We start from the raw sequence: 113500 nt of genomic DNA on the forward strand, positions 1-113500 counted from the left end.
GGGCATTATCTGAACATAAAACACTATCAATAAGTTGGAGTCATTACCCGGCATGCGGATGGTTACGCTTTTTGGCCATATTATAAGGAATGTCATGGATGGCGATGATTCCATAAAACAGAACCAGAAATACAAAAATCAATACGCCCAGCGCAAAATAGTTGAGAAACATATTCTCCTCACTTAAACAACGTCAACTCATTGAATTAATAAAACAGTACGCAACCTAATTAATTTATTTTGAAATACATAAGGTATGCTGGTTATTTCAGAGCCGGGGAGTATCGGTTTTTATAATATCTCCGTGCAAGTTTATAAGCGTGTCAAAATATATCCTGAATAATAATATACTTAACCTTACAATATGAGCGTAATCCACGTTTTAACTTTTCGCCATACCACACATCAAAAGTGGTTTTTTAGCTTAACGTGTCGCGCTATGCCATCCTGACGCCGAATCGCTAAACAGAGTTTGCCGCCGATCACAGCCGGAGAAATCTGCATAAAAATATTTTGTGAAATCAATCACAATCCAGAAACAAACACACAAAACCAAAGCGTGACAACCATCACAAAAAAGGATGGTTTTTGCCGTATTTCTCGCCATCGTATTTTTTTTGCCCACCTTTTTTGTGACCAGGATCACCTCATTGACATCCACACCCCCTATCTTTACGTGACATGCGTCACACAAATTTTCGCTGTCTGGACAGTTGAACGATTCAGTGCCAGATTTCACAGCATCAGAACAGGGCCCGGCTACCTCTGCCGCCTCATTAACAATAAACCTCGGGCCGCAAGCCTAAGCGTAAACAGAAGAAGGGGTGTTTTATGTCATCCGATTTCAAGATCAAAGTTCAAAGCTTTGGTCGTTTCCTCAGCAACATGGTGATGCCAAATATCGGCGCGTTTATCGCGTGGGGTATCATCACTGCATTGTTCATTCCGACAGGGTGGTTGCCTAACGAAACGCTGGCGAAACTTGTTGGCCCAATGATTACCTATCTCCTGCCGCTGCTCATCGGTTTCACCGGTGGTCGTCTGGTGGGCGGTGACCGTGGTGGCGTAGTGGGCGCTATCACGACCATGGGTGTTATCGTCGGTGCGGATATGCCGATGTTCCTCGGAGCAATGATTGCCGGTCCTCTGGGCGGCTGGGCGATTAAGAAATTCGACGTCTGGGTTGATGGTAAGATCAAATCCGGCTTCGAAATGCTGGTGAACAACTTCTCTGCGGGCATCATCGGGATGATCCTCGCGATTCTGGCGTTCCTCGGCATTGGCCCTGCGGTTGAAGTGCTGTCCAAAATTCTGGCGGCAGGCGTTAACTTCATGGTTGCGCACGACATGCTGCCGCTGGCGTCTATCTTCGTTGAACCGGCGAAAATCCTGTTCCTGAACAACGCCATCAACCACGGCATCTTCTCGCCGCTGGGTATTCAGCAGTCTCACGATCTCGGCAAGTCTATCTTCTTCCTGATTGAAGCTAACCCGGGTCCGGGTATGGGCGTTCTGCTGGCGTACATGTTCTTTGGTCGCGGCAGCGCTAAGCAGTCTGCTGGCGGTGCGGCAATCATTCACTTCCTGGGCGGTATTCACGAAATTTACTTCCCGTACGTGCTGATGAACCCACGTCTGATCCTGGCCGTTATCCTTGGCGGTATGACCGGCGTGTTCACCCTGAGCGTGCTGGGCGGCGGTCTGGTGTCTCCAGCCTCTCCGGGTTCTATCCTGGCGGTGCTGGCGATGACGCCAAAAGGGGCGTACTTCGCGAACATCGCGGCCATCTGTGCGGCAATGGCGGTCTCATTCGTGGTCTCTTCTATCCTGCTGAAAACCAGCAAAGTGAAAGAAGACGACGATATTGAAGCGGCGACCCGTCGTATGCACGACATGAAAGCCGAATCCAAAGGCGCGACCCCGCTGGCGGCTGGTGATGTCTCTAACGACCTGAGCCACGTGCGTAAAATCATCGTTGCCTGTGACGCCGGTATGGGTTCCAGCGCAATGGGTGCAGGCGTGCTGCGTAAGAAAGTGCAGGATGCGGGCCTGACTAACATCTCCGTCACCAACAGCGCCATTAACAGCCTGCCGCCGGACGTTGACCTGGTCATCACGCACCGCGACCTGACTGAACGCGCCATGCGCCAGGTACCGCAGGCACAGCACATTTCGCTGACTAACTTCCTCGACAGCGGCCTGTACACCAGCCTGACCGAACGTCTGGTTGCGGCGCAGCGTCACGAAGACAACGAAGTGAAAGTGCGCTCAAGCCTGCAGGACAGCTTTGACGAGAGCAACGCCCACCTGTTCAAACTGGGTGCGGAAAACATCTTCCTCGGTCGCACAGCGGCAACCAAAGAAGAAGCGATTCGCTTTGCCGGCGAGCAGCTGGTGAAAGGAGGCTACGTTCAGCCTGAATATGTTGACGCGATGCTGGAACGCGAAAAACTGACGCCAACCTACCTGGGCGAATCCATCGCGGTGCCGCACGGTACGGTTGAAGCGAAAGATCGCGTCCTGAAAACCGGCGTCGTATTCTGTCAGTATCCGCAGGGCGTGCGCTTCGGTGAAGAAGAAGACGACATCGCCCGTCTGGTGATTGGTATCGCCGCTCGCAACAACGAGCACATTCAGGTGATTACCAGCCTGACCAACGCGCTGGACGATGAGTCTGTCATTGCGCGTCTGGCGAGCACTACCAGCGTGGAAGAAGTCCTGGCACTTCTTAACAAATAAGTCCTCTTCCCTCTCCCCTCTCCCCTCTGGGGAGAGGGCTAGGGTGAGGGGAAACGTTCCTCACCCCAGCCCTCTCGGGTAAAAACATTGATGAAGGTTAACACTATGAAAGCATTACATTTTGGCGCAGGTAATATCGGTCGTGGTTTTATCGGTAAACTGCTGGCAGACGCGGGCATTACGCTGACATTCGCCGATGTGAATCAGGTTGTCCTGGATGCCCTGAATGCGCGTCATAGCTATCAGGTCCATGTAGTCGGTGAAAACGAGCAGGTTGAGACGGTATCCGGCGTCAACGCGGTCAGCAGCATCGGGGAAGACGTTATCGACCTGATCGCCAGCGTCGATCTGGTCACCACGGCCGTGGGTCCGGTCGTTCTTGAGCGCATCGCCCCTGCGGTTGCGAAAGGCCTGGCAAAACGTAAAGCGCAGGGCATCGACACCCCGCTGAACATCATCGCCTGTGAAAACATGGTGCGCGGCACCACGCAGCTGAAAGGCCACGTTCTTAACGCTGTAGCAGATGAAGACAAAGCCTGGGTTGAAGCGCACGTCGGGTTTGTGGATTCCGCCGTGGATCGCATCGTTCCGCCGTCTGAATCCGCCACCAACGACCCGCTGGAAGTGACTGTGGAAACCTTCAGCGAGTGGATCGTTGATAAAACCCAGTTTAAAGGCGCCCTGCCGACCATTCCGGGAATGGAATTAACCGATAACCTGATGGCATTTGTCGAACGCAAACTCTTCACGCTGAACACCGGGCATGCTATAACCGCGTACCTCGGAAAATTGGCCGGTCATCAGACCATTCGTGATGCGATCCTCGATGAGAAGATCCGCGCGGTGGTAAAAGGGGCAATGGAAGAGAGCGGCGCGGTGCTGATCAAACGCTACGGTTTTGATGCTGATAAACACGCAGCATACATCCAGAAAATCCTCGGTCGCTTTGAAAATCCGTATCTGAAAGATGACGTTGAGCGCGTGGGCCGTCAGCCTCTGCGCAAACTGAGCGCAGGCGACCGTCTGATTAAGCCGCTGCTGGGCACGCTGGAATACGGCCTGCCGCACGCCAACCTGGTGAAAGGGATTGCCGCCGCGATGCACTACCGCAGCGAGCAGGACCCACAGGCGCAGGAACTGGCTCAGCTGATTGATGACAAAGGCGCGCAGGCTGCGCTGGCGCAGATTTCCGGTCTGGACGCCAACAGCGACGTGGTTGTGGAGGCGGTTAACGCATACAACGCAACCAAATGATGCACAGTGCGGCGCAGGTTAACCTGCGCCCAAATAATAGATTGTCAGATATGCAGGCAATAATGGAACAAACCCAGGCCTTTGAAAATCGTGTGCTTGAGCGTCTGAATGCTGGCAAAACCGTACGAAGCTTCCTGATTGCCGCCGTCGAGCTGTTAACCGAGGCGGTGAATATCCTGGTGCTTCAGGTGTTTCGCAAAGACGACTACGCGGTAAAGTATGCTGTAGAACCGTTACTGGACGGAGACGGACCGCTGGGCGATCTATCCGTGCGTCTGAAGCTAATTTATGGTCTTGGCGTTCTGAACCGGCAGGAGTATGAAGATGCGGAGCTGTTAATGGCGCTGCGCGAAGAACTCAATCATGACGGTAACGAGTACACCTTTACCGATGATGAGATCCTGGGGCCCTTCGGCGAGCTGCACTGCGTCACCGCGCTGCCCCCTGCGCCCCATTTTGATAACAGCGACCCTGAGCTCTACGCGATGCAAAAGCTGCGTTATCAACAGGTTGTCCGTTCCACGATGGTTCTCTCCCTGACTGAGCTGATTTCCCGAATCAGCTTAAAAAAAGCGTTTCAGAAGTAAGCCTGCTCACATTGGTGTATCCTTCCCTGTAAATTCCCCGTTTTCAGAGTTATTTGTCATGAAAGAAGTCGAAAAGAACGAAATTAAACGCCTGAGCGACCGCCTGGATCTGATCCGCCATCAGATGGCTGGCCTGTCACTGGTCGATTCCGCCGAGAAGTACGCCGAGCTGGAAAAAGAAGCCGCCACGCTGGAAACAGAAATCGAGCGCCTGCGCGAAGTGAAAGGCCAGAAGCTGAGCAAAGAAGCGCAGAAGCTAATGAACATGCCGCACCGCCGCGCGATCACCAAAAAAGAACAGGCCGACATGGGCAAGCTGAAGAAAAGCGTCCGCGGTCTGGTGGTGGTACACCCGATGACCGAGCTTGGCCGCGAAATGGGCCTGAAAGAGATGACGGGTTTTTGTAAGACCGCGTTCTGATACTTCCCCCTCACCCTAACCCTCTCCCCAAAGGGGCGAGGGGACTGTACGGTGCGGTTTTCTCCCTCTCCCCATGGGAGAGGGCCGGGGTGAGGGCATCAGGCCCCACCCCGCTTCAAATTGGCCCAACCAATCCCCCTTTTCTTTCTTCCCTGGTTCACAATTCCATTATTTCCGCTCACAAACTCATTGCTTGACCATAACATTTGGTTAACCATTCATTGTCATTAACCCTACAACACAACATTGGCAGGACCACTTTTACACAACCTGTGACGCAGAGTTGAGCGGAGACTCACCCGCAGCGCAGGCTGTCTGGTCCCCAGGAGACCTGCATGAGCCTCTGGCAACAAAACTACGATCCGGCCGGTAATATCTGGCTGTCGAGCCTGATCGCATCGCTTCCGATCCTGTTCTTCTTCTTTGCGCTGATTAAGCTCAAGCTGAAGGGCTACCTCGCCGCGACGTATACCGTTGCTATCGCCCTGATGGTAGCGCTGTTCTTCTATAAAATGCCGGTCGATCGCGCGCTGGCCTCCGTCGTCTACGGTTTCTTCTACGGCCTGTGGCCGATTGCGTGGATCATCATCGCGGCGGTGTTTGTCTATAAAATCTCGGTGAAAACCGGGCAGTTCGACATAATCCGTTCGTCGATTCTTTCCATCACGCCGGACCAGCGCCTGCAGATGCTGATTGTCGGCTTCTCCTTCGGGGCGTTTCTGGAAGGCGCGGCAGGCTTTGGCGCACCGGTGGCGATCACCGCCGCGCTGCTGGTGGGTCTGGGCTTTAACCCGCTCTATGCCGCGGGCCTGTGCCTGATTGTGAACACCGCGCCGGTGGCGTTTGGCGCGATGGGCATTCCGATTCTGGTAGCCGGACAGGTCACCGGGCTGGACAGCTTCGAGATCGGCCAGATGGTTGGCCGCCAGCTGCCCTTCCTGACCATTATCGTCCTGTTCTGGATCATGGCGATTATGGACGGCTGGCGCGGCGTGAAGGAGACCTGGCCTGCGGTGATGGTGGCGGGCGGTTCGTTCGCTATCGCTCAATACCTCAGCTCGAACTTCCTCGGCCCGGAGCTGCCTGACATCATCTCCTCGCTGGTGTCGCTGGTCTGTCTGACGCTGTTCCTGAAGCGCTGGCAGCCGGTGCGTATCTTCCGCTTCGCCGACATGGGCGCTTCGCAGGTTGATCAAACCCTGGCCCGTACGGGCTATACGGCAGGACAGGTGATCCGCGCCTGGTCGCCGTTCCTGTTCCTGACCGCAACGGTCACCCTGTGGAGCATCCCGCCGTTTAAAGCCCTGTTCGCGCCGGGTGGGGCGCTGTACGACATGGTGATTAATATTTCCGTACCGTTCCTCGACAAGATGGTCGCCCGTATGCCGCCGGTGGTGCACGCTGCCACGCCGTATGCCGCGGTCTATAAATTCGACTGGTTCTCCGCCACCGGTACCGCCATCCTGTTTGCCGCTATTCTTTCCGTAGTGTGGCTGCGCATGAAGCCTGCGGCCGCGGTGCAGACCTTTGCCGCGACCGTTAAAGAGCTGATGCTGCCGATTTACTCCATCGGCATGGTGCTGGCGTTCGCGTTTATCTCGAACTACTCCGGCCTGTCATCGACGCTGGCGCTGGCGCTGGCCCATACCAGCCACGCCTTCACCTTCTTCTCGCCGTTCCTCGGCTGGCTGGGGGTGTTCCTGACCGGTTCCGATACCTCGTCTAACGCCCTGTTCGCCGCGCTGCAGGCAACGGCGGCCCAGCAGATTGGCGTGTCGGACGTCCTGCTGGTGGCCGCGAATACCACCGGCGGCGTGACCGGAAAAATGATCTCTCCACAATCCATCGCCATTGCCTGTGCGGCGGTGGGACTGGTCGGTAAAGAGTCGGATCTGTTCCGCTTTACCGTGAAACACAGCCTGATATTCACCTGCATGGTCGGGGTGATCACCACCCTGCAGGCCTATGTCTTAACCTGGATGATCCCATGATAGTAATGCCCAGACGCCTGTCCGACGAGATTGCCTCTCGCGTGCGGGCGCTGATTGAAGAACAACAGCTGGAAGCGGGCATGAAGTTGCCCGCCGAACGCCAGCTCGCCGCCCAGCTTGGCGTGTCGCGCAATTCTCTGCGTGAGGCGCTGGCGACGCTGGTTAGCGAAGGGGTGCTGGTGAGCCGTCGCGGCGGCGGCACCTTTGTACGCTGGCAGCATGACGACTGGTCCGAGCAAAACATCGTGCAGCCGCTGAAGACGCTGATGGAGAACGACCCGGACTACAGCTTCGACATCCTTGAAGCGCGTCACGCCATCGAAACCAGTACCGCCTGGCACGCGGCCATGCGGGCAACCGACGCCGACAAAGAGAAACTCATCGCCTGCTTTGAGGCCACGCAAAGCAGCGACCCGGATATCGCCTCCCAGGCGGACGTCCGTTTTCACCTGGCGATTGCCGAGGCGTCGCACAACGTGGTGCTGCTCCAGACCATGCGCGGGTTCTTCGACCTGCTGCAATCCTCCGTGAAGCAGAGCCGCCAGCGCATGTATCTGGTTCCGCCGGTGTTTGCCCAGCTCACAGAACAGCACGAGGCGGTGCTCAACGCCATTCTGGCCGGTGATGCCGAGGCCGCGCGCAAAGCGATGATGGCGCATCTCGGTTTCGTGCACACCACCATTAAACGATTCGATGAAGACCAGGCCCGACAGGCGCGTATTACCCGTCTGCCTGGCGACAGTGATATTTCCAGGGAGAACAAAGCATGATTATTTCAGCAGCCAGTGACTATCGCGCCGCGGCGCAGCGCATTTTGCCCCCGTTCCTGTTCCACTACATCGACGGCGGGGCGTATGCCGAATACACCCTGCGCCGCAACGTGGAAGACTTGTCGGAGGTGGCTCTGCGCCAGCGCGTGCTGAAGAATATGTCTGACCTGAGCCTTGAGACAAAGCTGTTTAACGAAACGCTTTCCATGCCCGTCGCGCTCGCGCCTGTGGGCCTGTGCGGCATGTATGCCCGCCGTGGCGAAGTGCAGGCGGCCGCGGCAGCGGATGCCAAAGGCATTCCGTTTACCCTCTCCACCGTGTCCGTCTGCCCGATTGAAGAGGTCGCCCCGACCATCAAGCGCCCGATGTGGTTCCAGCTGTACGTCCTGCGCGATCGCGGCTTTATGCGCAACGCGCTCGAGCGCGCCAAAGCGGCGGGCTGCTCCACGCTGGTCTTTACCGTCGATATGCCAACGCCCGGGGCACGCTATCGTGATGCCCACTCAGGCATGAGCGGCCCGAATGCTGCGTTACGCCGATACTGGCAGGCGGTTACTCACCCGCAGTGGGCGTGGGATGTCGGCCTGAACGGTCGTCCGCACGATCTGGGCAATATCTCGGCATACCTCGGTAAACCGACCGGGCTGGAGGATTACATTGGCTGGCTGGCGAACAACTTCGATCCGTCGATCTCGTGGAAAGACCTGGAGTGGATCCGCGAATTCTGGGACGGCCCGATGGTGATCAAAGGGATCCTCGATCCGGAAGATGCCCGCGACGCGGTACGCTTTGGCGCAGACGGGATTGTGGTCTCTAACCACGGCGGACGCCAGCTTGACGGGGTGCTCTCTTCCGCACGCGCCCTGCCGGCCATCGCCGATGCGGTGAAAGGCGATATTGCGATCCTGGCCGACAGCGGCATCCGCAACGGGCTGGACGTGGTGCGCATGATTGCGCTGGGCGCCGACAGCGTGCTGCTGGGACGCGCGTATCTGTATGCGCTGGCGACGGCGGGCCAGGCAGGGGTGGCGAATCTGCTCAACCTGATCGAAAAAGAGATGAAGGTGGCGATGACGCTCACAGGAGCGAAAACGATCGGTGAAATCAGCAGAGATTCCCTGGTGCAGGAGTTAAGCAAATTACCGGCGGCGCTGGCGCCACTTGCTCAGGGAAACGCGGCGTAAATTCTCCTCCGTTAATACACCTTTCTCACGCGCCCGATTTCCCCCTCGGGCGCTTTTTTACGCCAAAAATAACATCCAGATAACATATTGGATAAGAAAATTTGACATCCACCCGCCGTCCGCAATTGTATATACAAGCAAATACAAGAACACAAAAACAACATCAGATCGGAGTGGAGCGTATGGCGTATTCAGATAAGGTGGATATTCAGCAGGTGATCGATGAGAGTCCCTTTTCAGGGTTTCACTGGCTGCTCATTGTGCTGGGCTTTCTGGTTCTGGCGATCGATGGTTTTGATACGGCAGCGATGGGTTACATCGCGCCTACGCTGTCGGCAGAATGGGGGATACACAAACAGGATCTGGGGCCGGTGCTGAGCGCAGCGCTGCTGGGGCTGTCGCTGGGCGCGCTGATTGCCGGTCCGGTATCGGACCGGATGGGGCGCAAGCGCGTGCTGGTCTTTTCGTGTCTGTTCTTCGGCCTTGCGAGCCTGGGGACGGCCTGGGCGCAAAGTCTGAATACGCTCACGCTGTGGCGCTTTCTGACTGGACTGGGCCTCGGCGCCGCAATGCCTAACGCCATCACGCTGATCTCCGAGTTTGCCCCCCAGCGCTGTCGCGCCATGGCGATCAATACCATGTACTGCGGCTTCCCTCTGGGTGCGGCGGGCGGCGGCGCGATCTCTTCCTGGCTTATCCCCCACCACGGCTGGCGAAGCGTGCTGCTGACCGGGGCGATTGCGCCGCTGGTTTTAACGCTGCTGCTGGCGCTATTTTTACCGGAGTCCGTGAAGTTTCTGGTGCAGCGCGGGAAAGACGTTATGCAGGTCCGCCGCATCGCCAGCCGGTTTGCCCGCAGCACGCTGGATAGCGTCACGGGCTTTTTCCTGGCGGAGGAGAAAGTCGCCTCTAAAAAAGGGAGCGTGTCGCAGCTGTTTTCCATGCCCTGGCTGCCCGGCACCCTGATGCTGTGGGTGACCTATTTTATGGGGCTGGTCATTTACTACGTTCTGCTGAGCTGGATGCCGACGCTGATGCAGGGAATGGGCTATGCCCTGGCAGAATCCGCATGGCTGACCTCGCTGTTCACCTTCGGCGGCACCGCAGGCATTCTGCTCGCGGGCTGGATGATGGACCGCTGGGAAGCGCACCGGGTGGTCGCGTGTGGTTTCGTGCTGACAATGGGCCTCATCCTTTTGCTTGGCATTGAGCATAACCATATCGCCCTGTTTGGCGGGCTGATTTTCCTGATGGGGATCGCGATGAACGGCGCGCAATCGGGCATGCAAACCCTGGCCGCCACCTTTTACCCTACCGAGTGCCGCGCGACGGGCATCGCCTGGATGCAGGGGATCGGCCGCTTTGGCGGCGTGGCGGGAACCATGACCAGCGCCCAGCTTCTTTCGATGCAGTGGCAGGCAGACAGTATTTTAATGATCCTCAGCGTGCCCGCTCTGGTAGCCGCGGCGGCAACCGTCTACAAAATGCTGTACGGCCGCTCGCAGGAACCCGGCGTCGCGTAGTTCCTCTCTTTTCTGCTATTCTGCCCCCGCAATTAAGGGGGCAGCATGCTTAACATCGTTTTATTCGAACCAGAAATTCCGCCGAATACCGGCAATATTATCCGCCTGTGTGCCAACACCGGTTTTCTTCTGCATATCATTGAGCCGATGGGCTTTACGTGGGACGACAAACGTCTGCGTCGCGCAGGGCTGGATTATCATGAATTTACCGCCGTCGTTCGCCATCACGATTACGCCGCGTTTCTGGAAGCAGAGAAGCCGCAGCGCATGTTCGCCCTGACTACCAAAGGCACGCCAGCGCATAGCGCCGTGAGCTATCAGGCAGGTGACTATCTGATGTTTGGCCCGGAAACCCGCGGCCTGCCGGCCACGATCCTGGATGCCCTGCCCGCCGAGCAGAAAATCCGTATTCCGATGATGCCGGACAGCCGCAGCATGAACCTGTCGAACGCGGTGTCGGTGGTGGTGTATGAAGCCTGGCGCCAGCTGGGGTATCCGGGCGCCATTCTCAGAAGTTAAATGCCGTCACCATACTCGAACGTATGGTGAATGCCGTTGAAGTGCTGATCCATGTCCATGGAAGGCTTATCGCTGTCTGGTTTACCGACGATGCGCGCCGGTACGCCTGCGGCGGTGGTATGCGGCGGCACGGGCTGGAGCACCACGGAGCCTGCGCCGATCTTCGCACCGCGCCCGACTTCGATATTGCCAAGGATTTTGGCACCCGCGCCAATCATCACCCCTTCACGGATTTTCGGGTGGCGATCGCCGCTGGTTTTACCGGTACCGCCCAGGGTAACCGACTGCAGGATCGAGACGTCATCTTCAATGACCGCCGTTTCCCCGACGACAATCCCGGTGGCGTGGTCGAGCATGATCCCGCGGCCAATTTTCGCAGCCGGGTGAATATCGACCTGGAACGTCACGGAAACCTGGTTTTGCAGGAAGATCGCCAGCGCGCGGCGGCCTTCATTCCACAGCCAGTGGCCGATGCGGTAAGCCTGCAGGGCGTGGAAGCCTTTCAGGTACAGCAGCGGCGTAGAATATTTATCGACCGCCGGGTCACGCGTGCGCACGGCCTGAATATCGCAGGCGGCAGAGGCGATCATTTCCGGGTCTGCAGCGTAAGCCTCTTCCACCACTTCCCGAATGGCGATAGCTGGCATGATCGAGGAAGCCAGCTTGTTGGCGAGCATATAGCTCAGCGCGCTGCCGAGATTTTCGTGCTTGAGTAGCGTCGCGTGGTAGAAACTGGCCAGCATAGGCTCGCAGTCGGCCAGCGCCCGGGCTTCGGCTTTAATATTGTTCCAGACGATATCCAGTTCTTCACACGGCATTGCTTACTCCAGACGATAGTTAATGACCAGCCAGTTCTGCGCTGGCTGGGTCATTCAGGTGACAACGGTTCCGACTAGTTACTGCTGCGCTCGTCCTTGCGCGCACGACCTAATAAGGTCAATGCTGCCTCGCGCGCATTTTTTCCGCAATACAATACCTGATAAATTTCCTCGGTTATTGGCATTTCGACACCGAAACGGTGCGCCAACTCGCGGACTTCCTTGGTATTGCGGTAGCCTTCAACCACCTGACCAATCTTCTCCTGCGCGCCTTTAACATCGCTGCCCTGTCCGAGCATCATGCCAAAACGGCGGTTACGAGACTGGTTATCGGTACAGGTCAGCACCAGGTCGCCCAGGCCAGCCATCCCCATAAAGGTGGCCGGATCGGCACCCAGCGCTTCGCCCAGGCGGGACATTTCGGTCAGTCCTCGGGTGATCAGCGCCGTACGCGCATTGGCACCAAAACCAATGCCGTCTGACATCCCGGCACCAATCGCAATCACGTTCTTCACCGCACCGCCCAGTTGCACGCCGATAAAATCGGGGTTGCTGTAGACGCGGAAGCTCTTGCCGCAGTGCAGCAGCTGTTGAAGATCGTCGGAGAAGGCCTGATCGGTGGAGGCCAGCGAAATCGCCGTCGGCAGGCCAGCGGCCAGCTCTTTGGCAAAGGTCGGGCCGGAGATGACCGCCAGCGGGATCTCATCACCCAGCGCTTCGCGGGCAACGTCCTGCAGCAGGCGTCCGGTTTCGGCTTCCAGTCCTTTAGTCGCCCAGACAATGCGCGCATCCGGGCGCATCAACGGCTTAATCTGACGGAGCACGTCGCCAAATACATGGCTCGGGACCACAATCAGAATGTTGCGGCTGGCCGCCAGCGCGGTCGCAAGGTCGCTTTCAAGGTGCAGGGAGTCGGGGAACGGAACGTCCGGAAGAAACGCCACGTTACAACGGTCGCGTTGCAGCGTTGCGATATGTTTTGGATCGTGGCCCCAGAGAACCACTTCGTGACCATTTCTTGCCAGCGTGATGGCAAGAGCGGTGCCGTATGAGCCGGCACCGATCACAGTCATTGACGCATTAACAGTGCTCATCAGGCATCCTGATGTTGTTCAGCACCTTCGCCAGCTTGCTGCTGCAGATAGTTCATGAACAGCGCATCAAAGTTAACTGGCGCAAGGTTCAGTTGCGGGAATGTACCGCGAGAAACCAGGCTGGTGATGCATTCACGCGCATACGGGAACAGAATGTTCGGGCAGTACGCACCCAGGCAATGCGCCATCTGGTTGCCTTCGATACCGCCGATAGAGAAGATGCCGCCCTGCTGAACTTCACACAGGAATGCAGTTTCTTCGCCCAGAGACGCGGTAACGGTCACACGCAGCACGACTTCATACACGTCATCTGCCAGTTGGGTAGATGCGGTATCCAGATCAAGTTTAACCTCTGGCTGCCAGTCTTTCTGGAAAACATGCGGCGCATTTGGCGCTTCGAAAGAGACGTCCTTGGTGTAGATACGCTGGATCTGGAAAGTCATTTCGGTGTTGTTTTGTTCTGACATGGAAATACCCTTTTTAATTGTCCTAAAGTCTCTTAGCTCAGCAGCGGATCGAGTCCACCACGGGCGTCGAGCGCATACAAGTCATCACAGCCGCCAATGTGCTGCGCATCAATAAAAATCTGCGGAACCGTCGTGCGACCACTACGTTTGATCATCTCTTCGCGTTTAATCGCGTCACCGTCGATCGGCAGTTCCTGGAACGTGACGCCTTTGCTGTTCAGCAGCGCTTTCGCACGATGACAGAACGGGCACGTCGCTTTGGTATAGATCTCAATATTGGCCATGACTGAACTCCTTATTTACCGCGTACCAAAGGAAGATTTTCCCCGCTCCAGCCGGAAATACCTTCTTTCAGCACCGTTACGTTTTCGAAGCCTGCTTTATGAAGCGCGCTGGCAGATTCCTGTGCCTGCATGCCGGTCGCATCGACAACGATAATCGGCTGGGCTTTGTGTTTCTCAAGCTCACCGACGTTGTTCGCTTTGATTTCAGCTGGCAGCAGGTTGATTGCGCCCGCAATGTGACCTTTACGGAAATCGTCACGCTGACGCAGATCGACCACGACGGCATCTTCTTTGTTGATCAGACGCGTCGCTTCACCACGGGTGATAACCTTAATTTTAGACGTCAGGCTCTTAAATGTGGTGAACAGCACAGCAGCCAGCAGGCCAATCCACGCGATGCTCAGAACCGGATGGCGGCTAACGAATTGCATAATTTCTTGCATGGAGGGTAACTACTCCCGACTAAGTGATAAAAAAAACCAGGACAGGAGTATACCTGTGCGTTCTGGCAAATACAGCCAGCGACCATAACCTAATCCATTTTCTGCGGCATGCCACCTAAAAAAATGCCTCAAAATGGTCTGATGAACATCTTGCCCCTGCGCTTTCTTTGATCTTCTGCGGCTATTTGATCGATTCAGCTGTAGTAAAATTACGCAAATTTTGACTCTTGAGCATGAGGTTGTCGCAATGTCGGTTTCTAAAAAACCTATGGTACTGGTGATTCTGGATGGCTATGGCTACCGTGAAGATAGCCAGGATAACGCTATTTTCAACGCCAAAACCCCGGTCATGGATGCCCTGTGGGCGAAACGTCCGCATACGCTGATTGACGCGTCTGGCCTGGAAGTAGGCCTGCCGGACCGCCAGATGGGCAACTCCGAAGTCGGTCACGTAAACCTGGGCGCCGGGCGTATTGTGTATCAGGATCTGACGCGTCTGGACGTTGAAATCAAAGAACGCACCTTCTTCTCCAACCCAACGCTGTCTGGCGCGGTCGATAAAGCCGTTGCCGCTGGCAAGGCCGTACACATCATGGGCCTGCTCTCTGCTGGCGGCGTTCACAGCCACGAAGATCACATCATGGCGATGGTTGAACTGGCCGCCGAGCGCGGTGCGGAAAAAATCTATCTGCACGCCTTCCTGGACGGTCGCGATACGCCACCACGCAGCGCAAAAGGCTCTCTGCAAGCCTTCGAAGAGAAGTTCGCCGCGCTGGGTAAAGGCCGCGTAGCGTCCATCATTGGCCGTTACTACGCCATGGACCGCGACAACCGCTGGGATCGCGTTGAACAGGCCTATGACCTGATGACCCTGGCAAAAGGTGAATTCCAGTTCGCGACCGCCGTTGAAGCGCTGGAAGCGGCCTATGCACGTGATGAAAACGACGAATTCGTTAAAGCGTCCGTGATCCGCGCTGAAGGACAGGCCGACGCCGCCATGGAAGATGGTGACGCGCTGATCTTCATGAACTTCCGCGCTGACCGCGCGCGTGAAATCACCCGTGCCTTCGTCAACAGCGACTTCGACGGTTTTGCCCGTAAGAAAGTGGTAAAACTGGACTTCATCCAGCTGACTGAATACGCCGCAGACATCAAAGCGCCTTGCGCGTATCCGCCAGCATCTCTGGCAAACACCTTTGGCGAGTGGATGGCGAAGAACGACAAAACGCAGCTGCGTATTTCCGAAACTGAAAAATACGCGCACGTGACCTTCTTCTTTAACGGTGGCGTTGAAGAGCCGTTCAAAGGCGAAGACCGCACTCTGATCAACTCCCCGAAAGTCGCTACCTACGATCTACAGCCAGAAATGAGCTCTGCAGAATTGACGGAAAAATTGGTTGCGGCCATCGAGAGCGGTAAGTACGACACCATCATCTGTAACTACCCGAACGGCGACATGGTTGGGCATACCGGGGTGATGGAAGCGGCAGTGAAAGCGGTAGAAGCGCTGGACCACTGTGTTGAGCAGGTAGCGAAAGCGGTTGAATCCGTTGGCGGCCAGCTGCTGATCACCGCTGACCACGGTAACGCTGAACAGATGCGCGACCCGGCGACCGGCCAGGCGCACACGGCCCATACCAACCTGCCTGTTCCGCTGATTTACGTGGGTGATAAATCACTGAAAGCAGTGGAAGGCGGCAAGCTTTCTGACATCGCGCCAACCATGCTGTCGCTGATGGGTATGCCGATCCCTGAAGAGATGACTGGTAAGCCGCTGTTCATCGTGGAATAATCGCTCCCCATGAGGGGAAAGGCGATTTTTTCAATCACATGGGTCGTGAAGCCGCTTAGGTTATCAGTCAGACCTCTGTTTTACGCCAGCGCACTCAGCGCTGGCGTATTGCTGTGCGCCGCATCCGCCCACGCGGATGACCGCGACCAGCTGAAATCTATTCAGGCCGATATCGCCGCCAAAGAGCGTGCGGTACGCCAGCAGCAGCAGCAGCGCTCCGCCCTGCTCGCCCAGCTTAAGCAGCAGGAAGAGGCGATCTCCGCCGCAACGCGTAAACTCCGTGAAACGCAAAACACCCTCGCCCAGTTGAATAAACAGATCGACGAGATGAACGCGTCGATTGCCAAACTCGAGCGCCAGCGCGATGCGCAGGAGCGCAATCTTGCCGCACAGCTTGATGCCGCATTCCGTCAGGGTGAACATACCGGACTCCAGCTGATCCTCAGCGGCGAAGAGAGCCAGCGCGGTCAGCGCCTGCAGGCCTACTTTGGCTATCTCAACCAGGCGCGTCAGGAGACGATCGCGCAGCTGAAGCAGACGCGCGAAGAGGTCTCAACGCAAAAAGCCGAGCTGGAAGATAAGCAGAGCCAGCAGCAGACGCTGCTCTACGATCAGCAGGCCCAGCAGGCGAAGCTCGAGCAGGCGCGCAACGAGCGTAAGAAAACCCTTTCCGGCCTTGAATCCTCCATTCAGGAAGGTCAGAGCCAGCTCAGCGAAATGCGCGCCAACGAATCAAAACTGCGTAACAGCATCGCCCGTGCGGAAGCGGCGGCGAAAGCGCGCGCCGAAAAAGAGGCGCGCGAGGCGCAGGCCGTTCGCGACAAGCAGCAGGAAGCGTCCCGCAAAGGGACCACCTACAAGCCAAGCGAGAGCGAACGCTCTCTGATGTCGCGTACCGGCGGTTTGGGCTCTCCTCGCGGTCAGGCTTTCTGGCCCGTTCGCGGTTCAATTCTGCATCGCTATGGCGAACAGCTGCAGGGTGAGCTACGTTGGAAAGGGATCGTTATCGGTGCGTCTGAAGGTAGCGAAGTGAAAGCCATCGCCGATGGCCGCGTAATTCTGGCCGACTGGCTGCAGGGTTACGGGCTGGTGGTGGTGGTCGAACACGGTAAAGGCGACATGAGCCTTTACGGCTACAACCAGAGCGCGCTGGTCAGCGTTGGCACGCAGGTGCGCGCAGGCCAACCCATCGCCCTTGTGGGCAGCAGTGGCGGTCAGGGCCGCCCGTCACTCTATTTCGAAATTCGTCGCCAGGGTCAGGCGGTCAATCCACAGCCGTGGTTGGGAAGATAAGTTTTGCTTCAATTTCGTCGAATGGTTTTCTCCGTCGTCAGCGCGCTGGCGCTGGCTGCACCGGTATACGCAGGTAAACTCGCTATCGTGATTGATGACTTCGGTTATCGTCCACACTATGAAAATCAGGTGCTGGCGATGCCGTCGGCCATCTCTGTCGCCGTTCTTCCAAATGCGCCCCACGCGCGCGAAATGGCGACCAAAGCCCACAGCAGCGGTCATCAGGTGCTGATCCACCTGCCGATGGCCCCGCTCAGCAAGCAGCCGCTGGAAAAAGATACCCTGCGCCCGGATATGAGCAGCGAGGAGATCGAGCGCATCATCCGCGACGCCTACAACAAAGTGCCGTATGCCGTAGGGCTGAACAACCATATGGGCAGCGCGATGACATCAAGCCTGTTCGGGATGCTCAAAGTGATGCAGGCGCTGGAGCGTTACAACCTCTACTTCCTCGACAGCATGACCATCGGCAACAGCCAGGCAATGCGTGCCGCTCAGGGAACGGGCGTAAAGGTGATTAAGCGCAAGGTGTTCCTGGATGATACCCAGAACGAAGCCGATATTCGCATGCAGTTTAATCGCGCGGTACAGCTGGCCCGCCGCAATGGCTCAGCCATCGCCATCGGTCACCCGCACCCGTCTACCGTTCGCGTTCTGCAGCAGATGCTGCCGACCTTGCCTGACGATATCACGCTGGTGCGTCCGAGCGATCTGCTGAACGAGCCGCAGGTGGATTCCTCTAAACCAAATTCTGCGCAGCCTGTCCCGACAGCGCCGCGCAATCCGTTCCGCGGCGTGAAGCGCTGTGTACCTAAGCAACCGATTGAGCCGGTCTATGCAACCCGCTTCTTCTCCGTCATCGGAGACAGCATCAGTAACAGTACGCTGGTGAATTACGTCCAGCAGCAGTGGCAGGGATGGGGTAAGAAAGCCTGACGCTTATTTCGCAATCTGAGAGTCCGTCTGCTCGCTAGCAACGGGCTCTTTTTTTTCCTGATGCTGATACCAGGATTTGAAATACTTCAAAAAGCTATAGGCTGTGGCGTACAGTCCCGTCGCCACCCCCACTTTGCCCTTACGCCAGGCGCCGCTAAACAGATACCATTTGAAAAAAGCCCCGATGGCGCTGATTACGCCGCGCCCGATAGAGGGCCGTATTTTTTGATGTTGAACCAGGCGGGTTGTATAACAATTTAATTTGTTAAAAAGCTCATGCAGCGTGGGAAACGTATCATGTTTTACATAACCCGGAATACGTTCACAACGGAGAAAACCTTCGACCTGATCGTCTACCGGTCGGTTATTAAACCGGGACTGGTTACGGTTAAAAAGACGCACAGGATAATCAGGGGATGAAACAGGATAAATCGTCCGGACTTCCTCACCCAGAACAAACCAGTGGCGGCATATTTGCCATGCCATTCCCGGGTCTGGCTCATCGCCTGCTTTTAACGTTAAAACGGCATTAACCGTTTCCTGATCAAGAATTTCGTCGCTGTCGATGCACAGGACCCAGTCATGGCTGGCTAAGGATATGGCATAGTTCATCTGCTCGCCATGCCAGCCAAATTTTTTATAGACGGGTTGAAGGCCAAAGCTTTCACAAATATATCGTGTTTTGTCCGTACTGCCAGAATCGACTACGACAATTTCATCCGCTATTTTCAATAGAGGCGGGATTACATCGTGCAATAATCTTTCAGAATTAAACGTTAATAAGCAGACCGTTATTTTAAACATTTCCCCACTCTCAATAGCAGTCTAAATTAATATTATTAATACTATATAAATGAGTAGAGACGATTAAAGTCCTGAATCACACTTTTCAAATAAGCACGCTTGAAATTTTGTCTAATCCTGAAGCGCAATAAAATAGAAAAATCTATTTTATTTCAACAGATTCTTTATAATGCAGTCAGTTGAAGGGTAGCACACGGATTCAGACATGCCGCACAAAAGTAAAATTCTCCTCCTGGATACGGGTAAAGAATGGGGGGGAGGCACCAACAGTATGCTTGAGCTCCTGAAGCGAATCAATCGCGATAAATTCGATATTACCTGTTGTTTTTACAGTGATTATAGTCGTGCTGAAGGTGAGACGATTGGCCAGGTGCTCAACGGCATCGGGATCCCACTCATCGTTATCCCTCAACGCCAGCAGCCGGTCTGGGCCAAATTGCTGAAGGAAGCGGGACGTAGCCTGCTGTTTTTCTCACGCGGCGCCCGCAAGGCATTTACACGTCATGTGGATATCATGTGGCGCATCAGGCCTAACGTCAGCAAAATCGAAACCCTTTTCAAGCAGGGCGGTTTCGATACGCTCTATATGAATAACCAGCCGGGCTCAAATGAGGAAGGCTATCTCGCGGCGGCAAAGCTGCAGGCGCGGTTGATTCAGCACTGCCGCATTGAACCTGTTTTAACCCCGCCGCTGGTAAAGCTGGTTAATGCCCATGCCACAAAAATCATCGCCGTCTCGCACGGCGTTGAACGCGTGTTGCTTGAGCATGGCGTCCGGCCCGAACTGTGTACGACGGTCAATAATGCCATCGACATCCACCAGCCTTTACCTGACCGACGCGCGATGCGCCAGCGCCTGAACATCGATGACGACACGTTTGTGTTCGGCAGTATCGGGTCGTTAATCCCTCGCAAAGCCAACCACCACACGCTGGAGGCGCTGGCACAGTTCAGCCAGAAACATCTCCAGGCGAAATGGAAAATGGTGCTGGTCGGAGAAGGTGCCGAGCGTCGCGCTTTAACAGAACAAGCCCGAGCGCTGGGAATTGAATCCCGCGTCATCTTCACCGGTTTTCAGAATACCCCATTTGATTACCTCGCTACGTTTGACGCCTTTATTCTGGCCTCAAAAAGCGAGGGGCTGCCGCGCGTGGTGCTGGAAGCGATGCTTCTCAATATCCCCGTGATTGGCTCTCAGGTGACCGGCACGGCGGAGTTGATTGATCATGATTCGACAGGGCTGCTCTTCCCCTGGAGCGATGTTTCACAGCTTGCACAGCATCTGGACAATATCTGGTCAGATGCGGATCTGCGGGCTCGACTGGCTGCGGCTGCATACCAGAACGTCTGTCATACCTATGCCATCGAAAACTATGTCAGCGGTGTCGAAGCCGTGCTTGGCGCGCACTAACCAAACGAGATAACTATGTTTAAATTTCTTAATGCTCGCTATCGTCATATCACCGGGCGACACAACATTCCTTACAGCTCTCTGCCCGTGACGGGCGCGCTTGCTGCGGTGGATTCTATTGTGATTCCGTGTACCGGCGCAGATTTCGTCGAAGAAGCATTACTCTCTGCCACCTTCGCGGAACGCTATGCCACCGGGGTGAGCGAAATCGTCATCGTCAGCGATCAGCCTGAATCCGCCTTTGGGGTACTGCCGCCGAAAACACGCGTAGTGACGCTTAACCTTCCGGTTCGTGAGGAAGGTTACCGCTATAAGCAGATCTACCTCAGCCGCCTGGTGAAGCTTAACGCCCCGCTGCAGGCGCGCGGTGAAGGCGTATTGATGATCGATTCCGATCTCAACCTGCTGAAAATGCCCGAGATCAACATGGCCGATATGCACATCTACTCCAGCTTCCGTCAGGGCAAAATGATAGCCAAGCTGGACGGTGCGCCAGCGGAGAAAGTGCCGGCGTATTACAAAGAGACGGTGCGCCCGTATCTGGTCGATCACGTTAACGGCGCGTTTCTTGCGGCAACTAAAAAAACCTGGCGCCGTATCTGCCCGCTGTGGCTGACGCTGTTCCAGGATACCTGGGAGCTGATGGACGACACGCAGCCGCCGACCGATCAGCTGCCGCTCGCCGCGCTGCTGGACATGCTGGATCTAAAAACGGTTAACCTGGGTGACTGGATGAACTGGCCGGTCTCGAAGAAAATCGGCGGTCAGGAAGCCGTTGTACCGAAAGAGGTGGTTGGCGCGCACGGCGGTTTCCCTCTCTCCGAATGGCAGAAGTATCTTGAATCGCCGGATAACAAACTGTTGTTCAAAGGTCAGGACTACACCCGCAAGGTGCGTTACCTGACGGACGAAGAGAAAAAGAATCAGTAAAAAAGGGGCCTGAGGCCCCTTTTTGATTACTTATCCCAGCTCAGGATCACTTTTCCTGACTGGCCGGAACGCATCGCGTCGAAGCCCTGCTGGAACTCATCGATGGAGAAGCGGTGAGTAATAATCGGGGACAGATCCAGACCGGACTGGATCAGCGCCGCCATCTTGTACCAGGTCTCGAACATCTCGCGGCCATAGATGCCCTTGATGAACAGCCCCTTGAAGATGACTTTGTTCCAGTCGATAGACATATCTGACGGCGGAATACCCAGCATCGCGATACGTCCACCGTGGTTCATGGTGTCGAGCATGGTGCGGAACGCCGGTGGCGCACCGGACATCTCCAGACCCACGTCAAAGCCTTCGGTCATGCCCAGCTCTTCCATCACGTCGGTCAGGCTCTCTTTCGAGACATCTACCGCGCGGGTGACGCCCATTTTGCGTGCCAGCGACAGACGGTATTCGTTCACGTCGGTGATCACAACGTTGCGCGCACCCACGTGCTTCGCCACCGCAGCCGCCATAATGCCGATTGGGCCCGCGCCGGAGACCAGCACGTCTTCACCGACCAGGTCGAAGGAGAGCGCCGTGTGCACCGCGTTGCCGAACGGGTCGAAGATGGAGGCCAGATCGTCAGAGATATTGTCCGGGATTTTGAACGCGTTAAACGCCGGGATCACCAGGTATTCCGCGAAGCAGCCCGGACGGTTTACGCCCACGCCAATGGTATTACGGCACAGGTGCGTACGCCCGCCGCGGCAGTTACGGCAGTGGCCGCAGGTAATATGGCCTTCACCGGAGACGCGATCGCCAATTTGGAAGCCTTTCACTTCCTGGCCGATACCCACCACTTCACCAACATATTCGTGACCGACAACCATCGGTACCGGAATGGTTTTCTGCGACCACTGGTCCCAGTTGTAGATGTGCACGTCAGTACCGCAGATGGCGGTTTTACGAATTTTGATCAGCAGATCGTTATGACCGACTTCCGGCTCCGGCACGTCGGTCATCCAAATCCCTTCTTCCGCTTTCAGTTTGGATAACGCTTTCATCACACGTCCTCAGGCAATTACGCCCAGCTGTTTGCCGATGCGGGTAAAGGCTTCCACCGCACGTTCAATTTGTTCAGGCGTATGCGCCGCAGACATCTGGGTGCGGATACGCGCCTGACCTTTTGGCACCACCGGGAAGAAGAACCCGGTGACGTAAATCCCTTCTTTCTGCAGCTCGCGGGCAAATTTCTGCGCGACGACCGCATCGCCCAGCATCACCGGAATGATCGCGTGGTCAGCACCGGCCAGGGTAAACCCTGCGGCGCTCATTTTTTCACGGAACAGACGGGCGTTGGACCACAGGCGGTCGCGCAGCTCAGCGCCGGACTCCACCATCTCCAGCACTTTGATGGAGGCAGCAACAATGGCCGGCGCCAGGGAGTTGGAGAACAGATACGGGCGGGAGCGCTGGCGTAGCCACTCGACCACCTCTTTACGCGCGGCGGTATAGCCGCCGGACGCGCCGCCGAGCGCTTTGCCCAGCGTACCGGTGATGATGTCCACGCGGCCCATCACGTCACAGTATTCGTGGGAACCGCGGCCGTTTTCGCCGACAAAGCCGACCGCGTGAGAGTCATCGACCATCACCAGCGCGTCGTATTTATCCGCCAGGTCGCAAACGCCCTTCAGGTTGGCGATCACGCCGTCCATGGAGAACACGCCGTCGGTGGCGATCAGCACGTGGCGAGCACCGGCTTCACGCGCCTCTTTCAGGCGCGCTTCCAGCTCGACCATGTCGTTGTTGGCGTAGCGGAAACGCTTCGCTTTGCACAGGCGTACGCCGTCGATGATGGAAGCGTGGTTCAGGGCGTCGGAGATAATCGCATCTTCTGCGCCAAGCAGGGTCTCAAACAGACCGCCGTTGGCGTCAAAGCAGGAGGAGTACAGAATCGCGTCTTCCATTCCGAGGAAGCTCGCCAGCTTTTGCTCAAGCTGCTTGTGGCTGTCCTGCGTACCGCAGATAAAGCGTACGGAGGCCATGCCGAAACCGTGGGTGTCCATGCCGTTTTTTGCAGCGGCAATCAGCTCAGGGTGATTCGCAAGACCTAAATAGTTGTTCGCACAAAAGTTGATCACATGGCTGCCGTCGGCAACGGTGATGTCCGCCTGCTGGGCAGACGTGATAATACGCTCTTCCTTGAACAACCCTTCCGCACGTGCGGTGTCGAGGTCGCTGTTTAACTGTTTGTAAAAATCACCACGCATTGCAATTCTCCAGACTCGGCAAATTTCGGGACATATTACCCAAACCTATAGTTCATGACGAGATGACACGTCATCTCTTGTCGTTTTTGCAGCATAAATCACGCGTACCCCTGCGCTGTGAAGGTGAATGGCTGAAGGGCAGCCATACTAATGATATGATAGAGACATTAGCGTCCGGGATTGTCCCCGGGCTCCACACTTCAAAGGTTACAGTTATGATCATCGTTACCGGCGGCGCGGGCTTTATCGGCAGCAATATTGTTAAGGCTCTCAATGACAAAGGCATCACCGACATCCTGGTGGTTGACAACCTGAAAGACGGCACCAAGTTCGTCAACCTGGTGGATCTGAACATCGCTGACTACATGGATAAAGAAGACTTCCTTATCCAGATTATGGCAGGCGAAGAGTTCGGCGAGATCGAAGCCATCTTCCACGAAGGTGCGTGCTCTTCCACCACCGAGTGGGACGGTAAGTACATGATGGACAACAACTATCAGTATTCCAAAGAGATCCTGCACTACTGCCTGGAGCGTGAAATTCCGTTCCTGTATGCCTCTTCTGCGGCCACTTACGGCGGGCGCACCTCGGACTTCATCGAGTCCCGTGAATATGAGCAGCCGCTGAACGTCTACGGCTACTCCAAATTCCTGTTCGACGAGTACGTGCGTCAGGTACTGCCAGAAGCGAACTCGCAGATCGTTGGCTTCCGCTACTTCAACGTCTACGGACCGCGCGAAGGCCACAAAGGCAGCATGGCGAGCGTGGCGTTCCACCTGAACACCCAGCTGAATAACGGCGAAAGCCCGAAACTGTTCGAAGGCAGCAATGGCTTTAAGCGCGACTTCGTTTACGTGGGCGACGTTGCCGCAGTGAACCTGTGGTTCTGGGAAAACGGTGTATCCGGCATCTTCAACCTGGGTACAGGCCGCGCGGAGTCCTTCCAGGCAGTGGCTGACGCAACGCTGGCGTATCACAAAAAAGGCAGCATCGAGTACATTCCGTTCCCTGACAAGCTGAAAGGCCGTTACCAGGCGTTCACGCAGGCCGATCTGACCAACCTGCGCGCCGCAGGCTACGATAAGCCGTTCAAGACCGTTGCCGAAGGCGTAACGGAATATATGGCCTGGCTGAACCGCGACGCGTAAGTATGAAGATTCTGGTGATCGGCCCGTCATGGGTGGGCGACATGATGATGTCGCAAAGTCTCTATCGCACGCTCAAGGCGCGTTATCCCCAGGCGATAATCGACGTGATGGCACCCGCATGGTGCCGTCCGCTGTTGTCGCGTATGCCGGAAGTGAACGAGGCAATCCCGATGCCGCTTGGCCACGGGGCGCTGGAAATTGGCGAACGCCGTAAACTCGGCCATAGCCTGCGCGAGAAGCGCTACGATCGGGCGTATGTCCTGCCAAACTCCTTCAAATCCGCCCTGGTGCCCTTTTTTGCGGGTATTCCACATCGCACCGGCTGGCGCGGTGAAATGCGCTACGGCCTGCTGAACGATGCGCGGGTGCTGGATAAAGAGGCCTGGCCGCTGATGGTGGAGCGCTATGTGGCGCTGGCCTACGACAAAGGCGTGATGCGCAGCGCGAAAGACCTGCCGCAGCCTCTGCTATGGCCACAGCTTCAGGTCAACGACGGTGAAAAATCCCAGACCTGTAACGCGTTTGGCCTTTCATCTGAACGCCCGATGATTGGCTTCTGCCCCGGCGCCGAGTTCGGCCCGGCAAAACGCTGGCCGCACTACCACTATGCGGAGCTGGCGAAACAGCTGATTGACGAAGGCTACCAGATTGTCCTGTTCGGTTCGGCAAAGGACCACGAGGCAGGCAACGAAATTCTCGCGACGCTCAGTAATGAACAGCAGGCCTGGTGCCGCAACCTGGCGGGAGAAACGCAGCTTGAACAGGCGGTTATTCTGATCGCCGCCTGTAAGGCCGTGGTCAGCAACGATTCGGGCCTGATGCACGTCGCTGCCGCGCTCAACCGCCCGCTGGTGGCGCTGTATGGCCCAAGTAGCCCGGACTTCACGCCCCCGCTTTCTCATAATGCGCGCGTCATCCGCCTGATCACCGGCTACCATAAAGTTCGCAAGGGCGATGCCGCAGAAGGCTACCATCAGAGCCTGATCGACATTACGCCAGAGCGCGTTCTCGAAGAGCTTAACGAACTGCTGTTGAGTGAAGAAGGATAACGAATGCGGGTACTGATCGTTAAAACTTCTTCGATGGGCGATGTTCTGCATACGCTCCCGTCACTGACGGACGCCATGCGGGCCATTCCCGGCATTCGTTTTGACTGGGTGGTGGAAGAAGGCTTCGCGCAGATCCCCACCTGGCATGAAGCGGTTGACCGCGTAATCCCGGTGGCGATTCGCCGCTGGCGCAAAGCGTGGTTCTCCGCGCCGATTAAAGCCGAACGCAAGGCCTTCCGTGAGGCGGTGCAGGTACAGCATTACGACGCTATCATCGACGCCCAGGGGCTGGTGAAAAGCGCGGCGCTGGTGACGCGTCTGGCACATGGTGTAAAGCACGGCATGGACTGGCACACCGCCCGCGAACCGCTGGCGAGCCTGTTCTATAATCGTCGCCACCACATCGCAAAGCAACAGCATGCCGTCGAACGTACCCGCGAGCTGTTTGCAAAAAGCCTGGGCTATGCGAAACCGGAAACCCAGGGCGACTACGCCATTGCGCAGCACTTTTTGCGCAATACAGATCCCAGTGTTCAGCCTTATCTTGTCTTCCTGCATGCCACAACGCGCGACGATAAACACTGGCCGGAATCGCACTGGCGAAGCCTGATTGAACTAATGCAACCCACCGGCATCCATATTAAACTGCCCTGGGGTGCCGAACATGAGCGGCAGCGTGCAGAGCGTCTGGCAGCAGGCTTTTCACACGTCGAGGTATTGCCAAAACTCACGCTGGCACAGGTTGCAGCGCAGCTGGCGGGAGCGAATGCTGTTGTTTCCGTTGATACAGGTTTAAGCCATTTAACCGCGGCGCTGGATCGTCCGAATATTACGATTTTTGGTCCGACCGATCCTGGATTGATCGGGGGTTACGGCAAAAACCAGCATCAGATGGTCAGCCCGACCCAGCAAACGAAGGATATCAGCGCAGATGCTATTTTTTCATTTTTACAGGGCAGCCGTTGGCTTTCCAACAGGGATATCTAACGCATGAGTTACGTATTTCTGCTGATTTTACTCTTTCCGGTGAAGCTTATCCGGAAGCTGTTCCGCAAAGAGACAGGTAAAAACCTGGTCATTCAGACAGCAAAAATCGGCGATTTTGTTAATGCAACGCCCCTTCTGGCATACCTGCAAAAAAGCGACGTGCTCATCAGCCGTAGCGTGGGTGCGCTGGCAAAGCATGATGAGACGATCGATAAGATTTTTTTTATCGAGCAGCATAAGCGTAACCTGTGGCGAAAGCTGGTCTTTGCCTGCCGGATCATGAACCGCTATGACAATGTCTATCTCCTGCAACCCAACAGCGTGAACCTCTTTTTCGCCTCCGTATGTAACGCTAAAAACAAACAGTTTTTAAGCACTTACACGCGAAGATGGTATCACGGTATTTTCTATGCAACGGCAGACGGCACTGTTGAACACGGCAGAAAGACGCTGTCGGTCACGAACTATCTCAAACTGGCCGATCGCGCCTTAACCTGGAAAGACTCGCCAAAGCACGCCACAAAGCCGCTTTTCAAACCGGCGACCTATCCGGCAATCCTCGATAAACCCGGCGTGATCCGCATTGGCATCAGCGTAGCCGCGGGAAATAAAGCGAAAACCGTTCCGCCGGTCATCTGGAAGCAAATTGCCGATCGTCTCGCCGACCTGCCCTGCGAGTTTTATGTGTTTGGCGCCCCGAATGAACAATCGTGGATGGATGACATCACCCGCGCTTATGGTGAACTGCCCAACTTTATTAATCTGATTGGCAAAATCTCGCTTGAAGAGCTGCCGTGGGCCATTTCTAAAATGGATTGCTATATCGCGTCTGACTCGGGGAATGTCTACATTGCCGATGCTGTCGGCGTGCCGGTAATCTTACTGTTTGGGCCTTGTTGTCACTATGAACAGCGTCCGCTGGGCAACGTATTGCTGATTGGTAATGATGACAACATTTGCTCATATGTTTTTGAAACACGATATTACTTCTCACAGGGCCGGGAAGAACTCTTCGCTGTAACAGACGAATCGCTGCGTGAACTTAAACATTTCATCTGTGAGCTACCAACAATTAACGCAACCGCATACTCCTTTGATGCTCAGGGAAAATAATTTTTATGGCTTTTCTAAGCATCATTATTGCCGCGCATAACGCCAAAGAGACGCTTCACACAACGCTAGAAAGCCTGCAAAACGCGATTGAAGGTGCGGGCGATGATGTAGAGATCATTATCTTTAACGACAGTTCCAATGACTCTACACAGGATATTATCGAGGCGTGGCTGCCAGCGTTTCCGAATGCGCAATCCCGATACGTTGAGTACCGTAACGTCGGTCATGTTCGAAGCAGTGCCCTCTCGCTGGCCTCAGGCGAATACATTACCATGCTGGATAGCGATGACCGATTGAAACCAGGCAGCATCAGGGACGCCGTGGCGTTTCTCAAATCAGAGCGCCCTGATATGCTCCTGACGCGCCTGCTGGAAATTCGCGACACCAAAAAAATGACAGCCGAGTGGCAGGGGTTCTCTCCTGTTGCTTTGTCACAGCATGAGGCAATAAAGCGATTCCTGCAGCACAAAGATTTTCAGGCGCACCTCATCGGGCAATTTATTCATCGGAAATTGTACGAGAGCAATCCCATTCCATCGATGGTCTGTTACGAAGACTTTGCGGTATTTCCTGCCATGCTCATGCAGGCAGAAAAAATCTGCTACCAACGCCAGGGCCATTACTATTACATCAAACGTAGCGAAAGTTTATCGAGCCGTCTCGACGCCAGTAAAATCGCTACGCTGGTTGATTGCACATTGCAAATGGAAAAAACATTCCCTCGTTCTTTTACGCATCTTGTTAATTGTCATTGGTTTGATATCTACAGTAACCATCGGCAGCATCTGACTGATCTGCAACTCAAACTGGTCAAACAGCGGGTCAATGCACTTTATTCTCTCTCTTTCTTTTTCTCCAGAGATGTACGTTTCAGCTACAAAAAAAGGGTCATTGAGGCATTATGGAAAAAGTAAAACTGCGACTTTATCAGCTTACGCTGATTTTGAGCCTTATTTCGCTTGCACTGACGCTGCTGAGTTCAGGTAAGCAGCGAGAGTTTTTCTATATTGCAATTTATGCCAGCATTATCGGCTTAGCATGCGAATATAAAAAAATCACAATGCGTCCTTTTTCTATCGCATTGCCGATCTTGCTAATTGGACTGCTCAATCTTGGCTGGTATCTGGTGTATGAATATCATAGCGAAGGTCTGAACGTTTATAGCGATTATCTCGGTGCAAGTAAAAAATTAATTCTGGCAAGTATTCTCATTTTTTACCTTGACCGGTTTAAATCTTATATTGATAAAGCTTCCTTCCAGAAATATTTTTTATACGCCTCTGGTGCAGGGTTTATACTTGCCACTGGCTATGGCTTATGGCAGGCATCACAGGGTATGGGACGTATTGAGATGGCCATAAACCGTGCGACCGTGTCGGCCTATGTTTACTCTGTACTGTCGCTGGCGTTTGTATACAGCCTTTATCTAGAGAAAAATATAAAACTATATATCACCGCAGGGCTCATCATTTTAATATCTTATTTCGTTATTCTGTTAACGGGCACGCGTGCCGCAATGGGATTATATTTACTCCTGGCGATTGTACTTACGCTTTACCATTTTAGAAGAATACACCTTAAATCAACGCTGATTTTCTTATGTATTGTGGCGGGTATTGTTATCGTCAGCTACAAGCCATTAATTTTACCAAAGATACAACAAACACAAGCTGAAGTTGAAAATTATCAAAAAGGCAATGATGCAACTTCACTCGGTGCACGTTTTTCTATGTGGAATGTGGGTATTCAAAACGGACTTGCTCATCCTTTCGGGCAGTCAGTTGAAGAGCGCGAAGTATGGACGCAGCAATATGTAAAAAATGGGCATCCACATCTCGCGACTGCACTCGAGTTTATCAGGGTGCATCTGCATAATGAGTTTATTGAAAAATATTCGCTGCAGGGGATCCCCGGGCTGGCGATATTATGCTTTTTCTATATATCAATGATCGTTTACGCACTTAAAAACAGAAATGGCCTGCTGCTGACGACCATGCTTCTTTTGTTACTCTATGGCCTGACGGACGTCATACTATTGAGTTCAGAGGCTGTAATCTTCTTTGTCACCGTATTTGCGCTGAGTACTCCTTTTTCGCAAACCAGGCAACGTTAATGGTAATGCCCGCCTGGCGGGCATTATTTTTTCTTGTATTGATAAAACTCCGCCAGCGTCATCCCGACCGTCTTGTCGGATAACCAGCTAAAGAGCGCTTCTAAATCCTGATACAACCCTTCGATCGCCGCCTCATCTTTAAACGTGGGGCTTCCGCCCGGCATAAATTCTGACGAATGAAGCATAAACTCCACGTACTCACTTCCCTGAGACAGGCATTGCTGTGCAACCTGAATCATTTGCGCCGCATTCCCACCGGACGGTCTTAGCCAGTTCACAGAGGGGGAGCGGTATTTACCGCGAAGCCTGTCGTAACCCTGTTTGATGGTGTTCAACCACGCCGGGTGTTTATACTGAATGCTCATCGGCACTTCGAGTAATGGACTATCGCCTGCCCGGGAAATATTGTCTAAATCCATGAAATAGGCGTGGTCAGGGAAATGCTGATAATCCGTTCCGCCATTACCCTGCGGGGCGCCTTTCGCATTGCGCCAGTTCACGCGTGGCGTCACGGAGCAATCAACCTGGTAACCCAGTTCAACGAGCAATTTTGCGTAGCGACTGTCAAATGCCCAACGTCCGGCCCGGTGGCTTAACATTTTGGTCTGGAAGGTCTCTTCCAGCAGTCGGGTCATAAACAGCATTTTCTCGCGCATCACCTCATCCGAAAACTCAATCAGATAAGGCTGCCAGCGCCAGTCATCTCCCGTGAGATCGTGTTCCGGCGGGCTATTCCATGCGTGAAGGTGCATTCCCACCTCGCCCTGACCGCGGGCGATCGCGTCCCTGGCGAATTCGATGAAAACGGGCTCGATCGCCATCTCGTAATTGGTCAGCCACACGGGCTTAAAGCCGAAACGCTCACAAAGCGCCTGGAACCGCGCCAGATAGCGCGCGTTTTCCGTTTTAATGACGCGGTGATTTTGCCAGAGATTATCGCCCTCAGTATCAATTGTGATGATAAACGCTGGTTTGTTCATAATGAGTCCGCAAGACAGGAAAGTTAGCGCTATGTTACGCACTCTCCAAAGCGTGAGTAAACCCTTCCTGGGAAATTACTGAGATTATGGAGAAAGAGTGCAAGTCGCTATCAGGTCTATTAGAATTGCCATCAGTACAACGCCGATAAGATGATGATGAATAACTTACCTGACACACCTGATTTGCGCATTTTACTTATCAAACTCCGCCATCATGGCGACATGTTGCTGACCACTCCCGTCATTGATTCATTACGTCAAAAATGGCCGCAGGCGCAAATTGATGTCCTGCTGTATGAAGAAACGCGCGATATGCTCGCCGCGCATCCGGCGATCGGTACAATTTATGGAATCGATCGTAAATGGAAGCAGCTGGGCACGCTGAAGCATCTTCAAAAAGAGTGGCAGCTGCTGTGTGCGTTAAGAAATCAGCATTATCATCTGGTCATTAACCTTGCCGATCAATGGCGTAGCGCAATTGTCACCCGCTTCACCGGCGCACCTGTTCGCCTCGGATTTGCGTTTAACAAACGCAATAGTGCATTCTGGCGTTTTTGTCACACCGATCTGGTCTCTGTCGACGGCCACAAATCCCTGCATACGGTCGAGCAGAATCTCTCCATTCTGGGGCCATTACCTGTCGCGCCGCAGCCTGCCGTCACCATGGCCTACGCCGCAGAAGACTGGGATCATGCCCGTCAAAGACTGACGCAGACGGGTGTTGGCGACAGCTACATCGTGATCCAGCCGACGTCCCGCTGGTTCTTTAAATGCTGGAGCGAAGACAAAATGGCGCAAACCATTTCTGCACTGCAGCAGGAGGGCCATACGGTTGTGCTCACCGCGGGGCCGGATAAAAAAGAGCTGGCGATGATCGATCGCATTCTCGCCGCCTCGCCGAAGACGGGGGTCGTCTCTCTGGCGGGCCAGCTAACGTTGCGCCAGCTGGCCTCACTCATCGATCATGCGTGTCTTTTTATTGGCGTTGACTCCGTTCCAATGCATATGGCCGCCGCGCTTCAAACGCCCTGCGTGGCATTGTTTGGTCCATCAAAACTGACGTTCTGGTCACCGTGGCAGGTTAAAGGAGAAGTGATCTGGGCCGGCGATTACGGCCCGCTACCCGATCCGGATGCCATTGATACCAAAACGAAAGAACGCTATCTCGACGCCATTCCCGTTGATGCTGTCGTCTCCGCCGCAAGGAGATATCTGTCATGAAACACCATCGTCTGGCCATTGTTCGCCAAAAATATCGCCCTGATGGCGGGGCGGAACGCTTCGTTTCGCGCGCCCTCACCGCACTGAGCAATCAGAACCTTGAGCTAAACGTCATCACGCGCGAGTGGCAGGGAGAGAAGCAAGACGACTGGCATATCCACATTTGCAACCCTCAGAAATGGGGCCGCATCAGTCGCGAACGCGGATTTGCACAGGCCGCGCGCGCGCTGTGGCAGCAACAGCAGTTTGATATTGTTCAAAGCCATGAGCGCATCCCGGGGTGTGATATTTATCGCGCGGGTGATGGGGTGCATCGTCGCTGGCTGCTGCAGCGCGCGCGCATTTTACCTGCCTGGCGCGCGCAAATGCTGATGTATGACCGCTATCACCGCTATGTGATGCGTGCGGAACGGGAAATGTATCAGGCGCCTGAGTTAAAAGCCGTAATCTGTAATGCGGAGATGATCAAACGCGAAATGGTTGAAGACTTTGATATTGACGCAAAGAAAATTCATGTGATTTATAATTCTATTGATTCCAGCCGCTTCGTTCCGGCCCAGGAGGCACAGCGTGCGATTTTGCGCCAACAATTTGGTTTGCCAGCCGATGCCGTTGTGTTCTGTTTTGTAGGCTCAGGGTTTGAACGAAAAGGATTAGCCAGCGCCATACGCGCTATTGCTGGAACATCTGCCTGGCTGATTGTGGTTGGGCAAGATAAAGCAGAACGTCGTTACCGCGACCTCGCCCGTTCGTTAGGCTGCGAGGGGCAAATCCGTTTCCTGGGGATGCAAAAAGAAACTCTGCCTTTTTATCAGCTATCCGATGGTTTACTGTTGCCAACGCTGTATGATCCCTTTCCTAACGTCATTCTTGAAGCGATGGCCTGCGGCTTGCCCGTCATTACTTCAGAGAGTTGCGGTGGTGCAGAATTTATTCAACAAGGCCAGAACGGATTTTATTGTGACGCACTTGATATCAGTACATTGAAGGAAGCGGTAGCCGCTATCCCTTCACTGGAAAAAAATAACAATATGGGACGAGCGGCACGTGAACGTGTAAAAGACGCCACTCCCGAAAAACTATCAAGTCAGCTTATTACGCTTTATCAAAAATTACTGGATTAAAAATGCGCATCCTAATGATTATTGATGGTTTACCCGGTGGAGGAGCCGAAAAAACGGTTCTTACACTCTCCCGCGGGTTAATAGAAATGGGGCATCAGGTCTCTCTATTCTCTCTGCGGAAAGTGTGCGACTACGCCATCCCGGAAGGCATCGATTATCAGGTTGTTCAGGACACATGTAAAAAACCGTGGCGAAAGCTGACGGAGATCCCACGCCGCGCCCAACTGCTTGATCAGGCGATTGAGCGAGCTGAGCGCAGCGGCAAATTTGATGTGGTGTTCTCTCACCTGCACAAGACAGACCGCATTGTGGCGCACTGCCGCGCGCTGGAACGTGACAAAGTCTGGTTCTGCGTGCACGGCATGTTCTCGTTTTCCTATCTTCGCCATCGCAGCGGACTTTCGCGCTGGTTTAAACATCTTAAAATTCGTCATACCTACGAAAACCGCAACGTTGTCGCCGTCTCAGGCGCCGTGTTGAAAGATCTTTCCGAGACGCTGGCGCTCAATCTTCGACGCAAAGCGGTTATCCATAATCCTTTTGATATTCCTGAAATTCAGCGTCTGGCGGATGCGCACTTCGAAATGCAGGGAAAGGATTACATTATTCATGTTGGCCGCTTCCATGAGCACAAACGCCACGACCGACTCTTACGTGCGTTCGCCCTGAGCAAAATTGACACCACGCTGGTCATGATGGGCAATGGCTCTGACGCTCAAATTCGCAAACTCAAGCAGCTTGCAGCCGAGCTGGGTATTGAAAACAAAACGGTTTTCCGCCCGTTCGACTCCAATCCCTATCCCTGGATTAAAGGGGCACGCCTTTTAGTGTTAAGTTCTGACTGCGAAGGTTTTGGTAATGTGCTGGTCGAAGCCATTATCTGCCAGACGCCACCGGTCAGTACAAATTGCCCCGGAGGCCCTGCTGAAATCCTCACCGGAGCCTTAGCGCGCGGGCTGGCAGAGTTAAATGACGCGTCACTGGCAAAAACGCTGGCGGATATTTATACCGCCCCGCCGGTCGTTGGCGATGCAACCATCGCGTCGTTCGGTATCAGTGCCATTTGCCAGCAATATATTGCTCTGGTCGACAATCAAAAATAATCAGGTTTCTTATGCAAAATTCTGCCCCATTGTTAAGCGTGGTGGTTGCCGTTTATAACGGTGAAGCTTTCCTGGATCAGTTCTTTACCTGCCTTGTCAATCAACGCATCGACAGCATGGAAGTCATCATTGTCAATGACGGCTCTACTGACCGCTCGATGGAGTTCGTCGAAAAATGGCGAGAAAAACTACCGCAGATGCAGGTTATAGAACAGCAAAACCAGGGCGTATCCATCGCGCGTAACACCGGTCTGGCCGTTGCGACGGGTCAATATCTCTCTTTCCCGGATATTGATGATGTCTTTAAACCCGGCATGTACCAGCGCCTGCTGGATATGGCCGTCACGCAGGATCTGGATGTCGCCACCTGTAACGGGAACTACGTCTGGGAGAACAACAAAAAACCCTCACGCCCGATCTTCCCTGAAGACAAACTGGCTTCGACAGGGGTCATGGCTGGCCCTGCGTGGTTAAAAATGGCGCTGGATTCTCGTAAATTCCTTCACGTCACCTGGCTGAACATCTATCGCCACGACTTTATCCGTCAACACAGTTTCCATTTCGAACCCGGCCTGCGCCATCAGGATATTCCGTGGACCACCGAAGTGCTGCTTGCGGCAGAGCGGGTTCAGTACACCAGTGAACGTTATTACGACTACTACATTCACTCTGCATCGGTGTCCCATATGCCGGACAATGACGACACGCTAATTCGCTCCGCGCGTCACTACATGAAAATCCTCCAGATGCTCGACGCCATCAATCAGCGCTACCCGGATAAAGTGAAAGGGATCCCTGCCTGCCACTGGCAAATTGCCAAAGAGGGGTTGGGCATTATTCACACCTTCGACAACATGAAGGATGAGAAGAAGAAATCAATGATTATTAAAGAGTTCTTCGAAACAGGCATCTGGAAACTCATCTGGAAAAGTGCAAAAAGTCCGCGTCTGCGCTGGCGGCTGGGTCGACGTTATTTCCGTTTGAAACGGTATCTGGCATAAGAGATAGCTTTACCTGGCCTAAATGCTTAGAATTTGCCCGCCGAAACTAAAAAAACGGATAATCGCTTGGAATTGTTGTATACCGCTCTGCTCTACATCATTCAGCCACTGGTGTGGCTGAGACTGTTGCTTCGTAGCCGGAAAGCGCCTGCGTATCGTAAACGCTGGGCTGAACGCTATGGCTTCTGCCGCAATAAAGTCGTACCGGACGGTATTTTGCTGCATTCCGTTTCTGTCGGTGAAACGCTGGCGGCGATCCCGCTGGTTCGCGCCCTGCGTCACCGCTACCCTTCGCTGCCAATCACCGTCACGACGATGACGCCAACCGGCTCGGAGCGCGCGTTATCCGCTTTCGGCAAAGACGTGCAGCACGTCTATCTGCCTTACGATCTGCCCTGCGCCATGAATCGTTTCCTCAACACCGTTCGCCCGAAGCTGGTGATCGTGATGGAAACCGAACTGTGGCCGAATATGATTTCCGCTCTGCATGCCCGTAAAATCCCGCTGGTCATTGCCAACGCGCGCCTGTCAGAGCGCTCGGCGAAAGGTTACGGCAAGCTGGGTAAATTTATGCGCCGCCTGCTGGGCAAAATCACGCTGATTGCCGCGCAGAACGAAGAGGACGCGGCGCGCTTTATCTCTCTGGGCCTGAAACGCAACCAGCTTGCGGTAACGGGCAGCCTGAAGTTCGATATTTCCGTTACCCCTGAACTCGCCGCCCGTGCGATCACGCTGCGTCGCCAGTGGGCACCGCGTCGTCAGGTCTGGATTGCGACCAGTACCCATGATGGCGAAGAAGAGATCATCCTGCAGGCTCACCGCAAGCTGCTGGAAAAATTCCCTGATTTACTGCTGATCCTCGTGCCTCGCCATCCGGAGCGTTTTAAAGATGCCCGTGAAATGGTTCAGAAAGGCGGCTTCAGCTTCACGCTGCGCAGCAGCGGTGAAATCCCTTCCGGCAGCACCCAGGTGGTGATTGGCGACACGATGGGCGAGCTGATGTTGCTGTACGGAATCGCTGACCTCGCGTTTGTCGGTGGCAGCCTGGTGGAGCGCGGCGGTCATAACCCGCTGGAGCCGGCAGCCCACGCCATTCCGGTACTGATGGGGCCGCACACGTTTAACTTCAAAGATATCTGCGCGAAATTACAGCAGGCCGATGGTTTAATTACCGTGACCGATGCGGATTCGGTGGTTAAAGAGGTATCGACCCTTCTGACTGACGAAGATTATCGCCTGTGGTACGGGCGTCATGCCGTCGAAGTGCTGCACCAGAACCAGGGCGCACTGACCCGACTGCTGCAGCTTCTGCAACCTTATCTGCCCCAGCGGAGCCACTGATGTCAACGCGTCTGTCGGTCGTCATGATCGCCAAAAACGCCGCCGACCTGCTTCCGGATTGCCTGGCGTCGGTTGCCTGGGCTGACGAGATAGTCATTCTTGACTCCGGAAGTACGGATAACACGGTGGATGTTGCCCGGGCAGCGGGCGCAAACGTCTTTGTCGACGCTGACTGGCAAGGCTACGGCATCCAGCGCCAGCGCGCACAGGGGTATGCCACAGGTGATTATGTCCTGATGCTCGACACCGACGAACGCATCACGCCGGAGCTTCAGCAGGCCATTCAGGCTGTACTTTCCTCGCCCCAGCCTGGCGCCGTGTACAGCATTGCCCGCCGCAACTACTTCCTTGGCCGTTTTATGCGCCACAGCGGCTGGTATCCTGACCGCGTGATGCGCCTCTACGAGCGCGAGCGGTATCAGTACAACGACAATCTGGTGCATGAATCCCTGAGCTGCGATAGCGCTCAGGTCATCCCCCTGAAGGGCGATTTGCTGCACCTGACCTGCCGTGATTTCGCGAGCTTCCAGCGTAAACAGCTCAACTATGCCACCGCATGGGCGCAGGAGCGTCACCAGCGCGGCAAGAAGGCCTCGCTGACGGGAATCTTCACCCACACGCTGGGCGCGTTTCTGAAAACGCTGCTGCTGCGTGGTGGCGTGCTGGACGGCAAGCAGGGCTGGTTACTCGCGGTAGTGAATGCCCAGTATACTTTCAACAAATACACCGAGCTGTGGGCGCTCTGCCGCGGCTACTCAGAGAAAACGTGAGCCATGAGCACAAAAGCGATTTATCCGGGTACCTTCGATCCGATCACCAACGGTCATCTTGATATCATCACCCGTGCGGCGTGCATGTTTGACAAGGTGATCCTGGCCATTGCCGCCAGCCCCAGCAAAAAGCCGATGTTTGACCTCCCCGAGCGCGTGCAGCTCGCCACCGATGCTATTTCGCACCTGCCGAATGTTGAGGTGGTCGGGTTTAGCGACCTGATGGCTAACTTCGCCCGCGCTCAGCAGGCAAACATTCTTATCCGTGGTTTACGCGCGGTGGCAGACTTCGAGTATGAGATGCAGCTGGCGCACATGAACCGCCACCTGATGCCGGAGCTGGAGAGCGTTTTCCTGATGCCCTCCAAAGAGTGGTCGTTTATCTCTTCTACTCTGGTAAAAGAGGTGGCGCGTCATCACGGCGACGTCACACATTTCCTGCCGGTTAACGTCCACCAGGCATTGATGGAAAAGCTAAAGTAACCCTATTTCTGGCACTGACGGCAGTAAAACGTGGCGCGCTGGGCGTGCTTCGTGGCAATCACTGGCGTGCCGCAGACTCTGCACGGTTCGCCTTTACGGCCATACACCTGCAGCTCCTGGGCAAAATAGCCCGGCTTGCCGTCACTTTGCAGGAAGTCCTTCAACGTTGTCCCGCCCTGCTCAATCGAGCGAAGTAATACGGCTTTAATCACGCGGACCAGCAGCTCGCACTCCTGCGCCGACAGCGAAGAGGCCAGCCGATCGGGATGGATCCCGGCCGCAAACAGGGATTCGCTGGCGTAGATATTCCCCACGCCGACCACCAGCTTGTTATCCATCAGCCAGGGCTTAATCGGGCTTTTCTTCTTCGCACACTTCGCCTTGAGGTATTCCGCGTTAAACGCGTCTGAGAGCGGCTCCGGGCCCAGATGCGCCAGCACGTTATGCCCTTCCAGCTCCTTCGTCCACAGCCACGCGCCAAAGCGCCTTGGGTCGGTGTAACGGAGCACTTTGCCGTTGCTCATCACCAGATCGACATGGTCATGCTTTTCCGCAGGCAGTTCTTCGGTAAGAATGCGCAGGCTCCCGGACATTCCCAGGTGGATAATAATCCAGCCGTCGGGCAGCTCCAGCAGCAGGTATTTCGCGCGACGCTGTACGCTAAGGACGGGTTTATCGCTCAGGGCATGGATCTCATCGGACACCGGCCAGCGCAGACGTCCATTGCGGACCACCGCGTGAAGTATCGTTGCGCCGACCAGATGGGGCTCAATGCCGCGACGGCTGGTTTCTACCTCAGGTAATTCAGGCATGGTTCCTCCGTTGAGATTCAGAATGCAAAAAACCCCGCAGTTGCGGGGTTTTTCGATACAAGGAGACTAAAATTATTTGATTTTAGCTTCTTTGTACAGTACGTGCTGGCGTACAACTGGATCGAATTTTTTCAGTTCCAGTTTTTCCGGCTTAGTACGTTTGTTCTTCGTGGTGGTGTAGAAGTGACCTGTACCAGCAGAAGAAACCAGCTTGATTTTCTCGCGAATACCTTTAGCCATGATTTATTTCCTCTTTAAGTACTTAGTACTTTTCGCCACGGGCACGCAGTTCGGACAGAACTGTATCGATGCCTTTCTTATCGATTACACGCATACCTTTAGCAGATACGCGCAGGGTGACAAAACGCTTCTCGCTCTCAACCCAGAAACGGTGAGAGTGCAGGTTCGGCAGGAAACGGCGTTTAGTCGCGTTCAGTGCGTGGGAACGGTTGTTACCGGTCACCGGACGCTTGCCAGTAACTTGGCAGACTCGGGACATGTCTATTCTCCAAAAATCAAATTAGCTCGAGCTTCGTATGGGGTATCGGCGCCTCGTCAGGCTTTACAGCCCGGTCATCGCATAGTTCTAAGTGAACTCTCGATTGCCAGGCCCAAATGCCAAACCCGAGATTCTCAAAGGTGGCGTAGTATACGCTGACTCGGCGGTGTGCTCAAGTCCCGAACAGACAAAGATCCCGATGGATCGCGAGAAATAGCCTAAATCCAGCCATGTTCTGCGAAAGAAATGTACTCACCGCGGCCAATTATCAGATGGTCCAGTACACGAATGTCCATGAATTGACAGCATTTGATAATGCGTTCGGTGATTTCTTTGTCCGCTCTGCTCGGTTCTGCACAGCCAGAGGGGTGATTATGCGCGAGGATCACGCCCGCTGCATTCACTTTTATCGCTTCCCGCACAATTTCACGCGGATGCACCTCAACGTGGCTCAACGTGCCCGCAAAGAGACAGCTATGTTTCAGCACCCGATTTCTGTTATCGACAAAGATCACCATAAAGATCTCGCGTTCTATATCGGTTAACTGGCTCTGCAGGAATTCACGCGTCATTTCTGGCGTCAGGATCGGATCTTCCTTCTCCATGCGGACATTGTAAAAACGGCGGGCAAGTTCAGCAATGCCCCTCAGTTGGGCATATTTCGCCACGCCAATTCCCTCAACGTGCTTAAACTGCGCCAGGTCGGCGGTCAATAAACCGTACAGTGAACCGAAATGTGCTATCAGCTCTTTTGCCAGCGTAAATACCGTTTTTCCGGGCGTTCCGGTACGTAAAAAGAGCGCCAATAGTTCATCGTCTTTTAATAGGGTGACGCCATAGCGCAGCAGTTTTTCGCGCGGCAGCAGTTCCTCATCCTCTTCTTCCATGCTCTTTCTCCTTTTTAACCTCATGCTGCCACAGGCCAATCCGTCGCTCGACGGCCACATTGCGTTCTTGCGTAGCGCCTCGCAAAGTGGGCGAAGGACAAAATCACCCCCCTTTGGGGATTGTGATAAAATGCCCGCTCTCTGGTGAAACCCAACAGGAAAGAATCATGATGAGCCTGGCCGGTAAAAAAATCGTTCTTGGCGTGAGCGGCGGCATTGCTGCTTATAAAGCGCCGGAGCTGGTGCGTCGTCTGCGCGAGCGCGGAGCTGACGTGCGGGTCGCGATAACCGAAGGCGGTAAAGCCTTTATCACTCCCCTGAGCCTGCAGGCCGTTTCAGGATACCCGGTATCTGACAGCCTGCTCGATCCGGCCGCCGAAGCCGCGATGGGCCATATTGAGCTGGGTAAATGGGCAGACCTGGTTATCCTCGCCCCCGCCACGGCTGATTTAATCGCTCGGGTGGCGGCCGGTATGGCAAACGATCTGGTCTCCACCATTTGTCTGGCCACGCCAGCTCCAGTTGCCGTCGTTCCTGCAATGAACCAGCAGATGTACCGTAACGCGGCCACCCAGCATAATCTGGAGACGCTGGCCTCACGCGGCCTGCTTATCTGGGGTCCGGACAGCGGCAGCCAGGCCTGCGGCGACGTTGGCCCGGGTCGCATGCTTGATCCGCTGACGATTGTTGATATGGCCGCAGCCCATTTTTCGCCTGTCAACGATCTGCAACATCTCAACATCATGATTACCGCGGGCCCCACGCGCGAGCCGCTGGATCCGGTGCGCTACATCACCAACCACAGCTCCGGCAAAATGGGCTTCGCGATTGCCGCCGCCGCCGCAAGGCGTGGCGCGAACGTCACGCTGGTGAGCGGCCCGGTATCGCTGCCTACCCCTGCGTTTGTGAAGCGAATTGACGTGACTACCGCGCTGGAGATGGAAGCCGCCGTGCAGGCACATGCGCAAAGCCAGCAGATTTTTATCGGCTGTGCGGCCGTCGCAGACTATCGTGCCGAGACGATCGCCGAGGCTAAAATTAAAAAGCAAGGCGATGAATTAACACTAAAAATGGTGAAAAACCCGGACATTGTTGCCGGCGTCGCCGCACTAAAAAGCCATCGTCCATACGTTGTTGGGTTTGCCGCAGAAACGAATAATGTGGAAGAATATGCCCGGCAAAAACGTACCCGCAAAAACCTCGATTTGATTTGCGCGAACGACGTATCGCTGGCCACACAAGGATTTAACAGCGACAGCAACGCACTGCACCTTTTCTGGCAGGATGGAGATAAAGTCTTACCGCTTGAGCGCAAGGAACTCCTGGGCCAACAATTACTGGACGAGATCGTTACCCGTTATGATGAAAAAAATCGACGTTAAGATTCTGGACCCGCGTGTTGGCGAGCAATTCCCGCTGCCAACCTATGCCACCTCCGGTTCTGCCGGTCTTGACCTGCGCGCCTGTCTCGATGACGCCGTAGAACTGGCTCCGGGTGCCACTACCCTGGTTCCAACTGGCCTGGCAATTCACATTGCTGACCCGTCTCTGGCAGCGGTGATCCTGCCGCGTTCTGGTCTGGGCCATAAGCACGGCGTTGTGCTGGGTAACCTGGTGGGCCTGATCGACTCCGACTACCAGGGTCAGCTGATGGTCTCCGTCTGGAATCGCGGTCAGGACAGCTTCACCATTGAACCGGGCGAGCGTATCGCCCAGATGGTCTTTGTACCGGTGGTACAGGCAGAATTTAACCTGGTGGCAGACTTTGACGCCACCGACCGTGGCGAAGGCGGCTTCGGCCATTCCGGGCGCAAATAACGGCCCGAAAGACACGTATCTCACAGCGTTATAATGCAATAACAAACCGCAAACGCCCGTTTGCGGTCGCTGTGTGGATGCCAGCCTGGCAAGTGCTTATTTTCAGGGGTATTTTGTAACATGGCAGAAAAACAAACTGCGAAAAGGAATCGTCGCGAAGAAATACTTCAATCTCTGGCTCTGATGCTTGAATCCAGCGATGGCAGTCAACGCATCACCACCGCTAAACTGGCCGCCTCTGTAGGCGTGTCTGAGGCGGCGCTGTACCGTCATTTCCCGAGCAAGACCCGGATGTTCGACAGCCTGATCGAGTTTATTGAAGACAGCCTGATTACGCGCATCAACCTGATTCTGAAAGACGAAAAAGACACCACCGCGCGTCTGCGTCTGATTGTGCTGTTAATCCTGGGCTTCGGTGAACGCAATCCGGGCTTAACCCGCATTCTCACCGGCCACGCGCTGATGTTTGAACAGGACAGACTGCAGGGCCGCATTAACCAGCTTTTCGAGCGTATTGAAGCGCAATTGCGCCAGGTTCTGCGCGAGAAGAAAATGCGTGAAGGCGAAGGTTACAGTATTGATGAGACTCTGCTGGCGAGCCAGATCCTGGCGTTTTGTGAAGGGATGCTCTCCCGCTTTGTGCGTAGCGAATTTAAATACCGTCCAACGGACGATTTTGACGCCCGCTGGCCGTTAGTGGCTGCTCAGTTGCAGTAATCTGTAAGCCCGGTAAGCGTAACGCCACCGGGCAATTTAATTACACCCCGAACTCTTCGCGATACGCTTTTACCGCTGCCAGATGGTCCGCCATTTCAGGCTTCTCTTCCAGATACGCAATCAGCTCTTTCAGGGTAATAATCGACGTCACTTTGCAGTTATAGTCACGCTCCACTTCCTGAATAGCGGAAATCTCGCCACGGCCACGCTCCTGACGATCCAGCGAAATCAGCACGCCAGCCAGCGTCGCACCGTTGGCCTGGATAATTTCCATCGATTCGCGGATCGCCGTGCCCGCAGTGATTACGTCATCGACCAGCATGACGCGGCCCTGCAGCGGGCTGCCGACCAGATTCCCGCCTTCGCCGTGGGTTTTAGCCTCTTTGCGGTTAAAGCAGTAGGGCACGTCGCGGTCATGGTGTTCCGCCAGCGCCACCGCGGTGGTGGTCGCAATCGGAATGCCTTTGTAGGCCGGGCCAAACAGCAGGTCAAAATCAATCCCGGAATCCACCAGCGCTTCGGCATAGAAACGGCCTAACAGTGCCAGATCGCGCCCGGTATTAAACAGCCCGGCGTTGAAGAAATAGGGACTCTTACGCCCGGATTTCAGCGTAAATTCGCCAAACTTAAGTACCTGCTTGTTAAGCGCAAACTCAATAAACTGGCGCTGATACGATTTCATGGATTTGCTCCTTTGGTTTTTCTGTCTTACAGGCAAAAAAAAGGCGACTCATTGGTCGCCTTTAAAATCAATTTTCTAACGCCGCTTTCTGCGTCGTTACAATGGATTCGATTCCCCCTCGGGCCAACGCCAGCAGGGAGAGAAGTTCTTCGTGGGTGAACGGCTCGCCTTCTGCCGTGCCCTGCACCTCAATGATGCGACCGTCTTCGGTCATCACCACGTTCATGTCGGTTTCTGCTGCGGAATCTTCAACGTATTCCAGATCGCAAAGCGCTTCACCATTAACGATACCGACAGAAACCGCCGCAACCATGCCTTTCATTGGGTTGGTTTTCAGCTTGCCGGCCGCAACCAGCTTGTTCAGGGCATCGGCCAGCGCCACGCAGGCACCGGTAATCGACGCCGTACGCGTACCGCCGTCTGCCTGAATGACGTCGCAATCGAGAGTAATGGTGAATTCGCCGAGGATTTTCAGATCAACGGCGGCGCGCAGCGCACGCGCGATCAGACGCTGAATCTCCATGGTACGCCCGCCCTGCTTACCCTTTGCCGCTTCACGGGCGTTACGGGTATGGGTCGCACGCGGCAGCATGCCGTATTCTGCGGTTATCCAGCCCTGGCCCTGACCTTTCAGGAAGCGCGGAACGCCTTCTTCGATGGAGGCGGTGCACAGCACTTTAGTGTCACCAAACTCAACCAGCACGGAGCCTTCAGCGTGTTTTGTATAGTTACGGGTCAGGGTGACGGGACGCACCTGATTGGCGCTACGACCTGATGGACGCATGATGGATTCTCCGGCTTGAAACGAATGTGGCTGCGCATTATACGGATAAAGGACGCTTATTCCTATCCTGAGAAGCCCCCGAAAGCTATAATCCCCCCATCTCTCCTTTAAAAACGGGAATGTCTATGATCCGCAGTATGACCGCCTACGCCCGGCGTGAAATCAAGGGTAGCTGGGGTAGCGCCACATGGGAAATGCGCTCGGTAAACCAGCGTTACCTGGAAACGTATTTCCGTATGCCGGAGCAGTTCCGCAGCCTTGAGCCTGTCGTACGTGAACGTATCCGTACGCGTCTGACGCGCGGAAAAGTGGAATGTAACCTGCGCTTTGAGCCCGATGCCAGCGCACAGGGCGAGCTCATCCTCAACGAAAAACTGGCGAAACAGCTCGTGAATGCAGCGAACTGGGTCAAAATGCAGAGCGATGAAGGCGAAATCAACCCGGTTGATATTCTGCGCTGGCCTGGCGTCATGGCGGCCGGTGAGCAGGATCTGGATGCTATTGCCGCTGAAATCCTGGCAGCCCTCGACGGCACGCTGGACGACTTTATCGTTGCCCGCGAAACCGAAGGCCAGGCGCTGAAAGCGATGATTGAGCAGCGCCTTGAAGGCGTGAGCACCGAAGTAGCGAAAGTCCGCACCCATATGCCAGAAGTGCTGCAATGGCAGCGCGAGCGCCTTGTCGCCAAACTGGAAGAAGCGGAAGTTCAGCTGGAAAACACCCGTCTGGAACAAGAGCTGGTGCTGATGGCGCAGCGTATTGATGTCGCTGAAGAGCTGGACCGTCTGGAAGCGCACGTTAAAGAAACCTACAACATTCTGAAGAAGAAAGAAGCTGTGGGCCGCCGTCTGGACTTTATGATGCAGGAGTTCAACCGCGAGTCGAACACCCTGGCGTCTAAATCGATCAATGCAGAAGTGACGAATTCAGCGATTGAACTGAAAGTGCTGATTGAGCAGATGCGCGAGCAAATCCAGAATATCGAGTAATGCCTTTCGGGTGGTGTCGACCGCACCACCCATTACTATTTCTAATCCATCCTAACGCCAATTTTGTCGCTTTACCGCCTTCCATCAAGCTTTTTCTATAGAAATTGATAAAAATTTATAGGGCAAACTGACTCACCTTAGAAAATCTCAATCGTGATCTTGCGCACAAATCGCTAACCTCCCCCACGTTCACACCGGAGGGTATATGCTGCTTCACATCCTTTATCTCATTGGCATCACCGCAGAAGCCATGACCGGCGCGCTTGCCGCCGGACGTCGCCGTATGGACACCTTCGGCGTGATCATTATTGCTACGGCGACCGCACTGGGCGGCGGTTCCGTGCGCGATATTCTGCTTGGCCATTACCCGCTCGGCTGGGTTAAACACCCTGAGTACGTGATTACTGTGGCGACGGCCGCCGTGTTAACCACCATAGTGGCGCCCGTTATGCCCCATCTTCGCCGCCTGTTTCTGGTGCTTGATGCGCTGGGGTTGATTGTCTTTTCGATCATCGGCGCGCAAATCGCGCTAGATATGGGGGAAGGACCGGTTATCGCCACCATCGCCGCCGTGGTCACGGGCGTATTCGGCGGTGTGCTGCGAGATATGTTCTGCAAACGCATCCCCCTGGTCTTTCAAAAAGAGCTGTATGCCGGCATCTCCTTTGCGGCAGCGGTGCTCTATATCGCTCTGCAGCATTACGTTTCAAACCATGACGTGGTGGTCATCTCAACGCTGCTGTTTGGCTTTACGGCCCGCATGCTGGCGCTGCGTCTGAAGCTCGGGCTGCCCGTTTTTCATTACAAACACAGCGCCCACTAGCTTCAGAACCCGTTGATGTGCTGTTCAGCGAGCCATTTCGCCAGCACATCTATCTGAGGGGCGTGAATCCAGTTAACGATTTGTCGCGCTTTCTCCTCTCCTGTTCCCGGCAGGGTCTGCCAGTCCTTTGCGTTGCGCCCGCTAATCTTCTGCCACGATATGTCTCCCATCGCCTTCAGCGAAGCCTGGGTCAATGGCACACCCATTGCCATGAGCCAGCGGATAAACGGCTTCTCGCGCACCAGATTAAATCGGTGCCAGAGCGCCAGCCCGCGTGCTGAGGAAAACCCCGGTGTAGCCTGCAGCTGCGCCTGCGTTAATAACAGCCATGAAAAGAGATGTTCAAAATGATGCGCCTGCCAGAGGGTTCGCCAGCCTGACTCGCCTACTCCTTCAATATCAAGTACCTGCTTTGAACTGAGCCAGGTCAGCCGGGCAAAGAACTGCTCCATACACTCCGGCGAAGCATAGAAACAGCTAAGAGCATGATAGCGTGAGGCCGGTGGCTCTGGTTTATGTCTGTCGGTCCCGCGCCAGAGCACCTTATCAAACCGGGGTATACCCTGCCCGGCCAGGCTGATTTGTATCTGATCCCCTGGAGCAATATCCAGATTCTGCCAGCGCCCAACCGAGCCCAGACTCACCCGCTGCACCTGTTTATCATCCAGTTGCACGGGCTCCAGCGCTGCTACAACGGAAATTTTGCCCGTGCGCCCCACGGAAAAATGAATATCACTCACTTCAGCGACCTGAGCTGCGGGAGGATATTTCCACGCGACAACCCAGTGGCCTTCTCCCGGTAACCACTCTTCGCCCGCAGGTTCATCCTCCGAACGCACCACAATGCCATCCGTGGCAAAGGGTAATGCGGTCACGTGCCAGGCCGCGCGCTGCTTCTCGACGGCATCGACAGATTCGGCGGGTAGCGTGTACCGTGCCGACAGCGTAAAACCGGCCTGAGACAGTTCAGCTAAAGAGGCACGCATATCTTTCGGTCCGTCCGGCCAGGCCCAGATGAATACGCCGATCTTGCTCAATAGCGAGTTATCCTTTTGCCGCATCATCGCCCCCGCTACCTTTGCGCGAGCGTTCATTCCGCCCATCTGCTGCTGAATATGGTTGTCACGCAACCAGAAAAGCTCGCCCTGTAAGACGCTATTCGCCAGCGCGCCGGTGATATTTTGCGGAACAGACGGGATTAAACGTACCTTCCCGGTCCAGTCTTCCCCTTTGAGGCCATCACCGCGACTGATAGCCTGGGTTAACTTTCCGTTGCGATAGACCAGCGTCACCGCCACACCGTCAACTTTCGGCTGCATCCACAGATGCTGTCGGGCACGCATCCACTGTCTCAACTCCTCTTTGCTGGCCACTTTATGTACGCCCGTATGGGCAACAGGATGTTTTACGCTTCCCACCAGCGCCGGGAGTTTCTCTTCTGAAGGCTCACTGCCAAAACAGCGCTGCCACTGCGTTAACCGCCCGTGAAGCTGGTCGTAAGCCTCGTCGCTGATCTCACTCACGCCCTGTTTCCAGTAAGCCTCATCCCAGCGTTTGATTTGCGCGCTTAACGACGCCATCTCTTTTTCTGCTTTTGCCTGCGACCACACCGGACACACCGCCGCGCCATAGCCACACCACAACAGCATTAACCCGCTTATCCATCGCCACATCGCTACCCCTCCTTTTCATTGCAGGAGGTATACCCGGATGCCTGAAACAACGCTAACGGCAACGTTTCACAATGCGAGACGCTATCCGGTGTTTCTTTTGGTTGTTGAAAACCACAGATAAAACCTGAAAACGGCACGCAAAATTCAATAATCCAGGGGAAAAAGTGTGACAAAGGCTACGTCACACGGCGGTGACGTGTATAATAAGCCCGTATGTAGGACTTCTTCGTTAACACATACAAAAGACTCTCATGGCTCAAGGCACGCTTTATATTGTTTCTGCCCCTAGTGGCGCGGGTAAATCCAGCCTTATTCAGGCACTGTTAAAAACCCAACCGTTGTACGACACACAGGTTTCTGTTTCTCACACCACGCGAGCGCCGCGTCCGGGTGAAGTGCACGGTGAACACTATTTCTTTGTGGATCACGACGAATTCAGAGCGATGATCGGCAGAGACGCGTTTCTTGAACACGCTGAAGTATTCGGTAATTACTACGGTACCTCGCGTGAAACCATTGAGCAGGTTCTGGCCACGGGCGTGAATGTGTTCCTGGATATCGACTGGCAGGGCGCACAGCAAATTCGCAAGAAAATGCCTGACTCGCGCAGTATCTTTATTTTACCGCCATCGAAAGATGAGCTGGATCGCCGCCTGCGTGGCCGCGGTCAGGACAGCGAAGAAGTGATCGCAAAGCGTATGGAACAGGCTGTTGCAGAAATGAGCCATTACGCGGAATATGATTACCTTATTGTGAACGATGATTTTGATGCCGCGCTGAGCGATCTCAAAACCATTCTTCGTGCAGAACGTCTGCGTATGAGCCGCCAGAAGCAGCGACATGACGCATTAATCACCAAACTGTTGGCAGACTGAACCCACTTTCAGTATCATGCCCAGTCATTTCTTCACCTGTGGAGCATTTTAAGTATGGCACGCGTAACTGTTCAGGACGCTGTAGAGAAAATTGGTAACCGTTTTGACCTGGTGCTGGTCGCCGCGCGTCGCGCTCGTCAGATGCAGGTAGGCGGTAAAGATCCGCTGGTACCGGAAGAAAACGATAAAACCACCGTTATTGCACTTCGCGAAATCGAAGAAGGTCTGATCAACAACCAGATCCTCGACGTGCGTGAGCGCCAGGAGCAGCAAGAGCAGGAAGCCGCAGAACTGCAGGCCGTAACCGCTATTGCTGAAGGTCGTCGTTAATTAAACCTGCGGGTCGCCCTTGTATCTGTTTGAAAGCCTGAATCAACTGATTCAAACCTACCTGCCTGAAGACCAGATTAAGCGTCTTCAGCAGGCGTATCTCGTTGCACGTGACGCTCACGAGGGCCAGACACGTTCAAGCGGTGAACCCTATATCACGCACCCGGTAGCGGTGGCCTGTATTCTGGCCGAGATGAAACTCGACTACGAAACGCTGATGGCCGCTCTGCTGCATGACGTGATCGAAGATACCCCTGCCACTTATCAGGACATGGAACAGCTGTTTGGCAAAAGCGTTGCCGAACTGGTGGAAGGGGTCTCTAAGCTTGATAAGCTGAATTTCCGCGACAAGAAAGAGGCGCAAGCCGAAAACTTCCGCAAGATGATTATGGCGATGGTGCAGGATATCCGCGTCATTCTCATCAAACTCGCTGACCGTACCCACAACATGCGCACGCTGGGCTCACTTCGCCCGGATAAACGTCGCCGCATTGCCCGTGAAACTCTCGAAATCTACAGTCCGCTGGCGCACCGTTTAGGTATTCACCACATTAAAACCGAGCTGGAAGAGCTGGGTTTTGAAGCGTTGTACCCGAACCGCTATCGCGTGATTAAAGAGGTGGTGAAAGCCGCACGCGGTAACCGTAAAGAGATGATTCAAAAAATCCTCTCGGAAATTGAAGGGCGCTTACAGGAAGCGGGAATCCCGTGCCGCGTCAGCGGTCGTGAAAAACATTTGTACTCCATCTACTGCAAAATGGTGCTCAAAGAGCAGCGTTTTCACTCGATCATGGATATCTACGCTTTCCGCGTGATCGTCCACGACTCGGACACCTGCTATCGCGTGCTGGGGCAGATGCACAGCCTCTACAAACCGCGTCCGGGGCGCATGAAAGATTACATCGCTATCCCAAAAGCGAACGGCTATCAATCTTTGCACACCTCGATGATCGGTCCGCACGGCGTGCCTGTTGAGGTGCAAATTCGCACCGAAGATATGGACCAGATGGCAGAGATGGGTGTTGCCGCACACTGGGCGTATAAAGAGCACGGTGGCGAAAGCAGCACGACCGCACAAATCCGCGCCCAGCGCTGGATGCAGAGCCTGCTGGAGCTTCAGCAGAGTGCGGGTAGCTCGTTCGAATTTATCGAGAGCGTTAAATCCGATCTCTTCCCGGATGAGATTTACGTTTTCACCCCAGAAGGCCGCATTGTCGAACTGCCTGCGGGCGCAACGCCGGTAGACTTCGCTTACGCCGTGCACACCGATATCGGGCATGCCTGCGTCGGCGCGCGCGTCGACAGACAGCCTTATCCGCTCTCTCAGCCGCTCTCCAGCGGCCAGACGGTAGAAATTATTACCGCGCCGGGCGCACGTCCGAACGCGGCCTGGCTGAACTTTGTCGTGAGCTCCAAAGCACGCGCCAAAATTCGCCAGCTGCTGAAAAATCTCAAGCGTGATGATTCCGTCAGCCTGGGGCGTCGTCTGCTCAACCACGCGTTGGGCGGCAGCCGTAAGCTGGCTGAAATTCCGCAGGAGAACGTCCAGCGCGAGCTGGAGCGCATGAAGCTCGCGTCGCTTGATGACCTGCTGGCCGAGATTGGCCTCGGCAACGCCATGAGCGTGGTGGTGGCGAAGAACCTGCAGCAAGGCGACACGACAGCGGTGCCTGCAACCACGCAAAGCCACGGACACCTGCCGATTAAAGGCGCGGATGGGGTGCTGATCACCTTCGCAAAATGCTGTCGTCCAATCCCTGGCGACCCGATTATTGCGCACGTCAGCCCGGGCAAAGGGCTGGTTATCCACCACGAATCCTGTCGTAACATTCGCGGCTACCAGAAAGAGGCCGAGAAGTTTATGGCGGTCGAGTGGGATAAAGAGACGGCGCAGGAATTTATCACCGAAATTAAGGTGGATATGTTCAACCATCAGGGTGCCCTGGCGAACCTGACGGCAGCGATCAACACGGCTTCTTCCAACATTCAAAGCCTGAATACGGAAGAAAAAGATGGCCGCGTGTACAGCGCCTTTATTCGTCTGACCGCCCGCGACCGCGTGCATCTGGCGAATATTATGCGCAAGATCCGCGTCATGCCGGACGTGATTAAAGTCACCCGAAACCGAAACTAGGTTTATGAATTCACAACGTTATGCACGTATCTGCGAAATGCTCGCCAGGCGTCAGCCTGACCTGACGGTCTGCATGGAGCAGGTGCACAAACCTCATAACGTCTCTGCTATCGTTCGTACCGCAGATGCCGTCGGTGTGCATGAAGTGCACGCCGTCTGGCCGGATGGCCGTATGCGCAATACGGTCTCGGCGGCGGCAGGCAGCAACAGCTGGGTGTCTGTCAAAAATCATCACACCATTGGCGAAGCCGTATCGCACCTGAAAGGGCGCGGGATGCAGATCCTTGCCACTAACCTGTCCGCTAAAGCCGTAGATTTCCGCGAGATCGACTACACCCGCCCGACCTGCATTTTGATGGGTCAGGAGAAAACCGGGATCTCCCGGGAAGCGCTGGATCTGGCGGATCGTGACATTATCATTCCGATGATCGGCATGGTGCAGTCTTTGAACGTCTCCGTGGCGTCCGCACTCATTCTGTATGAAGCGCAGCGTCAGCGTCAGAACGCCAGGATGTACGAGCGCAGCAACAGCATGCTGCCGGAAGATGAACAGCAGCGCCTGCTGTTTGAAGGTGGTTATCCGGTGCTGGCTCGCGTTGCGAAGCAGAAAAAATTGCCTTACCCCCACGTCAACGCGCAGGGCGAAATTGAAGCCGATGCCGAGTGGTGGGCCACCATGCAGTACGCCGGGTAAGCGATGAAAGGCCGCCTGCTGGATGCCATCCCGCTTAACAGCCTGACAGGCGTAGGCGCGGCGCAAAGCAATAAGCTGGCAAAAATTGGCCTGCACACCGTGCAGGATCTCCTGCTTCACCTCCCCCTGCGTTACGAAGACCGCACTCAGCTCTACAAGATTGGCGATCTCCTTCCCGCCATTTACGCCACCGTTGAAGGCGAAGTCCTGAACTGCAACATCACCTTCGGCGGACGCCGGATGATGACCTGCCAGATCAGCGACGGCACCGGCATTCTCACCATGCGTTTTTTCAACTTCAGCGCGGCGATGAAAAACAGCCTGGCGACGGGCCGCAGGGTGCTGGCCTATGGCGAAGCCAAACGCGGGAAATACGGCGCAGAGATGATCCACCCGGAGTACCGTGTGCAGGGCGATCTCAGCACGCCGGAAATGCAGGAGACGCTTACCCCGGTTTACCCGACGACCGAAGGCATCAAGCAGGCGACGCTGCGTAAGCTCACCGATCAGGCGCTGGAGCTGCTGGATACCTGCGCCATTACCGAGCTGCTGCCGCCCGAGCTGGCGCAGGGCATGATGAGCCTGCCCGAGGCGCTGCGAACCCTGCATCGACCGCCGCCAACGCTGCAGCTCAGCGATTTAGAAAGCGGCAAACACCCCGCCCAACAGCGTCTTATCCTTGAGGAATTACTGGCACATAACCTGAGCATGCTGGCGCTTCGCGCGGGCGCGCAGCGTTTCCACGCCCAGCCCTTAAGCCCTCGTGATGAGCTCAAAGATAAGCTGCTGGCCTCTCTGCCGTTTAAACCCACCGGCGCGCAGGCGCGCGTCACCGCCGAGATTGAACGCGATATGGCGCTCGACGTGCCGATGATGCGCCTGGTGCAGGGCGACGTGGGCTCCGGTAAAACGCTGGTTGCCGCGCTGGCGGCCCTGCGCGCGATTGCCCACGGTAAACAGGTGGCGCTAATGGCGCCGACCGAGCTGCTGGCTGAACAGCACGCCAACAATTTCCGCGCCTGGTTTGCGCCACTCGGGATTGAAGTGGGCTGGCTTGCCGGGAAGCAAAAAGGCAAAGCGCGCCTTGCGCAACAGGAGGCTATTGCCAGTGGGCAGGTGCAGATGATTGTCGGCACGCACGCTATCTTCCAGGAGCAGGTGCAGTTTAACGGTCTTGCGCTGGTGATCATCGACGAGCAGCACCGCTTCGGCGTGCATCAGCGTTTGGCATTATGGGAGAAAGGGCTGCAGCAGGGCTTCCACCCGCATCAGCTGATCATGACCGCCACGCCGATCCCGCGCACCCTGGCGATGACCGCCTACGCCGATCTGGATACCTCCACCATCGACGAACTGCCGCCGGGCCGTACGCCGGTCACCACGGTCGCCATTCCCGACACGCGCCGCAGCGATATCATTGACCGCGTGCGCAACGCCTGCACCCAGGAAGGGCGTCAGGCCTACTGGGTCTGTACGCTGATTGAAGAATCTGAACTGCTGGAAGCGCAGGCTGCCGAAGCCACGTGGGAAGAGCTTAAGCTGGCGCTGCCGGAGCTGAACGTGGGTCTGGTTCACGGACGCATGAAGCCCGCTGAAAAACAGGCGGTGATGCAGTCGTTCAAACAGGGTGATTTGCATTTGCTGATCGCCACCACGGTGATCGAAGTCGGCGTGGACGTCCCGAATTCCAGCCTGATGATCATCGAAAACCCGGAGCGTCTCGGCCTTGCCCAGCTCCACCAGCTGCGCGGGCGCGTCGGCCGTGGCGCGGTTGCGTCCCACTGCGTTCTGCTCTACAAAGCGCCTCTTTCCAAAACCGCCCAGATGCGTCTTCAGGTGCTGCGCGACAGCAACGACGGTTTTGTGATTGCGCAAAAAGACCTGGAGATCCGCGGCCCGGGCGAACTGCTGGGCACGCGTCAGACGGGGAACGCCGAGTTCAAAGTGGCGGATTTGCTGCGCGATCAGGCCATGATCCCAGAAGTTCAGCGCCTGGCTCGCCATATTCATGAACGCTACCCCGAACAGGCGGCAGCGTTAATTGAGCGCTGGATGCCGGAAACCGAGCGCTATTCCAACGCCTGATTTCAGGCAAACATCGGCAGCATCAGATACAGCTTAATCACCAGCGCGTTGACGATATCAATGAAGAATGCGCCAACCATCGGGACCACAAGAAACGCCATGTGCGATGGCCCGAACCGTTCTGTGATCGCCTGCATATTGGCGATAGCCGTTGGAGTGGCCCCCAGACCAAACCCGCAGTGACCCGCCGCCAGCACCGCCGCATCGTAGTTTTTGCCCATCATGCGCCAGGTCACGAACATGGCGTACAGCGCCATAAACAGCGCCTGTACCGCCAGAATCGCCACCATCGGTAGCGCCAGCGAAGCCAGTTCCCACAGCTTGAGGCTCATCAGCGCCATCGCCAGGAACAGCGACAGGCAGACGTTGCCGAGCACCGATACCGCCCGTTCAAACACGCGGTAGAAGCCCATCAGCGCCAGACCGTTGCTCAGGATCACCCCGATAAACAGCACGCAGACAAACGTCGGCAGTTCAAATGCGGAACCCGCCAGCCATTGCGCAACCACTTTGCCCACGGTCAGGCAGATGGCGATCGTCGCGATAGTTTCAATCAGCACCAGCGAGGTAATGCTGCGCCCGACGTCCGGCTTTTCGAACGCGGTCGGCACCAGCTCATCGTCAGGCCTGCCGTTCGGCGTGGTGGAGTGCTTAACCAGATACCGCGCCACCGGGCCGCCAATCAGGCCCCCCAGCACCAGGCCAAAGGTCGCGCAGGCCATCGCCACTTCCGTCGCGTTTTCAAACCCGTAGCGCTCGATGAACAGCTTGCTCCACGCGGCCCCGGTTCCGTGGCCGCCCGAAAGGGTAATCGACCCCGCCAGCAATCCCATCAGCGGATCCAGCCCCAGCAGCGTTGCCATGCCGATGCCAATGGCGTTTTGCATCAGCAGCAGCCCCACCACCACAATCAGGAATACGCCGAGCACCTTACCGCCCGAGCGCAGGCTCGCCAGGTTGGCGTTCAGGCCGATAGTGGCAAAGAAGGCCAGCATCAGCGGATCTTTCAGGGACATATCAAAATCGATTTCCCAGCCCATGCTTTTTTTCAGTATCAGCAGGGCCAGCGCCACCAGCAGGCCACCGGCGACAGGTTCAGGAATGGTGTATTTCTTCAGAAGGGAAACGCTATGTACCAACTTGCGACCAAGCAGAAGAACCAGCGTTGCGGCAACAAGGGTCGACAACGTATCGAGATGAATCATAAAAGGCTCCTGTAATGCGCGTGTTCCATACACACGCGGCGTTATCCTGGGCCGGGTTGCGCTCTTCATGAGCTCCCGGCGCAAAAAGTGTAATTTTTTTTCCCCACGCGTTGTAGAAAACCTGCTCACAGCAGCAGATTTTCTTCCCTTTTTTTGCTGGCAATCGTTTGCTTTTACCAGATGGTCAGATAAAATGCCCGCTTTTCCACCGTGGGATTGCCGCCGATGTCCGTTAACACCATAGAGTCGCCTGATGCGCAACCGATTGCGCAGAAGCAAAATAGCGAACTGATTTACCGCCTTGAAGACCGCCCGCCGCTGCCGCAAACGCTTTTCGCCGCCTGCCAGCATCTTCTGGCAATGTTTGTTGCGGTGATCACCCCGGCGCTGCTGATTTGCCAGGCGCTCGGTTTACCGGCGCAGGACACGCAGCACATTATCAGCATGTCTCTCTTCGCCTCCGGCGTGGCCTCGATTATTCAAATTAAAGCGTGGGGTCCGGTGGGGTCGGGATTATTGTCGATTCAGGGCACCAGCTTTAACTTCGTGGCACCGCTGATCATGGGCGGTACGGCGCTGAAAACCGGCGGTGCGGATGTTCCGACCATGATGGCGGCGCTGTTCGGCACGCTGATGCTGGCCAGCTGTACGGAGATGGTGATCTCCCGCGTTCTGCATCTGGCTCGCCGCGTCATCACCCCGCTGGTTTCCGGCGTGGTCGTGATGATTATCGGCCTGTCGCTGATCCAGGTGGGCCTGACGTCCATCGGCGGCGGCTATGCCGCAATGAGCGACCACACCTTCGGCGCGCCGAAAAACCTGCTGCTGGCGGGTGTCGTGCTGGCGATCATTATTCTGCTTAACCGTCAGCGTAACCCTTACCTGCGCGTCGCCTCGCTGGTGATCGCCATGGCGGCGGGCTACCTGCTGGCGTGGGCGCTGGGCATGCTGCCGGAGAACACCGCGCCGACCAACAGCGCGCTGATCGTCGTTCCTACGCCGCTGTACTACGGACTGGGCATTGACTGGGGCCTGCTCCTGCCGCTGATGCTGGTCTTTATGATCACCTCTCTGGAGACCATCGGTGATATCACCGCCACCTCCGACGTCTCCGAGCAGCCGGTGTCCGGCCCGCTGTACATGAAGCGCCTCAAAGGCGGCGTGCTGGCGAACGGCCTGAACTCGTTTGTCTCTGCGGTATTCAACACCTTCCCGAACTCCTGCTTCGGTCAGAACAACGGCGTGATCCAGCTGACCGGCGTTGCCAGCCGCTACGTCGGTTTTGTGGTGGCGCTGATGCTGATCGTCCTCGGCCTGTTCCCGGCGGTAAGCGGCTTTGTGCAGCATATCCCTGAGCCTGTGCTGGGCGGCGCAACGCTGGTGATGTTCGGCACTATCGCGGCCTCCGGCGTGCGTATCGTCTCCCGCGAGCCGCTGAACCGCCGCGCGATCATGATTATCGCGCTGTCGCTGGCCGTTGGCCTGGGCGTGTCCCAGCAGCCGCTGATCCTGCAGTTTGCGCCTGACTGGGTGAAAAACCTGCTCTCTTCCGGCATTGCCGCGGGCGGTATCACCGCTATCGTTCTGAACCTCGTTTTCCCGCCTGAAAAGAACTGATCATCTTCACGGCAGGTAGTCAATGCCTGCCGTGACATCTAATTACACCATTCCCGCCTTGAGGATTGCGCATAAATCGTGCATAACTCCCTTATGTGCGTTTTGCGGGATGGAAGACCATGAAATTTATTGGAAAGCTACTCGTCTATCTTTTGGTAGCCCTGCTCATTGTGATGCTGGCGCTCTATATTCTGCTCCAGACCCGCTGGGGCGCGTCTCAGGTCAGCAGCTGGGTGACGGTGAATACCGACTACGAACTCAGTTTCGACAAGATGAATCACCGCTTTTCGTCGCCTTCCCACATCATTCTGGAAAACGTCACCTTCGGTCGGGACGGTAAACCCGCCACGCTGGTTGCCAAAAAAGTCGATATCGGCCTGAGCAGCCGCCAGATAACCGATCCGCTGCATATGGACACCATCACCCTGTTCGACGGCACGCTGAATCTCTCGCCTCAAACGGCACCGCTGCCGTTCCAGGCGGATCGCCTGCAGCTGAACAACATGGCCTTTAACAGCCCGAATACCGAATGGGACCTGAGCGCGCAGAAGGTCACGGGCGGCGTCAGCCCGTGGCAGCCGGAAGCGGGCAACGTGCTGGGGAACAACGCGCAGATCCAGATGAGCGCGGGCTCGCTGACCCTGAACGGCGTACCGGCAACCAACGTGCTGATCGAGGGCCAGCTTAACGGCAGGGAAGTGGTGCTGAAAACGATTGGCGCCGATATGGCCCGTGGCTCGCTTACCGGCTCCGCCCTGCGCAACGCCGACGGGAGCTGGATTATCGACACGATGCGCCTGAATGAGATCCGCCTGCAGAGCGATAAAACGCTAATGGCGTTCTTTGCGCCGCTGGCCTCCATCCCTTCTCTGCAAATTGGTCGTCTGGACGTGACCGACGCCCGGCTTCAGGGCCCGGACTGGGCGGTGACCGATCTCGATTTAAGCCTGCGCAACCTGACTCTCAGCAAAGGCGACTGGCAGAGCCAGGAAGGCCGCCTGTCCATGAACGCCAGCGAGTTTATCTACGGCTCCCTGCATCTGTTTGACCCGATCCTGAATGCGGAGTTTTCCCCGCAGGGCATGGCGCTGCGTCAGTTCACCTCCCGCTGGGAAGGCGGCATGGTGCGCACGTCCGGTAACTGGCTGCGCGGCGGTAAAGCGCTGGTGCTGGACGATGTTGCCATCGCCGGGCTGGAGTACACCCTGCCGCAGAACTGGAAAACGCTTTGGATGGAGCCCCTGCCGGAATGGCTGAACAGCGTCACGCTGCAAAAATTCGGCCTGAGCCGTAACCTGGTGATCGACATCGATCCTGCCTTCCCGTGGCAGATCACCTCTCTGGATGGCTATGGCGCAAACCTGCAGCTGGTGAAAGATCGCCAGTGGGGCGTCTGGGGCGGCAGCGCGACCCTGAACGGCGCGGCGGCGACCTTTAACCGCGTCGACGTGCGTCGTCCATCGCTGGCGCTGAATGCGAACGCCGCCACGGTTAACATTACCGACCTGAGCGCCTTTACCGAGAAAGGTATTCTTGAAGCAACGGCGACGGTTTCACAGCTTCCGCAGCGGCAGACTACGGTGAGCCTGAACGGGCGCGGCGTGCCGCTCAACGTGCTGCAGCAGTGGGGCTGGCCTGCGCTGCCGATTGCAGGCGACGGCAATATTCAGCTCACCGCCAGCGGTAGCGTGCAGGCGAATGCCCCACTTAAGCCAACGGTGAACGGCAAGCTGAACGCGGTGAATATGGATAAACAGCAGGTACAGCAGACGATGACGGGCGGAGTGGTTTCAACACCGGTGCAATAAACAAGCCGGGTGGCGCAAGGTAAATGCAAAACGGCAACCCTGTTGCCGTTTTTGATGTTTGTTCACTCTCCCTGTGGGAGAGGGTCAGGGTGAGGGCACCAGACCGCATAATTATCGTAGGCCCGGTAAGCGAAGCGCCACCGGGCATTTTTCCAGCTCAGAAGTGAACCACCACCTCATTTCCCTCCGCTTTCACCACCACACCCCACTCGCTGCCCTCGTGTGAACCGCCCTTCACGCCGTTCACCTTCTGCACGTTGCGCAAGCACACCGACCAGTTTTGTGCGTATCCCGCACCGGTAAAGGTCACGATGTCGCCCCGACGTGACGCCTTCAGCGTAAACGCCACGGAGCCGTCCGCCGCAGGCACTTGGCTCACCGCCGTTGCGCCGTCGTCCAGGTTAAACAGCTGGAAGGCCGTCCCCTCATTCCACGCGTAGTCCGGCTTCTGGTTGTTGTTACCCAGCGCCAGCAGCGTATTGTCGCGCACGTAGACCGGCAGGCTCATGAAATCGTGCTGCTGCTTATGCCAGCGGCTGCCCTGAATTTCGTCGTTGTGCCACAGGTGCGTCCAGCGTCCTTCCGGCAGGTAGAACTGCACGTCGCCCGCCTCGGAGAACACCGGCGCGACCATCACCGAATCCCCCAGCATGTACTGGCGGTCGAGGTAATCGCACGCCGGATCGTCCGGGAACTCCAGCATCATCGCCCGCAGCATCGGCGTGCCAAACTCGCGCGCCAGCGCCGCCTGACGATACAGATACGGCATCAGCTGACACTTCAGCTGCGTGAAGTGGCGCACCACGTCGCAGGACTCGTCATCGTACGCCCACGGCACGCGGTAGGATTTGCTGCCGTGCAGGCGGCTGTGGCTGGAGAACAGCCCGAACGCGCACCAGCGTTTGTAGACGTGCGCCGGGGCGGTGTTTTCGAACCCGCCGATATCGTGGCTCCAGAACCCGAACCCGGACAGGCCAATCGACAGCCCGCCGCGCAGGCTTTCGGCCATCGATTCATAGTTGGCGTAGCAGTCGCCGCCCCAGTGCACCGGGAACTGCTGTGCACCGACGGACGCGGAGCGGGCAAACAGCACCGCCTCTTTCTCCCCCACAGTCTCTTTCAGCACGTTCCACACCAGCTCGTTATAGATGTAGGCATAGTGGTTGTGCATCTTCTGCGGATCGGACCCGTCGAACCACTGCACGTCCGTCGGGATACGCTCGCCGAAGTCGGTCTTGAAGCAGTCGACGCCGATCTTCACCAGACCTTTCAGCTTGTCGGCATACCACCGGCACGCCTCCGGGTTGGTGAAGTCATAAATCGCCAGCCCCGGCTGCCATTTGTCCCACTGCCACAGGGAGCCGTCCGGGCGCCTGAGCAGGTAGCCCTTCTCTTTCAGCTCCCGGAAGATCGGGGATTTCTGGCCGATGTACGGGTTAATCCACACGCAGACCTTCAGCCCTTTCTCCTTCAGGCGGCGGATCATCCCTTCCGGATCCGGGAAGGTCACCGGGTCCCACTCGAAGTCGCACCACTGGAAGGCCTTCATCCAGAAACAGTCGAAGTGGAAAACGTGCAGCGGCAGGTCGCGCTCGGCCATGCCGTCGATAAAGCTGTTTACCGTCGCTTCGTCGTAGTTAGTGGTGAACGAGGTGGTGAGCCACAGGCCGAACGACCACGCAGGCGGCAGCGCCGGGCGGCCGGTGAAGCGGGCATAGCGGTTCAGCACCTCTTTCGGCGTCGGACCGTCGATCACAAAGTACTCGAGATATTCTCCTTCCACGCTGAACTGCACTTTGGAGACTTTTTCGGAGCCGACTTCAAACGAGACGTTCTCGGGGTGATTCACCAGCACGCCGTAGCTGCGGTTGGTCAGGTAGAACGGGATGTTTTTGTAGGACTGCTCGGTGCTGGTGCCGCCGTCGCGGTTCCAGGTTTCGACCGTCTGACCGTTGCGCACCAGCGCGGTAAAGCGCTCGCCCAGACCGTAGACCGTTTCCCCCACGCCCAGATCCAGACGTTCGAATACGTAATTGCGGTCGGCGTTGGTATCCTGCACGTAGCCGTTGTTTTTCAGCTGGCTGCCGGTAATGCGCTGGCCGTTGCGCAGGAAATCCAGCGCCCAGAACTCGCCTTTGGTGACGCGCACGCTGACGTTGCCGCTTTTCAGCTCGGCAAAATCGGCGTTGTTTTCAATCTCTACCTTCACGTTTTTCAGAACGTTCAGAGGATAGTGCGGGCCGTTATTCAGCGCGCCCTGGAAGTGCTCGATGCGCACCCCGACAATCCCTTCCTGCGGGGTAAACAGGCGCACCGTGAACATCAACGTGTCGAGCTGCCAGGTGCGCTCGCGCACGTCGCGCGGCGCCACATACACCACAAGGTCGTTGCCCTGCTGCTCCACGTCGAACACCTGTGCCGGATACGTCACGTTCAGGCCCGGTTGAATAAGCCAGTTTCCATCACTGATTTTCATACTCTCGTCCTCTTAGTTCTGTAATTCTTTGCTGACCGGCAGGTTTTCAAACTCCTTCTGATTACGGCGCGCGCCCTGCGCCAGCTCGCCCAGGATTTTGGTCAGGAAAGGGGTTTTCAGCGTGTAGTAGCGTTTAGCGATGATGGCGCTCAGCACGTAGCAGACCGCCGGGGCCAGGGTAAACAGGCCGATAATGATGCTGATGGTCGCGCTGTTCTGAGTTTTGGCTGCCGCGTCGTAGCCGCCGCCTGCCAGCATCCAGCCGATCATCGCTCCGCCCAGCGCCAGGCCGAGCTTCAGCACGAACAGCGTGCCCGCAAAGCTGATGCCGGTCAGGCGTTTGCCGTTAGTCCATTCGCCGTAGTCGACGGTATCGGACATCATCACCCACTGAATCGGCGTCACCAACTGGTGCAATACGCCAATGACGAAGATAAAGGCGAACATCAGCACGGTGGAGTGCATCGGCACGAAGAACATCGCCACGCTGACCACCGCCAGCGCGGCGTTGGTCCACCAGAAGATGCTGACCTTGCACTTCCAGTCGGTGAGGGGTTTCGCCAGCGCGGAGCCGATCAGGTTGCCGACGCAGTAGGTGGTGAGGAAGGCGACGAACACCTCCGGCGAGCCCATGATCCAGGTGCAGTAGTACATCATCGCGCCGCCGCGCACGCAGACGGCGAGGATGTTGAGGATGGTGAGCACCCCGACGATGCGCCACTGATCGTTGTGCCAGATGTCGCGCAGGTCTTCCCGCATGGAGGTGGTGCTCGGCGGCACCTGAATGCGCTCTTTGGTGGTAAAGAAGCAGAACGCCAGCATCAGGAACGCGACCACCGACAGCACGGCGATCCCGCCCTGGAAGCCGAACGCCTTATCGTCGCCGCCAATGAGGTTCACCAGCGGCATCATCAGCACCGTGGAGAGCATGCCGCCCGCCGTCGCCAGCACGAAGCGCCAGGACTGAAGGGAGATACGCTGCGTCGGGTCGTTGGTGATCACACCGCCCAGCGCGCAGTAGGGAATGTTGACCACGGTATAGAGCAGGGTCAGCAGGGTGTAGGTAACGGCGGCGTAAACCATTTTGCCGTTGAGGCTGAGGTCCGGCGTGGTGTAGGCCAGCACGCAGACGATGCCGAACGGGATGGCGCCGAACAAAATCCACGGACGGAACTTGCCCCAGCGGCTGCGGGTGCGGTCGGCAATTAGCCCCATGCACGGGTCGGAGATCGCATCCAGCGCGCGCGCCAGCAGGAACATGGTGCCAACAAACCCGGCGGGAATGCCGAAAATATCGGTGTAGAAAAACATCATGTACAACATGACGTTATCAAAAATGATGTGGCTGGCGGCGTCTCCCATGCCGTAGCCGATCTTCTCTTTTACTGACAATACTTCGCTCATCTTTTTTATCCTTCACGCTGTAGGGGGCGCTGAGACCGGTTACAGAGTTTTAAACCATTGTTTCAGGAGCGGGTATTGCGTTTTCTGGTTAGCAGATTACGTTTCTTGTTTTTTGTGATCGCGGTAAATGTTGGAAGCACGAGGGGCTAACATGAGGATTTTCTTAGGAATTAACTGAAACAAGGGGGTACAGGTCAAAAGAGAGGTGAAAAAAGTGTGTCGGGGTATGTGGTAAATGCCTGAAAGTAGCTATAATGCGCCCCGCCTCCATGTAGCAATGCAGGCGCGGAAGATCGTCATCTCCGGTGAGGTGGCTGGACTTCAAATCCAGTTGGGGACGCCAGCGTTCCCGGGCAGGTTCGACTCCTGTGATCTTCCGCCAAAAATGCCATCCGCTTTAATAAAAACTTTATTAATAAATAAATTCCCACACTCCAGTCACCTTATGTGAACATGATCACTTATTCATTTAAATTCTGTAAGGTAAAGATGTTCGAACTATTAATGGGCATCTCATGAAAAATTTTTCTGGTCGCAAAGTTGATTAACATTCAACTATCCGGTTATCCCGGATAGTTCACTAGTTAGGAAAACACCAATTTTCAGAGAGATAGATCGCTATAATCTCGAAAGAATACACGTCAACATGAATAGAAAAAACGCTGGAAAGCGCCTCGCAATTTCTTAACTGCACGATCCCGTTTGATACCTCAACTTTGTCATACTCTTGCCACTAACAGCCTGGCTATCGATGACAGCCATTGCATTTATTAACTACAGCTTATATTCTTTTTATAAGCTACAGCTTATCATGGACGAAAGTATGTGGACGATTCTGTTCGGAAAGGTATTCGAGCAATGGCTGCTTGAACAGGACGAAGGATTACAGGATAAGGTACTGGCAGACCTGCTAAATCTGCAAAAATATGGACCACGTCTTCCACGGACCTATGCTGATACAGTTAAAGGCTCACGGTATAACCATATGAAAGAATTACGTATTCAATATGCTGGACGTCCGATACGTGCTTTCTTCGCATTTGATCCTGTCCGTCAGGCCATTGTGCTTTGCGCGGGCGATAAGAGTAACGACAAAGCCTTTTATGAAAAATGATTCGCATCGCAGATGCCGAATTTTCCTTCCATCTGACAAGCCTGGAGGCAACCAAGTGAAAACCTTAAATGAAGTGATTGCGTCACGTTCACCGGAAAGCCAACAACGTATTAAAGAGATGGCAGATGAAATGATCCTCGAGACGGGTCTGCAACTTTTACGTGAAGAGCTGAGACTTTCGCAAAAAAATGTTGCCGACCTGATGGGGGTGAGTCAGCCCGCAGTAACACAGCTAGAGCAACGTGGAAATGAACTCAAAATTGCCACGCTTAAGCGCTACATTGAGGCAATGGGGGGGAAACTTCATATCGACATTGAACTTCCCACAGGAAAACGCGTTGCATTTCATATCTAAAAAGTATGATTTCTGCGTTAAGTTAATATTCATTCACCCATCCGCATATGTAGTAGCGGAAACGGATTCCCCTGCCCGTCCAGTTCCGAGCGTCCGACCTGCTCAAACCCCATATGGCGATAAAACGCGACGCGCTGCGGGTTCTGCTCATTCACGTCCACCTCATTCGCGCCGAACACTTCGATGGCGAGTTGCAGCAGCAATTTCCCAACCCCCTTCCCGCGACTCGCGTCATCAACAAACAGCATTTCAATGCGGTTTTCATCCACGCCTAAAAAGCCGTGAATAACGCCTGCGTCATCGCGAGCGATCACGACCTTGAGGTTAGGCAGATAGGCGTTGAGCAATAAGGGAGTTTGGTGGTGACGAGGCTGGGTTATGGTGGTTAAAAGCAACCTGCTTCCGTATATTTAAATATGCTGATCTTAATCATTTATACAGAAGCAGGTCCACTTTAATCTTCGGCGATTTCCTTTTTTTTCTCCTCCAGATCATTTTTGTCCAGAGCTTTTATGTATTTGGTAACTGCCTCAACATACATCAGATCCTTCTGAGCTTTAGAAAGTCCGGTTTTTTCAATAAAGCTCAAGGTTTGTGTCATGTCCTCACTCAATATCTTACCTGTAAAGCCCTCTATTACGGTTTTGCTATGGACGAGTAAGTATCCAATTAAAGAGAAAAAGAACTTCGTACTTTTACCGTTTGTTGCTCTTAGAAGCTCAAACAATACCGGATAAGCATCAAAACCTAACCAGATAATTAATCCTAAAACTACCCCTACAGCACTTCTTATAGGGTAATTAAAGAACATTATGTCTAATGCTCTATTTGCTAGTTTAGTTGCATCATCATTATTCATTGATAAACACCCTCAATTCCTCCCACCGGAACACGGCGTTCCTCAATGACTGTTGCTTTAAATATCTTTCTTTTACTACCGCCAGAGCCGTTTAGGTCCAGGTTCTCTTTATTTTTCTCAATAAATATCAATAACTGAATAGCTTCAGATTTATTTTTACCAAAATAACCCATTTCAACTCTGTAGGTTAATATCTTTTCCTTAATCAACAGAGCGAAATATAAGAAGGCTGGAACTAAACTAATGAGCTTAAGGTCTGGAAAGTAAAAATATGCGCAACCTGCAGAGAAAGCAGTACTGAATATAGCTATGTTTTTAGCCATAAACAGTTCTTGCCTTTTTGAAACTAAGAATAATTGTGTTACTGTCTGGTTTTTTAGTTTGTCATTGTCTTTGGCTTCTTTTTCAGAAATAGAGTCTAATGAATCACCACTAGCCCTGAGGATTTTATTTATTTCTTCATTGTCAATGACAATACCTTGCTTTCCATATTTGTGCACTAGAGATAAAAGCACATCCCTTCTCTCCTTATTTATTTCCTTACCCAAGGTTTCATCATGAATTATTTTAGTTAACTCACGTTCAACCTTGCTCATCAATATGATTTTATGACCCTTTTTCACCTTTCGAGAGGTGTAAAGAATATCGAAATTCATATCAACTTCTTCTTTCAAATTTTCCGTCTTCTTGATTGATGCTCTTTGAAAAACCGAAGCAAAAAATGATCCCAAAATGTAACACAGCCCGAAAGCCAAGGGTGAATTTTGATATTTATCCGGGAAAAATATCATCATAAGGCCAACTACTACGATTGCGACAGCCAATGCCGTTAAGATTTTTTTACTTGTAGATGATTTAGGTTTTTTCATAGTTAATCCCAATAAAAACGGCAGAAGTCTGCCGTTTGTCCATCAATGTCGGTCAAATGACATTTCTTCTGCTTTTTAAGAACCAGCGCACCAGCTACCTGCTGCGCAACCCTAGACTTACCGGAGCCATCTTTGGTACCGCCAATCACAATGATCTTAGCAATTTTTATTTCCTTGTTATACGAAATAATAATTATGTGAAAACAAATTGTTTTGTTATGTGCATATTAGGCTAATGCTGAGCGGCCACGGTGTAAAGGCCATTTTATAGGCAAAGCGCTGAATATTGGGAAATAAAAAGCCCGCCGAAGCGGGTTTCTTTAAGCTGAAATGATTAATACCAAGTAATAGCATTGCTGAATGTTCGGATTGAAGGGATATTGCTGCCACTTGCCCAACGATGAGGGGTGTAGTTTCCCGATGTCCCAAGGTATGAAGCCATTTACTCCTCTGGCGCCTTCCCCTAGCTCTTCGACATACTCATGCTTAGCTGCGTTGTAGATATCAACTCGGCCAGCAACATTGCGAACTGTATTTGCCCACAGGGCTGCCCCATAGACTGTTTGAGTGTTATCGCAGATGAGATGTTTGTGGACTTCCGTCAGATGACGATAAATCTGACCCGCCAAACCAGCACCTGCTCGTTCGGGAGTAACATAAGCACCTCGGATTTGCTTACCCTCTGCTGGTTTCCCGTTTGGGTCTAAGAAAGAGAAGTTGTCATAAGCAAATCGAGCAATCACTTCAGATTTGCCCTCGTCCTCCATCTCCAGAGACAGGATGTGATCAACGATCTCACTGTCCTCCAACCCGTCGTTGTCACGCAAGTCGTCGATGTGGCTGGCAATGAACTCAGCATCGGTGAAGGAAACTTCTTCTACTACCGCGATGTGATCATAATCGGCGCTATCGTAGGTTGTTTCCGTTAAGCGCAGGATGACGACGTCGTCAGGCAGAATGAAACATGATGTGTGAGAAATAAAACTCCCGCCAGGGAAAGACGGGAGTTGGGAAAGATCTTTGGCGTAATTGTCGCCGATTAGAGAAGGTGCCATTCCTTTTTGCAATCCTGATTTTTAGCTTCACGGCGGTTAACGTGAGCAGAAAAATGCTTCTCCATGAAATCTGCAACGGATGTTTCAATCATTACAATAACATCGTCGTTTAAGGACAGGTTTGGATATTGCTTTTCAGGCTTCACGGTAAAGCGTAGGTTCTCACCACGAATGGCGATCTCCGCAAATGGCTTAACAACAGTCGTGTCCACTGCTCGCTTGAGGTCGCTTTTCAGAGTAACGATGAAGTGCTGCGAATCCTTCTGGGTACGGTTCAGCATCCTACGCACTTCAACAGTGTCAGGAAACATTGAACGAGGCTCAAAACTCGCGATTACACTCGTATTATCACGAATGGTCTGAATCGAGCGCTGGTTCTTCGTTTTAGCTTGTGCGTGTAACATATACCCACCTTAGCCCGGACACCCATGTGTCTCATGGCAATTGCTCCACCCATGTGGAACCTATCAAGTCAGTTGACGCCATCGTCAGCTGTCTATTAAATCTACATAATAGAACAGTAATATGCAACCACAAAACCGCGAAAAGCCTTTTGCGCAAAGGGAAAATAGCGTCTCTGGTGTATGCCGAGACGCCACTGTGACAACGTGACTTAGCGGGGTCTTTTCTCCCTATGGCACAATGTAGCACCTTGAACGTTGTGGAAAAGGAGCCCACGTTTTGTTTCCTGCGTTAGCTGATCGTTATGGCTTACGTAAATAGGGTTTGCCGCATCGCAGAACAGCACCACTGTGGCTGGTGGCTCAATCACGCATTCAATCTCAACGCGTAGCATCATCCGAGCGTCGGACAGCATTGATAATGTCATTCTTCACATCCAGTGTGTATTGCAGGCGCTTGTTGTCTTCGCGCTCTGCTTTAATTTCCATTGGCCGGCGAGCAGCCCGACCACCGAGGTAATAGGCACCAGCAAGCACCATGAAGACGACCGCAGCCGTCAACAGGTACTGCCTGGCCTTAATATAAAGGCCAAGAAGCATTACGCGATCCCCTTCTTGTGTTTGCGGACCTGAGACCTGGCGATGAATAATGCAATTGCTACCGTGGCAACACCGAACACGATGCGGATGGTATCGCCACTGGAGATATTGTCCTGTGCCTTATCCATTGCATGTGTGATCTGCGGCGCTACATCCACCAGCTGCGCGACACCAATACCGGCAGTAATCGTTGCGCCAGCAGATTCCTTAGTGACTGGAATGGGCGCAGCGCCGCAATATCGCTTTCCTGTAAAAAGTGATGGGTGGCGCGAACAGAGGATTCCCAGATCGCGACCAGACGTTCGAAGTGTGTGGGGTGTGCGGTTTAGATTTTCATGGGTGGATCATGATTGGAAGACCGAACTATTTCAAGCCACGCTTTGCGGTCTGTTCCCCCCCTCACCCTCTCCCTCAGGGAGAGGGAACTGACCGTGCGGTTTTTCATCCCCTACCCTAATCTCCATCACCGCGTACACCCCATCCTTCGGCACCACCACGGTGACGTTTTCCACCGGCACGCCCGCCGCGAGGTGGATATCCTGCAGCTGCTGTAACGACCTCGGGTAAATATCCTCCCAGCCGATCCCCCGCAGCACAAAGTCAATTTGCGGGCTACTGGTCAGCATGTTCGACACAATCACCGCCCCGCCGGGCTTGACCAGCCGCAGCGCGCGCTGGAGAAAAATCACCGCGTCGGTATCGTTGAAGTATTCGAAAATCCCCAGCGCGTCGACCAGTTCGGCCTGCTGCTCGCCCAGCTCCAGCAGCAGGTCCTCGTTACGCACCAGCGTATGGAGCAGGTTGCGCCTGAGCAGGGTCAGCTGTTCGCCCACCACAATCCCTTCCTGCGCCGCCATGGTTTCGGCCCAGCTGAGCGCCACCGGGTCTTTGTCCACCAGCGTGAGATAGACCTGCTGGCCGTCGAGCTTTGCTTCGCGCAGCGCCTCCAGCACCGGGATGGCGGCACCGCTCGCGAGGCTGACCCAGTTGTTCTCGCTCTCATTATGAATGTACTTATCCACCAGCGCGGCCAGCACTCTGGCGCGGGAGCGCACGCCAATCGCATCGTTAGCGTGGATAAACCACTGGCGGCTGTCGCTGTCCATTTTCGTGCCGTCGGGCAGGCGATCTTCCAGCGGGTTTTGCACCACAAACAGCGCCAGCGCGGAGGGCACCAGCCGGGTGCGCCACGCGGTGAGCGCCGGGCGGTTGCGGAAGGCCTGTTCGGAATAGCGGTTCTGGGGAACCAGCACGGCTTGCCCCCCTTCGTCGTATTCCACCCTCGGGGGCCGGAGCGCTGGCTCGGCTTTCAGGGCGCGGTCAAGGGAGGCGATCTCGCGGGCAGCGTCGTCTTTCATCGGCCACTGGTCGCTGACGTCGGGAAATGACGCGCTGAAAATCGTCATATTTTCCGGTGCATCGCCGCGAAAAGGCTGCCAGTTCATGTCGTCTTCCCTCCGTTAGGCTTTTAACGGAAGTCTATCCAGGCGAGCCAGTAATACCCTACGAAGAAAGCACGAAATAGGTGCATCAGTTCTGCGACGTGCGCCATACCCCCGGCGTGCAGCCGTACTCGGTCTGAAAATGACGAATAAAGTGGGCGCAGTCGCTAAACCGCATCCGTCGCGCAATATCCGTAACGCTTTGCTGAGAGTTTTTCAGCAGCCAGCAGGCATAGCGCAGCCTGGCGCTGCGAATAAATTCCCGCGCCGTTTTGCCAAACTCGGCGTGAAACAGGCGGTTAAGCTGGCGCTCGCTCAGCTTAACGTCCTGCGCGAGCCTGGCGGCGTTCAGCGGGTGAGTCAGATACTGTTCGACGATCGTCACCGCCCTGCGCAGCCGTGAATCAGGGATCATGGCGATATTCGCGGGCCGCGGCGTGGCGGCGTCATGCGGAGGAAGGGACAGCCGCCGGGAGGTGGTGGCCGCAATGTCGTCTCCCCCGTGGGCTCGGATAAGCGCCGTTACCAGGGTGAGCGTTGAGATCCCGCCCGGGCAGGTCAGCAAATCGCCTTCGTCGATAAAATCGAGGCCTTGCTCAGCATAAACCTGCGGAAAGCGTTGCGTGAAAACGTCATGGTGATGAGGATGAATCGAGGCGCGGCGCTCGTTCAGTAGGCCTTCCTCCGCCAGAATAAAGCTGCCGGTACCAATACCTATCAGGGGAACGTTGTTGTGATAAGCATCCGTGAGAAACGCTCTGTCGCCACGGTGTCCCTGGTGAAGATGCTCCAGACCCCCGCCGATCGCCGCAATATAGTCGAAGTCACCGGGCGGCGCATGGGCGGCCTCCGGCCGCAAGCTGAGCCCTGAGCTGCTCGCTACCGGTAAGTCGGGATAAGTGCTTATATGACTGAGTTTAAAGCGTATTTTCTGGCTACGCTTCTGGACGCTGGATGCAATGCGTAACGCCTCTATTAATCCTGAATATGCGAAAAGCGAGAAATGGGGCCACAGGAGTAAACCCATATGCAGGGATTTATTCCGTGCAGGCGTCATTCTGACGCTATCATCAATTATATTTTTCATTAACTTGCCGAAGAATAATTACATTATCGCAACATTATTGTTGCTGTTATATTTTCCTAAGATAGGTCCTGGCTGTTAAATCAAGCATAAATGATGCCCGCAAAAACTTAAAAACATTTCTCCCTGTCGCTATCCGTTTTTTGACGTGTGGCACACATAGGTCGGCAGCGTCCCCAGAATAAATAAATAATTCTCATTCTGCTGTTTCTTAATACGCATATAAATATTCTTATTCGGATAGATAAAAAATAAGGGCTCGTACTTCTCCAGCCAGCTGTCGCTGATGTTGTCGTCCGGAAATTTCATATTGCGTATGGATGTCAGATTATAGACGCTGTCTTTGCGCTCAATCTGAAAGAAAACTTTGCGATTCAGGGTCTTCGTGGGATCGCTTTTCAACCGGCCATTCATGCTGAGTATTCCGCTGTTACCCTCCACGGTGTAATTCAGCCACAGAGAGAGCGTCTCATCACGGTGATGCTGAATAAAGTTCGCCTGACAGGAAAAGGGCTGAATGTAATGGCGATGCCAGAGGTAATACGCCGCCACGACAGCCCCCATCAGCAGGCACAGGCAGAGCGCAACAAGCGTTTGACGGTAGCGAACCATACTAGCGATCCTCTATAAAATAATCGGACATACAGCGGTTGGGTTCCGTCATCGGCCTGTCACAGCGAATGACCGACGCGCGAGGCAGCAGGATGTATCCGCTGACGTACACCCAGGGATAGTTCGCGCACTGGTCCTTAAACGGGGCGGCATAGGCCAGGGCTTTATCCCGGTCGCGCTGCGTTTCAATATCGCGAGAAAAATAGAGCTGGCAATCGCCCATCTTCATCGCGAAGCGGTACCCGTCGACGAAATAGCTGTCATGCAGCAGGTTATGGCTGATAACGCTCACGCCAGCCAGCATCAGCAATAGCACCAGCGCGCCCGGCAGCCAGAAGCGGCGCGTCGAGTCGGTCGGGGCGACGGTCTCTTCGCAGAGATCCGGAGCAGCACGTTCTTCCTCATCAGCCTGCGGCTGCGTCTCTTTAACGGTGATTTGCGTATCGCTTGCGAGCGTCAGTCCAATCCGCGGGATAGTGACAATCGGATCGGTTTCAAACCCCACTTTCTTCAACCCCTTACGCAGAATAGAAATATTCTGGTAGTAGGTATTAGGCGAAACCAGCATCCCCCGGCGCTGCCAGACAATATCCATGCACTCCTGTTGAGTCACAATACTTCCGACTCTTTCTATTAATAACAACAAACAGCGCCCCGCCGGGGAATTTAATACCACCACCCGGTCAGGATTGTTGAGATCGCGTAATGTGCTGGCCGCTGGATGAAACTCTACCAGGCCATTAATAATGTAATGCTTATGCATAGAATGGGCTAAATACCTCCGGTCAACGCCTGTTGCTCCAGTAGATTCCCTTCACGGTTAACATGCGTATCCCTCGCCTGTGTAAGGATTAATGTGACGGATAAATGCGCAACTGTATATCCTGGCGCCTGGCGAAAATTCTTATTTTTCCTTTCTCTTTATCTGACGGGTCTAAAGTTTTCTTAACCGCTATTTAAAGCTGTCTTGACACTGACAAAACTCGACAAATCCGCCCGTTGAACGGTTTAGCCATCATTGTCTGAATTATTCAGCACCCTTAATTTGTTTTTTTAACAAAAAGGAGAGAGGACGGGCGTTCCCGGCGGGTTTCGAAATTATGCCCCATTCGAAACCTGTCGTCTTAATTAACAATTTCGGCACGGAACTGTTAGTCACCGTCAGTAACAACCCGCGTCGCATGACGCCCCCAGACTATTTCCTTACAAAACATTTATTAAAGCTAACTTTTCAATAAAAACTATCGGTATGATTATTTTCAGGCAGATAAGCAAAAGCCGGTTCAGCGAGGAGAAATTGACGCTACACCTAAACCGTACTTAAAACAAATTAAGATTAATTCAGGTTACCTCTTTTACGCCCTGAGTATAGTGGGCTCACACCGTGCAATGCTTAATTGCTTCGAAAATACAGGCATCGTTCTGCCAGACAGACGAGTCTCATTACAATTATAAATCGAGGGAATGACATGGCGAATAAGCTCAACAACACACGTCATTTAAATATCGCGCTATTGGGTGGAGATCACTTTGCGCGCCAGGGGATCGCCGCGTTATTAAAAAATATTGTCCCGGCTATGCAGATTACGGCATCGATCGATAATTACGCGGAGATCGAAACGATACTCGCGGCCGCACCGGTAGACGTGATTTTTTTATCCGGCATGGAGAAATATCACGCCGGATATGACTGCCTGAAATATATCAGGAAGATGAAAGTCCTTTATCCCGACGTACTTATTTGCATGTATTCCGCACCGGCAAATTCCTGGCTGTGGATACGCGGTGAAATAGACGCCTATCTCTCGCTGCAGGACCCGCTTTATCACTGGCGAGCCAGCGTATTAAAAATGGTCGATAGCCGTTATCGCCCAATAAAAAAACCCACGGCGTTATCGCTGACGCCGGGTGAATGGAGGGTATTGAAGGAACTGCGAAAGGGTCTGGATATGCGTTACATCGCCGAAACAGAGCAGCTTTCTTACCGTCGTGTCAGCGCGTTAAAAAGCTCAGCGATAAGAAAACTCGGGCTCAGGAACAAGACAGATTTGCTGGTCTTTTTAACCAGTTAGACCTGCTGCTTTCAGAGCAAATCTCGACATAACACCATAATGGAATCAGGACAATGAAAGCTCAATTCAATAATAAAACGCTGCTCGCGATCGCTATTGCGGCATTACTGCCAGCGGGCACGGCCCTGGCTGCCGGCACCAGCGGCGGCACGGTGAACTTTAGCGGCAAAGTGGTGACTTCCGCCTGCGCCATCAGCGCAGGAAGCGCCAACATTGACGTGGATATGGGTGAAGTGCGTACCGCAACGCTGGCGACCGCCGGCAGCGAAGCCAGCACGGCAAAAGCGTTTGCCATCACCCTGGAAGATTGCGAAATCGCCGATACCTCAGCCTCTACGGATGAGAACCCGATTGCCGCCACAACCGTGGCCGTCACCTTCACCGGCACGCCGGACACTTCCGATGTTAATAGCTTGTCCGTCGGGGCAAACGGCAGCGCCAACTCTGCGCAAAACGTGGCTATTCGCCTTTATGACGAGCAGGGCAACGTGGTGAAGCTGGGTGAACCCGCTTCGGCCATCCCTCTGCGTAAGGGTGCCAACACCCTGAACTTCAGCGCGAAATATTACTCGCCGAAGGGCGGCGCCACCGCGGGTGATGCCAGCGCCGTCGCAACCTACACAGTGACCTATTCGTAATCTTCAGGCCCGGTCTGCGAGCCGGGCCTGTTTTATCTTTCAGGAGTAACACTATGCGCGTAAACACATGGATTTGCCTGGCGGGCGCGTTATGTTCCTCCGCCGTCTATGCCGGCGGCGTGGGGCTGGGCGCAACGCGATTGGTCTACTCCAGCGCCACCAGCCAGGCCATGATGCAGGTGAGAAACACCCATCCCGACGCCACGTTCCTCATCCAGTCGTGGATGGAGAATGAGAAAGGCGAACGCACCAACGACTTCGCGATCACGCCGCCGCTCTACGTCATAAAACCGGCCAGCGAAAGCGCGGTGAAAATCATGTTTAACGGCAAAGCCCTGCCAGCGGATCGGGAGACGCTTTACTGGATGACGGTCAAAGCCATCCCCCAGCAGGCGAAAAGCGGCGCCGGGAATACGCTGCAGTTTGCATCGGCTAACCGCATCAAGGTCTTTTATCGCCCGGAGGGACTCAGTGAGCCCCCGCGAGAGGCGTGGAAAAAACTGGCCGGTGCCTACCGTGCCGGAAAAGTGACGCTCAGTAACCCAACGCCGTACTACCTCACCACCATCAACGTGAAAATTGACGGTATGCCGGTGCAGCCGGTGATGGTGCCCCCGAAAGGCAGCGTGACGCTGGCTGAACGCTTCAGCCACGCGAGCAGCATGAGCTATCAAACCATTAACGATTACGGGGCATGGACCCCCGCCACGCGCGCGTCGTTATCCCAATAATAAAAACAGTAAGGCGTGACCACGTGAAAATAAAAATCCTGTGCGCCACGGTGATCTCCCTGGTGATTCGGCAAGCCGTGGCTGCTGAAAGCGAGCTGCAATTTAACCCCGCGTTCCTCAACGGCGAGAGCGCAAACAGCGCCGATCTCGCCTGGGTCAACGCCGGGAGCGCGTTGCCGCCGGGTGATTACAATCTCAACGTGTATATCAATACGAATTATGCGTTCACGGGAAACGTCACGTTCCGCCTTGCTGAAGACAGCACGGGTGAAGCGCTGCCCTGCCTCACGCCTGAACAATTCGCCGCGCTGGGCATCGATAGCCATCAGGCGAAGGGCGGAGCGCTGCCGCTGGCGCAGCGCTGCATTTTCTTAACGAAGGCGTTTGCGGATACGCAGTTTGATCTGGACCAGAAGACGCTCACCCTGAGCTTCACCGTACCGCAAAGTGCGATGCGAAATTTGCCGCGCGGGTACGTCAGCCCGGAAAGCTGGGAGGCGGGCATTCCTGCCGCGTGGCTGAATTACGTGGTCAATGGCTCGAACAATGAGTATCGCGGCGAGACGCGCACGCGTGAGCAGCAGCTGTTTGCGAGCCTCAACAGCGGCGTCAACCTGGGCGCGTGGCGGCTGCGTGATTTCACCACGTGGACCAAAGACAGCAATGAGCTTACCCACGTGCAGACCTGGCTGCAGCGCGATATTCACGCCCTGCGCGCGCAGGTGTATGCCGGGGAAACGTACACCTCGGCGCAGGTGTTCGACTCCGTGGGCCTGCGCGGTATCGCCCTGAAAACCGATGACAACATGCTGCCCGCAAGCCTCAGCGGCTATGCGCCTGAAGTCCGGGGCATCGCGCGCAGCAACGCCACGGTCACGGTTCGCCAGAACGGCAACATCATCTATCAAACCTCCGTCCCGCCGGGGGCGTTTGTACTGAAAGATCTCTACCCGACCTCCTCGGGAGGCGATCTGGCGGTCACCATTCAGGAGAACGACGGCAGCAAAACGCAATACACGCTTCCCTTTGCCAGCGTGCCGAACCTGGTGCGTAACGGACAGGTGAAATATGCCCTCGGCGCCGGGAAATACCGTCCGACGGGCAATCAGGATTCGCCCTCTTTCGCGCAGGGTGAACTGTTCTACGGCTGGCGATACGGCCTGACGTTTTACGGCGGGGCGCAGTTTGCCGATAGCTATAACGGCCTGGCCCTCGGGTTTGGGCAAAACCTCGGCCGCTTTGGCGCCTACTCCATCGACCTGACCCACGCCCGTAGCCAGCTGGCGGACGATCGGCACTATACCGGTGATTCGGTGCGCCTGCGCTACAGCAAGCTGCTGAACGACATTGGCACGCGGGTTAACTTCTTCTCGCTGCGCTACTCCACGAAAGGGTTTTATACCCTCAGCGACACCACGTACAAAGGGATGTCGGGCGGATCGCCAAAGCAGACGGTGGAAGACGATGGCACCGTCACCACCCATTACGACAACGTGTACAACCTGCGCATGTCGCGCAAGGCAAAAAACCAGCTGCTGCTGTCGCAGCCGATGGGACAATATGGCTCGCTGTCACTGTCGTGGGATCAGCAGACCTACTGGAACACGTCAAATACCACGCAAAGCCTGCAGTTTGCGTGGAACGCCACGTTTCGCAACGTGTCGCTTGGCGTCAGCGTCCAGCGAAGCTCGAGCCTGTATGACGACAAGAAAGATAACATCCTGTCGATGTCAATTTCGGTCCCGCTGGGCAACCCGACGCTGTCGACCCGCGCGCGCTTTACCACGACCCATGCGGACTCCACCGGCACAACCACCAGCACGGGCGTGAGCGGCTACCTGCCGGACCAGGAAAACCTGTTCTATAGCGTCAACCAGCGCTACAGCTCCCGACAGCACTACGGCGGCGATGCCACCCTGCAGTACGAAGGCGCGTGGGGAGACTACAACCTGGGCTACAGCTACGCCAGCGACTCCCGCAACCTCAGCTACGGCATCAGCGGCGGCGCGGTAGTGCATGAAGATGGCCTGACGCTGAGCCAGCCGCTCGGGAACACCAACATTCTGGTAAAAGCGCCGGGAGCCAGCAACGTCGCCGTGCTTAACCATAAGGGCATCAAAACGGACGGCCGGGGCTACGCGGTGATCCCGTACGCCACGCCGTATCGCGTCAACCAGGTCGCGCTGGACGTGACGACCGCCGGCAATGACGTGGAGCTGGAAAACGCCATCGCCAACAAAACGCCTACCGACGGTGCCCTGGTTCGCGCCACCTTCATCACGCACCAGGGGGCTAAAGCGATGTTTATCGTGCGTCACGGCAACGACGTGCTCCCCTTCGGCACGCTGGTCTCGCTCGATGATGACAAAACCAGCGGCATCGTCGGCGATGGCGGCAGCCTGTATCTCTCCGGTTTGTCAGAGAAGGGCACGCTGAACGCCGTGTGGGGCCGCGGCAGCCGCCAGCGCTGCGCCATTACCTACGCCTTAAACAAGCAGAACTATAACGCCCGCACCGGTCTCTATTCTCAGGAGGTGGTATGTCAGTAACGTTCCGGATCGGCTGCATCGCACTGCTGGTTTTCGCTCTCCCCGTTCGCGGGTATGACGTGCTGGTCTCCGTCACCGGCAATGTGATTGGCAACACCTGCGTGGTTGCAGAGGGCTCTGAGGTGCAAAACGTGCCGCTGGGCACCATTGGCATCAAGCAGTTCAACCGCGCCGGAGCCGTCAGCAATATCAAAACGCCCTTTACGCTCAGGCTTGAAGCGTGCGGGCCAACCTTTGCTGGCGTAAAAATTCGCTTCAGCGGAACGCCGGATGATGACAACCCGCAGCTTCTGAAAATTGCTGACGGTGGCGCTACCGGCGTGGCGGTGCAGATCCTCAATAAAGAGAGCGGGCTCATTCCCCTGAACACACAAACCGCCGCGTACGGAATGGCGGGGGATGACAGCGTACAGATGACCTTTTACGCGCAGCTGGTAGCCACCGGCGCATCCGTCAGCGCTGGCGATGTGTCAGCCTTCGCCACATGGACAACGGAGTATCTATGATGCGTTTATTATTTCTTCTCGGCGGATTACTTTTCTGCGCCAGCGTGCAGGCTCTGGACTGGAAATCGGACATTACGCTCTCCCCTCAGCCTATGACCTACAGCGGGCCGGCGGATTCCGTGGTGCCGGGCAGCATTATCGGCTCGACCTGGAGCGCCACCGCCAGCGTGCAGCAGGTGTTCTGGTGCGGGATTGTTTTTACCTGCAACAAAGGCACGCTGCAGCCCAGCAGCAGCGCCATCACGAGCGGTGCGACGGTCACAGTCGACGGGGTGAACTACACCGTTTTTGAGACCGGCGTACCGGGCGTGGGGTATATCATCGGGCTGAAGGATTTTAAGGGAACAAAATACATTCCCCTGCAAACCGGTATCACGCAAAGCTACCCGGCAGAGGGCACCAGCGGGTTTGCTCAGGATCTGGGCTGGTCTGCAAAGGTCACCTTTATTAAAACCGGTGCCGCCCTGAAATCCGGCGTCTATAACATCCCGACCATCAACGCCGCGGTGCTCACCGCCTATAACAACGAAACGAAAACGGCGCAGGTGATTATCAGCCCGACCAGCATCACGGTAACCGCCAGCGGATGTACGGTTGGCAGCAAAAACGCCAGCGTGGCGCTGGGCACCATCGATATGCGTACCCTGCCCACGGTGGGAAGCACGTCGCCATCGGGAACGTTTACCGTCGGCCTGACCTGCGACGCGAACGTGGCGGTTCACGCGGTGATGACCGATCAGACCACGCCGTCGAACACCTCGTCGGTGGTGACCCTGACCGGAGACTCAACGGCGTCCGGCGTTGGGGTGCAGTTTTTCTACAACGGCAGCGGGCCGCTGACGATGGGGCCAGACAGCTCGGCCGCGGGCACGACCGGCCAGTTCTTTATCCAGAGCACCACGGCGGCGCAGACGCTCACGTTACCGTTCCAGGCGCAGTACATCAGAACCGGTGAACTGGTCCCCGGCTCGGCCAACGCGCTGGCCAGCATTACGTTTTCCTACCAGTAGGGGCTACTGCTTCACCCACACCAGCTGGTCAACCCGGAAGCCCAGACTGCGCGCGGTGTTCAGGTAATCCTGCTTCACCGCATCCGGAATGGTTGGCGTGCGCGACAGGATCCACAGGTAATCGCGGTTCGGGCCGCTGACCAGGGCGTACTGGTACTTATCGTCCAGCCTGATCACGTTATAGCCGCCGTAGAACGGGCCGAAGAAGGACACCTTAAGCGCGGCGGTGGTTGGCTCGCCGGTAAAGTACGCTTTGCCTTCGCTCTCGTTCCACTTGTTCTTCACCGGATCGTAGCCCCTGTTGAGCACGCTGATGCCGCCGTCGCTACGCTTGCCGTAGGTAGCGGTTACCTGCTCCAGCCCGCGCTCAAAGCGATTTTCCAGCCGGGCGACTTCGTACCATTTGCCGAGATAGCGGCTGGCTTCGAAGTTGGTGATAGGCTGCACGCCTTTCGGCGGCGTAGGGGATTTACAGGCGACCAGCGTCAGCGCAATGGCAACACCGGTCACAACAGGCCATAGCTTCATGAGAATTCCTTTCATTTGCACGGTTGGACGTTAAGTGTAGTGCACCGTTTCGGCGCTTCATCCCGTTCGGGAAAATTCGTAGTATATTGAGAGTATTCCTCCACTCTGGACACGGACATGGCTTACTCCATCGGCGAATTCGCCAGACTCAGCGGCATCACCGCCACCACCCTGCGGGCGTGGCAGCGTCGCTATGGTTTACTCAAGCCACAGCGCACGGAGGGCGGCCACCGCCAGTACAGCGACGAGGACGTCCAGCAGGCGCTAAAAATTCTCGACTGGGTCAAAAAAGGCGTCCCGATCGGCCAGGTCAAACCTCTGCTGGAGCGCCCGACGCCGGGTCGGACCAACAACTGGCAAACCCTGCAGCAGAACATGCTGCAACGCCTGCAGGACGGCAAGGTCGAGTCCCTGCGCCAGATGATTTACGACGCCGGACGCGAATACCCCAGGCCGGAGCTGGTCGCGAACGTGCTGCGCCCGCTGCGCGGCCAGGTCTCGGCCAACGTCGCCGCCGCCATGACCCTGCGTGCGATCCTCGACGGCATCATCATCGCCTACACCTCGTTTTGCCTCGAAGGCGATAAAAAAGCGCCGGGCGATAACATTCTGCTCAGCGGCTGGCACCTGAACGACCCGTGCGAGATCTGGCTCGAAGCCTTAACGCGCACCGGACAGGGCCACCGAATCGACATCCTGCCGGTTCCGCCTGACGCGCTGGCACCGGAAATTTTCCCGGAGCGCAAATGGCTTCTGGTCACCAGCGGCAAACTCACCGCCGGGCGGAAAAAACAGGTGGAGCAGTGGCAGCAGCAGGTATCGCTTGAAGTGATTATCCTCTGATAATTTTCTCCTGCGGGAATCTTCACGAAAAGTTGAATATTTTCCCACGCCGCAGATGCTAACGTTTTCCTGTAACGAATAACTCCACAGGAAAACACCATGAAAAAAACTGCCCCTCTGCTGATCCTGGCCTCGATGGCCTTTGCCCCTGCTGCCTTTAGCGCCCCTGCCGGCACGCTTAGCGTCCACATTCTCGACCAGCAAACCGGGATGCCGCCATCGGACGTGACCGTTACGCTGGAGAAACAGCAGCAGGACAAATGGACCCCGATTGCCAACGGCAAAACCGACCACGACGGCCGCATCAAATCGCTCTATCCGCAGGATCAGGACATGCAGCCTGGCGTGTATAAAGTGACCTTCAAAACCGCAGAGTACTTCCACGGCAAAAAGCTGGACTCCTTCTTCCCGGAGATCCCGGTGCTGTTTACCGTGACCCGCACCAACGAGAAGCTGCACATCCCGCTTCTGCTGAGCCAGTACGGTTACTCGACCTACAAGGGTAGTTAAGACGCGTTGATTTTAAAGGAATAAAAAAAATAGTTCCGCTAATACTTGGACAAATTAGTCATGTTGTGTAAGTTTTAATTATATGAACGGGAGGACTACACCATGACAACGAAACCTGTGCTCGGTATTAGCGGATGTTTGACCGGATCCGCCGTTCGCTTTGACGGCGGACACAAGCGTATGGGCTTCGTCATGGATGAGCTGGCCCAGTGGGTGAATTTTAGGCCCGTCTGCCCGGAAATGGCTATCGGTCTGCCGACGCCTCGCCCGGCCATACGCCTGACGCTGACGGACAGCGGCGAAACGCAGCTCCGTTTCAGCAAACCGCCTCATGATGACCTCACGCAGAAAATGGCCGAGTTCACGGCGGACTATCTGCCAAAAATCGGCGATCTGTCGGGATTTATCGTCTGTGCAAAATCCCCAAGCTGCGGCCTGGAACGCGTGCGGCTGTACGATGAAAACGGCAACCGGGGCCGCAAGGAGGGCGTCGGGCTGTTCACCGCCGCCCTTCTTGAAACCTACCCGTGGCTGCCCGTCGAGGAAGACGGTCGGCTGCACGACCCGGTGCTGCGGGAAAACTTTATCGAGCGGGTATTTGCCCTGCACGAGCTAAACACGCTGCGCGATAAAGGTCTCACGCGACGTGGGCTGCTGGATTTCCACAGCCGCTATAAATTGCAGCTGCTGGCGCACCATCAGGCGGGCTACCGTGAAATCGGCCCGTTCGTTGCCTCGCTGCACGAGTGGGAAGACCTGGACGCCTTCTTCGTGGCGTACCGGGAAAAACTAATGACCATCCTGAAAAAACCCGCCTCGCGGAAGAATCACACCAACGTGCTGATGCATATCCAGGGGTATTTCCGTAACCAGCTGAACACCCGCCAGCGCGGCGAGCTGCGCGACGTGATCCTGCACTATCGCAACGGACAGTTGCCTATTCTCGCCCCGATCACGCTGCTGAAGCACTACCTGGCCGAATACCCCGACCGGTATCTGATGACGCAAAACTACTTTGATCCCTATCCTGATGATTTGGGTCTGCGTCTGGCAGTCAAGTGATCATAAAAATGCGAAGGCCCCATTGACCCGTAGAGGCCCAAAGCAGTACCCCGTTTAGACGACATCCTCACTGTCGTCTCTTTTTTGCATTTCACCTCAAAGACTGTGATTATATACAGGCTTATTCTGCGAAAGGGACCTGCCTGTGATCAACACCCTGCACATTCAAAACTACCGATCCATCCGCGAGATGTCGCTGGAGCTGGAGCAGCTTAATATCGTCTTCGGGCCGAACGGCACCGGAAAATCGAATATCTACAAGGCGATACATCTGATGCACAGCGCCGCCCAGGGGCAGTTTTCCCAGGCGCTGGCAAACGAGGGCGGCATTCTGAAGGTGTTCTGGGCAGGCAAAACCCGCAGCGACCAGCTACGACGGATGAATCTGGCCGTGGAAACAGAGTCCTACGAATACGAGCTGCAGGTCGGGTTTGTGGAGAAGCTGCCCTATCCCTCGCAGTTTCAGCTCGATCCGGTGATCAAAGAGGAGTCCATCTGGCTGAGCGGCCAGCACCGTCGGCCTTCATCACAGCTGATGAAGCGTAAGAACCAGGCGGTGTTTCTCAACAACGTGCATCACGAGAAAGTGACCCACAGCGGCACGCTGTACGAGAACGAATCGGTGTTCGGACAGCTCGGCGAACCGCATCTTTATCCGGAAGTGTCGCAGATGCGTGAGTCCCTGCGTAACTGGCGCTTTTATCATGAGTTTTCTGTATCAATCGGATCGGCGATGCGGGCCCCGCAGGTCGGCTTCCGCTCCCCGGTGCTGGCCAGCGACGGCGCCAACCTGGCAGCGGCGTTTCAGACTATCGTGGAGATTGGCGACGAGCTGCTGCTGATGCGCATTCTCGATCAGGCCTTCCCCGGCTGCGTGTTTTACAGCGACAACACCGGCGGACGTTTTCGCATGATGATGCAGCGCGAGGGGCTGAGCAGACCGCTGGAACCGGCGGAGTTCTCCGACGGCACTCTGCGCTTTCTGTGCCTGGCGGTAGCGCTGCTCAGCCCGCGCCCACCGGCGTTTATCGCGTTGAACGAACCGGAAAACAGCCTGCACCCGCAGATGCTGCCCGCGCTGGCGAGCTTAATCGCCGAGGCCAGCCGCTACTCGCAGATCTGGCTCACCAGCCACTCGCCGGAGCTGGCGCAGTTGATTGAGAAGCAGAGGTCGTTTTCGCTGTATCAGCTATCGATGGTTGAGGGGGAGACGAAGGTGGAGAGGCTGGGGTAGTTCTTTATATCTCACTTTCCCTGCCTTCAATGACTATTCTTTCGGTAGCCACCAACGACGAAAATGATTTTCGCCGGGATATGCCTTTGGCGCTTGCTGGCTCGCGATACATGCCCCAATTTATTGTTGCCAGTTTCTGCTGGAAGGATAATCTGTAAATATTGGTTATCAGATGAGAAAATTTAAATGGATATTGCACTTTTCCCTGGTCAAAACGCCCGTGCATGGGCTGAAACAATGATAAATCTTGAAGCCCGGAAGCTTATCAATACTGCGAATATTGTCGGAGGGCAACATCTCAGCGACGGACTCGCACGGATTAAGTTTATGGATGATATTCGGCAGTTTGTGATGCAACAATTTAGCGCTACCCGGGCGGCCAGAAGTCATGAGGAGTGCATGGAATGCCTGAAAAACATCCGGACAGAGAACGAAAGTCTTCTTGATCAAAGCAGAATGCTTCGCTCACGTACAGCTCAGCTTTTTGCTCAGATTGAACTGGTTAAAGAAAATAACAAAGTCGTCGGTTATGTTATCTCGTCGATTAAGGTGGTGCTTTCAGGATTACAGATTGTTGCAGGTGTAGGTGCAATGATGACAATGAACCCAGTGGGTGCGCTTGCAGGAGCGATTCTGGTTATGGATGGTGCAAATGCCATTTCAAAAGAAATTAACAGAACGCTTCAACATCAACCAAATTCCGAAGGAATGCTGGCAGATGGCGTCATGGATATCGCTCAGTTTATGGGATTTAAACGTGAATCAGCACTGGGAGTATTTAACAGCGTAAGCCTGGCCGCAAGCGTCTATACGGTATTTGGCGCCATCCGAAAACCCGAATCATGGCGTCTGTTTCGCTATCTCCCGCTGGATTTCTACCGCAAGGTCGACGGAATGAATCGCGCAGCGCTCACTATGAAAATTGTCGGCTGGGGTGTGTCTGCAAAAGTCTCGTTTGATTTAATTTCTAATGCGTCTGGCCAGAACTAATGTATTTCTTTCTGTAGCGCCAGGCTTTGTAGGTAATGACCGGGGGTTGAAAAAACCAGACAATCACCAACACGATGAAAAGAGAAATGCCCCCGGAAACAATATTGTAATGCTCAGCGAAAAAAAGAAGCGCCAGAAAAATCAAAGCCACAACCGCAGTAAGAAACAGAACCATGATAAATCGCTTACCTAACTCAAGTACTACCTCGAGCAAGGATGAACCATAACGGCTAATGTTCCGGTTCAGATACGCTAATTCTTTTACGGTGAAACCTGATTCTAGTAACTGCGTTTCAATATTGTTCATGCCACTACCTTTTCTCTGGAAAGTAACGTGGAATATCTTAACCGGAAGAGAGGCGTCTTGTAACCATTCTGATGCATCAGCATTAAACAGCAAAAATCAGGATCACGCTAAAAAGACACTGGCGGCTAAAGTAAAAAAACAAAAGATTACGGGATTTAAGACTCGCTCGTCAGGGACGTTCGTAACCTCAACAAATTGATGCCGCCCACGGCTTTTCACTCCAGCGCAACAGAATTATCATTTTCTGAAGACGGCTGAATGCGAAACGTCTTTCGCCACTCCGCCGGACTGACCCCAAAACGCGCCTTAAACTGCTGTCGCCAGGTGACGGCGGAATTAAATCCCACCAGCTCGGCCACGCGCTCAATCGGCATATTTCCGGCTTCAAGCAGGATCTGGCTGCGCCGCAGGCGTTCGGCGGTCAGCCAGTCGGAGACGCTCATTCCCGTGGCTTTAATAAAATGGCGGGTCAGGGTGCGGCGGCTCATCGAAACCACCTCTGCCAGCGAGTCCAGGCTATGCGGTTCGGTGATGTGCTGCTGAAGATAATCGATCAGACAGTTAATACGTCCGTCGCGGGTATCTTTGGGTACCGGCTGGGCGATGAACTGCGCCTGCCCGCCTTCGCGGTAGGGCGGAACAATCATCCGACGGGCAATCTGGTTGGCAACCACGCTGCCAAAGCGCTGGCGAATGATATACAGGCAGCAGTCCAGCGCAGCCGCCGTTCCAGCAGAGGTGATGATATTGCCGTCATCCACGTAAAGGGCATTAATATCCAGCTGAACGTACGGGAAAAGCGACTGGAACTGATGCTCGAACTCCCAGTGGGTGGCTGCACGTTTGCCGTCGAGGAGCCCCGCCCAGGCCAGCACAAACGACCCCAGACACAGCCCGACGATTTCCGCGCCGTTGTCTCTCGCCTGCACCAGGCTGTCGAGCAGCGTCTGGGGCGGTCGTTCAAGGACGTGCTGCCAGTAGGGAACTACAACAATATCGGCCTGGCTAATGGCGGTGTAATCCTGCGTGGCGTTGAGGGCAAATCCGTCTTTTGAGGTGAGAAAACCCGGCGTTTCGGCGCAGATCGTCACGTTAAAGCGCTTTTCGCCGGAGACCGAATCGCCAAACAGAATGCAGGGAACGGAGTAGTGGAACGGGCTGAACCCGTCTACCGCGACAATCGCGACGTTGATTAGCGACATCTGTCTCTCCTTTCCCTTTAACGCACTCAGAATATAACGGTTTCGCCATCCTGGGGAATGCTCACCGCGTCACTCACCTGATTGGCTTCAACGTACTCACGCAGCGCGCTGCGGGTCAACAGGCAGTGGTTAATCGCCTCCATATGGATCGCCACAATGTTTGCCTGCGGCAGCAGGAAATGAACGTTGAGCACATCCTCCTGCCCCATAATAATGGGCCCAAAACCAACGACGTGGGCATAGCCCGCGTTCAGCACCACCACGTCCGGCTGGTGCTTTTGCAGGTCGGCCGCCACTTCGTCACGCCAGATGGTATCCCCGGCAAGATAAAGCGTCTTCTCATCGGGATGACGCAGCACCACGCCGCAGGCCTCGCCCAGCCGCTCCGCCAGCTCCGGCACGGCGTAAGCGCGATCGGTGCCGTGCTGCCCGCCGTGGGTTTTCGTAATCTGAATATCGCCGAAGAAGGTCGCGTCGGTCATGACCGTCAGGTTGCTGAATCCCTGGCTTCGCAGCAGCGCGGCGTCACGATCGTTTTGCACGTAGATCGGTTTGTCTTTGGCGATCAGCTCCGCCGCGGCGCGATCCCAGTGATCGTCATGGGTATGGGTGACGATCACCGCGTCGGCATCCAGCAGCGTGTTAACGTCAAAGGGGAGTTCGACAGTCGGGTTACGGCGTTCGGCATACGCCGTACCGGGAAAGCCCGGATAAGCCCCCTTCGGGGCCAGCATCGGGTCGATTAAAAGACGTTTACCAGCGTAGGTAATCAGCTGGGTGGCGTTGCGAATGTGGGTAATGTTCATGGGCTATCCTCCGGTTGGTGTGATAAGGAGGATAGCCAGCCGTCACAATTGACGCTGTGGGTTAAAGGGCGATTACCGATGGAATCGGGCCAAGTTAAGCAACCCGTTTTCCGTCAGATCGTTTACCAGCCCGGCACCGCCCCGCCGTTAAAGATCGTCTCCGCCGCTTTCGCTACCTCAGGCGATTGATACGACTGGATAAATTCCTTCACGTTCTCCGCGTCTTTGTTGTCTTCGCGCGTCACCACAATGTTCACGTACGGCGAGTTTTTATCCTCAATAAAGACGCTGTCATGCACCGGCGACAGCCCTGTTTGCTGAATATAGGTAGTGCTGATGATGGCGACATCCACTTTCGGGTCGTCCAGCACGCGCGGCAGCTGTGCCCCTTCCAGCTCCATAATTTTCAGCTGTTTAGGGTTGGCGGTAATATCCAGCGCCGTGGGCAGCAGCCCGGTGTCCGGCTTCAGGGTAATGAGCTTCTCCTTTTGCAACAGCAACAGCGCGCGGCCAAGGTTGGTCGGGTCGTTTGGAATGGCAATGGTTGCCCCGTCCTTCAGGTCAGAGACGGATTTGATTTTGCGGGAATAGCCGGCCATCGGAAAAACAAAGGTGTTCGCCACGGCCACCAGCTTGTAGTTATGCGCCTTGTTATCCTCAGCGAGGAACGGGCGATGCTGGAAGACGTTAGCATCCAGTTCCCCCTGGTTGGTGGCATCGTTAGGCAACAACGAGCCGCTGAAGCCCACCAGCTCCACGTCCAGGCCATATTTCTCTTTTGCCACCTTTTTGGCAACTTCCGCTACGTCCTGTTCAGCGCCGTTGATGACGCCCACTTTAATGTGTTTGGCATCGCTGCCACTTTGATCGCACCCTGCCAGCAGCAGGCCCGCGAGAACCAGAGCACCCAATCGACGTTTCACAAGACAGTTCCTTTTGCTAAATGTTGTAGTGACTATATCGACAACGAGGCGGTGAAATAAAAACCGAAAAAGAATCAATAAGAAGGATAAGTTATATGCGGGTATTGCCGGGTGGAGCTGCGCTTACCCGGCCAACAGATTCCGAGCTTAAAGCGCTTTCGCCAGATAATGCCGCTGCATGCCCTCATACGGGTAATCCTGTAGCGACATCTGCAGCCGGTACCCCTGTTTTTCATAGAACGGGCGCGCCTGGAAGCTGGCGGTATCGACCAGCGCGTGCTTGCAGCCTTTGCGTCTGGCTTCCTCTTCGGCCGTTTTGATGAGCTTGCTGCCAACGCCGGATCCGCGCACGGTCTCGCTGACCCAGAGATAGTCGATATTCAGCCAGTCGCCTTTACGCACCCCAATTAGCCCGCCGAGCATGACGCCTTTATCGTCTCGTACGTAAACGCCAATGTCGCCGCTAAAGGTCGCCATATCCAAAAATTGCCCGTTATAGGCTCTTAACCCCACAAATAACTCTTCTTTTTCAGCGGGCGTTACATTATTTGTTATGCTCAGGTGCATTTTTCTCTCCTTATTTTCTATGCAATCTGAATATCTCACAGCTTAACCTCCACAAAAACTCCTCATTCCCTCCATTTTTTAAATACGGAAACATTCCCTCAATATCTAAATAAAAAAGGCCTTTCCAATACGCACCCAAAACGTATACTGAGAACGATCATTCTCACTTTTACACGGTAGCCGACGATGAGTACGAAACTGGAAGAACGACAAAAACAACGTCAGGACGAAATCATCACCGCCGCTCGCCGCTGCTTTCGCGCCAGCGGATTTCACGCCGCCAGCATGTCGCAGATAGCCAGCGAAGCGAAGCTCAGCGTCGGGCAAATTTACCGTTATTTCAGCAACAAAGACGCGATTATCGAAGAGATGATCCGCCGCATCATCGACTCGCGCATCGAGGAGATGCAGGGTAAAACCCTGGTAGAAGGGATGCCGCAGGCACTCGCCTGGCGACAGACCCTCAACGAAGATGACGATGCGCTGATGCTGGAAATGTCCGCGGAGGCCACGCGTAATCCGCAGGTGGCGACGCTGCTGATCGAAGCCGAATCGCGCATGTTCGCCAACGCCTGCGAGCACCTGAAAAAGCAGTTTCCCCACCTGAGCGACGAGCATATTCGCTGCTGCGTGGAGATTACCGCCGTGATGATTGAGGGGACGATTTATCGACGACTCACGCCGTTAAAAGTCCCGTCAGAACAATTAGAACCCCTTTATCAGGATATTTTAAATATGCTTTTCTCTGCGAAGTAATCGCATATGAATAATTAGCGGGAATAAGTAATTCCCCTTTTTTACATTTCTGGCTCTGCCAGAGATGCGGTATCGCTGTGCCTTTAAATAGCCCTCCTCCCTGTTAAGCCATTAACGGGGCAGGCGTCGTTCACCCTGGAAAAAGATTATGAAAAACATAACAACCTCCATCGCGGCATTATTTCTCCTGACCGGGTGCGATAATGCGCAAACATCTGCTCCCCAGCGTCCTCTTCCGGAAGTGGGGATTGTCACTCTCATGAGCCAGCCTGTTTCCGTCGTCAGCGAACTGACCGGCCGCACCGCCGCAGCCATGAGCGCCGAAGTGCGCCCGCAGGTGGGCGGCATTATCCAGAAGCGCCTGTTCACCGAAGGCGATACGGTCAAGGCCGGGCAGCCGCTGTATCAAATTGACCCTTCCAGCTACCGCGCGGCGTTTGATGAAGCCGCCGCGGCGCTGAAGCAGGCGCAGGCGCTGGTTGCAGCCGACTGCCAGAAGGCCCAGCGCTATGCGCAGCTGGTGAAAGACGACGGCGTGTCGCGTCAGGACGCAGAGGACGCGAAGTCCACCTGCGCGCAGGACAAGGCCAGCGTCGAGTCAAAGAAGGCCGCGCAGGAGAGCGCGCGCATTAACCTTAACTGGACCACCGTGACCGCGCCGATTGCCGGACGCATCGGCATCTCCTCCGTCACGCCCGGCGCGCTGGTGACCGCCCAGCAGGATACCGCGCTCGCCACCGTTCGCGGACTGGACAGCATGTACGTCGATCTCACGCGTTCCAGCGCCGATCTGCTGCGTTTACGCAGGCAAACTCTCGCCACCAATAGCGATACGCTAAGCGTGTCCTTAATTCTCGAAGACGGCAGCACCTACAGCGAGAAAGGCCGCCTGGCGTTAACCGAAGTGGCGGTGGATGAATCAACCGGCTCGGTCACGCTGCGCGCCGTCTTCCCGAACCCGCAGCATCAGCTCCTGCCGGGGATGTTCGTCCGCGCCAGGGTGGATGAAGGCATCATGAACGACGCGATCCTGGCACCGCAGCAGGGCATCACCCGCGACGCCAAAGGCACCGCCACCGCGCTGGTGGTCAATGCCAGCAACAAGGTTGAGCAGCGTCAGCTGGAGACGGGCGACACCTACGGCGACAAATGGCTGGTGCTGAGTGGCCTCAAGGCGGGCGATAAGCTGATTGTGGAAGGCACCGACAAAGTGGCCGCCGGGCAGGAAGTGAAAGCGGAAGAGATGAAAGCCAGCGGAGGAAACGCCTGATGTTTTCCCGCTTCTTCGTGCGTCGCCCGGTCTTTGCCTGGGTTATCGCCATTCTCATCATGCTCGCCGGGATGCTGGCGATCCGCACGCTGCCGGTCGCGCAATATCCGGACGTTGCTCCGCCGTCGATCAAAATCTCGGCCACCTACACCGGCGCCTCCGCGCAGACGCTGGAAAACAGCGTGACGCAGGTGATCGAGCAGCAGCTCACCGGGCTGGATAACCTGCTCTACTTCACCTCCACCAGCAGCTCGGACGGGTCGGTGAGTATTAACGTCACCTTCGAGCAGGGAACCGACCCGGACACCGCGCAGGTACAGGTGCAGAACAAGGTTCAGCAGGCGGAATCGCGCCTGCCGACCGAGGTGCAGCAGTCCGGTATTACAGTCGAGAAATCGCAGAGCAACTTCCTGCTGATCATGGGCGTGTACGACAAAACCGACGCCGCCAGCAGCTCGGATATCGCCGACTGGCTGGTGAGCAATATGCAGGACCCGCTGGCGCGCGTGGAGGGCGTCGGCAGCCTGCAGGTGTTCGGGGCGGAATACGCCATGCGCATCTGGCTCGACCCGGCAAAGCTGGCGTCCTACTCGCTGATGCCGTCCGACGTGCAGAGCGCGATTGAAGCCCAGAACGTGCAGGTTTCCGCCGGTAAAATCGGCGCGTTGCCTTCGTCGAACGCCCAGCAGCTGACCGCCACCGTCCGCGCCCAGTCGCGCCTGCAGACGGTCGATCAGTTTAAAAATATCATCGTGAAGAGCCAGTCCAGCGGCGCGGTGGTGCGCATCAGCGACGTCGCCCGCGTGGAGATGGGCAGCGAAGATTACACCGCCACCGCGAAGCTTAACGGCCACCCGGCGGCGGGTATGGCGGTCATGCTCTCACCGGGTGCGAACGCGCTCAACACTGCGACGGCGGTAAAAGACAAGATCGCCGAGTTCAAAAAGTCGATGCCGGAAGGCTACGACGTGGCCTACCCGAAAGACAGCACCGAGTTCATCAAGATCTCCGTTGAGGACGTGATTCAGACCCTGTTCGAAGCCATTATCCTCGTGGTGGTGGTGATGTACCTGTTCCTGCAAAACATCCGCGCGACGCTGATCCCGGCGCTGGCGGTGCCTGTCGTTCTGCTGGGCACCTTCGGCGTGCTGGCGCTGTTCGGCTACTCCATCAACACTCTGACGCTGTTTGCGATGGTGCTGGCGATAGGGCTTTTGGTGGATGACGCGATCGTGGTGGTGGAAAACGTCGAGCGTATTATGCGTGACGAAGGCCTGCCCGCCCGGGAAGCTACGGAGAAATCGATGGGCGAAATCTCCGGCGCGCTGGTCGCCATTGCGCTGGTGCTCTCTGCGGTATTCCTGCCGATGGCCTTCTTCGGCGGCTCCACCGGGGTGATTTACCGTCAGTTCTCGGTCACCATCATTTCAGCGATGTTCCTCTCCGTGGTGGTGGCGTTGACCCTGACGCCCGCGCTCTGCGGCTCGATTCTGAGCCACACGGCGCCGCACAAAAAGGGCTTCTTCGGTGCGTTTAACCGCTTCTACAGCAGGACCGAGCGCGGCTATCAGAACAAGGTCCTGCGCGCCCTGCGCCGCTCCGGCGGCATGCTGGTTATCTATGCCCTGCTCTGCGGCGCGATGGGCTTCGCCATGCTTAAGCTGCCGGGCAGCTTCTTGCCCACGGAAGATCAGGGCGAAATCATGGTGCAGTACACCCTGCCCGCCGGCGCGACGACGGTACGTACCGCCGAAGTCAGCCGCCAGGTGCGCGAGTGGTTCCTCACCAAAGAAAAAGCCAATACCAACGTGATCTTCACCATTGAAGGCTTCAGCTTCAGCGGCAGCGGCCAGAACGCCGGGATGGCGTTTGTCTCCCTGAAAAACTGGTCCGAACGTAAAGGTGATGCAAACACCGCGCAGGCCATCGCCCTGCGCGCCACGCAGGAGCTGAGCACCATCCGCGATGCGACCATCTTTGCCATGACGCCGCCCGCGGTGGACGGCCTGGGCCAGAGCAACGGCTTTACCTTTGAGCTGATGGCTAGCGGCGGCACCGACCGCGACGCGCTGCTGAAGCTGCGTAACCAGCTGATTGGTGAAGCCAACCAGGACAGCTCGCTGCACGCCGTGCGCGCCAACGATCTGCCGCAGATGCCGCAGCTTCAGGTCGATATCGACAACAACAAGGCCGTTTCGCTGGGGCTGTCCCTGAGCGACGTTACCAACACCCTCTCCAGCGCCTGGGGCGGGACCTACGTGAACGATTTTATCGACCGCGGCCGCGTGAAAAAGGTCTACATCCAGGGCGACAGCGACACCCGCGCCGTACCGTCGGATCTCAACAAATGGTTTGTGCGCGGCAGCGACAGCACCATGACGCCGTTCTCCGCCTTCGCCACCACCCGCTGGGAGTATGGCCCGGAAAGCCTGGTGCGCTACAACGGCTCGGCGGCGTATGAGATTCAGGGCGAAAACGCCAGCGGCGCGAGCTCCGGCACGGCGATGAGCAAAATGGAGCAGCTGGCAAACAGCCTGCCGTCCGGCAGCACCTGGGCGTGGAGCGGTTTGTCGTTGCAGGAAAAACTGGCGAGCGGTCAGGCGATGAGCCTCTATGCCCTCTCGATCCTGGTCGTGTTCCTGTGCCTGGCGGCGCTGTATGAGAGCTGGTCGGTGCCGATTTCGGTCATCCTGGTGATCCCGCTTGGCGTGCTGGGCGCGGCCGTCGCCGCCTCCCTGCGCGGCCTGAACAACGACGTCTATTTCCAGGTGGCGCTGCTCACCACTATCGGCCTGTCGTCGAAGAACGCCATTCTGATTGTGGAATTCGCCGAAGCCAAAGTCGCTGAAGGGTACTCTCTGACGCGCGCCGCACTGCGTGCCGCCCAGACGCGCCTGCGTCCGATCATCATGACCTCGCTGGCGTTTATCGCAGGGGTTACGCCGCTGGCCGTGGCAACCGGCGCAGGGGCCAACAGCCGCGTGGCGATCGGTACCGGCATTATCGGCGGGACGCTGGCCGCGACGCTGCTGGCGATCTTCTTCGTTCCCTTATTCTTTGTACTGGTGAAACGTCTGTTCTCCGGTAAACACGCGAACCGGAGGTCATAATGTTTCGTGTATCTGTTTTAGCGTTAGCCCTGCTGAGCGCAGGCTGTGTGTCGTTAGACCCAACGTATCAACGCCCGGACGCCCCCATCCCGGCAACCTTGCCCGGCGCGCACGGCGAAGCCACCGCCGTGGTGAGCCAGTGGCAGCAGGTAATGAACGACGCGCGGCTGAAAAGCGTGGTGACGATGGCGCTTAACGGCAACCGCGACGTGCAAAAAGCGATTGCGGATATCGACGCCGCCCGCGCCCAGTACGGTGAAACGCGCTCGTCCCTGTTCCCGACGGTGGACGCCGATCTGAGCCACACCCGCAGCCGCACGCTGGCAAGCGGCGTCGCGAAAAGCGACGAAGCCAACGGCGCGGTCTCCAGCTTCGAGCTGGATCTGTTTGGCCGCAACCAGAGCCTTTCCCGCGCCGCGCGTGAAACCTGGCTTGCCAGCGAGTTCACCGCGCAGAACACGCGCCTGACGATGGTCAGCGAGCTGACCACGGCCTGGGTGACGCTGGCGGCGGATAACAGCAACCTGGCGCTGGCGAAATCCACGATGGAGAGCGCGGCAAACTCGCTGAAGATTGTGAAGCGCCAGCAGGACGTTGGAGTGGCGGCCGCCACGGACGTCAGCGAAGCGATGGCGGTGTATCAGCAGGCGCGCGCCAGCGTGGCGAGCTACCGGACGCAGGTGATGCAGGACAAAAATGCCCTTAATCTGCTGGCGGGCGATACGGTGCCGGACAACCTGCTGCCCGGCACGCTGGAGAGCCTGAGCGATAACGCCATCACGCTGATCCCGGCGGGCGTCAGCTCCAGCGCGCTGCTGCGTCGTCCGGACATTCAGGAGGCCGAGCATAACCTGCTGAGCGCCAACGCCAATATCGGTGCGGCGCGCGCCAACTTCTTTCCGACCATTTCACTCACCGCCAGCGCGGGCGTCGGCAGCGATTCGCTCTCCTCCCTGTTCAGCCACGGGATGAAGGTCTGGTCGTTCGCGCCGTCCATCACCCTGCCGCTGTTTAGCGGCGGGAACAACCTGGCACAGCTGCGCTACGCGGAAGCGGAGAAGAAGGGGCTGATCGCCACCTATGAGAAAGCCATCCAGAGCGCGTTTAAGGACGTGGCCGACGCGCTGGCGCGACGTGAAACGCTGGGCGAGCAGCTCGACGCCCAGCGCGAATACGTGGCGGCGGAGCAAAAAACGCTGGACGTGGCGACGCGCAGCTACAGGGCGGGCGCGGGGGATTATCTGACGGTTCTGACCGCGCAGCGGTCGCTGTGGTCGGCGCAGGAATCGCTGATTGCGCTGCAGCAAACCGACCTGGAAAACCGCATCACGCTGTGGCAGTCGCTGGGGGGCGGTATTCAGTAGCGCTTGCCGGGAAGTTCATGACAGGCGGTGAAGAGAAAATTCATACTTTCGGCTGGCGTCGCTACACTGAATGTAACGATATATTTCATGGGAAGCATGTGACTTCTAAAAGGGGGTTGTTGATGAAAGCTGCGCACCTGGTCTGCCTGCTGGTTTGTCTGCTCTTCGCCGCGTTTGTCCATGCTCAGGAAAAGGATGACCCCGCGAAAGAGGCGCAAATAAAGCAGCAGGTCCTTAAAGATATTAAGAAAACCTGTACGCCACAGAAAAAGCAGAGCGATAAAGCCTGGCAGGAGATGATTTTGTCGTCCGAGGCCAATCAGTTGCTGATCAAAAATGCCATCACCGCCGTTAAGCGCGACAACCTGGATGCCTACTGGGGGGCGATTGGTCAAGTGGATTGTATGGAAGATTATTGAGTTCCCGCCGGGTGGCGCTGCGCTTACCCGGCCTGGAAAACATTTTTAACGCTTCCGCATGTCCGGAATAATCAAATCCCCGCGCAGAACATAGGACCCGAGCATCTGCGTTTTCTCCGTCAGCCAGCTCACAATCCGCGCCGCCATCGCGTCCATGGAATATTCAATCGCCGGGATCACCGGAATACCCGGCAGGTGCAGCGATCCGGCCAGGCTAAAGACCATGATGTCGTCCGGCACCGATTTGTTAAACGCCTGCAGCTGCGGGATCACCCGCTGGGCTTCCTGCTCATCCGCCACCAGCAGCGCGTTGAAGTTCAGAGTACTGGCGTTATTAAGCAGCTCCTGTAGCGCAACGGACGAGGAGGTCGCGTCCATAAAGACCAGGCTGCGATTAAAGGGCAGGAAATTTTTCTCCAGCGCGTGCTTGTAGCCGAGCAGCACCTGATCGGCAAAACCGCTGCCGTGGGGGTGGATCAGCGCAATCTGGCGACGCCCCTGGCTGGTGAGGTAGTTACAGGCGGTCTCGGCGGCAAAGGCGTGATCGAACTGGATGCTGTTGGAATTATCAGTCTCCATACAGTCCACCAGAATGACGTTTTCCATTTCCACGTCCAGCGGGAAACGGGCGCCAATCACCAGGATGTCATCGCAAAGCCCGCAGGAGAGTTCTTCAAGGGCGTGCATCACTTCCGCTTTGCTGTGCGCGAAGCGCAGCAGGAGATGTTTTTGATGCTGGCTGAGCTGTTTTTCCAGCGCGTAGAGATAACCGGTGGTCTGGTTAATGTTTTCCTGCGCGCAAATCACCCCGATACAGCCCGTCGACTGGCTCAGCAGCGACTGGGCAATCACGTTAGGTCGGTAGTTCAGCTCATCCACCGCCTTTAATACGGCCTGACGGCTGGCTTCCTTAACGCCACGCGACCCGCTCAACACTCGCGATACCGTGGCTTTAGACACCCCGGCAAGACGTGATACATCATTGATTGTCGACATCTCTTTCCCCTGGCAGGCTTACCACGCGCCTGCAAATTCCATGACCGCTTCGGCTCACATTATAGCCAGAACGGAGTATATCCGTTTCCGTTTTCCATGGAAACCGATTTTCCGTTTCCACTCAAAATGATGTCAAAACAGCCAAATTATGTGACCCACATCCGGTTAATTAGCCTCATAAGTAAGGGATCTTGATGGGTATCACACTTCTGTCTTTTATGAATGGAAACCGGTTTCCGTATAATGTCCAATCATCCTCGCAATAACTTTTTACATTTAGAGGATGGTTGTCGATGTTCAAGATTATGCTGTGCTGCTCTGCCGGGATGTCCACCAGCCTGCTGGTCAGCAAAATGATCGATGTCGCGAAAGAACGTGGTTTGCCGGTGAAGATCGATGCGTACGGTGTTTCCGAATTTGATACGCAGTTTCCGCAATACCAGGTTGTCCTTCTCGGACCGCAAGTGAAATACATGTTACAGACACTCTCAGACAAGGCGGCTACGAAAGGCATTCCGGTGCAGCCCATCGATATGATGGACTACGGCATGCAGCGTGGCGATAAAGTACTGGACTATGCTCTGTCGCTCATCGAAGCGGCACACTAAAAGGTGTTCACATGAGTTCGTTATATCAATCCATGGTCGCAGTGATTGAGCAGTCAATTACCCCGCTGGCCGCGAAGCTGGGTCAGCAAAAGTATGTGATTGCCATCCGCGACGGCTTTACCGCCGCGCTGCCGTTTATGATCATCGGCTCGTTTATGCTGGTGTTCATCTTCCCGCCGTTCTCGGCGGATACCACTAACAGCTTCGCCCGCGGCTGGCTGGATTTCTCCCAGACCTATCGCGAACAGCTGATGCTGCCGTTTAACCTCAGCATGGGCGTGATGACCTTTTTCATCTCGGTGGGGATTGGCGCGAGCCTGGGGCGTCAGTTCAACCTCGACCCGGTGATGTCCGGCCTGCTGGCCTTTATGGCCTTCCTGCTGGTCGCCGCGCCGTATGCCGACGGCAAGATCTCGACCCAGTATCTCTCCGGCCAGGGCATCTTCACCGCGCTGATCACCGCCATTTACGCTACCCGCGTCTACGCGTGGCTGAAGCAGAACAACGTGACCATTCGCCTGCCGAAGGAAGTCCCAACCGGTGTGGCGCGCTCGTTTGAGATCCTGATCCCGGTGATGGTGGTGATCGGTACGCTGCACCCGCTGAACCTGTTCATCGAAGCGCAGACCGGAATGATCATCCCGCAGGCGATCATGCACCTGCTGGAGCCGCTGGTGTCCGCGTCTGACTCCCTGCCCGCCATTCTGCTCTCCGTGCTGCTGTGCCAGATCTTCTGGTTCGCCGGTATTCACGGCTCGCTGATCGTCACCGGCATCATGAACCCGTTCTGGATGGCGAACCTATCCGCAAACCAGGCGGCGCTGGCGGCCGGCGCGGCGCTGCCGCACGTTTATCTTCAGGGCTTCTGGGATCACTACCTGCTGATTGGCGGCGTAGGCTCCACGCTGCCGCTGGCGTTCCTGCTGCTGCGCAGCCGCGTTACTCACCTGCGTACCATCGGCAAAATGGGCGTGGTGCCGAGCTTCTTTAACATCAACGAACCGATCCTGTTCGGCGCGCCGATCATCATGAACCCGATGCTGTTTATCCCGTTCGTGTTCGTTCCGCTGGTCAACGCCTGCCTGGCGTACGCGGCAACCAAGCTCGGCTGGCTGGCGCAGGTCGTCTCGTTAACCCCGTGGACCACCCCTGCACCGATTGGCGCTTCGTGGGCAGCGAACTGGGCACTGAGCCCGGTGGTGATGTGCCTGGTCTGTATGGTGATGTCCGCGCTGATGTACCTGCCGTTCCTGCGCGCCTATGAGCGTACGCTCATCAAAAACGAAGAGCAGAAGGCCCAGGCAACCGTCGGCGCCGCCGAGACCGCCAGCAATTAAGTCAAAGAGGAAGAGTCATGAAATACGCATTTCCCGATAACTTCTGGTGGGGCAGCGCAAGCTCCGCTCTCCAGACCGAAGGGGCAAGAGAGGGCGAAACCACATGGGATTACTGGTTTGCCCGCGAGCCGAACCGTTTTCACAACGGCGTGGGGCCGCAGCAGACCTCCACGTTCTATCAGCACTGGAAAACGGACATTCAGCTGTTAAAGCAGCTGAACCACAACAGCTTTCGCACCTCGATTAGCTGGGCGCGCCTGATCCCCGACGGTATCGGTGAAGTGAACCCGGAAGCGGTCGATTTTTACAATCAGGTCATTGATGAGCTGAATGAACAGGGCATCACGCCGTTTATGACCCTGTTCCATTTCGACATGCCGATGGCGATGCAGGAGATCGGCGGCTGGGAAAACCGCGACGTGGTGGACGCCTACGCCCGCTATGCGCAGATTTGCTTTGAGCTGTTCGGCGATCGCGTGCTGCACTGGTTTACCTTCAACGAGCCGATCGTGCCGGTGGAAGGCGGTTATCTGTACGACTTCCACTACCCCAACGTGGTGGATTTTCGTCGGGCGGCAACCGTGGCGTATCACACCGTACTGGCCCATGCGAAAGCGGTGCAGGTCTACCGCGCCGGGCATTACGCGGGGGAGATTGGCATCGTGCTGAACCTGACGCCCTCATACCCGCGCTCGCAGAACCCGGCGGACGTGAAGGCGGCGCACATCGCGGACCTGATGTTTAACCGCAGCTTCCTCGACCCGGTCCTGCGCGGCGAATACCCGGCGGACCTGGTGGCGCTGCTGAAATCCTGCGATCAATTACCCGCCTGTAAACCGGAAGACGGTTTCCTGATTGCGGAAGGGAAAATCGACCTGCTCGGCGTGAACTACTATCAGCCGCGTCGCGTGAAGTGTCGCGACAGCGCGGTGAACCCGCAGGCGCCGTTTATGCCGGAGTGGTTCTTTGATAGCTACGAGATGCCGGGCCGCAAGATGAACCCGTACCGCGGCTGGGAAATCTACGAGCCGGGTATTTACGATATTCTGGTCAACCTGCGCGACAATTACGGCAACCCTCGCTGCTTTATTTCTGAAAACGGCATGGGCGTCGAAAACGAACAGCGCTTTATTGAAAACGGCCAGATTAACGATCAATACCGCATCGAGTTTATTTCCGAACATTTAGCCTGGCTGCATAAGGGTATTAGCGAAGGGTGCAATTGTCTTGGCTATCATATGTGGACGTTTATTGATAACTGGTCGTGGTGCAACGCGTATAAAAATCGCTACGGATTTATCCAGCTCGATTTAGAGACGCAGAAACGCACCATTAAGAAAAGCGGAGAGTGGTTTGCCGCCACCGCGTTAAATAATAGTTTTGATAAAGAGTAATGATGATGATCGCATTAGAAGAAGCCGTAATGGAAATTATCGTCAATGCCGGACAGTCCCGCAGCCTGTGCTTTGAAGCACTGCACGCGGCGCGCCAGGGCAACATTGACGAAGCCAAAAGCCTGCTGCGCGAAGCCGACGGCTACGCGCGCCAGGCGCACAAGATGCAGACCAAACTGATCGAGCAGGATGCGGGCGAAGGCCGCCAGCCGATGACGTTAATTATGGTGCACGCGCAGGATCATTTAATGAATTCCTTATTAGCGCGTGAATTATCCGAAGAAATTATTCATTTATATCAGAGATAGTCTATGGCGAAATAATTACTGTAATACCTCTGTACCCTAAATAGAGATCCACTTGTTCTGATGATAGCGACATACTCTGTCAGATCGGAGCGGGATGGTTATTGTCTGAATAAAATTAAACTATATTGAGATAACCATGAATACGATTAAAAAACTTCCATTAACCATGGCGGTTATCGCCGCGCTTTGCCCAATTTCCGTGCTCGCGCAGGAATTCACCCAGGAGCAAATCGACGCCATTGTGGCAAAAGCGGTGGATAAAGCCCTCGCCGAACGTCAGGCTAAAATGGATGCGGCGGTCGCGAAAAAAGCGGACGTGGTGACCGAGCCGCAAAGCGCGGCGCAATCTCCGGATATGGCGATCCCGTTCGGGATTAAATTTACCGGCTACGCCCGCTACGGGGCGCACTTCCAGGCCGCCGATCAGAAATACGTCGCGGTGGACGGCTCCTACAACGGCGCGTCCGCCATTGGTCGTCTGGGCAACGAAGGCAACGGCGGGGAATTCCAGCTCTCCAAGGCCTTTAAGGGTGAAAACGGCGCCATCTGGGACATCAACGTGATGATCGACCACTGGGGCGACGAAGTTAACCTGAAAAAAGCCTACGCGGGGGTGACCAACATTATGGCCTCCAACCCGAACGCCTATTTCTGGGCCGGTCGTGACTTCCACCAGCGTCCACAGCAGGGCATCAACGATTACTTCTGGATGAACCACGACGGCCAGGGCGCCGGGGTGAAGAACTTCGACATCGGCGGCGTGCAGTTCGACGTGGCCGCCGTCGCGGCGGTGGAATCCTGTAGCCCGGAAGTGATGGAAGATGAAGCCAACCCGTCGCGCATCACCTGTACCGGCGGTTCCGGCACGGGCGACAAAGGCAACTACGCCGCGACCTCAAAAATCCACGGCATGAAGCTCGGCCCGATCGACATGGAGCTGTACGCTAACTACGGCTTTGACTCCAAAGCGGTGGAGAGCGACGAGCGTCTGAACGCGTGGCAGGGCGGCGTGGTGCTTAGCCACACCAACGACAGCGGCGTGAATAAGGTGATCGCCCGCTACTCCGATAACGCGGACAACAGCGTGTTCAACAAAACCGAGGATCTGACCACGGTCTACGCCAGCTTCGAAGGGCTGTACAAATTCACCCAGGCCACGCAGGTGGAGTACATCCTCGCCTTCCACGACTACGACAACAGCCGCGATAAGACCGACAACCGCAAGAACTACAACGCCATCGTGCGTCCGATGCACTGGTGGAACGACGTTCACTCCACCTGGCTGGAAGCAGGCTGGCAGCACGTTGACTACGACAACGGCGGTGACAACAAGGGCTGGAAGCTGACCCTGTCGCAGAATATGTCTATCGCCATGGGGCCGGAGTTCCGCCCGATGCTGCGCTTCTACGTGACCGGCGGCAAAGTGGATAACGAACGCACCGCGCGCGTGAACAACACCAAAGACGAAACGCTCGACGACTTCAACGTCGGCGCGATGTGGGAGGCGTGGTTCTAAGCAAGGTAGAAGCAAAACGGCAACGAGAGTTGCCGTTTTTAGTGTTTGCTCCCTCTCCCCGTGGGAGAGTGCCGGGGTGAGGGCATCAGGCCACACACAACCATGCTATGCTGTTGACCGAATTAACGACAACATCGCAGGGGAGAACATGGGTTCCACACGTAAAGGGATGCTAAACGTCCTGATCGCCGCCGTTTTATGGGGCAGTTCCGGCGTTTGCGCGCAGTACATCATGGAGAAAAGCCACATTTCTTCGCCATACCTGACCATGGTTCGCCTGCTGTTTACCGGCGTGATCCTCCTGACGCTCTCCTTCGTTCACGGCGACAAGATTTTCTCGGTCATCAAACACCGCAAAGACGCCCTCAGCCTGCTGTTTTTCTCGCTGGTCGGCGCGCTCACCGTGCAGCTCACCTTCCTGCTAACGATTGAAAAATCCAACGCCGCGACCGCTACCGTTCTGCAGTTTCTGTCACCAACCATTATCGTGGCGTGGTTCGCGCTGGCGCGGAAAAAGCGCCCTGGCGTGTTTGTTTTATCCGCGATTGTGACCTCGCTTGTCGGGACGTTCCTGCTGGTCACCCACGGCGACCCGACCTCGCTCTCCATCTCGCCTGCCGCGTTGTTCTTCGGTATCGCCTCGGCGTTTGCCGCGGCGTTTTACACCACCTATCCGTCAACGCTGATCGCCCGCTACGGCACATTGCCAATTGTCGGCTGGAGTATGTTGATTGCCGGATTGATGTTGACGCCGTTCTACGCCGGGCGCGGGACGACCTTTGTGATTGACGGCAGCCTGCTGCTGGCGTTTTTCTATCTGGTGGTGATTGGTACGGCGCTGACGTTCAGCCTGTATCTGAAAGGCGCACAGACGATCGGCGGGCCGAAGGCAAGCATTCTGAGCTGCGCCGAGCCGCTGAGCAGCGCGTTGCTGTCGGTGATTTTACTGGGCGTGGCGTTCACCCTGCCGGACTGGCTGGGGACGCTATTGATCGTGTCGTCGGTGGTGCTGATTTCGATGGATTCGAGAAGACGGGTTCAGACATCGGCGTAGCCTGATGTCCCCTCACCCCAGCCCTCTCCCCAAAGGGGCGAGGGTGAAAAGACAGCACCGAGCAGTCCCCTCTCCCTGATGGGGAGAGGGAGAAAAGCACTACTTCGCCTTAACCTTCCCCGCCACCAGCAGCGCGGTCAGCAGCATCAGCGTGCCGGAAATCACCAGCGGTGAGGTCAGCCCCAGATGGTCGAGCGCCACGCCGCCAATGGCCGCGCCGCAGGTATTCGCCAGCTGGATCACCGCCACCTGAATCGACCCGGCTTTTTCAGCCTGATCGGCAAGCGAGCGGGTGATCCACGTCGACCAGCCCACCGGCACCAGCGCAAAGGCAAAGCCCCAGATAATCGCGATGGCAGACGCCACCCACTTATCGCTGCCCCACAGCACCAGCACCGCCGCGCTCGCCGCCAGCACCAGCGGCGCACCCGCCAGCGCCACCTTCAGGGAGCGTTTCAGGAACTGAGACGACAGCGAGGTGCCGACAAAGCTGGCGATACCGAAGCTCAGCAGCACCAGCGTCAGGCCGTCCACGTCAAAGCCCGCCATGGTCATAAACACCGGGCGGATGTAGGTAAAGAAGGCAAACTGCCCGGCAAAGGACATAAAGATGGCGGTCATCCCCGCCAGCACGCCGGGGCGCTTCAGCAGCGCGAACATGTTCTGTTTGTGGTGCGCCGCTTCGCCCGGCAGCGACGGTAGCGCTTTCCACACCCAAATGATGCAGAGCAGGCCCATCACCGCCGCCGCGTTGAAGACGTTACGCCAGCCGATAATCCCGCCGAGGAAGCTGCCGAGCGGCGCGGCAATCACCAGCGCGATAGAGACCGCACCGAAGATAACGGAAAGCGCTTTTGGCACCGTCCGCGCGGGCACCAGGCGCATGGTGAGCGAGGCCGACATCGCCCAGAAACCGCCTAACCCCAGCCCCAAACAGGCGCGCCCCAGCAGCAGCAGGGTGAAGCTTTCAGCAAAGGAGACCAGCAGGCAGGAGAGCGTCAGCAGCACGCTGAACAGGATGACCACCCTGCGACGGTCGATAGTGCCAATCACCTGGGTGATAAACAGGCTGGCGAACATCGCCACAAACGCGGTGACGGTAACGGACTGCCCCGCCACGCCTTCGGAAATGCCCAGATCCTGCGCCATCGGCGTCAGCAGGCTCACCGGCAGAAACTCAACGGTAATCAGGCAGGCGACGCAGAATGCCACGGCGAAAACGGCCGACCAGTTGGGGCGTGAAACCTCGTTGGTCTGCGGTCTGGTCGTGGGCTGGATATGTTCTGTCATGGCGTCACCTGAAGATAAAAACGTGCGGAAAAGTCGCGCAGTTTATCATCAAAAGTGTGACGAATTTAACGTTTAGACAACTTTTGTGATTTTTAGAGGGGATCAGTGCAGGTAAAACACGCCCTCTTCCGGCAGGAAGAGCTGGTTGTAGCGCAGCTGGAAGGCGTTAAGCTCCTGCGGATCGGGCTCCATCTCGCGCATAAAACCGAGCGCCAGACGAATTTGCGCATCGGTAATCGGCGCGGCCAGGCGGGCTTTACGCAGCAGGCGGTGCCACGTGTGCAGATTCTCTTCACTGCCGTCGACAATGCAGACCTGCCATATCAGTAGCACCTGCGCGGCGTTTTGCAGATGCGCTTCGTCCGGGCGCTCAAGGTAGCGGATAAACTCATTGCCCGGCATTTTGCCGAACTGATCGATCATCGACTCAACAGGCATCGGGGTGATCCCCAGACGCTCGCTTAAACGTTTGATGGCGCGGCGGGAATCTGAGGTCAGGACGCGAAATCCCACCACAAACACCACTGCAAGCGTTGCCAGCATTATCCAGACCATGCGTTCTCCTATGAATAGCCGCTCATCATAGCGGGAAACGCAGCGCCTCGACAGCGGGTGGCGCCATAATAGTGAACGGAAAAGATGTTGAAGAATTGGGAGAGGAGGAGTTAACCCCGTCGGGGTCAATATAAAAAAGCCCGGCATCACACACCGGGCAAAGAAGTTACCTGCACACTCAGGCTGTTTTTAATTTCTGCGCACGATTCTCACGGCGGATCTTACGTTCTTCCAGCACCGCGACCATCGCCATCAGGACGATACAGCCGATGGCCGCCGCATCCAGCGCCGCGAAGGTGCCCGCCCAGCCGGTGAGGCCGAAAATCGGCGTGCCGTCGGCGATCATCCCCAGGCCCAGCTTGGCGAAGCTGTCGCCGATCAGGTAGGCGAAGGTGCCTTTAATCCCATCGGCGGCGCCGATCGCTTTTTTCGGGACGAAGCCCACTGCCGCTACGCCGATCAGCAGCTGAGGACCAAACACCAGGAAGCCGAGCGCGAACAGGGACGCCAGGTAAACGTACTGGTTGCTGGCGTGCTGGTAGACGCCGAGCGTGGCGATAATCAGCGCCAGCGCGACGCAGGCCACCAGCGCGCGACGACCGTTGGCGAGGTCGGAGAGCCAGCCCCACAGCAGCGTGCCGACCAGCGCGCCCACTTCGAACAGGGTGAAGCCCTGAATCGCCACTTCTTTAGAAAGCTTCAGCTCCTGGAAGGCATACACGGTCGACCACTGGTCGATGCCGATACGCACCACGTACAGGAAGATGTTTGAGAAGCAGAGCAGCCAGATCACTTTGTTTTTCAGCACGTACTCAACAAAGATCTGCCATTTGGACATCTCGTTTTCTTCGGTCTCTTTGTCCTCTTCGCTAATCTCCTCGCCGAACAGCTCTTCGGCTTTGCCGAGGCCGTAAGATTCCGGGGAGTCGCTGCCGTAGCGCAGGCCGATAAAGCCGACAATCAGGGCGATAATCGACGGGAAGATAAACATGCCGATCACGTGGCCGTCGAACAGGTAGTTTGCGCCAAACAGCGCCACGCCAGCCGCACCCGCCCCGCCGAGGTTGTGGGAGATGTTCCACATGCCGAGGTAGGAACCACGCTTGCGGCGCGGCGTCCATTTGGTGATGGTGGAGTAGCTGCACGACCCGCCGGTACTCTGGAAGAAACCGCTCAGGGCGTAGAAGGCGATCATAAGGAACAGGCTGACTGAGCCCGCGCCCATGCTGGCGCTGAAGCCGAGCATACAGATGGCGGAGAGGATCAGCATAAACGGCAGGAACTGCTTGGTGTTTTTGCCGTCCGCGTAGTAGGACACAACGGTTTTACCCACGCCGTAGGTGATGGAGAAGCCCAGGCCAATCATCCCCAGCTGCGTCATGCTCAGCCCGTAGGTTGAGATCATGTCGTTCTGCGCGATGTTAAAGTTTTTGCGGATCAGGTACATGGTCAGGTAGCCGATGAAGACCACCAGATAGGACTGCATGAACGGTTTGAACCACATCTTGCGCCGCACGTCGAGCGGCAGATCCAGGGTCGGCTTGCGCACCTGATTTAAGAAGGCCAGCATGACTGAGTTACTCCTGAGCTGATTTTTGCAGCATTGTAAAAATCAGCCGGGAGAGATGCCTGAGACAGCGTCCAGGTAAAACCGGGAAAATTTCTTAGTTTTACGCCATTCGGGGTGAAAAGGTGAGACGCATCACGCTTCGCTCACCTCGCGCGGCGCCTGCGCATGCAGGAAGGGAAGCAGCAGCAGCGCGGAGATCCCCGCCGCGATGGCGATCACCGCGAAGAAACCGCTCCAGTGCCAGACGTCGATCACCCGCGCCAGCGGCCAGCCGGAGAGCGATGCACCGAGGTAGGCAAACAGCCCGACAAAGCCCGTCGCCGCGCCTGCCGCCTCTTTGTGGGAACACTCCGCCGCCGCCATGCCGATCAGCATCTGCGGGCCAAAGACGAAGAAGCCGGTGGTGAAGAAGCACGCCGCCTGCATCACGTAGCTGGCGAACGGCATCAGCCACAGCGAGCCGACAGAGAGCAAAATCCCGGCGGCGAAAATCAGGTTCATCGGGCCACGGTTGCCGTTGAACAGCTTGTCCGAGCCCCAGCCCGCCACCAGCGCGCCGATAAACCCGCCCAGCTCAAACATCGTCACCGCCGAGTTGGCGGTCACCAGATCCACGCCGAGCGTCTCGGACATGTACAGGTTGCCCCAGTCGTTGATCGCCGCGCGCACCACGTAGACCAGCACGTAGCAGAGCGACAGCAGCCAGATGTACGGGTTTTTCAGCACGTATTTGGTGAGGATCTCCCTGCGGGTCAGCCCCGCGCCCTCCTGCTGCTGGGCAATCTCCATCTCGTCGTGCCGCCAGTCGCCCACCGCAGGGAGGCCGACGGTTTGCGGCCGGTCGCGCAGGCGCCAGCAGAGAAACAGCCCGGCGAGAATGGCGAGGCCACCGGCAATCATCATCCCCGCGCGCCAGCCGTAGTGCAGCGCCGCCGCACCTACCACCATCGGGATCAGCGCCCCGCCGACGTTATGCGCGGTGTTCCAGATTGCCCACCAGCCGCCGCGCTCGTTGCGCGAATACCAGGCGGTGAGCAGGCGGGCGCAGACCGGCGCGCCCCAGCCCTGGAAAAAGGCGTTCAGCGCCCACAGCAGGGCGAAGGCCCACAGCGAGGTGGAGAAGCCAAACAGAATGTTGACCACGCCGGTGGCGATCAACCCGACGCCCATAAAATAGCGCGCGTTGGAGCGGTCGCTGACGATGCCGGAGAAGAACTTCGACAGGCCGTATGTGATGTAAAACAGCGTCGCCAGCAGGCCGATATCGGTGCGAGTCATCACGCCGCTGGCGAGGATTTCCGGCGCGGCGGCGTTGAAGCTTTTGCGGGTGAAGTAGAACAGCGCGTAGCCGAGCCAGATGGCCATCAGGATATGGCGACGCCAGTAGCGGTAGCGGGCGTCGATTTCCGATTTATCGCCAATCGGCGCGGCGCTGGCAGGGGTTTTAAACATGGTAACTCCGTAGCGGCAGGCTGACGCTGACGCGCGTCCCGTGGGTGCAGGAGAGGTTCAGCGTGCCGCCCAGCGCCTTCACGCGCTCGCGCATGCCCGCCAGGCCAAAGCCCTGCTGGCCGGAGCCCGGCGGCAGGCCGCAGCCGTCGTCTTCAATTATCAGCTTCAGGCTGTCGTCCTGCTGCCAGCCCTGGATCGTGACCGCGCTGGCGCTGGCGTGCTTGACGATGTTGTTCAGCCCTTCCTGACAGACGCGGAACAGCGTCACGCGCTGGCCTTCGCTGAGCGTAGATTCGTTAATGCGCCAGTCGAGATGGCTTACTATTCCGCGGCTTTCCAGCTCCATCTCGCGCATCAGGGAACGCACCGCCTGCTCCAGCGACAGGTCGTCAAGCTGGCGCGGGCGCAGTCGTCCTAACAGGCGACGAACGGAGTCATAAACGCCCAGCGAAAGCTGTTCGATATGCGCCCCGCCCTGCTTCACGCCCGCGTTTTCCGCTGCCAGGCGCTGGACAATGCCCGCCTGAGTGCGAATGGCGGTGATGGTCTGGCCGATATCGTCGTGCAGCTCGCGGGCGACCTCCTGCCGCACGCTCTCTTCGGTTTCCAGCAGACGCTCCGCCAGACGGCGGTTGCGCGCCAGCTCGGTTTGCAGGGACTGGTTCAGCTCGCGCAGGCGCTGAATGCCCGCTCCCAGCAGCAGCCCGGTCAGGCTTTGAGCCAGCAGGGAAAGCAGTAAATCAACAGGATGATCGTGCCAGGTCTGGCTGGCGATCAGTGCGATGGCGTTCATCAGCGTGGCGATCAGCGCCCCCTGCCAGCCGTAGTGCCAGGCCAGGGCGATAATCGGCAGCGCCAGGCAGAACGGCGTGAAGCGTGAAAGCTCGGCGGGCAGGCCAAGCTGGAGCCACAGGCTCACCACAAACAGCAGCAGATACCAGATGAGGTGCCGGGCGCGCCAGTTCACCGGCTGGGAAACCAGCGCCGGGCCGAGCGGCTGCCAGACGGTGCTGGTGAGATAGTGCCAGATCACGAGGCAGGTTGGTGCCAGCGTCAGGCCGCCGGTGAGGGTCAGCAGCAGGGCATTGAGCATCTCCTTCTCGCCGACCCACGGAAGCGACTGCAGCAGCGCGGCGGCAATCAGCGCCGCCCCCTGACGCAGCAGCGTGCGCCAGTCGCGCTGGTGGCGGTAGCGGGAGATGAGGGTAACCGGGAGAAGCGTGAGCAGGCTTCCGGTCATCAATAAGGGCAGGTGCGCGAGGGCCACCTCCTGCGCCAGCCAGACCAGCATCAGCCACTCAGCGCCGAGCAAAACCGGCCAGTAGGCGCGCGGACACTGGAGCATTAAGCCCAGACGCAGCCCGAAGGGAAACAGCAGCACCGCCAGCTCCGGGCGTTCCACCAGGTGCAGGCTGATGCTCCACAGGCAAAACCAGGCGGCGGAGAAGATAAAAAAGCTGGCGACGACGGCGATCAGCCGTGAAAAAGCGGAACTCATTGCCAGCTGTCAAACATGCGGCGCGCCAGCTCGACGTCGTTGCTGACGTTGAGTTTTTCCATCAGGTTGGCGCGGTGAACGTGTACGGTTTTCGGGGACAGATCCAGCTCGGCGGCAATCTCTTTTACCGACATGCCCTGCGCGAGTTTTTCCGCAACCTGGCGCTCGCGTCTGGTGAGCGGATCCTGGCGTCCGGCCGCCAGCTTGATGGCGATATCCGGCGTTAAATAGCAGCCGCCGGTGGAGACGGTGCGCACGGCGGCAATCAGCTCGTCCGGGCTGCAGCGCTTGGAGAGAAAGCCGCGCGCGCCCGCGTTGAGCGCCTGCTCGACCAGCGCCGGGCTGTCGTGTACCGACAGCATGATCGTCGCCATCCCTTTCGGCAGCTGGCTTAACAGCTCCAGCCCGGAGAGATCCGGCATCGAGATGTCGCAAATACAGACCTGCACCCCGCGCCCCGGCAGGCCCGCCAGCGCTTCACGACCGGAGCCAAACTCGGCCACGACCTGAAAATCCGGTTCGAGGTTCAGAAGCTGGGCAAATCCGGAGCGGACGATAAGGTGATCGTCGATGAGAGCGATGGTGGTCATGGCGCATTCCTGGCGGGCGGATAAAAAAACGCGCCTACCTTAACGATAAGCGCGCGGGTGTTCAAGCAATGAGCGATTTATTCGAAGAACACCGCAATTTTGTTAAACATGGTGGGATCGGACTGGTTGCGAGCCACTTTGGTGACGTCTTCCAGCTTGTCGATCTGCGCCATCATCTGCTCAAGACGCTGGTCGTCGTTGACCAGTAGCCAGATGCGGCTGTGCTCGCTGCCCTGAATCGGCAGACAGAGAATGCCTTCCACGTTAAACGCACGGCGGGCAAAAAGCCCGCAGACGTGGGTCATGACGCCAGGGTGGTTGCGGACGGTGAGTTCCAGAATGACGTTATCATGTTGTTTCTGCATGGCTTATTCTCCCACCATCTCAGTATTTGCCGCTCCCGGCGGCACCATCGGATACACTTTTTGTTCAGGGTCGATACGCACGTGGATCAGCGCCGGGCCGGGGCGAGAAATCGCGTCCTGCAGCGCCGCGTGGGCATCCTCTTCGGCGTTCAGATCGCAGGTGTGCAGGCCGAAACCGGCGGCAATCTGCATAAAGTTAATCATCCCCGGATAGGTCGCGGCAAACACGCCCTGCTTGTAGAACAGGCTCTGCTGCTGGTGCACCAGCCCCAGCGCCTCGTTGTTCATCAGGATGATTTTTACGTCTAACTGGTTTTCGGCTGCGGTCGCCATCTCCTGAATGTTCATCATCAGGCTGCCGTCGCCGGAGAAGCAGATGACCTTGCGGTCCGGATTCGCCAGCGCCGCACCCACTGCTGCAGGCAGACCGAAGCCCATGGTTCCCAGACCGCCGGAGGTCAGCCACTGGCGAGGACGGTTCAGCGGATAGGCCTGCGCGGTCCACATCTGGTGCTGTCCCACGTCGGTGGTGATAATCGCGCTGTCGTCCACGCAGGCGGCAACGGCGTTGATAAGGCCATAGTGGCTCAGCGGATCGCCTTCGGTTGGGATGGCGCCCGGGAACTCGCGCTGCAGATCGGCCACCAGCTTACGCCAGTCGGCGCGCTCGGCTGCGTCCGTCTGCGGGATCAGCTGCGCCAGCACCTCGGCCACGTCGCCCTGAATCGCCACGTGCGGCTGCTTGATTTTACCCAGCTCGGCGCGGTCGATATCCACGTGAATGATTTTGGCGTTCGGGCAGAACTGCTCGGTTTTGCCAATCGCCCGGTCATCAAAACGTGCGCCCATAACAATCAGCAAATCCGCCTCTTGCAGGATGTAGTTGGTGCTGCGCGCGCCGTGCATGCCCAGCATGCCGAGAGAGAGCGGGTGCGCTTTAGGCAGCATGCCCAGCGCCATCAGGGTCATGGTGGTCGGCAGGTTGGCTTTTTCCGCAAACTGGCGGATTTCATCCGCAGCGTTGATGGCCCCACCGCCCAGATAGAGCACCGGGCGTTTGGCGGCGTTAATCATAGCGGCGGCGTCGCGCACGCTCTCAGCGCTGAATTCCGGCGCGGGGGCACGCTCGCCCGGCTCCGGCAGGACGTCTATCTCGATCTCTGCGGTCTGGACATCCTTAGGAATGTCTATCCACACCGGGCCCGGGCGGCCGGACTGCGCAATGCGGAACGCATCGCTAATAACCTGAGGAAGCTCGCTGATGTCGCGAACTAAATAGTTATGTTTGGTGATGGGGATAGAGATGCCGTAGGTGTCCACTTCCTGGAACGCATCGGTGCCGATCATTGAGGACGGTACCTGGCCGGTAATGCAGATCAGCGGAATGGAGTCGAGACGCGCGTCGGCGATGGCGGTGACCAGGTTGGTTGCGCCCGGGCCGCTGCAGGCCATACAGACCGCCGGTTTGCCCTGCGTACGCGCCATGCCCTGAGCAATAAAGCCTGCCCCCTGCTCGTGGCGCGCCAGCACGTGGCGGATCTGCGTGCTTTGGCTTAACGCATCGTACAGCGACAGCACCGTGCCGCCCGGGATGCCCGCAACCGTGGTGATGCCCTGCCGTTCCAGCAGATGAACGATCAGCTGCGCGCCAGTAAAACGCGTCTTGGTGGATGTTGTGCCCGAACTTGCCATGCTCCAGTCCTTTTCTTCTGGGCCGACGTTCCGGGGAGGGTCCTAAACGAAAAACCCCGCCCGGTTTGCGCCGGCGGGGTTTTGGATTCGTGTGTTGATCCAGTCCCTACGGCGCATTGCCGACGACCACCACCACACGCACGACGACCACTGCGGCTGGTTGCGCAGTTTTTAGTAGGGTCGAAGTGAAGATGGATGAAGTCATTGGGGACCTGTGTTTGGAATCATTGATGGAATTTATACAAACACAGGTTTTCGGGCGTGACAATGGAAATATTTTCATCTGCGCAAAAATGCGTCAGGGATCACGTTTCGTTTGTTGAGGGTTGAAAACAAAAAACCCCGCCGGAGCGAGGTTTTTATCAGGGTTTTGCGGTTGGTCGCCGCAGAACACACTGTGTTACGTCAACGCAAAAAGTATACGCGATCGAAGACGAACGCGCAATTCCGGCACGGATTTTGACGCTTTTGAGTATGGATCGCCTTCCTGATTTTGTCCAAAAAATACTGTTCATGCATACAGTATTTATCTATACTGAGGGTGTTCGCAGTGAGCGAGGGGGCCGCAGTTTTACCGGCGCAAAGAAGTCCTGGCTGAAACGGGTGGTGCCGTCAGTGCCTTAACCCCTGAAGTGAGCACACTGTGTTACGTCAATCCAGGTGCTGGCAACAGGCGGCGGAAAGGTACGCCAGCATCGTGCTCCTTTTAACCAAAAGGAGACGCGTATGAGCGTAGTGGATATGGTGATACTTATCCTCAAACTCATTGTTGCTGTACTGCAACTACTTGATGCTGTCCTGAAATTCCTTCGGTAATTCAGGTTCAAGTCGCACCTGAGAGGGGCGGGCAACCGCCCCTCTTTAATAACGAGGGAATGCTATGTCGCGTCTGTTAATTGAGCCCGTCACACCAGATGAGCCGGGGTATATCGCCCTGAAGGCTGAAAGTATCGCACTGAATTTCAACATGCTGCGCAGGCTGGAAGATAACTGGCAGCGTGGTGAGAACCGCTTTAACGCGCCGGGTGAAAAGCTGCTGGGCGCGTTTCTCAACGGCAGGCTGGTCGGCGTGTGCGGCCTCAACCGCGATCCGTTCAGCCAGCAGCCGCGCGCCGGACGTATTCGCCATCTCTACGTCAGCGAGAAGTGCCGCGGGCTGGGCATTGGCAAACAGCTTTTAACCGTGGTGATGGCCGATGCCAGCATCTGGTTTGATTTCCTGAATACCCATGCGCCGGAGAGCGCGTACGGCTTCTATCGCCAGGCGGGTTTTACGCTGGTCTCGGACGAGCCGCGGGTAACGCACCGCCTTTTTTGTGCCGTGTAGCCGGCTGGCAGCATCAGGGTGTGAATGTTACAGTTGAGTGACAATTCACCACCCGATACGCTATGACCATCACCGTTTTTTGCATTTTGCTCTTCGCCGCGCTGCTGCATGCCAGCTGGAACGCCATCGTTAAGGCCGGAACGGACAAGCTCTATTCCGCCATAAGCGTCAGCGGATCCGCCACGGTTATCGCTCTGGTCTTACTGCCGTTTTCCCCACAGCCATCTGCTGCAAGCTGGCCGTTTTTGATCGTCTCCTGCGCCTTACAGGTTGTGTACACCGTGCTGGTAGCGAAAACCTATCAGGTCTCCGATATGAGCCAGACCTATCCGCTGATGCGCGGCACCGCCCCGCTGCTGGTGGCGCTGATCGGCGTGCTGGCGCTCGGCGATCGTCTCTCGTGGCTAGCCTGGTCCGGTATCGGAGTAATTTGCCTGTCGATTCTGGCGATGGCGATGCATGGCCGCATACGGTCACGCAAAGGGATCGGGCTGGCGCTGCTGAACGCCTGCTTTATTGCCGGGTATACGCTGGTGGACGGCACCGGCGTGCGTCTGTCGAACACCGCGCTGGGCTATACGCTGTGGACCTTCTTTATGAACGGCTTCTGCCTGTTGAGTTGGGCAATGGTGGCGCGTCGGCGCGAGGCGTCCAGCTACCTGCGCCTGCACTGGAAAAAGGGGCTGCTCGGCGGAGTGGGAACCATGGGATCTTACGGTCTGGCGCTTTGGGCAATGACGCAGGCGCCGCTGGCGGTGGTCGCGGCGCTGCGTGAAACCTCCATACTCTTTGGGGCACTGATCGCGTTTGTCCTTTTAAAAGAGAAGGTTGCGGGCCTGCGTATCGCGGCGGCGCTGGGTATTGCCGGCGGCGCCATTCTGCTGCGCATGGCGTAAATCACTGGCAACATTAGTTGCCGATCTTGTTTACAAATCCTGCCTTTCCCGGTTTTTTCATTCACCACGACAATGCTTAAATTGTCATCTCTCTGTGGTAGATTCCTCGCGCATTTATGGGAATGCGCAGTCACTTATTCTTCATTTTTCTCTTTTGGCAAAAGTATTCAGCGACATGAAAAAACAAAGGAACGTTAACTTATTGTTGATGCTGGTGTTACTGGTGGCCGTCGGTCAGATGGCGCAAACCATCTACATTCCGGCGATTGCCGACATGGCAAAGGAATTGAACGTCCGCGAGGGCGCGGTGCAGAGCGTGATGGCAGCCTACCTGCTGACCTATGGCGTTTCGCAGCTCTTTTACGGCCCGCTGTCTGACCGCGTCGGGCGTCGCCCGGTGATCCTGGTGGGCATGAGCATTTTCATGGTGGCGACGGTGATTGCCATTACCACGCACAGCCTGACCGTACTGATTGCCGCCAGCGCCCTGCAGGGCGTCGGGACCGGCGTCGGTGGGGTGATGGCGCGAACCTTACCGCGCGATATGTATCAGGGCACCCAGCTCCGTCATGCCAACAGCTTGTTGAATATGGGAATTCTGGTCAGCCCGCTTCTCGCCCCGCTGATTGGCGGCCTGCTGGACACAATGTGGTCCTGGCGCGCCTGCTACGCCTTCCTGCTGGTGCTGTGCATCATTGTCACCTTCAGCATGGCGCGCTGGATGCCGGAAACGCGCCCGCAGGACGCGCCGCGCACGAAGCTCATCACCAGCTATAAAACGCTGTTCGGCAACGGGTCGTTTACCTGCTACCTGCTGATGCTGATCGGCGGCCTGGCGGGCATTGCGGTGTTTGAAGCCTGTTCCGGCGTGCTGCTGGGCGCGGGTCTGGGCCTGAGCAGCATGGTCGTGAGTATTCTGTTTATTCTGCCGATCCCGGCGGCGTTCTTCGGCGCGTGGTTTGCCGGACGCCCGAACAAACGCTTCTCCACCCTGATGT

At 56.0% G+C, this 113500-nt stretch carries 110 protein-coding genes, 1 tRNA gene and 4 pseudogenes (1 of these 115 cut by a window edge); 68 read left to right on the forward strand and 47 right to left on the reverse strand.

Annotation, left to right across the window (positions count from 1 at the left end; all coding sequences use genetic code 11):
- Positions 1–49 precede the first annotated feature (49 nt).
- Positions 50–172: pseudogene (locus ADJ24_RS06130) on the reverse strand (DUF3302 domain-containing protein); the annotation flags it as partial.
- Between the two features lie 659 nt (positions 173–831).
- On the opposite strand from ADJ24_RS06130, the gene ADJ24_RS06135 reads away from it, so the two are divergent.
- From ADJ24_RS06135 to trmL, 9 genes are all read left to right on the forward strand, one after another.
- A complete protein-coding gene (locus ADJ24_RS06135) occupies positions 832–2739 on the forward strand; it encodes a PTS mannitol transporter subunit IICBA (protein ID WP_023309922.1) in 1908 nt (635 codons plus the stop codon).
- A gap of 105 nt (positions 2740–2844) precedes the next feature.
- Entirely contained in the window at positions 2845–3993 is a 1149-nt protein-coding gene (mtlD, locus tag ADJ24_RS06140; protein WP_023309921.1) for a mannitol-1-phosphate 5-dehydrogenase, read from the forward strand.
- Positions 3990–4580, forward strand: a complete 591-nt coding sequence (gene mtlR / locus ADJ24_RS06145) for a mannitol operon repressor MtlR (protein ID WP_023309920.1) — start codon at positions 3990–3992, stop codon at positions 4578–4580. Before mtlD ends, mtlR begins: the two co-directional genes overlap by 4 nt.
- 58 nt (positions 4581–4638) lie before the next feature.
- Positions 4639–5001, forward strand: a complete 363-nt coding sequence (locus ADJ24_RS06150) for a YibL family ribosome-associated protein (RefSeq protein ID WP_010436679.1) — start codon at positions 4639–4641, stop codon at positions 4999–5001.
- A gap of 335 nt (positions 5002–5336) precedes the next feature.
- On the forward strand, positions 5337–6992 hold the full coding sequence (gene lldP / locus ADJ24_RS06155) for an L-lactate permease (RefSeq protein ID WP_023309919.1): 1656 nt from the start codon (positions 5337–5339) through the stop codon (positions 6990–6992).
- Entirely contained in the window at positions 6989–7762 is a 774-nt protein-coding gene (gene lldR, locus ADJ24_RS06160; protein ID WP_023294814.1) for a transcriptional regulator LldR, read from the forward strand. The genes lldP and lldR overlap by 4 nt, the downstream gene beginning before the upstream one ends.
- Complete coding sequence (lldD, locus tag ADJ24_RS06165; protein ID WP_023309918.1) at positions 7759–8946, forward strand: quinone-dependent L-lactate dehydrogenase; 1188 nt, start codon at positions 7759–7761, stop codon at positions 8944–8946. The genes lldR and lldD overlap by 4 nt, the downstream gene beginning before the upstream one ends.
- 182 nt (positions 8947–9128) lie before the next feature.
- Positions 9129–10469: an MFS transporter gene (locus ADJ24_RS06170; RefSeq protein WP_023309917.1), complete on the forward strand. Its 1341-nt coding sequence runs from the start codon at positions 9129–9131 to the stop codon at positions 10467–10469.
- Positions 10470–10514: 45 nt separating this feature from the next.
- Positions 10515–10988: a tRNA (uridine(34)/cytosine(34)/5-carboxymethylaminomethyluridine(34)-2'-O)-methyltransferase TrmL gene (gene trmL, locus ADJ24_RS06175; protein ID WP_023309916.1), complete on the forward strand. Its 474-nt coding sequence runs from the start codon at positions 10515–10517 to the stop codon at positions 10986–10988.
- Here trmL and cysE read toward each other — a convergent pair.
- From cysE to ADJ24_RS06200, 5 genes are all read right to left on the reverse strand, one after another.
- Complete coding sequence (gene cysE / locus ADJ24_RS06180; RefSeq protein WP_008502718.1) at positions 10985–11806, reverse strand: serine O-acetyltransferase; 822 nt, start codon at positions 11804–11806, stop codon at positions 10985–10987. The genes trmL and cysE overlap by 4 nt on opposite strands.
- Positions 11807–11880: 74 nt before the next feature.
- Positions 11881–12900 carry an NAD(P)H-dependent glycerol-3-phosphate dehydrogenase gene (gene gpsA, locus ADJ24_RS06185; RefSeq protein ID WP_023309915.1) on the reverse strand — a complete coding sequence of 340 codons (1020 nt, stop codon included), beginning with the start codon at positions 12898–12900 and terminating at the stop codon, positions 11881–11883.
- Positions 12900–13367 (reverse strand): protein-export chaperone SecB, encoded by a 468-nt coding sequence (secB, locus tag ADJ24_RS06190; protein WP_003860835.1) that lies wholly within the window; start codon positions 13365–13367, stop codon positions 12900–12902. The genes gpsA and secB overlap by 1 nt, the downstream gene beginning before the upstream one ends.
- A gap of 32 nt (positions 13368–13399) precedes the next feature.
- On the reverse strand, positions 13400–13651 hold the full coding sequence (grxC, locus tag ADJ24_RS06195) for a glutaredoxin 3 (RefSeq protein WP_023309914.1): 252 nt from the start codon (positions 13649–13651) through the stop codon (positions 13400–13402).
- Between the two features lie 11 nt (positions 13652–13662).
- The gene (locus tag ADJ24_RS06200; RefSeq protein ID WP_023309913.1) at positions 13663–14094 is read right to left on the reverse strand and encodes a rhodanese-like domain-containing protein; all 432 of its coding nucleotides are present in this window, start codon (positions 14092–14094) and stop codon (positions 13663–13665) included.
- Between the two features lie 247 nt (positions 14095–14341).
- Here ADJ24_RS06200 and gpmM point away from each other — a divergent pair, with 247 nt between their 5' ends.
- The 3 genes from gpmM to ADJ24_RS06215 are packed head-to-tail and all read left to right on the forward strand — an operon-like array spanning position 14342 to position 18115.
- Positions 14342–15886 (forward strand): 2,3-bisphosphoglycerate-independent phosphoglycerate mutase, encoded by a 1545-nt coding sequence (gpmM, locus tag ADJ24_RS06205; protein ID WP_023309912.1) that lies wholly within the window; start codon positions 14342–14344, stop codon positions 15884–15886.
- A gap of 33 nt (positions 15887–15919) precedes the next feature.
- Positions 15920–17179 carry a murein hydrolase activator EnvC gene (gene envC / locus ADJ24_RS06210; protein WP_233422253.1) on the forward strand — a complete coding sequence of 420 codons (1260 nt, stop codon included), beginning with the start codon at positions 15920–15922 and terminating at the stop codon, positions 17177–17179.
- A gap of 3 nt (positions 17180–17182) precedes the next feature.
- Positions 17183–18115, forward strand: a complete 933-nt coding sequence (locus tag ADJ24_RS06215; protein WP_032667994.1) for a divergent polysaccharide deacetylase family protein — start codon at positions 17183–17185, stop codon at positions 18113–18115.
- Positions 18116–18118: 3 nt separating this feature from the next.
- On the opposite strand, the gene ADJ24_RS06220 is transcribed toward ADJ24_RS06215, so the two are convergent.
- The gene (locus ADJ24_RS06220) at positions 18119–18919 is read right to left on the reverse strand and encodes a glycosyltransferase family 2 protein (RefSeq protein WP_023309909.1); all 801 of its coding nucleotides are present in this window, start codon (positions 18917–18919) and stop codon (positions 18119–18121) included.
- A gap of 205 nt (positions 18920–19124) precedes the next feature.
- Here ADJ24_RS06220 and ADJ24_RS06225 point away from each other — a divergent pair, with 205 nt between their 5' ends.
- Together ADJ24_RS06225 and ADJ24_RS06230 are read left to right on the forward strand one after the other, a co-directional pair.
- Positions 19125–20330, forward strand: coding sequence for a glycosyltransferase (locus ADJ24_RS06225; protein ID WP_023309908.1), 1206 nt, complete (start codon positions 19125–19127; stop codon positions 20328–20330).
- A 15-nt stretch (positions 20331–20345) separates the two neighbouring features.
- Positions 20346–21260, forward strand: a complete 915-nt coding sequence (locus tag ADJ24_RS06230; RefSeq protein ID WP_023309907.1) for a hypothetical protein — start codon at positions 20346–20348, stop codon at positions 21258–21260.
- A gap of 26 nt (positions 21261–21286) precedes the next feature.
- Here ADJ24_RS06230 and tdh read toward each other — a convergent pair whose 3' ends face one another.
- Positions 21287–22315: an L-threonine 3-dehydrogenase gene (gene tdh / locus ADJ24_RS06235; RefSeq protein WP_023309906.1), complete on the reverse strand. Its 1029-nt coding sequence runs from the start codon at positions 22313–22315 to the stop codon at positions 21287–21289.
- 9 nt (positions 22316–22324) lie between these two features.
- Positions 22325–23521, reverse strand: a complete 1197-nt coding sequence (gene kbl, locus ADJ24_RS06240) for a glycine C-acetyltransferase (protein ID WP_023309905.1) — start codon at positions 23519–23521, stop codon at positions 22325–22327.
- A 215-nt stretch (positions 23522–23736) separates the two neighbouring features.
- Here kbl and rfaD point away from each other — a divergent pair, with 215 nt between their 5' ends.
- From rfaD to ADJ24_RS06270, 6 genes are read left to right on the forward strand one after another with little or no spacing between them, the layout of a single operon-like run.
- The gene (gene rfaD, locus ADJ24_RS06245) at positions 23737–24669 is read left to right on the forward strand and encodes an ADP-glyceromanno-heptose 6-epimerase (protein ID WP_023309904.1); all 933 of its coding nucleotides are present in this window, start codon (positions 23737–23739) and stop codon (positions 24667–24669) included.
- Between the two features lie 2 nt (positions 24670–24671).
- Positions 24672–25718: an ADP-heptose--LPS heptosyltransferase RfaF gene (gene rfaF / locus ADJ24_RS06250; RefSeq protein ID WP_023309903.1), complete on the forward strand. Its 1047-nt coding sequence runs from the start codon at positions 24672–24674 to the stop codon at positions 25716–25718.
- Between the two features lie 3 nt (positions 25719–25721).
- Complete coding sequence (rfaC, locus tag ADJ24_RS06255) at positions 25722–26705, forward strand: lipopolysaccharide heptosyltransferase RfaC (RefSeq protein ID WP_023309902.1); 984 nt, start codon at positions 25722–25724, stop codon at positions 26703–26705.
- Between the two features lie 3 nt (positions 26706–26708).
- Entirely contained in the window at positions 26709–27818 is a 1110-nt protein-coding gene (locus ADJ24_RS06260) for a glycosyltransferase family 9 protein (RefSeq protein WP_023309901.1), read from the forward strand.
- 5 nt (positions 27819–27823) lie between these two features.
- Entirely contained in the window at positions 27824–28732 is a 909-nt protein-coding gene (locus ADJ24_RS06265; protein ID WP_023309900.1) for a glycosyltransferase family 2 protein, read from the forward strand.
- Positions 28720–29931, forward strand: a complete 1212-nt coding sequence (locus tag ADJ24_RS06270; RefSeq protein WP_023309899.1) for an O-antigen ligase family protein — start codon at positions 28720–28722, stop codon at positions 29929–29931. Before ADJ24_RS06265 ends, ADJ24_RS06270 begins: the two co-directional genes overlap by 13 nt.
- A 23-nt stretch (positions 29932–29954) precedes the next feature.
- On the opposite strand, the gene ADJ24_RS06275 is transcribed toward ADJ24_RS06270, so the two are convergent.
- Positions 29955–30911, reverse strand: a complete 957-nt coding sequence (locus ADJ24_RS06275) for a polysaccharide deacetylase family protein (protein WP_023309898.1) — start codon at positions 30909–30911, stop codon at positions 29955–29957.
- A 150-nt stretch (positions 30912–31061) separates the two neighbouring features.
- On the opposite strand from ADJ24_RS06275, the gene rfaQ reads away from it, so the two are divergent.
- The 7 genes from rfaQ to coaD all read left to right on the forward strand — a co-directional run bounded on the left by rfaQ (position 31062) and on the right by coaD (position 37954).
- A complete protein-coding gene (gene rfaQ / locus ADJ24_RS06280) occupies positions 31062–32132 on the forward strand; it encodes a putative lipopolysaccharide heptosyltransferase III (protein WP_023309897.1) in 1071 nt (356 codons plus the stop codon).
- Positions 32129–33256, forward strand: coding sequence for a glycosyltransferase family 4 protein (locus ADJ24_RS06285; RefSeq protein WP_048702285.1), 1128 nt, complete (start codon positions 32129–32131; stop codon positions 33254–33256). Before rfaQ ends, ADJ24_RS06285 begins: the two co-directional genes overlap by 4 nt.
- A 2-nt stretch (positions 33257–33258) precedes the next feature.
- The gene (locus tag ADJ24_RS06290) at positions 33259–34359 is read left to right on the forward strand and encodes a glycosyltransferase (RefSeq protein ID WP_023309895.1); all 1101 of its coding nucleotides are present in this window, start codon (positions 33259–33261) and stop codon (positions 34357–34359) included.
- A gap of 11 nt (positions 34360–34370) precedes the next feature.
- Positions 34371–35360 (forward strand): glycosyltransferase, encoded by a 990-nt coding sequence (locus ADJ24_RS06295; protein WP_023309894.1) that lies wholly within the window; start codon positions 34371–34373, stop codon positions 35358–35360.
- Positions 35361–35426: 66 nt separating this feature from the next.
- On the forward strand, positions 35427–36701 hold the full coding sequence (gene waaA, locus ADJ24_RS06300; RefSeq protein WP_023309893.1) for a lipid IV(A) 3-deoxy-D-manno-octulosonic acid transferase: 1275 nt from the start codon (positions 35427–35429) through the stop codon (positions 36699–36701).
- Positions 36701–37471 (forward strand): glycosyltransferase family 2 protein, encoded by a 771-nt coding sequence (locus ADJ24_RS06305; RefSeq protein ID WP_023309892.1) that lies wholly within the window; start codon positions 36701–36703, stop codon positions 37469–37471. Before waaA ends, ADJ24_RS06305 begins: the two co-directional genes overlap by 1 nt.
- Before the next feature lie 3 nt (positions 37472–37474).
- Entirely contained in the window at positions 37475–37954 is a 480-nt protein-coding gene (gene coaD / locus ADJ24_RS06310) for a pantetheine-phosphate adenylyltransferase (RefSeq protein ID WP_023309891.1), read from the forward strand.
- 2 nt (positions 37955–37956) lie between these two features.
- On the opposite strand, the gene mutM is transcribed toward coaD, so the two are convergent.
- The 4 genes from mutM to radC form a co-directional block, all read right to left on the reverse strand.
- Positions 37957–38766, reverse strand: coding sequence for a bifunctional DNA-formamidopyrimidine glycosylase/DNA-(apurinic or apyrimidinic site) lyase (gene mutM / locus ADJ24_RS06315; RefSeq protein ID WP_023309890.1), 810 nt, complete (start codon positions 38764–38766; stop codon positions 37957–37959).
- 72 nt (positions 38767–38838) lie between these two features.
- Positions 38839–39006: a 50S ribosomal protein L33 gene (gene rpmG, locus ADJ24_RS06320; protein WP_003024094.1), complete on the reverse strand. Its 168-nt coding sequence runs from the start codon at positions 39004–39006 to the stop codon at positions 38839–38841.
- A gap of 22 nt (positions 39007–39028) precedes the next feature.
- Positions 39029–39265, reverse strand: coding sequence for a 50S ribosomal protein L28 (gene rpmB / locus ADJ24_RS06325; protein WP_002436699.1), 237 nt, complete (start codon positions 39263–39265; stop codon positions 39029–39031).
- Positions 39266–39483: 218 nt separating this feature from the next.
- Complete coding sequence (gene radC / locus ADJ24_RS06330) at positions 39484–40152, reverse strand: RadC family protein (RefSeq protein WP_023309889.1); 669 nt, start codon at positions 40150–40152, stop codon at positions 39484–39486.
- 170 nt (positions 40153–40322) lie between these two features.
- Between radC and coaBC the strand changes: the two genes are divergently transcribed.
- The 3 genes from coaBC (at position 40323) to slmA (ending at position 42687) form a co-directional block, all read left to right on the forward strand.
- On the forward strand, positions 40323–41534 hold the full coding sequence (gene coaBC, locus ADJ24_RS06335; RefSeq protein WP_087823747.1) for a bifunctional phosphopantothenoylcysteine decarboxylase/phosphopantothenate--cysteine ligase CoaBC: 1212 nt from the start codon (positions 40323–40325) through the stop codon (positions 41532–41534).
- Positions 41512–41970 carry a dUTP diphosphatase gene (dut, locus tag ADJ24_RS06340; protein WP_008502691.1) on the forward strand — a complete coding sequence of 153 codons (459 nt, stop codon included), beginning with the start codon at positions 41512–41514 and terminating at the stop codon, positions 41968–41970. Before coaBC ends, dut begins: the two co-directional genes overlap by 23 nt.
- Positions 41971–42090: 120 nt before the next feature.
- Positions 42091–42687, forward strand: a complete 597-nt coding sequence (slmA, locus tag ADJ24_RS06345) for a nucleoid occlusion factor SlmA (protein WP_008502690.1) — start codon at positions 42091–42093, stop codon at positions 42685–42687.
- A 40-nt stretch (positions 42688–42727) separates the two neighbouring features.
- On the opposite strand, the gene pyrE is transcribed toward slmA, so the two are convergent.
- Together pyrE and rph are read right to left on the reverse strand one after the other, a co-directional pair.
- Entirely contained in the window at positions 42728–43369 is a 642-nt protein-coding gene (pyrE, locus tag ADJ24_RS06350; protein WP_023309887.1) for an orotate phosphoribosyltransferase, read from the reverse strand.
- 67 nt (positions 43370–43436) lie between these two features.
- On the reverse strand, positions 43437–44153 hold the full coding sequence (gene rph / locus ADJ24_RS06355; protein ID WP_010426431.1) for a ribonuclease PH: 717 nt from the start codon (positions 44151–44153) through the stop codon (positions 43437–43439).
- Between the two features lie 125 nt (positions 44154–44278).
- On the opposite strand from rph, the gene ADJ24_RS06360 reads away from it, so the two are divergent.
- Together ADJ24_RS06360 and ADJ24_RS06365 are read left to right on the forward strand one after the other, a co-directional pair.
- Positions 44279–45142 carry a YicC/YloC family endoribonuclease gene (locus tag ADJ24_RS06360; protein WP_023309886.1) on the forward strand — a complete coding sequence of 288 codons (864 nt, stop codon included), beginning with the start codon at positions 44279–44281 and terminating at the stop codon, positions 45140–45142.
- Positions 45143–45347: 205 nt separating this feature from the next.
- On the forward strand, positions 45348–45965 hold the full coding sequence (locus ADJ24_RS06365) for a trimeric intracellular cation channel family protein (RefSeq protein WP_023309885.1): 618 nt from the start codon (positions 45348–45350) through the stop codon (positions 45963–45965).
- 2 nt (positions 45966–45967) lie between these two features.
- Here the strand turns inward: ADJ24_RS06365 and ligB are convergent, their stop codons facing one another.
- The gene (gene ligB / locus ADJ24_RS06370) at positions 45968–47638 is read right to left on the reverse strand and encodes an NAD-dependent DNA ligase LigB (RefSeq protein WP_023309884.1); all 1671 of its coding nucleotides are present in this window, start codon (positions 47636–47638) and stop codon (positions 45968–45970) included.
- A gap of 251 nt (positions 47639–47889) precedes the next feature.
- Between ligB and gmk the strand changes: the two genes are divergently transcribed.
- The 5 genes from gmk to recG are packed head-to-tail and all read left to right on the forward strand — an operon-like array spanning position 47890 to position 53756.
- Entirely contained in the window at positions 47890–48513 is a 624-nt protein-coding gene (gene gmk, locus ADJ24_RS06375; RefSeq protein WP_010426438.1) for a guanylate kinase, read from the forward strand.
- 54 nt (positions 48514–48567) lie between these two features.
- Positions 48568–48843: a DNA-directed RNA polymerase subunit omega gene (gene rpoZ / locus ADJ24_RS06380; RefSeq protein WP_000135058.1), complete on the forward strand. Its 276-nt coding sequence runs from the start codon at positions 48568–48570 to the stop codon at positions 48841–48843.
- Positions 48844–48862: 19 nt separating this feature from the next.
- Complete coding sequence (spoT, locus tag ADJ24_RS06385; protein ID WP_023309883.1) at positions 48863–50977, forward strand: bifunctional GTP diphosphokinase/guanosine-3',5'-bis pyrophosphate 3'-pyrophosphohydrolase; 2115 nt, start codon at positions 48863–48865, stop codon at positions 50975–50977.
- Positions 50978–50981: 4 nt separating this feature from the next.
- A complete protein-coding gene (gene trmH / locus ADJ24_RS06390; RefSeq protein WP_032667991.1) occupies positions 50982–51671 on the forward strand; it encodes a tRNA (guanosine(18)-2'-O)-methyltransferase TrmH in 690 nt (229 codons plus the stop codon).
- A 3-nt stretch (positions 51672–51674) separates the two neighbouring features.
- Positions 51675–53756 (forward strand): ATP-dependent DNA helicase RecG, encoded by a 2082-nt coding sequence (recG, locus tag ADJ24_RS06395; RefSeq protein ID WP_023309881.1) that lies wholly within the window; start codon positions 51675–51677, stop codon positions 53754–53756.
- A 2-nt stretch (positions 53757–53758) separates the two neighbouring features.
- Here recG and gltS read toward each other — a convergent pair whose 3' ends face one another.
- On the reverse strand, positions 53759–54961 hold the full coding sequence (gene gltS, locus ADJ24_RS06400; RefSeq protein WP_023309880.1) for a sodium/glutamate symporter: 1203 nt from the start codon (positions 54959–54961) through the stop codon (positions 53759–53761).
- A gap of 225 nt (positions 54962–55186) precedes the next feature.
- Here gltS and xanP point away from each other — a divergent pair, with 225 nt between their 5' ends.
- Both xanP and ADJ24_RS06410 read left to right on the forward strand, forming a co-directional pair.
- Positions 55187–56578 carry a xanthine/proton symporter XanP gene (xanP, locus tag ADJ24_RS06405; RefSeq protein ID WP_023309879.1) on the forward strand — a complete coding sequence of 464 codons (1392 nt, stop codon included), beginning with the start codon at positions 55187–55189 and terminating at the stop codon, positions 56576–56578.
- Positions 56579–56697: 119 nt separating this feature from the next.
- On the forward strand, positions 56698–58386 hold the full coding sequence (locus ADJ24_RS06410; protein ID WP_023309878.1) for an AsmA family protein: 1689 nt from the start codon (positions 56698–56700) through the stop codon (positions 58384–58386).
- Between the two features lie 157 nt (positions 58387–58543).
- On the opposite strand, the gene yicI is transcribed toward ADJ24_RS06410, so the two are convergent.
- Together yicI and ADJ24_RS06420 are read right to left on the reverse strand one after the other, a co-directional pair.
- Positions 58544–60862 (reverse strand): alpha-xylosidase, encoded by a 2319-nt coding sequence (gene yicI, locus ADJ24_RS06415; RefSeq protein ID WP_023309877.1) that lies wholly within the window; start codon positions 60860–60862, stop codon positions 58544–58546.
- 12 nt (positions 60863–60874) lie between these two features.
- Positions 60875–62266, reverse strand: a complete 1392-nt coding sequence (locus tag ADJ24_RS06420) for a glycoside-pentoside-hexuronide family transporter (protein WP_023309876.1) — start codon at positions 62264–62266, stop codon at positions 60875–60877.
- A gap of 287 nt (positions 62267–62553) precedes the next feature.
- On the opposite strand from ADJ24_RS06420, the gene ADJ24_RS06425 reads away from it, so the two are divergent.
- The 3 genes and pseudogenes from ADJ24_RS06425 (at position 62554) to ADJ24_RS06435 (ending at position 63735) form a co-directional block, all read left to right on the forward strand.
- Positions 62554–62648, forward strand: a tRNA-Sec gene (locus tag ADJ24_RS06425).
- Positions 62649–63089: 441 nt separating this feature from the next.
- Positions 63090–63439: pseudogene (locus tag ADJ24_RS06430) on the forward strand (type II toxin-antitoxin system RelE/ParE family toxin).
- Positions 63436–63735 carry a helix-turn-helix domain-containing protein gene (locus ADJ24_RS06435; RefSeq protein WP_023309874.1) on the forward strand — a complete coding sequence of 100 codons (300 nt, stop codon included), beginning with the start codon at positions 63436–63438 and terminating at the stop codon, positions 63733–63735. The pseudogene ADJ24_RS06430 and the gene ADJ24_RS06435 overlap by 4 nt, the downstream one beginning before the upstream one ends.
- Before the next feature lie 29 nt (positions 63736–63764).
- Here the strand turns inward: ADJ24_RS06435 and ADJ24_RS06440 are convergent.
- The 11 genes and pseudogenes from ADJ24_RS06440 to ADJ24_RS06485 all read right to left on the reverse strand — a co-directional run.
- A pseudogene (locus ADJ24_RS06440) lies at positions 63765–64088 on the reverse strand (GNAT family N-acetyltransferase); the annotation flags it as partial.
- A 101-nt stretch (positions 64089–64189) separates the two neighbouring features.
- Positions 64190–64594, reverse strand: coding sequence for a hypothetical protein (locus ADJ24_RS06445; protein ID WP_023309872.1), 405 nt, complete (start codon positions 64592–64594; stop codon positions 64190–64192).
- Positions 64591–65463, reverse strand: coding sequence for a hypothetical protein (locus ADJ24_RS06450; RefSeq protein WP_023309871.1), 873 nt, complete (start codon positions 65461–65463; stop codon positions 64591–64593). Before ADJ24_RS06450 ends, ADJ24_RS06445 begins: the two co-directional genes overlap by 4 nt.
- A 320-nt stretch (positions 65464–65783) precedes the next feature.
- Positions 65784–66518 carry a hypothetical protein gene (locus ADJ24_RS06455; protein ID WP_023309870.1) on the reverse strand — a complete coding sequence of 245 codons (735 nt, stop codon included), beginning with the start codon at positions 66516–66518 and terminating at the stop codon, positions 65784–65786.
- On the reverse strand, positions 66503–66922 hold the full coding sequence (locus ADJ24_RS06460) for a hypothetical protein (protein WP_023309869.1): 420 nt from the start codon (positions 66920–66922) through the stop codon (positions 66503–66505). Before ADJ24_RS06460 ends, ADJ24_RS06455 begins: the two co-directional genes overlap by 16 nt.
- 378 nt (positions 66923–67300) lie before the next feature.
- Positions 67301–67519, reverse strand: a complete 219-nt coding sequence (locus tag ADJ24_RS06465) for a hypothetical protein (RefSeq protein WP_023309868.1) — start codon at positions 67517–67519, stop codon at positions 67301–67303.
- A 220-nt stretch (positions 67520–67739) separates the two neighbouring features.
- Positions 67740–67817, reverse strand: a pseudogene (locus ADJ24_RS25500) (GNAT family N-acetyltransferase); the annotation flags it as partial.
- A gap of 70 nt (positions 67818–67887) precedes the next feature.
- Positions 67888–68964, reverse strand: coding sequence for a class I SAM-dependent methyltransferase (locus ADJ24_RS06470; protein ID WP_023309867.1), 1077 nt, complete (start codon positions 68962–68964; stop codon positions 67888–67890).
- A gap of 85 nt (positions 68965–69049) precedes the next feature.
- Positions 69050–69988 (reverse strand): GlxA family transcriptional regulator, encoded by a 939-nt coding sequence (locus ADJ24_RS06475; protein WP_048702287.1) that lies wholly within the window; start codon positions 69986–69988, stop codon positions 69050–69052.
- A 189-nt stretch (positions 69989–70177) separates the two neighbouring features.
- Entirely contained in the window at positions 70178–70657 is a 480-nt protein-coding gene (locus ADJ24_RS06480) for a hypothetical protein (protein ID WP_023309865.1), read from the reverse strand.
- A 1-nt stretch (position 70658) separates the two neighbouring features.
- Complete coding sequence (locus ADJ24_RS06485) at positions 70659–71420, reverse strand: winged helix-turn-helix domain-containing protein (RefSeq protein WP_032667989.1); 762 nt, start codon at positions 71418–71420, stop codon at positions 70659–70661.
- 706 nt (positions 71421–72126) lie between these two features.
- On the opposite strand from ADJ24_RS06485, the gene ADJ24_RS06490 reads away from it, so the two are divergent.
- Genes ADJ24_RS06490 through ADJ24_RS06515 form a run of 6 tightly spaced genes read left to right on the forward strand, consistent with a single transcriptional unit; the run spans position 72127 to position 78163 of the window.
- Positions 72127–72729, forward strand: coding sequence for a helix-turn-helix transcriptional regulator (locus ADJ24_RS06490; protein WP_023309863.1), 603 nt, complete (start codon positions 72127–72129; stop codon positions 72727–72729).
- Positions 72730–72782: 53 nt separating this feature from the next.
- On the forward strand, positions 72783–73367 hold the full coding sequence (locus ADJ24_RS06495; protein WP_023309862.1) for a fimbrial protein: 585 nt from the start codon (positions 72783–72785) through the stop codon (positions 73365–73367).
- A 53-nt stretch (positions 73368–73420) separates the two neighbouring features.
- Entirely contained in the window at positions 73421–74098 is a 678-nt protein-coding gene (locus tag ADJ24_RS06500; protein ID WP_023309861.1) for a fimbrial biogenesis chaperone, read from the forward strand.
- A 23-nt stretch (positions 74099–74121) separates the two neighbouring features.
- Positions 74122–76647: a fimbria/pilus outer membrane usher protein gene (locus ADJ24_RS06505; protein WP_023309860.1), complete on the forward strand. Its 2526-nt coding sequence runs from the start codon at positions 74122–74124 to the stop codon at positions 76645–76647.
- On the forward strand, positions 76638–77153 hold the full coding sequence (locus ADJ24_RS06510; RefSeq protein ID WP_023309859.1) for a fimbrial protein: 516 nt from the start codon (positions 76638–76640) through the stop codon (positions 77151–77153). Before ADJ24_RS06505 ends, ADJ24_RS06510 begins: the two co-directional genes overlap by 10 nt.
- On the forward strand, positions 77153–78163 hold the full coding sequence (locus ADJ24_RS06515; protein ID WP_032668285.1) for a fimbrial protein: 1011 nt from the start codon (positions 77153–77155) through the stop codon (positions 78161–78163). The genes ADJ24_RS06510 and ADJ24_RS06515 overlap by 1 nt, the downstream gene beginning before the upstream one ends.
- A 3-nt stretch (positions 78164–78166) precedes the next feature.
- Here ADJ24_RS06515 and ADJ24_RS06520 read toward each other — a convergent pair whose 3' ends face one another.
- Positions 78167–78691 carry a lipocalin family protein gene (locus ADJ24_RS06520; protein ID WP_008500115.1) on the reverse strand — a complete coding sequence of 175 codons (525 nt, stop codon included), beginning with the start codon at positions 78689–78691 and terminating at the stop codon, positions 78167–78169.
- A 117-nt stretch (positions 78692–78808) separates the two neighbouring features.
- Here ADJ24_RS06520 and ADJ24_RS06525 point away from each other — a divergent pair, with 117 nt between their 5' ends.
- The 5 genes from ADJ24_RS06525 to ADJ24_RS06545 all read left to right on the forward strand — a co-directional run bounded on the left by ADJ24_RS06525 (position 78809) and on the right by ADJ24_RS06545 (position 83330).
- Positions 78809–79534 (forward strand): MerR family transcriptional regulator, encoded by a 726-nt coding sequence (locus ADJ24_RS06525; protein ID WP_023309857.1) that lies wholly within the window; start codon positions 78809–78811, stop codon positions 79532–79534.
- Positions 79535–79633: 99 nt separating this feature from the next.
- On the forward strand, positions 79634–80044 hold the full coding sequence (gene uraH / locus ADJ24_RS06530) for a hydroxyisourate hydrolase (RefSeq protein ID WP_023309856.1): 411 nt from the start codon (positions 79634–79636) through the stop codon (positions 80042–80044).
- 102 nt (positions 80045–80146) lie between these two features.
- Entirely contained in the window at positions 80147–81106 is a 960-nt protein-coding gene (locus ADJ24_RS06535; RefSeq protein WP_023309855.1) for a YbgA family protein, read from the forward strand.
- A 145-nt stretch (positions 81107–81251) separates the two neighbouring features.
- On the forward strand, positions 81252–82340 hold the full coding sequence (locus ADJ24_RS06540; protein WP_023309854.1) for an AAA family ATPase: 1089 nt from the start codon (positions 81252–81254) through the stop codon (positions 82338–82340).
- Between the two features lie 186 nt (positions 82341–82526).
- Complete coding sequence (locus ADJ24_RS06545; protein ID WP_023309853.1) at positions 82527–83330, forward strand: DUF4225 domain-containing protein; 804 nt, start codon at positions 82527–82529, stop codon at positions 83328–83330.
- On the opposite strand, the gene ADJ24_RS06550 is transcribed toward ADJ24_RS06545, so the two are convergent.
- The 5 genes from ADJ24_RS06550 to ADJ24_RS06570 form a co-directional block, all read right to left on the reverse strand.
- Complete coding sequence (locus ADJ24_RS06550) at positions 83308–83637, reverse strand: hypothetical protein (protein ID WP_023309852.1); 330 nt, start codon at positions 83635–83637, stop codon at positions 83308–83310. The genes ADJ24_RS06545 and ADJ24_RS06550 overlap by 23 nt on opposite strands.
- A gap of 215 nt (positions 83638–83852) precedes the next feature.
- The gene (locus ADJ24_RS06555) at positions 83853–84839 is read right to left on the reverse strand and encodes a GlxA family transcriptional regulator (protein WP_023309851.1); all 987 of its coding nucleotides are present in this window, start codon (positions 84837–84839) and stop codon (positions 83853–83855) included.
- 26 nt (positions 84840–84865) lie between these two features.
- Positions 84866–85645 carry an MBL fold metallo-hydrolase gene (locus ADJ24_RS06560; protein ID WP_023309850.1) on the reverse strand — a complete coding sequence of 260 codons (780 nt, stop codon included), beginning with the start codon at positions 85643–85645 and terminating at the stop codon, positions 84866–84868.
- A gap of 122 nt (positions 85646–85767) precedes the next feature.
- Positions 85768–86568, reverse strand: coding sequence for a lipoprotein NlpA (gene nlpA / locus ADJ24_RS06565; RefSeq protein WP_023309849.1), 801 nt, complete (start codon positions 86566–86568; stop codon positions 85768–85770).
- Positions 86569–86715: 147 nt separating this feature from the next.
- On the reverse strand, positions 86716–87135 hold the full coding sequence (locus tag ADJ24_RS06570; RefSeq protein ID WP_023309848.1) for a GNAT family N-acetyltransferase: 420 nt from the start codon (positions 87133–87135) through the stop codon (positions 86716–86718).
- A 186-nt stretch (positions 87136–87321) separates the two neighbouring features.
- Here ADJ24_RS06570 and ADJ24_RS06575 point away from each other — a divergent pair, with 186 nt between their 5' ends.
- From ADJ24_RS06575 to ADJ24_RS06595, 5 genes are all read left to right on the forward strand, one after another.
- On the forward strand, positions 87322–87891 hold the full coding sequence (locus ADJ24_RS06575; protein WP_023309847.1) for a TetR/AcrR family transcriptional regulator: 570 nt from the start codon (positions 87322–87324) through the stop codon (positions 87889–87891).
- A 148-nt stretch (positions 87892–88039) separates the two neighbouring features.
- Positions 88040–89161 (forward strand): efflux RND transporter periplasmic adaptor subunit, encoded by a 1122-nt coding sequence (locus ADJ24_RS06580; protein ID WP_023309846.1) that lies wholly within the window; start codon positions 88040–88042, stop codon positions 89159–89161.
- Positions 89161–92271, forward strand: a complete 3111-nt coding sequence (locus tag ADJ24_RS06585) for an efflux RND transporter permease subunit (protein WP_023309845.1) — start codon at positions 89161–89163, stop codon at positions 92269–92271. Before ADJ24_RS06580 ends, ADJ24_RS06585 begins: the two co-directional genes overlap by 1 nt.
- Positions 92271–93635, forward strand: a complete 1365-nt coding sequence (locus ADJ24_RS06590) for an efflux transporter outer membrane subunit (protein WP_023309844.1) — start codon at positions 92271–92273, stop codon at positions 93633–93635. The genes ADJ24_RS06585 and ADJ24_RS06590 overlap by 1 nt, the downstream gene beginning before the upstream one ends.
- A 122-nt stretch (positions 93636–93757) precedes the next feature.
- Positions 93758–94054, forward strand: coding sequence for a YicS family protein (locus tag ADJ24_RS06595; protein WP_023309843.1), 297 nt, complete (start codon positions 93758–93760; stop codon positions 94052–94054).
- A gap of 45 nt (positions 94055–94099) precedes the next feature.
- On the opposite strand, the gene ADJ24_RS06600 is transcribed toward ADJ24_RS06595, so the two are convergent.
- Positions 94100–95050, reverse strand: a complete 951-nt coding sequence (locus ADJ24_RS06600) for a LacI family DNA-binding transcriptional regulator (RefSeq protein WP_023309842.1) — start codon at positions 95048–95050, stop codon at positions 94100–94102.
- Between the two features lie 293 nt (positions 95051–95343).
- On the opposite strand from ADJ24_RS06600, the gene ADJ24_RS06605 reads away from it, so the two are divergent.
- From ADJ24_RS06605 to ADJ24_RS06630, 6 genes are all read left to right on the forward strand, one after another.
- Entirely contained in the window at positions 95344–95658 is a 315-nt protein-coding gene (locus ADJ24_RS06605) for a PTS sugar transporter subunit IIB (protein ID WP_023309841.1), read from the forward strand.
- 11 nt (positions 95659–95669) lie between these two features.
- The gene (locus ADJ24_RS06610) at positions 95670–96995 is read left to right on the forward strand and encodes a PTS sugar transporter subunit IIC (RefSeq protein WP_023309840.1); all 1326 of its coding nucleotides are present in this window, start codon (positions 95670–95672) and stop codon (positions 96993–96995) included.
- Positions 96996–97012: 17 nt separating this feature from the next.
- On the forward strand, positions 97013–98389 hold the full coding sequence (locus ADJ24_RS06615; RefSeq protein WP_023309839.1) for a glycoside hydrolase family 1 protein: 1377 nt from the start codon (positions 97013–97015) through the stop codon (positions 98387–98389).
- 5 nt (positions 98390–98394) lie between these two features.
- Positions 98395–98697, forward strand: coding sequence for a PTS lactose/cellobiose transporter subunit IIA (locus ADJ24_RS06620; RefSeq protein ID WP_029741865.1), 303 nt, complete (start codon positions 98395–98397; stop codon positions 98695–98697).
- Between the two features lie 136 nt (positions 98698–98833).
- Positions 98834–100213: a carbohydrate porin gene (locus ADJ24_RS06625; protein WP_023309838.1), complete on the forward strand. Its 1380-nt coding sequence runs from the start codon at positions 98834–98836 to the stop codon at positions 100211–100213.
- Between the two features lie 148 nt (positions 100214–100361).
- Complete coding sequence (locus tag ADJ24_RS06630; protein WP_023309837.1) at positions 100362–101267, forward strand: DMT family transporter; 906 nt, start codon at positions 100362–100364, stop codon at positions 101265–101267.
- A 99-nt stretch (positions 101268–101366) separates the two neighbouring features.
- Here the strand turns inward: ADJ24_RS06630 and nepI are convergent, their stop codons facing one another.
- The 9 genes from nepI to ivbL all read right to left on the reverse strand — a co-directional run bounded on the left by nepI (position 101367) and on the right by ivbL (position 110484).
- Entirely contained in the window at positions 101367–102557 is a 1191-nt protein-coding gene (nepI, locus tag ADJ24_RS06635) for a purine ribonucleoside efflux pump NepI (RefSeq protein ID WP_048702288.1), read from the reverse strand.
- A gap of 102 nt (positions 102558–102659) precedes the next feature.
- Positions 102660–103112 (reverse strand): DUF1198 domain-containing protein, encoded by a 453-nt coding sequence (locus tag ADJ24_RS06640; protein ID WP_023309835.1) that lies wholly within the window; start codon positions 103110–103112, stop codon positions 102660–102662.
- Positions 103113–103290: 178 nt separating this feature from the next.
- The gene (uhpT, locus tag ADJ24_RS06645) at positions 103291–104682 is read right to left on the reverse strand and encodes a hexose-6-phosphate:phosphate antiporter (RefSeq protein WP_023309834.1); all 1392 of its coding nucleotides are present in this window, start codon (positions 104680–104682) and stop codon (positions 103291–103293) included.
- A gap of 132 nt (positions 104683–104814) precedes the next feature.
- Positions 104815–106134 carry an MFS transporter gene (locus tag ADJ24_RS06650; RefSeq protein ID WP_023309833.1) on the reverse strand — a complete coding sequence of 440 codons (1320 nt, stop codon included), beginning with the start codon at positions 106132–106134 and terminating at the stop codon, positions 104815–104817.
- Positions 106127–107632, reverse strand: a complete 1506-nt coding sequence (gene uhpB, locus ADJ24_RS06655) for a signal transduction histidine-protein kinase/phosphatase UhpB (protein ID WP_048702289.1) — start codon at positions 107630–107632, stop codon at positions 106127–106129. The genes ADJ24_RS06650 and uhpB overlap by 8 nt, the downstream gene beginning before the upstream one ends.
- Complete coding sequence (gene uhpA, locus ADJ24_RS06660; protein WP_022646555.1) at positions 107629–108222, reverse strand: transcriptional regulator UhpA; 594 nt, start codon at positions 108220–108222, stop codon at positions 107629–107631. Before uhpA ends, uhpB begins: the two co-directional genes overlap by 4 nt.
- A 77-nt stretch (positions 108223–108299) precedes the next feature.
- A complete protein-coding gene (gene ilvN / locus ADJ24_RS06665; protein ID WP_010426528.1) occupies positions 108300–108587 on the reverse strand; it encodes an acetolactate synthase small subunit in 288 nt (95 codons plus the stop codon).
- Positions 108588–108590: 3 nt separating this feature from the next.
- The gene (gene ilvB / locus ADJ24_RS06670) at positions 108591–110279 is read right to left on the reverse strand and encodes an acetolactate synthase large subunit (RefSeq protein WP_023309831.1); all 1689 of its coding nucleotides are present in this window, start codon (positions 110277–110279) and stop codon (positions 108591–108593) included.
- A gap of 106 nt (positions 110280–110385) precedes the next feature.
- Positions 110386–110484, reverse strand: a complete 99-nt coding sequence (gene ivbL, locus ADJ24_RS24970) for an ilvB operon leader peptide IvbL (RefSeq protein ID WP_057979964.1) — start codon at positions 110482–110484, stop codon at positions 110386–110388.
- A 521-nt stretch (positions 110485–111005) separates the two neighbouring features.
- On the opposite strand from ivbL, the gene tisB reads away from it, so the two are divergent.
- The 4 genes from tisB to emrD all read left to right on the forward strand — a co-directional run.
- A complete protein-coding gene (gene tisB / locus ADJ24_RS23980) occupies positions 111006–111095 on the forward strand; it encodes a type I toxin-antitoxin system toxin TisB (RefSeq protein ID WP_023309830.1) in 90 nt (29 codons plus the stop codon).
- Positions 111096–111159: 64 nt separating this feature from the next.
- A complete protein-coding gene (locus ADJ24_RS06680; protein ID WP_023309829.1) occupies positions 111160–111606 on the forward strand; it encodes a GNAT family N-acetyltransferase in 447 nt (148 codons plus the stop codon).
- 62 nt (positions 111607–111668) lie between these two features.
- Complete coding sequence (locus ADJ24_RS06685) at positions 111669–112502, forward strand: EamA family transporter (RefSeq protein WP_023309828.1); 834 nt, start codon at positions 111669–111671, stop codon at positions 112500–112502.
- Positions 112503–112677: 175 nt separating this feature from the next.
- A protein-coding gene (gene emrD, locus ADJ24_RS06690) for a multidrug efflux MFS transporter EmrD (RefSeq protein ID WP_032668284.1) crosses the window boundary here: on the forward strand, positions 112678–113500 show its 5' portion. Its footprint extends 362 nt past the window's final position; the window shows 823 of its 1185 coding nt (coding positions 1–823); the start codon lies at positions 112678–112680; the stop codon falls past the right edge of the window.

This window comes from Enterobacter sp. 940_PEND, assembly GCF_001059415.1.
GTDB lineage: Bacteria > Pseudomonadota > Gammaproteobacteria > Enterobacterales > Enterobacteriaceae > Enterobacter > Enterobacter cloacae_M.

Excerpts from the sequence above, each read along its gene's own strand:
- ADJ24_RS06295 (WP_023309894.1), top strand. The coding sequence starts at position 34,371 with ATGCAAAATTCTGCCCCATTGTTAAGCGTGGTGGTTGCCGTTTATAAC.
- uhpB (WP_048702289.1), bottom strand. The coding sequence starts at position 107,632 with ATGAGTTCCGCTTTTTCACGGCTGATCGCCGTCGTCGCCAGCTTTTTT.
- ADJ24_RS06270 (WP_023309899.1), top strand. The coding sequence starts at position 28,720 with ATGGAAAAAGTAAAACTGCGACTTTATCAGCTTACGCTGATTTTGAGC.
- rfaF (WP_023309903.1), top strand. The coding sequence starts at position 24,672 with ATGAAGATTCTGGTGATCGGCCCGTCATGGGTGGGCGACATGATGATG.
- ADJ24_RS06455 (WP_023309870.1), bottom strand. The coding sequence starts at position 66,518 with ATGGCACCTTCTCTAATCGGCGACAATTACGCCAAAGATCTTTCCCAA.
- gmk (WP_010426438.1), top strand. The coding sequence starts at position 47,890 with ATGGCTCAAGGCACGCTTTATATTGTTTCTGCCCCTAGTGGCGCGGGT.
- pyrE (WP_023309887.1), bottom strand. The coding sequence starts at position 43,369 with ATGAAATCGTATCAGCGCCAGTTTATTGAGTTTGCGCTTAACAAGCAG.
- ADJ24_RS06580 (WP_023309846.1), top strand. The coding sequence starts at position 88,040 with ATGAAAAACATAACAACCTCCATCGCGGCATTATTTCTCCTGACCGGG.
- ADJ24_RS06620 (WP_029741865.1), top strand. The coding sequence starts at position 98,395 with ATGATCGCATTAGAAGAAGCCGTAATGGAAATTATCGTCAATGCCGGA.
- secB (WP_003860835.1), bottom strand. The coding sequence starts at position 13,367 with ATGTCAGAACAAAACAACACCGAAATGACTTTCCAGATCCAGCGTATC.
- xanP (WP_023309879.1), top strand. The coding sequence starts at position 55,187 with ATGTCCGTTAACACCATAGAGTCGCCTGATGCGCAACCGATTGCGCAG.
- ADJ24_RS06615 (WP_023309839.1), top strand. The coding sequence starts at position 97,013 with ATGAAATACGCATTTCCCGATAACTTCTGGTGGGGCAGCGCAAGCTCC.
- ADJ24_RS06520 (WP_008500115.1), bottom strand. The coding sequence starts at position 78,691 with ATGAAGCTATGGCCTGTTGTGACCGGTGTTGCCATTGCGCTGACGCTG.
- ADJ24_RS06575 (WP_023309847.1), top strand. The coding sequence starts at position 87,322 with ATGAGTACGAAACTGGAAGAACGACAAAAACAACGTCAGGACGAAATC.
- ADJ24_RS06150 (WP_010436679.1), top strand. The coding sequence starts at position 4,639 with ATGAAAGAAGTCGAAAAGAACGAAATTAAACGCCTGAGCGACCGCCTG.
- ADJ24_RS06260 (WP_023309901.1), top strand. The coding sequence starts at position 26,709 with ATGAGTTACGTATTTCTGCTGATTTTACTCTTTCCGGTGAAGCTTATC.
- rfaC (WP_023309902.1), top strand. The coding sequence starts at position 25,722 with ATGCGGGTACTGATCGTTAAAACTTCTTCGATGGGCGATGTTCTGCAT.
- ADJ24_RS06170 (WP_023309917.1), top strand. The coding sequence starts at position 9,129 with ATGGCGTATTCAGATAAGGTGGATATTCAGCAGGTGATCGATGAGAGT.
- ADJ24_RS06365 (WP_023309885.1), top strand. The coding sequence starts at position 45,348 with ATGCTGCTTCACATCCTTTATCTCATTGGCATCACCGCAGAAGCCATG.
- gpsA (WP_023309915.1), bottom strand. The coding sequence starts at position 12,900 with ATGAGCACTGTTAATGCGTCAATGACTGTGATCGGTGCCGGCTCATAC.
- rfaD (WP_023309904.1), top strand. The coding sequence starts at position 23,737 with ATGATCATCGTTACCGGCGGCGCGGGCTTTATCGGCAGCAATATTGTT.
- ADJ24_RS06230 (WP_023309907.1), top strand. The coding sequence starts at position 20,346 with ATGTTTAAATTTCTTAATGCTCGCTATCGTCATATCACCGGGCGACAC.
- ADJ24_RS06490 (WP_023309863.1), top strand. The coding sequence starts at position 72,127 with ATGGCGAATAAGCTCAACAACACACGTCATTTAAATATCGCGCTATTG.
- lldD (WP_023309918.1), top strand. The coding sequence starts at position 7,759 with ATGATTATTTCAGCAGCCAGTGACTATCGCGCCGCGGCGCAGCGCATT.
- rph (WP_010426431.1), bottom strand. The coding sequence starts at position 44,153 with ATGCGTCCATCAGGTCGTAGCGCCAATCAGGTGCGTCCCGTCACCCTG.
- ADJ24_RS06550 (WP_023309852.1), bottom strand. The coding sequence starts at position 83,637 with ATGAACAATATTGAAACGCAGTTACTAGAATCAGGTTTCACCGTAAAA.
- recG (WP_023309881.1), top strand. The coding sequence starts at position 51,675 with ATGAAAGGCCGCCTGCTGGATGCCATCCCGCTTAACAGCCTGACAGGC.
- coaBC (WP_087823747.1), top strand. The coding sequence starts at position 40,323 with ATGAGCCTGGCCGGTAAAAAAATCGTTCTTGGCGTGAGCGGCGGCATT.
- coaD (WP_023309891.1), top strand. The coding sequence starts at position 37,475 with ATGAGCACAAAAGCGATTTATCCGGGTACCTTCGATCCGATCACCAAC.
- dut (WP_008502691.1), top strand. The coding sequence starts at position 41,512 with ATGATGAAAAAAATCGACGTTAAGATTCTGGACCCGCGTGTTGGCGAG.
- ADJ24_RS06290 (WP_023309895.1), top strand. The coding sequence starts at position 33,259 with ATGCGCATCCTAATGATTATTGATGGTTTACCCGGTGGAGGAGCCGAA.
- ADJ24_RS06535 (WP_023309855.1), top strand. The coding sequence starts at position 80,147 with ATGACAACGAAACCTGTGCTCGGTATTAGCGGATGTTTGACCGGATCC.
- radC (WP_023309889.1), bottom strand. The coding sequence starts at position 40,152 with ATGGAAGAAGAGGATGAGGAACTGCTGCCGCGCGAAAAACTGCTGCGC.
- ADJ24_RS06585 (WP_023309845.1), top strand. The coding sequence starts at position 89,161 with ATGTTTTCCCGCTTCTTCGTGCGTCGCCCGGTCTTTGCCTGGGTTATC.
- rpoZ (WP_000135058.1), top strand. The coding sequence starts at position 48,568 with ATGGCACGCGTAACTGTTCAGGACGCTGTAGAGAAAATTGGTAACCGT.
- ADJ24_RS06555 (WP_023309851.1), bottom strand. The coding sequence starts at position 84,839 with ATGTCGCTAATCAACGTCGCGATTGTCGCGGTAGACGGGTTCAGCCCG.
- ADJ24_RS06470 (WP_023309867.1), bottom strand. The coding sequence starts at position 68,964 with ATGAACTGGCAGCCTTTTCGCGGCGATGCACCGGAAAATATGACGATT.
- ligB (WP_023309884.1), bottom strand. The coding sequence starts at position 47,638 with ATGTGGCGATGGATAAGCGGGTTAATGCTGTTGTGGTGTGGCTATGGC.
- ADJ24_RS06410 (WP_023309878.1), top strand. The coding sequence starts at position 56,698 with ATGAAATTTATTGGAAAGCTACTCGTCTATCTTTTGGTAGCCCTGCTC.
- ADJ24_RS06220 (WP_023309909.1), bottom strand. The coding sequence starts at position 18,919 with ATGTTTAAAATAACGGTCTGCTTATTAACGTTTAATTCTGAAAGATTA.
- ADJ24_RS06510 (WP_023309859.1), top strand. The coding sequence starts at position 76,638 with ATGTCAGTAACGTTCCGGATCGGCTGCATCGCACTGCTGGTTTTCGCT.
- ADJ24_RS06610 (WP_023309840.1), top strand. The coding sequence starts at position 95,670 with ATGAGTTCGTTATATCAATCCATGGTCGCAGTGATTGAGCAGTCAATT.
- rpmB (WP_002436699.1), bottom strand. The coding sequence starts at position 39,265 with ATGTCCCGAGTCTGCCAAGTTACTGGCAAGCGTCCGGTGACCGGTAAC.
- ADJ24_RS06480 (WP_023309865.1), bottom strand. The coding sequence starts at position 70,657 with ATGGTTCGCTACCGTCAAACGCTTGTTGCGCTCTGCCTGTGCCTGCTG.
- nepI (WP_048702288.1), bottom strand. The coding sequence starts at position 102,557 with ATGACAGAACATATCCAGCCCACGACCAGACCGCAGACCAACGAGGTT.
- ADJ24_RS06135 (WP_023309922.1), top strand. The coding sequence starts at position 832 with ATGTCATCCGATTTCAAGATCAAAGTTCAAAGCTTTGGTCGTTTCCTC.
- cysE (WP_008502718.1), bottom strand. The coding sequence starts at position 11,806 with ATGCCGTGTGAAGAACTGGATATCGTCTGGAACAATATTAAAGCCGAA.
- ADJ24_RS06200 (WP_023309913.1), bottom strand. The coding sequence starts at position 14,094 with ATGCAAGAAATTATGCAATTCGTTAGCCGCCATCCGGTTCTGAGCATC.
- uraH (WP_023309856.1), top strand. The coding sequence starts at position 79,634 with ATGAAAAAAACTGCCCCTCTGCTGATCCTGGCCTCGATGGCCTTTGCC.
- ADJ24_RS06640 (WP_023309835.1), bottom strand. The coding sequence starts at position 103,112 with ATGGTCTGGATAATGCTGGCAACGCTTGCAGTGGTGTTTGTGGTGGGA.
- trmH (WP_032667991.1), top strand. The coding sequence starts at position 50,982 with ATGAATTCACAACGTTATGCACGTATCTGCGAAATGCTCGCCAGGCGT.
- mutM (WP_023309890.1), bottom strand. The coding sequence starts at position 38,766 with ATGCCTGAATTACCTGAGGTAGAAACCAGCCGTCGCGGCATTGAGCCC.
- ADJ24_RS06475 (WP_048702287.1), bottom strand. The coding sequence starts at position 69,988 with ATGGGTTTACTCCTGTGGCCCCATTTCTCGCTTTTCGCATATTCAGGA.
- ADJ24_RS06680 (WP_023309829.1), top strand. The coding sequence starts at position 111,160 with ATGTCGCGTCTGTTAATTGAGCCCGTCACACCAGATGAGCCGGGGTAT.
- ADJ24_RS06265 (WP_023309900.1), top strand. The coding sequence starts at position 27,824 with ATGGCTTTTCTAAGCATCATTATTGCCGCGCATAACGCCAAAGAGACG.
- ADJ24_RS06225 (WP_023309908.1), top strand. The coding sequence starts at position 19,125 with ATGCCGCACAAAAGTAAAATTCTCCTCCTGGATACGGGTAAAGAATGG.
- ADJ24_RS06495 (WP_023309862.1), top strand. The coding sequence starts at position 72,783 with ATGAAAGCTCAATTCAATAATAAAACGCTGCTCGCGATCGCTATTGCG.
- ilvB (WP_023309831.1), bottom strand. The coding sequence starts at position 110,279 with ATGGCAAGTTCGGGCACAACATCCACCAAGACGCGTTTTACTGGCGCG.
- kbl (WP_023309905.1), bottom strand. The coding sequence starts at position 23,521 with ATGCGTGGTGATTTTTACAAACAGTTAAACAGCGACCTCGACACCGCA.
- ADJ24_RS06630 (WP_023309837.1), top strand. The coding sequence starts at position 100,362 with ATGGGTTCCACACGTAAAGGGATGCTAAACGTCCTGATCGCCGCCGTT.
- lldR (WP_023294814.1), top strand. The coding sequence starts at position 6,989 with ATGATAGTAATGCCCAGACGCCTGTCCGACGAGATTGCCTCTCGCGTG.
- tdh (WP_023309906.1), bottom strand. The coding sequence starts at position 22,315 with ATGAAAGCGTTATCCAAACTGAAAGCGGAAGAAGGGATTTGGATGACC.
- ADJ24_RS06650 (WP_023309833.1), bottom strand. The coding sequence starts at position 106,134 with ATGTTTAAAACCCCTGCCAGCGCCGCGCCGATTGGCGATAAATCGGAA.
- rfaQ (WP_023309897.1), top strand. The coding sequence starts at position 31,062 with ATGATGATGAATAACTTACCTGACACACCTGATTTGCGCATTTTACTT.
- mtlD (WP_023309921.1), top strand. The coding sequence starts at position 2,845 with ATGAAAGCATTACATTTTGGCGCAGGTAATATCGGTCGTGGTTTTATC.
- ADJ24_RS06420 (WP_023309876.1), bottom strand. The coding sequence starts at position 62,266 with ATGAGCGAAGTATTGTCAGTAAAAGAGAAGATCGGCTACGGCATGGGA.
- ADJ24_RS06685 (WP_023309828.1), top strand. The coding sequence starts at position 111,669 with ATGACCATCACCGTTTTTTGCATTTTGCTCTTCGCCGCGCTGCTGCAT.
- ADJ24_RS06285 (WP_048702285.1), top strand. The coding sequence starts at position 32,129 with ATGAAACACCATCGTCTGGCCATTGTTCGCCAAAAATATCGCCCTGAT.
- ADJ24_RS06605 (WP_023309841.1), top strand. The coding sequence starts at position 95,344 with ATGTTCAAGATTATGCTGTGCTGCTCTGCCGGGATGTCCACCAGCCTG.
- uhpA (WP_022646555.1), bottom strand. The coding sequence starts at position 108,222 with ATGACCACCATCGCTCTCATCGACGATCACCTTATCGTCCGCTCCGGA.
- ADJ24_RS06465 (WP_023309868.1), bottom strand. The coding sequence starts at position 67,519 with ATGCTTCTTGGCCTTTATATTAAGGCCAGGCAGTACCTGTTGACGGCT.
- ADJ24_RS06485 (WP_032667989.1), bottom strand. The coding sequence starts at position 71,420 with ATGCATAAGCATTACATTATTAATGGCCTGGTAGAGTTTCATCCAGCG.
- grxC (WP_023309914.1), bottom strand. The coding sequence starts at position 13,651 with ATGGCCAATATTGAGATCTATACCAAAGCGACGTGCCCGTTCTGTCAT.
- slmA (WP_008502690.1), top strand. The coding sequence starts at position 42,091 with ATGGCAGAAAAACAAACTGCGAAAAGGAATCGTCGCGAAGAAATACTT.
- uhpT (WP_023309834.1), bottom strand. The coding sequence starts at position 104,682 with ATGCTGGCCTTCTTAAATCAGGTGCGCAAGCCGACCCTGGATCTGCCG.
- ADJ24_RS06560 (WP_023309850.1), bottom strand. The coding sequence starts at position 85,645 with ATGAACATTACCCACATTCGCAACGCCACCCAGCTGATTACCTACGCT.
- gltS (WP_023309880.1), bottom strand. The coding sequence starts at position 54,961 with ATGATTCATCTCGATACGTTGTCGACCCTTGTTGCCGCAACGCTGGTT.
- ADJ24_RS06545 (WP_023309853.1), top strand. The coding sequence starts at position 82,527 with ATGGATATTGCACTTTTCCCTGGTCAAAACGCCCGTGCATGGGCTGAA.
- gpmM (WP_023309912.1), top strand. The coding sequence starts at position 14,342 with ATGTCGGTTTCTAAAAAACCTATGGTACTGGTGATTCTGGATGGCTAT.
- ADJ24_RS06360 (WP_023309886.1), top strand. The coding sequence starts at position 44,279 with ATGATCCGCAGTATGACCGCCTACGCCCGGCGTGAAATCAAGGGTAGC.
- ADJ24_RS06450 (WP_023309871.1), bottom strand. The coding sequence starts at position 65,463 with ATGAAAAAACCTAAATCATCTACAAGTAAAAAAATCTTAACGGCATTG.
- ADJ24_RS06445 (WP_023309872.1), bottom strand. The coding sequence starts at position 64,594 with ATGAATAATGATGATGCAACTAAACTAGCAAATAGAGCATTAGACATA.
- ilvN (WP_010426528.1), bottom strand. The coding sequence starts at position 108,587 with ATGCAGAAACAACATGATAACGTCATTCTGGAACTCACCGTCCGCAAC.
- lldP (WP_023309919.1), top strand. The coding sequence starts at position 5,337 with ATGAGCCTCTGGCAACAAAACTACGATCCGGCCGGTAATATCTGGCTG.
- trmL (WP_023309916.1), top strand. The coding sequence starts at position 10,515 with ATGCTTAACATCGTTTTATTCGAACCAGAAATTCCGCCGAATACCGGC.
- ADJ24_RS06305 (WP_023309892.1), top strand. The coding sequence starts at position 36,701 with ATGTCAACGCGTCTGTCGGTCGTCATGATCGCCAAAAACGCCGCCGAC.
- ADJ24_RS06275 (WP_023309898.1), bottom strand. The coding sequence starts at position 30,911 with ATGAACAAACCAGCGTTTATCATCACAATTGATACTGAGGGCGATAAT.
- ADJ24_RS06515 (WP_032668285.1), top strand. The coding sequence starts at position 77,153 with ATGCGTTTATTATTTCTTCTCGGCGGATTACTTTTCTGCGCCAGCGTG.
- rpmG (WP_003024094.1), bottom strand. The coding sequence starts at position 39,006 with ATGGCTAAAGGTATTCGCGAGAAAATCAAGCTGGTTTCTTCTGCTGGT.
- ADJ24_RS06595 (WP_023309843.1), top strand. The coding sequence starts at position 93,758 with ATGAAAGCTGCGCACCTGGTCTGCCTGCTGGTTTGTCTGCTCTTCGCC.
- ADJ24_RS06625 (WP_023309838.1), top strand. The coding sequence starts at position 98,834 with ATGAATACGATTAAAAAACTTCCATTAACCATGGCGGTTATCGCCGCG.
- ADJ24_RS06460 (WP_023309869.1), bottom strand. The coding sequence starts at position 66,922 with ATGTTACACGCACAAGCTAAAACGAAGAACCAGCGCTCGATTCAGACC.
- ADJ24_RS06500 (WP_023309861.1), top strand. The coding sequence starts at position 73,421 with ATGCGCGTAAACACATGGATTTGCCTGGCGGGCGCGTTATGTTCCTCC.
- ADJ24_RS06600 (WP_023309842.1), bottom strand. The coding sequence starts at position 95,050 with ATGTCGACAATCAATGATGTATCACGTCTTGCCGGGGTGTCTAAAGCC.
- ADJ24_RS06590 (WP_023309844.1), top strand. The coding sequence starts at position 92,271 with ATGTTTCGTGTATCTGTTTTAGCGTTAGCCCTGCTGAGCGCAGGCTGT.
- tisB (WP_023309830.1), top strand. The coding sequence starts at position 111,006 with ATGAGCGTAGTGGATATGGTGATACTTATCCTCAAACTCATTGTTGCT.
- ivbL (WP_057979964.1), bottom strand. The coding sequence starts at position 110,484 with ATGACTTCATCCATCTTCACTTCGACCCTACTAAAAACTGCGCAACCA.
- mtlR (WP_023309920.1), top strand. The coding sequence starts at position 3,990 with ATGATGCACAGTGCGGCGCAGGTTAACCTGCGCCCAAATAATAGATTG.
- yicI (WP_023309877.1), bottom strand. The coding sequence starts at position 60,862 with ATGAAAATCAGTGATGGAAACTGGCTTATTCAACCGGGCCTGAACGTG.
- ADJ24_RS06525 (WP_023309857.1), top strand. The coding sequence starts at position 78,809 with ATGGCTTACTCCATCGGCGAATTCGCCAGACTCAGCGGCATCACCGCC.
- ADJ24_RS06570 (WP_023309848.1), bottom strand. The coding sequence starts at position 87,135 with ATGCACCTGAGCATAACAAATAATGTAACGCCCGCTGAAAAAGAAGAG.